This is a genomic window from Rhodococcus sp. IEGM 1381 (assembly GCF_030056795.1).
In the GTDB taxonomy this organism is placed as follows: Bacteria; Actinomycetota; Actinomycetes; order Mycobacteriales; family Mycobacteriaceae; genus Rhodococcoides.
Genome location: NZ_JASHKQ010000003.1, coordinates 114,245 through 229,587 on the forward strand (window position 1 = coordinate 114,245; position 115,343 = coordinate 229,587).

The 115,343-nt window shown below is 64.2% G+C and carries 95 protein-coding genes, 4 tRNA genes and 4 pseudogenes (2 of these 103 running past the window's edge); 47 read left to right on the forward strand and 56 right to left on the reverse strand.

The features are described from left to right. Both QM797_RS12595 and QM797_RS12600 read right to left on the reverse strand, forming a co-directional pair. Window positions 1–454, reverse strand: partial view of an AAA family ATPase gene (locus tag QM797_RS12595; protein ID WP_269604090.1) — the 5' portion only. The gene continues 428 nt to the left of window position 1, outside the view; only the first 454 of its 882 coding nucleotides appear in the window; the start codon lies at window positions 452–454; its stop codon lies beyond the left edge, outside the window. A gap of 44 nt (window positions 455–498) precedes the next feature. Then, entirely contained in the window at window positions 499–1,779 is a 1,281-nt protein-coding gene (locus QM797_RS12600) for a glutamate-5-semialdehyde dehydrogenase (RefSeq protein WP_283275949.1), read from the reverse strand. A gap of 113 nt (window positions 1,780–1,892) precedes the next feature. On the opposite strand from QM797_RS12600, the gene QM797_RS12605 reads away from it, so the two are divergent. Then, window positions 1,893–3,011, forward strand: a complete 1,119-nt coding sequence (locus tag QM797_RS12605; RefSeq protein WP_283275950.1) for an NADH:flavin oxidoreductase/NADH oxidase — start codon at window positions 1,893–1,895, stop codon at window positions 3,009–3,011. A 4-nt stretch (window positions 3,012–3,015) separates the two neighbouring features. Here the strand turns inward: QM797_RS12605 and QM797_RS12610 are convergent, their stop codons facing one another. From QM797_RS12610 to QM797_RS12650, 9 genes are all read right to left on the reverse strand, one after another. Further along, complete coding sequence (locus tag QM797_RS12610; protein WP_283275951.1) at window positions 3,016–3,972, reverse strand: D-2-hydroxyacid dehydrogenase; 957 nt, start codon at window positions 3,970–3,972, stop codon at window positions 3,016–3,018. 2 nt (window positions 3,973–3,974) lie between these two features. Then, window positions 3,975–5,402, reverse strand: coding sequence for an MFS transporter (locus QM797_RS12615; protein ID WP_283275952.1), 1,428 nt, complete (start codon window positions 5,400–5,402; stop codon window positions 3,975–3,977). A gap of 114 nt (window positions 5,403–5,516) precedes the next feature. Further along, entirely contained in the window at window positions 5,517–6,713 is a 1,197-nt protein-coding gene (locus QM797_RS12620; RefSeq protein WP_283275953.1) for a M20 family metallopeptidase, read from the reverse strand. Next, window positions 6,710–8,035: an aminotransferase-like domain-containing protein gene (locus QM797_RS12625; RefSeq protein ID WP_283275954.1), complete on the reverse strand. Its 1,326-nt coding sequence runs from the start codon at window positions 8,033–8,035 to the stop codon at window positions 6,710–6,712. Before QM797_RS12625 ends, QM797_RS12620 begins: the two co-directional genes overlap by 4 nt. 2 nt (window positions 8,036–8,037) lie before the next feature. Continuing rightward, the gene (locus tag QM797_RS12630; protein ID WP_502942335.1) at window positions 8,038–9,216 is read right to left on the reverse strand and encodes a M24 family metallopeptidase; all 1,179 of its coding nucleotides are present in this window, start codon (window positions 9,214–9,216) and stop codon (window positions 8,038–8,040) included. Window positions 9,217–9,440: 224 nt separating this feature from the next. After that, entirely contained in the window at window positions 9,441–10,154 is a 714-nt protein-coding gene (locus QM797_RS12635; RefSeq protein WP_283275955.1) for a GntR family transcriptional regulator, read from the reverse strand. 15 nt (window positions 10,155–10,169) lie between these two features. Continuing rightward, window positions 10,170–11,633, reverse strand: a complete 1,464-nt coding sequence (locus tag QM797_RS12640; RefSeq protein WP_283275957.1) for an NAD-dependent succinate-semialdehyde dehydrogenase — start codon at window positions 11,631–11,633, stop codon at window positions 10,170–10,172. After that, a complete protein-coding gene (locus QM797_RS12645) occupies window positions 11,630–14,542 on the reverse strand; it encodes an FAD-binding and (Fe-S)-binding domain-containing protein (protein ID WP_283275959.1) in 2,913 nt (970 codons plus the stop codon). The genes QM797_RS12640 and QM797_RS12645 overlap by 4 nt, the downstream gene beginning before the upstream one ends. Then, window positions 14,539–15,804: an aspartate aminotransferase family protein gene (locus tag QM797_RS12650; RefSeq protein WP_283275961.1), complete on the reverse strand. Its 1,266-nt coding sequence runs from the start codon at window positions 15,802–15,804 to the stop codon at window positions 14,539–14,541. The genes QM797_RS12645 and QM797_RS12650 overlap by 4 nt, the downstream gene beginning before the upstream one ends. A 91-nt stretch (window positions 15,805–15,895) precedes the next feature. Between QM797_RS12650 and QM797_RS12655 the strand changes: the two genes are divergently transcribed. The 8 genes and pseudogenes from QM797_RS12655 (at window position 15,896) to QM797_RS12690 (ending at window position 23,247) form a co-directional block, all read left to right on the forward strand. After that, complete coding sequence (locus QM797_RS12655) at window positions 15,896–16,768, forward strand: ribokinase (RefSeq protein ID WP_283275962.1); 873 nt, start codon at window positions 15,896–15,898, stop codon at window positions 16,766–16,768. Then, on the forward strand, window positions 16,765–17,232 hold the full coding sequence (locus QM797_RS12660) for a helix-turn-helix transcriptional regulator (protein WP_283275963.1): 468 nt from the start codon (window positions 16,765–16,767) through the stop codon (window positions 17,230–17,232). Before QM797_RS12655 ends, QM797_RS12660 begins: the two co-directional genes overlap by 4 nt. 10 nt (window positions 17,233–17,242) lie before the next feature. After that, complete coding sequence (locus QM797_RS12665; RefSeq protein ID WP_283275964.1) at window positions 17,243–17,647, forward strand: VOC family protein; 405 nt, start codon at window positions 17,243–17,245, stop codon at window positions 17,645–17,647. A gap of 72 nt (window positions 17,648–17,719) precedes the next feature. Beyond that, complete coding sequence (locus QM797_RS12670) at window positions 17,720–19,837, forward strand: RecQ family ATP-dependent DNA helicase (protein ID WP_283275965.1); 2,118 nt, start codon at window positions 17,720–17,722, stop codon at window positions 19,835–19,837. Between the two features lie 176 nt (window positions 19,838–20,013). Further along, a pseudogene (gene ectA / locus QM797_RS12675) lies at window positions 20,014–20,514 on the forward strand (diaminobutyrate acetyltransferase); the annotation flags it as partial. Window positions 20,515–20,562: 48 nt separating this feature from the next. Continuing rightward, entirely contained in the window at window positions 20,563–21,840 is a 1,278-nt protein-coding gene (ectB, locus tag QM797_RS12680) for a diaminobutyrate--2-oxoglutarate transaminase (protein ID WP_283276105.1), read from the forward strand. A gap of 40 nt (window positions 21,841–21,880) precedes the next feature. Next, window positions 21,881–22,279, forward strand: coding sequence for an ectoine synthase (locus QM797_RS12685; protein ID WP_032379201.1), 399 nt, complete (start codon window positions 21,881–21,883; stop codon window positions 22,277–22,279). Window positions 22,280–22,380: 101 nt separating this feature from the next. Beyond that, window positions 22,381–23,247, forward strand: coding sequence for a Sir2 family NAD-dependent protein deacetylase (locus QM797_RS12690; protein ID WP_283275967.1), 867 nt, complete (start codon window positions 22,381–22,383; stop codon window positions 23,245–23,247). Here QM797_RS12690 and proB read toward each other — a convergent pair. From proB to QM797_RS12755, 13 genes are all read right to left on the reverse strand, one after another. Then, window positions 23,220–24,359: a glutamate 5-kinase gene (proB, locus tag QM797_RS12695; RefSeq protein ID WP_283275969.1), complete on the reverse strand. Its 1,140-nt coding sequence runs from the start codon at window positions 24,357–24,359 to the stop codon at window positions 23,220–23,222. The genes QM797_RS12690 and proB overlap by 28 nt on opposite strands. A 2-nt stretch (window positions 24,360–24,361) precedes the next feature. Next, complete coding sequence (gene obgE / locus QM797_RS12700; RefSeq protein ID WP_057479882.1) at window positions 24,362–25,813, reverse strand: GTPase ObgE; 1,452 nt, start codon at window positions 25,811–25,813, stop codon at window positions 24,362–24,364. A 171-nt stretch (window positions 25,814–25,984) separates the two neighbouring features. Further along, window positions 25,985–26,248 (reverse strand): 50S ribosomal protein L27, encoded by a 264-nt coding sequence (rpmA, locus tag QM797_RS12705; protein ID WP_032379202.1) that lies wholly within the window; start codon window positions 26,246–26,248, stop codon window positions 25,985–25,987. A gap of 59 nt (window positions 26,249–26,307) precedes the next feature. Beyond that, a complete protein-coding gene (rplU, locus tag QM797_RS12710; RefSeq protein WP_027497555.1) occupies window positions 26,308–26,619 on the reverse strand; it encodes a 50S ribosomal protein L21 in 312 nt (103 codons plus the stop codon). A gap of 235 nt (window positions 26,620–26,854) precedes the next feature. Next, entirely contained in the window at window positions 26,855–30,277 is a 3,423-nt protein-coding gene (locus QM797_RS12715) for a translation initiation factor IF-2 N-terminal domain-containing protein (RefSeq protein WP_283275972.1), read from the reverse strand. Window positions 30,278–30,779: 502 nt separating this feature from the next. Then, a complete protein-coding gene (gene ndk / locus QM797_RS12720) occupies window positions 30,780–31,193 on the reverse strand; it encodes a nucleoside-diphosphate kinase (RefSeq protein ID WP_032379203.1) in 414 nt (137 codons plus the stop codon). A gap of 67 nt (window positions 31,194–31,260) precedes the next feature. After that, a complete protein-coding gene (locus QM797_RS12725) occupies window positions 31,261–31,650 on the reverse strand; it encodes a DUF4233 domain-containing protein (protein ID WP_283275973.1) in 390 nt (129 codons plus the stop codon). Beyond that, a complete protein-coding gene (gene folC, locus QM797_RS12730; RefSeq protein WP_052077517.1) occupies window positions 31,647–33,077 on the reverse strand; it encodes a bifunctional tetrahydrofolate synthase/dihydrofolate synthase in 1,431 nt (476 codons plus the stop codon). Before folC ends, QM797_RS12725 begins: the two co-directional genes overlap by 4 nt. Beyond that, the gene (locus tag QM797_RS12735; RefSeq protein ID WP_283275974.1) at window positions 33,078–35,747 is read right to left on the reverse strand and encodes a valine--tRNA ligase; all 2,670 of its coding nucleotides are present in this window, start codon (window positions 35,745–35,747) and stop codon (window positions 33,078–33,080) included. 9 nt (window positions 35,748–35,756) lie between these two features. Next, window positions 35,757–37,748, reverse strand: a complete 1,992-nt coding sequence (locus QM797_RS12740; protein ID WP_283275975.1) for a S9 family peptidase — start codon at window positions 37,746–37,748, stop codon at window positions 35,757–35,759. A 25-nt stretch (window positions 37,749–37,773) separates the two neighbouring features. After that, window positions 37,774–38,556, reverse strand: coding sequence for a SigB/SigF/SigG family RNA polymerase sigma factor (locus tag QM797_RS12745; protein ID WP_032379207.1), 783 nt, complete (start codon window positions 38,554–38,556; stop codon window positions 37,774–37,776). Then, window positions 38,556–38,987, reverse strand: coding sequence for an ATP-binding protein (locus QM797_RS12750; RefSeq protein ID WP_283275976.1), 432 nt, complete (start codon window positions 38,985–38,987; stop codon window positions 38,556–38,558). Before QM797_RS12750 ends, QM797_RS12745 begins: the two co-directional genes overlap by 1 nt. Window positions 38,988–39,087: 100 nt before the next feature. Further along, on the reverse strand, window positions 39,088–40,158 hold the full coding sequence (locus QM797_RS12755; RefSeq protein ID WP_283275977.1) for an FUSC family protein: 1,071 nt from the start codon (window positions 40,156–40,158) through the stop codon (window positions 39,088–39,090). Between the two features lie 93 nt (window positions 40,159–40,251). Between QM797_RS12755 and malQ the strand changes: the two genes are divergently transcribed. Then, the gene (gene malQ, locus QM797_RS12760; protein ID WP_283275978.1) at window positions 40,252–42,402 is read left to right on the forward strand and encodes a 4-alpha-glucanotransferase; all 2,151 of its coding nucleotides are present in this window, start codon (window positions 40,252–40,254) and stop codon (window positions 42,400–42,402) included. 60 nt (window positions 42,403–42,462) lie between these two features. Next, window positions 42,463–43,308 (forward strand): formate dehydrogenase accessory sulfurtransferase FdhD, encoded by an 846-nt coding sequence (gene fdhD / locus QM797_RS12765; RefSeq protein ID WP_283275979.1) that lies wholly within the window; start codon window positions 42,463–42,465, stop codon window positions 43,306–43,308. Window positions 43,309–43,375: 67 nt separating this feature from the next. On the opposite strand, the pseudogene QM797_RS12770 reads toward fdhD, so the two are convergent. Beyond that, window positions 43,376–43,456: pseudogene (locus QM797_RS12770) on the reverse strand (succinyl-CoA--3-ketoacid-CoA transferase); the annotation flags it as partial. A gap of 97 nt (window positions 43,457–43,553) precedes the next feature. Between QM797_RS12770 and QM797_RS12775 the strand changes: the two are divergent. Then, on the forward strand, window positions 43,554–43,691 hold the full coding sequence (locus QM797_RS12775) for a hypothetical protein (protein ID WP_283275980.1): 138 nt from the start codon (window positions 43,554–43,556) through the stop codon (window positions 43,689–43,691). Window positions 43,692–43,768: 77 nt separating this feature from the next. On the opposite strand, the gene clpX is transcribed toward QM797_RS12775, so the two are convergent. The 5 genes from clpX to QM797_RS12800 all read right to left on the reverse strand — a co-directional run bounded on the left by clpX (window position 43,769) and on the right by QM797_RS12800 (window position 48,331). After that, window positions 43,769–45,049 carry an ATP-dependent Clp protease ATP-binding subunit ClpX gene (gene clpX, locus QM797_RS12780; RefSeq protein WP_269604014.1) on the reverse strand — a complete coding sequence of 427 codons (1,281 nt, stop codon included), beginning with the start codon at window positions 45,047–45,049 and terminating at the stop codon, window positions 43,769–43,771. A gap of 294 nt (window positions 45,050–45,343) precedes the next feature. Next, window positions 45,344–45,985, reverse strand: a complete 642-nt coding sequence (locus QM797_RS12785) for an ATP-dependent Clp protease proteolytic subunit (protein WP_008715342.1) — start codon at window positions 45,983–45,985, stop codon at window positions 45,344–45,346. Window positions 45,986–46,031: 46 nt separating this feature from the next. Then, window positions 46,032–46,664 carry an ATP-dependent Clp protease proteolytic subunit gene (locus tag QM797_RS12790; RefSeq protein ID WP_283275981.1) on the reverse strand — a complete coding sequence of 211 codons (633 nt, stop codon included), beginning with the start codon at window positions 46,662–46,664 and terminating at the stop codon, window positions 46,032–46,034. Between the two features lie 100 nt (window positions 46,665–46,764). Beyond that, on the reverse strand, window positions 46,765–48,144 hold the full coding sequence (gene tig, locus QM797_RS12795) for a trigger factor (protein WP_283275982.1): 1,380 nt from the start codon (window positions 48,142–48,144) through the stop codon (window positions 46,765–46,767). Between the two features lie 113 nt (window positions 48,145–48,257). Further along, window positions 48,258–48,331 (reverse strand) — tRNA-Pro (locus QM797_RS12800). A 170-nt stretch (window positions 48,332–48,501) separates the two neighbouring features. Here QM797_RS12800 and QM797_RS12805 point away from each other — a divergent pair. Continuing rightward, window positions 48,502–48,575: transfer RNA gene (locus QM797_RS12805), tRNA-Gly, on the forward strand. Window positions 48,576–48,685: 110 nt separating this feature from the next. Beyond that, entirely contained in the window at window positions 48,686–49,432 is a 747-nt protein-coding gene (locus QM797_RS12810) for a DUF1542 domain-containing protein (RefSeq protein ID WP_283275983.1), read from the forward strand. On the opposite strand, the gene QM797_RS12815 is transcribed toward QM797_RS12810, so the two are convergent. Beyond that, on the reverse strand, window positions 49,429–50,223 hold the full coding sequence (locus QM797_RS12815) for an Fpg/Nei family DNA glycosylase (protein ID WP_283275984.1): 795 nt from the start codon (window positions 50,221–50,223) through the stop codon (window positions 49,429–49,431). The genes QM797_RS12810 and QM797_RS12815 overlap by 4 nt on opposite strands. Next, complete coding sequence (locus QM797_RS12820) at window positions 50,224–50,703, reverse strand: ribose-5-phosphate isomerase (RefSeq protein ID WP_283275985.1); 480 nt, start codon at window positions 50,701–50,703, stop codon at window positions 50,224–50,226. It lies immediately after the preceding gene. A 16-nt stretch (window positions 50,704–50,719) separates the two neighbouring features. Between QM797_RS12820 and QM797_RS12825 the strand changes: the two genes are divergently transcribed. Continuing rightward, complete coding sequence (locus QM797_RS12825) at window positions 50,720–51,382, forward strand: DUF429 domain-containing protein (protein ID WP_283275986.1); 663 nt, start codon at window positions 50,720–50,722, stop codon at window positions 51,380–51,382. Window positions 51,383–51,457: 75 nt separating this feature from the next. Here QM797_RS12825 and QM797_RS12830 read toward each other — a convergent pair whose 3' ends face one another. Continuing rightward, a complete protein-coding gene (locus QM797_RS12830) occupies window positions 51,458–52,138 on the reverse strand; it encodes a mycothiol-dependent nitroreductase Rv2466c family protein (protein ID WP_502942334.1) in 681 nt (226 codons plus the stop codon). A gap of 94 nt (window positions 52,139–52,232) precedes the next feature. On the opposite strand from QM797_RS12830, the gene pepN reads away from it, so the two are divergent. Further along, window positions 52,233–54,806: an aminopeptidase N gene (gene pepN / locus QM797_RS12835; protein ID WP_283275988.1), complete on the forward strand. Its 2,574-nt coding sequence runs from the start codon at window positions 52,233–52,235 to the stop codon at window positions 54,804–54,806. Between the two features lie 90 nt (window positions 54,807–54,896). On the opposite strand, the gene QM797_RS12840 is transcribed toward pepN, so the two are convergent. The 3 genes from QM797_RS12840 to QM797_RS12850 all read right to left on the reverse strand — a co-directional run bounded on the left by QM797_RS12840 (window position 54,897) and on the right by QM797_RS12850 (window position 56,355). Next, the gene (locus QM797_RS12840; protein WP_283275990.1) at window positions 54,897–55,373 is read right to left on the reverse strand and encodes a DUF5130 family protein; all 477 of its coding nucleotides are present in this window, start codon (window positions 55,371–55,373) and stop codon (window positions 54,897–54,899) included. Then, window positions 55,360–55,611 (reverse strand): aa3-type cytochrome oxidase subunit CtaJ, encoded by a 252-nt coding sequence (gene ctaJ / locus QM797_RS12845; RefSeq protein ID WP_032379229.1) that lies wholly within the window; start codon window positions 55,609–55,611, stop codon window positions 55,360–55,362. The genes QM797_RS12840 and ctaJ overlap by 14 nt, the downstream gene beginning before the upstream one ends. 81 nt (window positions 55,612–55,692) lie before the next feature. Next, on the reverse strand, window positions 55,693–56,355 hold the full coding sequence (locus tag QM797_RS12850; protein WP_200936719.1) for an HNH endonuclease: 663 nt from the start codon (window positions 56,353–56,355) through the stop codon (window positions 55,693–55,695). 264 nt (window positions 56,356–56,619) lie between these two features. Here QM797_RS12850 and QM797_RS12855 point away from each other — a divergent pair, with 264 nt between their 5' ends. Together QM797_RS12855 and QM797_RS12860 are read left to right on the forward strand one after the other, a co-directional pair. Then, the gene (locus tag QM797_RS12855; protein WP_502942336.1) at window positions 56,620–57,546 is read left to right on the forward strand and encodes a mechanosensitive ion channel family protein; all 927 of its coding nucleotides are present in this window, start codon (window positions 56,620–56,622) and stop codon (window positions 57,544–57,546) included. A 61-nt stretch (window positions 57,547–57,607) separates the two neighbouring features. Beyond that, on the forward strand, window positions 57,608–58,003 hold the full coding sequence (locus QM797_RS12860; protein ID WP_283275991.1) for a globin: 396 nt from the start codon (window positions 57,608–57,610) through the stop codon (window positions 58,001–58,003). Window positions 58,004–58,015: 12 nt separating this feature from the next. Here QM797_RS12860 and QM797_RS12865 read toward each other — a convergent pair whose 3' ends face one another. Continuing rightward, window positions 58,016–58,483, reverse strand: a complete 468-nt coding sequence (locus tag QM797_RS12865) for a cupin domain-containing protein (protein ID WP_283275993.1) — start codon at window positions 58,481–58,483, stop codon at window positions 58,016–58,018. Between the two features lie 212 nt (window positions 58,484–58,695). Here QM797_RS12865 and QM797_RS12870 point away from each other — a divergent pair, with 212 nt between their 5' ends. After that, window positions 58,696–60,279 carry a glycoside hydrolase family 13 protein gene (locus QM797_RS12870; RefSeq protein WP_283275994.1) on the forward strand — a complete coding sequence of 528 codons (1,584 nt, stop codon included), beginning with the start codon at window positions 58,696–58,698 and terminating at the stop codon, window positions 60,277–60,279. On the opposite strand, the gene QM797_RS12875 is transcribed toward QM797_RS12870, so the two are convergent. The 8 genes from QM797_RS12875 to QM797_RS12910 form a co-directional block, all read right to left on the reverse strand. Then, complete coding sequence (locus QM797_RS12875; RefSeq protein ID WP_283275995.1) at window positions 60,276–60,965, reverse strand: DUF8010 domain-containing protein; 690 nt, start codon at window positions 60,963–60,965, stop codon at window positions 60,276–60,278. The genes QM797_RS12870 and QM797_RS12875 overlap by 4 nt on opposite strands. Further along, the gene (locus QM797_RS12880) at window positions 60,958–61,422 is read right to left on the reverse strand and encodes an acyl-CoA thioesterase (protein WP_057479853.1); all 465 of its coding nucleotides are present in this window, start codon (window positions 61,420–61,422) and stop codon (window positions 60,958–60,960) included. The genes QM797_RS12875 and QM797_RS12880 overlap by 8 nt, the downstream gene beginning before the upstream one ends. 56 nt (window positions 61,423–61,478) lie before the next feature. After that, entirely contained in the window at window positions 61,479–66,314 is a 4,836-nt protein-coding gene (locus tag QM797_RS12885) for an NAD-glutamate dehydrogenase (RefSeq protein WP_283276108.1), read from the reverse strand. A 140-nt stretch (window positions 66,315–66,454) separates the two neighbouring features. Continuing rightward, window positions 66,455–66,865, reverse strand: coding sequence for an acyl-CoA thioesterase (locus tag QM797_RS12890; RefSeq protein ID WP_283275997.1), 411 nt, complete (start codon window positions 66,863–66,865; stop codon window positions 66,455–66,457). A 1-nt stretch (window position 66,866) separates the two neighbouring features. After that, on the reverse strand, window positions 66,867–68,546 hold the full coding sequence (gene ettA, locus QM797_RS12895; RefSeq protein WP_283275998.1) for an energy-dependent translational throttle protein EttA: 1,680 nt from the start codon (window positions 68,544–68,546) through the stop codon (window positions 66,867–66,869). Between the two features lie 126 nt (window positions 68,547–68,672). Further along, complete coding sequence (locus QM797_RS12900) at window positions 68,673–69,158, reverse strand: single-stranded DNA-binding protein (protein WP_283276000.1); 486 nt, start codon at window positions 69,156–69,158, stop codon at window positions 68,673–68,675. Window positions 69,159–69,327: 169 nt separating this feature from the next. Then, entirely contained in the window at window positions 69,328–69,960 is a 633-nt protein-coding gene (locus tag QM797_RS12905) for an IMPACT family protein (protein ID WP_283276001.1), read from the reverse strand. Between the two features lie 10 nt (window positions 69,961–69,970). Beyond that, on the reverse strand, window positions 69,971–71,767 hold the full coding sequence (locus QM797_RS12910; RefSeq protein WP_283276002.1) for an ABC transporter ATP-binding protein: 1,797 nt from the start codon (window positions 71,765–71,767) through the stop codon (window positions 69,971–69,973). 98 nt (window positions 71,768–71,865) lie between these two features. Here QM797_RS12910 and QM797_RS12915 point away from each other — a divergent pair, with 98 nt between their 5' ends. Next, window positions 71,866–72,291, forward strand: a complete 426-nt coding sequence (locus tag QM797_RS12915) for a MarR family winged helix-turn-helix transcriptional regulator (RefSeq protein WP_283276003.1) — start codon at window positions 71,866–71,868, stop codon at window positions 72,289–72,291. 10 nt (window positions 72,292–72,301) lie between these two features. Here QM797_RS12915 and QM797_RS12920 read toward each other — a convergent pair whose 3' ends face one another. Together QM797_RS12920 and QM797_RS12925 are read right to left on the reverse strand one after the other, a co-directional pair. Continuing rightward, window positions 72,302–74,365, reverse strand: a complete 2,064-nt coding sequence (locus tag QM797_RS12920; protein ID WP_283276004.1) for a bifunctional copper resistance protein CopD/cytochrome c oxidase assembly protein — start codon at window positions 74,363–74,365, stop codon at window positions 72,302–72,304. 44 nt (window positions 74,366–74,409) lie between these two features. Further along, window positions 74,410–75,567 (reverse strand): XdhC family protein, encoded by a 1,158-nt coding sequence (locus QM797_RS12925; RefSeq protein WP_283276005.1) that lies wholly within the window; start codon window positions 75,565–75,567, stop codon window positions 74,410–74,412. 134 nt (window positions 75,568–75,701) lie between these two features. Here QM797_RS12925 and QM797_RS12930 point away from each other — a divergent pair. The 3 genes from QM797_RS12930 to QM797_RS12940 all read left to right on the forward strand — a co-directional run bounded on the left by QM797_RS12930 (window position 75,702) and on the right by QM797_RS12940 (window position 78,110). Continuing rightward, a tRNA-Arg gene (locus tag QM797_RS12930) sits at window positions 75,702–75,774 on the forward strand. 70 nt (window positions 75,775–75,844) lie between these two features. Next, window positions 75,845–76,987: a N(5)-(carboxyethyl)ornithine synthase gene (locus tag QM797_RS12935; RefSeq protein ID WP_283276006.1), complete on the forward strand. Its 1,143-nt coding sequence runs from the start codon at window positions 75,845–75,847 to the stop codon at window positions 76,985–76,987. Window positions 76,988–77,000: 13 nt separating this feature from the next. Continuing rightward, window positions 77,001–78,110 (forward strand): methyltransferase, encoded by a 1,110-nt coding sequence (locus QM797_RS12940; RefSeq protein WP_283276007.1) that lies wholly within the window; start codon window positions 77,001–77,003, stop codon window positions 78,108–78,110. A 71-nt stretch (window positions 78,111–78,181) separates the two neighbouring features. Here the strand turns inward: QM797_RS12940 and QM797_RS12945 are convergent, their stop codons facing one another. The 3 genes from QM797_RS12945 to QM797_RS12955 form a co-directional block, all read right to left on the reverse strand. After that, on the reverse strand, window positions 78,182–78,418 hold the full coding sequence (locus QM797_RS12945; RefSeq protein ID WP_283276110.1) for a hypothetical protein: 237 nt from the start codon (window positions 78,416–78,418) through the stop codon (window positions 78,182–78,184). 23 nt (window positions 78,419–78,441) lie between these two features. Continuing rightward, window positions 78,442–79,626: a fatty acid desaturase family protein gene (locus tag QM797_RS12950; protein ID WP_283276008.1), complete on the reverse strand. Its 1,185-nt coding sequence runs from the start codon at window positions 79,624–79,626 to the stop codon at window positions 78,442–78,444. A gap of 61 nt (window positions 79,627–79,687) precedes the next feature. Next, entirely contained in the window at window positions 79,688–80,800 is a 1,113-nt protein-coding gene (locus QM797_RS12955) for a ferredoxin reductase (RefSeq protein ID WP_283276009.1), read from the reverse strand. A 171-nt stretch (window positions 80,801–80,971) separates the two neighbouring features. Between QM797_RS12955 and QM797_RS12960 the strand changes: the two genes are divergently transcribed. Both QM797_RS12960 and QM797_RS12965 read left to right on the forward strand, forming a co-directional pair. After that, the gene (locus QM797_RS12960; RefSeq protein WP_283276010.1) at window positions 80,972–81,622 is read left to right on the forward strand and encodes a TetR family transcriptional regulator; all 651 of its coding nucleotides are present in this window, start codon (window positions 80,972–80,974) and stop codon (window positions 81,620–81,622) included. A gap of 35 nt (window positions 81,623–81,657) precedes the next feature. Beyond that, window positions 81,658–82,470: pseudogene (locus tag QM797_RS12965) on the forward strand (alpha/beta fold hydrolase); the annotation flags it as partial. 2 nt (window positions 82,471–82,472) lie between these two features. Here QM797_RS12965 and QM797_RS12970 read toward each other — a convergent pair. Then, window positions 82,473–83,795, reverse strand: a complete 1,323-nt coding sequence (locus QM797_RS12970; protein ID WP_283276012.1) for an MFS transporter — start codon at window positions 83,793–83,795, stop codon at window positions 82,473–82,475. 83 nt (window positions 83,796–83,878) lie between these two features. Between QM797_RS12970 and QM797_RS12975 the strand changes: the two genes are divergently transcribed. Genes QM797_RS12975 through cmrA form a run of 3 tightly spaced genes read left to right on the forward strand, consistent with a single transcriptional unit; the run spans window position 83,879 to window position 87,275 of the window. After that, window positions 83,879–84,406, forward strand: coding sequence for a PadR family transcriptional regulator (locus tag QM797_RS12975; RefSeq protein WP_283276013.1), 528 nt, complete (start codon window positions 83,879–83,881; stop codon window positions 84,404–84,406). Next, window positions 84,403–86,448 carry an NADPH-dependent 2,4-dienoyl-CoA reductase gene (locus QM797_RS12980; protein WP_283276014.1) on the forward strand — a complete coding sequence of 682 codons (2,046 nt, stop codon included), beginning with the start codon at window positions 84,403–84,405 and terminating at the stop codon, window positions 86,446–86,448. Before QM797_RS12975 ends, QM797_RS12980 begins: the two co-directional genes overlap by 4 nt. A gap of 23 nt (window positions 86,449–86,471) precedes the next feature. Further along, window positions 86,472–87,275, forward strand: coding sequence for a mycolate reductase (gene cmrA, locus QM797_RS12985; RefSeq protein ID WP_283276015.1), 804 nt, complete (start codon window positions 86,472–86,474; stop codon window positions 87,273–87,275). Here the strand turns inward: cmrA and QM797_RS12990 are convergent. Continuing rightward, a complete protein-coding gene (locus QM797_RS12990; RefSeq protein ID WP_283276016.1) occupies window positions 87,272–88,996 on the reverse strand; it encodes a helicase HerA-like domain-containing protein in 1,725 nt (574 codons plus the stop codon). The two genes, cmrA and QM797_RS12990, sit on opposite strands and share 4 nt — an antisense overlap. A gap of 95 nt (window positions 88,997–89,091) precedes the next feature. On the opposite strand from QM797_RS12990, the gene orn reads away from it, so the two are divergent. The 3 genes from orn to QM797_RS13005 all read left to right on the forward strand — a co-directional run bounded on the left by orn (window position 89,092) and on the right by QM797_RS13005 (window position 90,936). Then, window positions 89,092–89,703 (forward strand): oligoribonuclease, encoded by a 612-nt coding sequence (gene orn / locus QM797_RS12995; RefSeq protein WP_094635673.1) that lies wholly within the window; start codon window positions 89,092–89,094, stop codon window positions 89,701–89,703. Between the two features lie 78 nt (window positions 89,704–89,781). Then, window positions 89,782–89,857 (forward strand) — tRNA-His (locus QM797_RS13000). A 329-nt stretch (window positions 89,858–90,186) separates the two neighbouring features. Continuing rightward, complete coding sequence (locus tag QM797_RS13005) at window positions 90,187–90,936, forward strand: M23 family metallopeptidase (protein ID WP_283276017.1); 750 nt, start codon at window positions 90,187–90,189, stop codon at window positions 90,934–90,936. 19 nt (window positions 90,937–90,955) lie between these two features. Here the strand turns inward: QM797_RS13005 and QM797_RS13010 are convergent, their stop codons facing one another. After that, complete coding sequence (locus tag QM797_RS13010) at window positions 90,956–92,149, reverse strand: L,D-transpeptidase (RefSeq protein WP_283276018.1); 1,194 nt, start codon at window positions 92,147–92,149, stop codon at window positions 90,956–90,958. 261 nt (window positions 92,150–92,410) lie between these two features. Here QM797_RS13010 and QM797_RS13015 point away from each other — a divergent pair, with 261 nt between their 5' ends. Continuing rightward, window positions 92,411–96,568, forward strand: a complete 4,158-nt coding sequence (locus tag QM797_RS13015; protein ID WP_283276020.1) for a bifunctional nitrate reductase/sulfite reductase flavoprotein subunit alpha — start codon at window positions 92,411–92,413, stop codon at window positions 96,566–96,568. Here the strand turns inward: QM797_RS13015 and QM797_RS13020 are convergent. After that, window positions 96,562–97,485, reverse strand: a complete 924-nt coding sequence (locus tag QM797_RS13020) for an alpha/beta hydrolase (protein WP_283276021.1) — start codon at window positions 97,483–97,485, stop codon at window positions 96,562–96,564. The genes QM797_RS13015 and QM797_RS13020 overlap by 7 nt on opposite strands. A 44-nt stretch (window positions 97,486–97,529) precedes the next feature. Continuing rightward, window positions 97,530–98,639, reverse strand: coding sequence for an endo-1,4-beta-xylanase (locus tag QM797_RS13025; protein ID WP_283276022.1), 1,110 nt, complete (start codon window positions 98,637–98,639; stop codon window positions 97,530–97,532). A 150-nt stretch (window positions 98,640–98,789) separates the two neighbouring features. Here QM797_RS13025 and QM797_RS13030 point away from each other — a divergent pair, with 150 nt between their 5' ends. From QM797_RS13030 to QM797_RS13090, 13 genes are all read left to right on the forward strand, one after another. Further along, window positions 98,790–99,497 carry a GAF domain-containing protein gene (locus QM797_RS13030; protein ID WP_283276024.1) on the forward strand — a complete coding sequence of 236 codons (708 nt, stop codon included), beginning with the start codon at window positions 98,790–98,792 and terminating at the stop codon, window positions 99,495–99,497. Between the two features lie 152 nt (window positions 99,498–99,649). Next, window positions 99,650–101,128 carry a sugar transferase gene (locus tag QM797_RS13035; RefSeq protein WP_283276026.1) on the forward strand — a complete coding sequence of 493 codons (1,479 nt, stop codon included), beginning with the start codon at window positions 99,650–99,652 and terminating at the stop codon, window positions 101,126–101,128. A gap of 40 nt (window positions 101,129–101,168) precedes the next feature. Then, entirely contained in the window at window positions 101,169–102,542 is a 1,374-nt protein-coding gene (locus QM797_RS13040; protein WP_283276027.1) for an O-antigen ligase family protein, read from the forward strand. Beyond that, entirely contained in the window at window positions 102,452–103,504 is a 1,053-nt protein-coding gene (locus QM797_RS13045) for a glycosyltransferase family 4 protein (RefSeq protein WP_283276028.1), read from the forward strand. Before QM797_RS13040 ends, QM797_RS13045 begins: the two co-directional genes overlap by 91 nt. After that, window positions 103,504–105,030 carry a flippase gene (locus tag QM797_RS13050; RefSeq protein WP_283276029.1) on the forward strand — a complete coding sequence of 509 codons (1,527 nt, stop codon included), beginning with the start codon at window positions 103,504–103,506 and terminating at the stop codon, window positions 105,028–105,030. The genes QM797_RS13045 and QM797_RS13050 overlap by 1 nt, the downstream gene beginning before the upstream one ends. A gap of 276 nt (window positions 105,031–105,306) precedes the next feature. Further along, complete coding sequence (locus tag QM797_RS13055) at window positions 105,307–106,539, forward strand: YveK family protein (protein ID WP_283276030.1); 1,233 nt, start codon at window positions 105,307–105,309, stop codon at window positions 106,537–106,539. After that, a complete protein-coding gene (locus QM797_RS13060; RefSeq protein WP_283276031.1) occupies window positions 106,529–107,638 on the forward strand; it encodes a glycosyltransferase in 1,110 nt (369 codons plus the stop codon). The genes QM797_RS13055 and QM797_RS13060 overlap by 11 nt, the downstream gene beginning before the upstream one ends. Next, a complete protein-coding gene (locus QM797_RS13065) occupies window positions 107,625–108,890 on the forward strand; it encodes a hypothetical protein (protein WP_283276032.1) in 1,266 nt (421 codons plus the stop codon). The genes QM797_RS13060 and QM797_RS13065 overlap by 14 nt, the downstream gene beginning before the upstream one ends. 39 nt (window positions 108,891–108,929) lie before the next feature. Continuing rightward, the gene (locus tag QM797_RS13070; RefSeq protein ID WP_283276034.1) at window positions 108,930–110,015 is read left to right on the forward strand and encodes a glycosyltransferase family 4 protein; all 1,086 of its coding nucleotides are present in this window, start codon (window positions 108,930–108,932) and stop codon (window positions 110,013–110,015) included. A 106-nt stretch (window positions 110,016–110,121) separates the two neighbouring features. Then, on the forward strand, window positions 110,122–110,706 hold the full coding sequence (locus QM797_RS13075) for a giguanylate cyclase (protein ID WP_283276035.1): 585 nt from the start codon (window positions 110,122–110,124) through the stop codon (window positions 110,704–110,706). A gap of 65 nt (window positions 110,707–110,771) precedes the next feature. Further along, window positions 110,772–111,701 (forward strand): aldo/keto reductase, encoded by a 930-nt coding sequence (locus tag QM797_RS13080; protein ID WP_283276036.1) that lies wholly within the window; start codon window positions 110,772–110,774, stop codon window positions 111,699–111,701. A gap of 193 nt (window positions 111,702–111,894) precedes the next feature. Beyond that, entirely contained in the window at window positions 111,895–112,257 is a 363-nt protein-coding gene (locus tag QM797_RS13085; RefSeq protein ID WP_283276038.1) for an STAS domain-containing protein, read from the forward strand. 146 nt (window positions 112,258–112,403) lie between these two features. Next, window positions 112,404–113,300: a glucose 1-dehydrogenase gene (locus QM797_RS13090; protein ID WP_283276039.1), complete on the forward strand. Its 897-nt coding sequence runs from the start codon at window positions 112,404–112,406 to the stop codon at window positions 113,298–113,300. Here QM797_RS13090 and QM797_RS13095 read toward each other — a convergent pair. Beyond that, window positions 113,297–113,539, reverse strand: a pseudogene (locus QM797_RS13095) (MFS transporter); the annotation flags it as partial. The gene QM797_RS13090 and the pseudogene QM797_RS13095 sit on opposite strands and share 4 nt — an antisense overlap. A gap of 88 nt (window positions 113,540–113,627) precedes the next feature. On the opposite strand from QM797_RS13095, the gene QM797_RS13100 reads away from it, so the two are divergent. After that, window positions 113,628–114,581, forward strand: coding sequence for an ABC transporter substrate-binding protein (locus tag QM797_RS13100; RefSeq protein ID WP_283276040.1), 954 nt, complete (start codon window positions 113,628–113,630; stop codon window positions 114,579–114,581). A 94-nt stretch (window positions 114,582–114,675) separates the two neighbouring features. Continuing rightward, on the forward strand, window positions 114,676–115,343 hold the 5' portion of the coding sequence (locus QM797_RS13105; protein WP_283276041.1) for an alpha/beta hydrolase. 304 nt of this gene lie beyond the right edge of the window; only the first 668 of its 972 coding nucleotides appear in the window; the start codon lies at window positions 114,676–114,678; its stop codon lies beyond the right edge, outside the window.

The following is a 115,343-nucleotide window of genomic DNA, read 5'->3' on the forward strand; positions in this document are numbered from 1 at the left end:
GTCCTTCGATCTCGACGTCGGCCTTGTCGGTCTCGTCGATGAGCAGCACGGTGGGGTCGGTACGCCGAATGGCCTGCAGCAGCGGCCGCGCCAGCAGGAACTCCTCGGAGAAGACGTCCAGCTTGGTCGAATCCCAATCGGCACTGGTTCCCGACTGGATCCGCAGGATCTGCTTGGCGTGGTTCCACTCGTACAGGGCGCGGGCCTCGTCGACGCCCTCGTAGCACTGCAACCGCACCAGCTCGGCACCCGTCGTCTGGGCCACGGCGCGGGCGAGTTCGGTCTTGCCGACACCCGCCGGGCCCTCGATGAGCAGCGGCTTGCCGAGGCGGTCGGCGAGAAAGACCGAGGTGGCTGTGGCCTTGTCGGCCAGATAGCCCGTTTCTGCCAGACGCTCGAGGACGTCGTTCACACTCGCGAACAGCGGGGGTGTCGTCGGTAGGGCACGATCCACGTCACAACTCCTGATGATCGGGTTTGGTCGGTACGGCAGGGGCGTCAGACATCTCGGACGTGTCCGTCGCCCCACACGGTCCACTTGGTCGAGGTCAGTTCGGGCAATCCCATGGGCCCTCGGGCGTGCAGCTTCTGGGTGGAGATACCGATCTCGGCTCCGAAGCCGAATTGCTCGCCGTCGGTGAATGCGGTGGAGGCATTGACCATCACGGCAGCCGCGTCGACGCGTTGGGTGAACTCGCGCGCGGCACCGATATCGGATGCGACGATCGCCTCGGTGTGGCCGGTTCCGTATCGATCGATGTGCTCGATCGCCTCCTCGATGCCGCCCACGACCTTCAGCGCGATGTCGAGTGAGAGGTACTCCTGCGACCAGTCCTCGTCGTGAGCGGGGACCAGCCCGGGCAGGTCGCCGTGCACCGTGACGCTGTGCATCTGGAACGCCTGGAGCAGCCGCGGCACCATGGTGTCGGCGATCGCAGCGTCGACCAGTACGGTCTCGGCCGCGTTGCAGACGCTGACTCGGCGGGTCTTGGCGTTGAGCACGATCTTCTCGGCAATGTCCGGATCGGCCGAGGAGTGGACGTACACGTGGCAGTTTCCGACTCCGGTCTCGATGGTCGGGACCGTGGCATCGCGAACAACGGCAGCGATCAGTCCCGCGCCCCCTCGGGGGATCACCACGTCCACCAGACCGCGCGCCTGGATCAGGTGGGTGACCGTGGCGCGATCCGCACTGCCCAGCAGTTGTACGGCGGCCTCGGGCAGACCGTGTTCGCGCAACGCCCCTTGCAGGGCGTCGACCAATGCCGCATTGGATCGGGCCGCCGAGGACGAACCGCGCAACAGCACCGCGTTGCCGGACTTGAACGCGAGACCGAACGCATCGACGGTGACGTTGGGGCGCGCCTCGTAGACCATGCCCACCACCCCGAGTGGGACCCTCGACTGCCGAATCTCGAGCCCGTTGGGAAGCGTCGAACCGCGGATGACCCCGCCGATCGGATCCGGCAGCGCGGCGACCTGTCGCAGACCTGCCGCGATGCCGTCGATGCGCGAGGCGGTCAACCGCAGTCGATCCAGCAGACCCTCGTCGGTACCCCCTGCCCGCGCGATTTCGATGTCGGCCGCGTTCGCAGCCAGGATCGAATCCGCAGCAGCAACCACGGCATCGGCGGCGGTATGCAGCAACGAGTCCTTCTCAGCGGTCGTCAGCAACGCCAGCGCACGCGAGGCGATCCGCGCTCGACGAGCGGCCGCGTGCACGTTCTCACGCTCGTCGAGCGTCGTGGACACCGATTCGGCCGAGACGGAAGCAGTCATGAACTACACACTAATAGGGCCGGGAATGAAGCGGTGTCGCCGCGTCGTTGCAGCACAACGTGGAGATCACCGACGTCATGGACGTCGATACCGACAGACCGGAGGAACCACCTGTGAGTGCCTTGTTCGAGCCTCTGACCCTGCGCGAAGTCACCTTCCCCAACCGGGTATGGATGGCACCGATGTGCCAGTACTCGGCCGACGACTCGGGCCCGTACGTCGGCGCTGCGGGTGACTGGCACCGAACACATCTGGTGAGCCGCGCGGTCGGCGGGGCAGGCCTGATCATCACCGAAGCCACCGCAGTCAGCCCGGAGGGTCGCATCAGCCCGTCGGACCTGGGTATCTGGAACGACACCCAGGCAGATGCCTTGGCGAAGATCGTCGCCGAGATCTCGTCCTTCGGTTCCGTCCCGGGCATCCAGTTGGCACACGCGGGCCGCAAGGGTTCCACTGCGGCTCCCTGGCTCGGCGGCAAGTCGCTGCCCGCGGAGGATCCCCGAAGCTGGGAGACCGTCGGTCCGAGCGCGGTCGCCTTCGGAGATTATGCGACGCCACGCGAGGCAACCGGCGACGACATCGCGAAGATCGTCGACGACTTTCGCTCTGCGGCGCAGCGCGCATCGAAGGCCGGGTTCCAGGTGGCCGAAGTGCACGGCGCGCACGGATACCTCTTGCACCAGTTCCTGTCGCCTGCGAGCAATACCCGCACCGACGCCTACGGCGGCGACTTCGCGGGCCGCACCCGGCTACTGATCGAGGTGGTCGACGCGGTCCGTCAGGTGTGGCCGGCCGAGCTTCCGGTGTTCGTCCGCCTGTCGGCGACGGACTGGCTCGACGAGCCCGAGAACACTGAGGGCACAGCCGAACTGGAGGCCCCTAGCTGGACGTCGGATCAGACTGTCGCGTTGTCGCAGATCCTCACCGAACACGGGGTGGATCTGGTCGATACCTCCACCGGAGGAAACGTGCACGCAAAGATTCCGGTCGGTCCCGGCTACCAGGTTCCGTTCGCACGACGAATCCAGAACGAGACCACGATGCCCGCCGCCGCGGTCGGCATGATCACCGAACCCAAGCAGGCGGAGGATATCGTTTCGCTGGGCGAGGCGACCGCTGTGCTGCTGGCGCGCGAGCTACTGCGCGATCCCTACTGGCCACGGCGCGCTGCCCGCGAACTCGGTGTCGAGATGACTCCGGCCGTGGCACCGCAGTACGAGCGGGCCTACTGAGGTCTCACACAACAAAACCGAGCTTCTTGTCCACGACATTGAGCAGGGGTTCGCCCCGAAAATATCGACGTGCGTTGTCGGCGAACACCTCTGCGAGTCGCTGCTTCCACCCCGATGCGTCACCGCTCATGTGCGGAGTGAGGATCACGTTCTCGGCCGTCCACAACGGATGGTCGGCCGAGAGCGGCTCGGTCTCGAACACGTCCAGCGCGGCACCGGTGATGTGTCCGCTACCGAGATGCTTCAACAGAGCCTCGGTATCGAGCAGCTCACCGCGGCCCACATTGATCACCCGCGCGCCAAGACTCATCGCAGCCAGCACCGAATCGTCGACCAAACCCCTCGTCTGGTCGGTCAACGGGGCAACCAGAACCAGGTAGTCGGCCCGCGCTACTTCGTCCACCAGATCATCACTGGCGTATACGGCGCCGAAGTCTCGGTCGCCTTCTCGTGCTGTTCGACCCACGCCCGAGACCGACATTCCCACTGCACTCAGCAGATTTGCGATGGCACGACCGATCGCTCCGGTGCCCACGATCATCGCGCGTGCACCATCGATGCGTTCGGTCTCGCGGTGTTGCCAGATCTTCGAATGCTGCAGTGCGCGTGAACGTTCGGAGTCCTTGGCGAACGCGAGGATTTGAGCCAGCACGAACTCCGCGATCGGTCGATCGAAGACACCACGCGAATTGGTCACCACCACATCGGATTCCACCAGCTCGTCGAACATCAACGAGTCCACGCCGGCAGCGGCGATATGGATCCACTTCAGCGAACCGCAGCGCGGCCACGCGGATTCGACTGCATGCGAGAAGAAATCCCACAGGAGCAACGCGTCGGCACCGTCGACGGCATCCGCCAGGGTGTCGGCCGTGGCGTATCTGACGTCGGCGACCTCCGCGACGGACTCGAGTCCGTCGGGAAGGTCGCCGGCATGCAGAACGACGAGAACCGGTGCCACTTCTACTTCTTGTAGCCGACGAGTTCGACGCCGGACGCAGCGACCTCGTCGTCGTTGTCACCGGGGCACTGGGTTCCGCGTAGTGATCGCCCTGCCGTCTCGGGCATCAACAGGATCGGCACGAATGCGATGGCAGCAGCGATCATCATGTACCAACCCGGGATCAGGTTGGAACCCGTTCGATCGATCAGGAACGTCAGAATCAACGGTGCCGTTCCGCCGAAGAGCGCAGTCGAGACGTTGTATCCGATGGCGAACGCGCCGTATCGCACCTGAGTGGGGAACAGTGCAGGCAGTGTCGACGACACGCAGGAGCACATGATGACCAGCAACACTCCGAGACCGAGCAGGCCGATGCTCTGGCCGATCAGTCCGGTGTTGATGATCAGCAGGAACAGCGGAACGCTGAAGACGAAGTACCCCACGCAGGCCGCCAGCAGCAACGGCTTTCGGCCCACCCGGTCGGACAGAGCGCCGATAGGGTTGATGATCGCCATCATGATGATCATGATGGCCACGAGGGTGAAGTTGGACTGAGTCGTGCTGTGCCCCAACGTGTCGCTCAGGTACGAGGGCAAGAACGTCAGCACCGTGTAATAAGCGATGTTGAGCAGCAACACGAATCCCATCAGGATCAGGATCCGCTGCCAGTACGTCATGGTGGCCTTGAGCGAGGTGATGGCTCCGCCTGCACCCTCTTCGACCGTGCCGCCGTCTTCCTTCGCTTCGGCGAACACCGGAGAATCCTCGAGCCGGGTCCGCAGCCACAGCGCAACGATTCCCAACGGGAGCGTCACCAGGAACGGGATTCGCCAGCCCCAGGCCTCCATGGTTTCGTCACCGAGCCCGACGTTGAGCAAGGTGCACAGGGTGGCACCGCCGACCGTGCCCGCGAGGGTTCCGAATTCGAGGAACGATCCGAAGAATCCGCGCCGCTTGTCGGGCGCGTACTCGGCCATGAACACTGCTGCGCCGCCGTACTCACCACCGGTGGAAAAGCCCTGCACCAATCGGCAGACGAGCAGCAGCAACGGTGCGGCGATGCCGATGGTGTCGAACGTCGGCAGCACACCGATCGCCGCCGTGGCCAACGTCATCATCGAGACGGTCAGTACGAGGACCTTCTGACGACCGATACGGTCGCCGAGCGGGCCGAGCACGATGCCGCCGATAGGACGAATGATGAACGACGCGGCCAGCACCGCGAATGTGGAGAGCAGGCTCGCTCCCCCGTCCTCGGACGGGAAGAAATTGGCGGCGATGTAGACGGCGAGATAGCCGTACACCGCGTAGTCGAACCACTCGACTGCGTTGCCGAGTGCCGATCCACCGATGGCGCGGTGGAGAATCTTGGTCTCGGCCGGGCTCAGGGTGTCGGTACTGGGGGGATATCCGGTCGGCGATGCTGCCGACCCTGATTTTTCGGTCACGGTCGAAATACCTCTCGCTTTTGTGGACAAAGTGGAGCGTCGGTGTGGTACTTCGCAGCGTTCGACATTACGGCGATGGCGAACAAACGTTTCGGCCAACCCCCTCGTGCAGCGCTAAAGTCCTGGTAGTGCAGCAATTCTGGTGGCTATCAACGCGTACGCCCTTGCGCTGTCGGTCAATTGCCGCACGGCAACGGACTCGTCCGGCCGATGTGCTTGCTTTTCGATCTCCCCCGGACCGAGCACGACGGTAGGTATTCCCATCTGCTGTGCCACAAAACCACCATCGCACGATGCCGTCCAGATGTCAGTGGAACGGCCAAATCCGTTGTCGAAAACCGATTGCACTGCGGTAGTGACCAATCCGTTGTTCACGCTGGTCAGAAAGCCCGGCATTTCCATTGCGATACCGATCTCGACATCGATACCGGACCCCGTGAGTTCCGCAGATTCGATGCGGGATCGCAGATCTCCTACGACTCCGGCGGCGCTCTCGCCGGGTAACAGACGGCGGTCGACGGTGACGACACACCGGTCGGCGACCATCGAGGTGCCCGTACCTCCCGCTATCGTGCCCACATTCCAGGTGGCCGGCCCCAGTTCGGGGTCTGGGTTCGCGTCCAGCTCGGCCTGGGAGCTCTCGATGATTGCGATGATGCGTGCTGCAGCAGAGATGGCGTTGGCTCCGTTGCGCGGTTGCCCCGCATGCGCGGATCGGCCCCGAACTTCGATCTCCAGGTTCGCCGCACCTCTGCAGCCGTAGATGGTGACCAGATCCGTAGGCTCCGCCACCACGCAACAGCTGTACGTGCGGTGCTGCGACTCGGCGACAAAAGCTCGGATACCGAGTCCGGTGTCCTCCTCGTCGACCAGGCACGCCAACGTCATGGGGTGCTCGTCCGCGAGACCGGAACGCAGCACGGCGGTCATGGCCGCCACCACCGCGGCCAGGCCGCCTTTCATGTCGCAGGACCCGCGACCGACGATGCGGCCATCCCGAATCACGGCGGAGAAGGGATCGGTGGTCCAGCCCGTACCCGCGGGCACCACATCGGAGTGGCCCACGAACAGCACCCCTGGCCGTTCGTCGGACCCGATGGATACGAACACGTTGGGCCGGCCAGGGGCGACCTCGACGGTCCGAACATCGAAACCCACTGCGCGACAGTGTTCGGCAAGGACTTTCGCGGTCATCTCCTCGGTGTCCCCGGGATTCTCGCCGCCTGCATCGATCAAAGCGGTTGTCAAACCGACGATTTCCTTCTCGTCGATCGAATCGAGGAGGGCACGTTCGGAACTCGTGACCGTCATCGAGTGGGGTCGGAGGCGAGCAGGTGCTTGGACTTCTCCACTGCCACCGCAAGTCTTCTGATTCCCTCGTCGATGCGTTCGGGAGTCGACGAGGCGAAGCACAGGCGCAGCGAATCGTGAAATTTTCCGCCCACCGACAGTGCCGGTCCTGGTATGTAGGCCACTCCTTCGGCCAGCGCCGTCTCGAACAGGTCCTGAGTAGAGAAGTCGACGTCGTTGCCGCGCAACGTCGCCCAGAGAAAAAAGCCACCCTCGGGGTCGGTCGTCGACATCGAGTCACCGAAGTGCTTGTCGATGCTGTTCTGCATCGCGACCTTGCGCGGTAGATACACCGACGCCAACGACCGAAGATGCTCGTCGAGCAGTCCGCGCCGGATGTACTCGGCCACCATTCGCTGCGCAGGCAGGTTGGTGCACGTGTCCATTGCCTGCTTGGCGTTGACGATCAGCTGCCGCGCCTCGGGGGCGGCGTCCACCCATCCCACCCGTAGGCCGGGCGCGATCATCTTCGAGAACGTGCGTACGGAGAAGATCAACGGGTCGTTGGGACTGAGTGCGCCGAAACTGGGGATCGACTCACCCGAAAAACGAAGCAAACCGTAGGGATCGTCGTCGAGAATCACCGATCCCCAACGGTGTGCCAATTCGATGAGCAACCGACGGCGCTCGAGCGACAGAGTCACCCCGGACGGGTTCTGGAAGTTGGGAATCACGTAGATCATCTTCGGCAACCGCCCCGCGCGCTCGACGAGCTCAGGCAATGCCTCGACGATCAGACCGTTGCTGTCCATCGGGGCCTCGAGGATGTCGCCCCCGTAACTGAGTACGGTGGCGGTTCCGTTGGTGTACGTGGGGCTTTCGACGATCACCAGGTCGCCTGGATCGACGAACAACTTGCAAGCGATGTCGAGGCCCTGCATCCCGCCCGAGGTGATCACCACTCGCTCTTCGGACGTGGGCTCGCCCACCGACTCCAGGTATGCGAGCAACGCGTCGAGCAGGCCCGGGTCACCCTCGGTGGCACCGTAGTCGAACGCGTCCGCGGTGAGCACGCTACCGGCGATCTCGGTGAACGCAGCAGCCGGAACCGTCTCGGCGGCAGGAGATCCCATCGCGAAACGCACGATGTCGTGTTTCTGCGCCGCGAGGAGCGATGTCGACGAATCGATCACCGATCCCACCAGCTTGTCGGTTCGCAGGGCCCAGGGAATGCTGGGAGTGGAGCCTGCGGAATGACTCGGTGCGGCAGGAGTGGAACCTGCGGAACGACCTTGAGCGGCGGGAGTGGAGCCTGCGGATCGACCTTGTGTGGATGCGGTCATGCTCACTCCTTCGTCAGTAGTTCTCGGGGGTACGCGGTGAAGGTTTCGAGACCGGTCTCGGTGACGCGAACGGCCTCGGATACCTCGTATCCGTAATCGTCCATCCACATTCCGCCGATGATGTGGAACGTCATGTTCTCGGCGAGCACCGTCTCGTCGTCGGTGCGCAGGCTCACTGTGCGCTCACCCCAGTCGGGTGCGTAGGCGATGCCGATCGAGTAACCGATGCGTGACGGTTTGTGCAGTCCGTGCTTGGCCAGGCTGGTGTTCCACACCTGCGCCAGCTCGGTGGCGGTGACGCCTGCCCGCACGGTTGCGAGCACGTCGTTCAATGCCTCCCCGGTGGACTTTGCGAGGTAATCCAAACGCGGACTCGGCTTTCCGAGCACGATCGTGCGTGCCATCGGGATGTGGTAGCGCCGAAACACTCCGGCCAGTTCGACGACGGTGGTCTCGCCCCGCACGAAGGGTTGATGCGACCAGGTCAGGTGCGGGGTGTCGGCTCCGGCACCGGTGGGCAGCATCGGCACGATGGCTGGATGATCGCCGCCGAAGTCCGCAGTGCCCCGCACCTGTGCGTTCATGATGGCCGCGGCCGCGTCGCACTGCCGCTCACCCACCGAGATTGCCTGGTAGGCAGCCGACATCGCCGATTCACACACCTGTGCAGCACCGCGCATCAGGGCAATCTCCGCGGGTGACTTGACCACTCGCACCCAGTTGATGAGCTCGTAGGAGTCGGTGAATCGGTATTCGGGCAGCGACTTCACCAGAGCCTCGAATGCCTTGGGGCTGAAGTAGTACGAGTCCATCTCCAGACCCACTTGGCCGTGCTCGAAGTTGTTCACCAGCCCCAGTTCGCGCAGCTTCGCGGCGACCCAGACGAATGGGTGAGTGTCCTTGCGCTGCACGAACGTTTCCGGGTAGCCGAACGTCCGATCCTGCGGCAGCCACGACGTGCGAAACGCGCCGTTAGCGTCCATTTCGCGGGCGAAGAAATACATGTCGCCCTCGAGCGGGACGTACAGCATCTGCGGGGTGTAGAACGAGAGGGCGTTGTAGCCGAGCAGGTAGTAGAGGTTCGCGGGATCGGTGACGATGAGCGCCGTGAGGTTCTGCGCTGCCATCCGCTCTCGGACGGCAGCGAGGCGGGCGGCGTACTCCTCGTCGGTGAACGTGATCGGCGTGCTGTTCGGTACATCGGGGTACCGCGCCAGACCGGGAGCGGCCGGTCCTTCGGTGTCGTCGGGTCCGATTGCGGTGACGTATGCGGAGTCTGATGAGTCGTTCACGGGCACCCCCTTCGATCGTGGAGATTTAGTAGATTGTTGACAATCAGGCTAGGCGCTTACGCCAGAGGTACGCAAGACTTCGGATGTAAATGCTGTGTTGCGCGCCGAGCGATCTATCCCGGAGTGGCCAGAGCCGAGTGTTCGGCATGCTCCTCCACCATCGCCCGGGTCAAGTCGTGGATGGCGGTGTCCATGTGCTCGTGTACGCCCTTTTCCAGTGCGTCCCAATCGGATCCGAGAAGAAGATCGACGATCAGTTGATGTTCCTCCACCAACGCCTCGGGCCGGTAGTACGCGGTTTCGAGGTTGGCCATACAGATACGCGCCTCCGCGGCGAGGGTGGCGTACATCCGTGACATCCGGCTGTTGCGAGTCGCTGCGACGAGGGCAGTGTGAAATGCCAGGTCGCGTTCGGCCAGACCTCGCCAGTCCGCCCGATCGATGAACGGCTGCATCTGCATCACGATGGCCGAGAGCTCGTCGGCAGCGGTGATCAGCCGGTCGCGATCACCGTGGACCAACGTCCACGCAGCACCGGCCTCGATCGCCGCACGGGACTCGTAGATCTCGGTGACGTCGTCGCTGCTCAGTTCGACGACGAATACGCCCCGGTTGCGGTAGCTGACCAGCAGACCCTCTTGATTGAGACGCTGCAGCGCCTCACGCACCGGTCCCCGTGATATTTCGAGCTCGGCGGCTACGTTCGCCTCGTTGATCTGCTCTCCCGGGGCATAGGACCCGTCGATGATGCGATCGCGAATCTGGTCGGCAATCACCATCGACGTATTGCGTGCGTCGATGGGCGTCAGTCTTCTCGAACTGGGCATGATCGAAAGCCTCTCTCAGCCTCGGGGAATGGCAAAGTATTTGTACTCCAGGAACTCGTCGATTCCGACTTTTCCGCCCTCGCGGCCCAGCCCGGACTGTTTGACACCACCGAACGGTGCCGCGGGGTTGGAGACCAGGCCGGTGTTGAGACCGACCATGCCCACCTCGAGCCGCTCCCCCATCCGTAGCGCCCGATCGATGTCCTGAGTGAAGACGTATCCGACGAGTCCCCATTCGGTGTCGTTCGCGAGGGCGATCACCTCGTCCTCGGTGTCGAACGGCACGATCGCCGCGACCGGCCCGAAGATTTCCTGCGACATCAGATCGGAATTCGAGTCGACGTCCGTGAGCACTGTCGGCGGGTAGAAGTAGCCGGGTCCGTCCGGTGCCGCTCCCCCGACGATCGCACGTGCGCCGCGCCCGAGGGCGTCGTCGACGAGTGTCTGCACCTTGGTGCGGCCGGCGTCGTCGATCAGCGGACCCACCTCGGTACCGTGCGCACTACCGGCACCGACCGTCAACGCACCCATGCGCTCGGCGAGCTTGTCCGCGAACTGTGCTGCGACACTGCGGTGTACGAAGAATCGGTTGGCGGCAGTGCAGGCCTCACCCATGTTGCGCATCTTGGCGACCATCGCCCCGTCCACGGCGCGTGCGAGATCTGCGTCGTCCATGACGATGAAGGGTGCGTTGCCGCCGAGCTCCATCGAGGTACGCATCACCGTCGATGCGGCTTGCTCGAGCAGAATCTTGCCCACCGCAGTCGATCCAGTGAAGCTGATCTTGCGGGCCGCGCCGCTGCTCATCCACGAGCCCACGACACCCGCCGCATCAGTGGTGGTCACGACATTGACGACGCCCGCCGGGACACCCGCGTCGTGCAGAATCTGGGCGAGAGCGAGCGCAGTGAGCGGGGTCTGTTCCGCCGGCTTGAACACCACGGTGCAGCCCGCCGCCAACGCTGGGCCGATCTTACGAGTCCCCATGGCCAGCGGGAAGTTCCACGGAGTGACCAGGATGCACGGTCCGACCGGCGCACGGGTGACCACAATGCGGTTCTTACCGTCCCCGGTGACGGTGTGATCACCCGAGATACGCACGGCCTCCTCGGAGAACCAACGGAAGAACTCCGCGCCGTAGGCCACTTCACCTCGCGCGTCGGCCAGCGGCTTCCCCATTTCCGCGGTGATGATCGCGGCGAGTTCCTCCGACCGCGCCATGATCAATTCGTAAGCCTTACGCAGGATTTCACTGCGGGCACGGGGCGCAGTCGCGGCCCACTCGGCAGCGGCATCGACTGCCGCAGCCATTGCGCTCTCGGCCTCGGCGATGCCACCGTCGGCCACCGTGGCAATCACGTCACCGCTGGCGGGGTCGATCACGTCGAACCGAGCAGCCGAGGCTGCAGCTGTCCAGGCACCTCCGATGAACAGGTCGGTGGGGGGCGTGATGGAGGGTCGAGTAAGGCTGGTCGTCATTGCCGCGGTCCTTTCGGCGAACGTGGATCGAGTATCTGAGCCAGGTGCACGGACGCGTCACTGGTCAGATCACCGGTGAGTTGTCGCACCTGCATGTGGCAGCTGAATCCGTCGGTGAGAATCGGAGTGTCGGGCTCGGTGGCACGAACAGCCGGTGCGAGAGCTTGTTCGGCGACCTTCATGCTGAGCTCGTAGTGACTCTTCTCGAAGCCGAAATTGCCTGCCACTCCACAGCATCCGGTGGCTTCCGTCACCGTCTCGATGCCGACGGACGCCAATGCCGTGCGCTGCGTGGCGTTACCGAAGACGGCGTATTCGTGGCAGTGGGTCTGGACGGTCACCGACGCGGGAACCTCGACCGAGGGCACCCACCCCGCCGCCGCCTGATCGATCACCGCTCCCGCGAAGCTCTGCACCCGCGCCGCTACCCTTCTCGCGGCGGCCGTCGGTACCAACTCGGGCATGTCCTTGCGGAATGCCGCGGCGCAGCTCGGTTCGGTGACGACGATGGGTCGGTCGGTGCCGTCGTCCAGTGCAGCAACGGCTTTCGTGAGGTGCTTGCGTGCGGCCTTGAGCTGGCCCGTCGAAATCCAGGTCAGACCACAGCACACGTCGGTCCGGCATTCGGTGCTGCGGCCGGAATCCTCGAGCACGCGCTGCGCCGCGCCCGCGACCTCGGGGCGAAAGCCCTGGGTGAACGTGTCGACGACAAGCACGACATCGGACTCCTTCCCTCCACCGATGCGCACCGCACTCGTCAGTTCCTTCGTCGACGCGAATCGTGGTAGCGCCCGCTCGCCGGTCAACCCGCCGAGCCTCGCCGCAATCGCCGCGACCCGAGGGGTGAGTACGCGATTGAGCAGCGGTGCCGTTCGCTGCGTCACCTTCAGCCAGCGGGGCAACCAGCCCAGCGAATAGTGCGAGAGTGGCCGCAGTCGCCCCGCATAGTGATGATCGAGAAACTCCGATTTGTACGTCGCCATGTCCACCCCGACCGGGCAGTCCGAGGAACAGGCCTTGCACGATAGGCACAGGTCCAATGACTCTGCCACGTCCTTCGAGGCCCACCCGTCGGCGACGGTCGGCGAGCTGCGCACCATCTCCTGCAGTACCCGGGCGCGGCCACGAGTGGAATCCTTCTCGTCGCCCGTCGCGCGGAAGCTCGGGCACATGACGCCTCCGGAGGTGGTGCGGCACTTGCCGACACCGACACACGATTGGGTGGCGTGCACGAAAGGATCCAGATCCTCTCGCGTTCCGATCTGGTGCAGATCGAACGTCGTCTTCCACTCTCGCTGCGGAATACCCTGCAGCATCAGGTTGTCCATCATCGGCTCGGGCTCGGTGATCGATCCCGGGTTGAGCATCCCGCTGGGGTCCCAGACGCGCTTGAACCGCGAGAACGCGTCGAGCATGCGCGGCGAGTACATCACCGGCAGTAGTTCCGAGCGTGCCCGGCCGTCGCCGTGTTCGCCCGACAGGCTGCCGCCGTGCTTGACGACGACCCGCGCTGCGGCGCGCAGGAAGTCGTACATCACCCGTCGCCCGGCGTCGGTGCGTTGATCGAACGTGATGCGCACGTGCATGCAGCCGGCACCGAAGTGGCCGTACATCACACCGGTCAGTTCGTGCTCGGCCAGTAGCGAATTCAGGTCGGTGAGATACGCCGACAGGTTTTCCGGTGCCACGGCGGCGTCCTCCCACCCGCCCCAGGACTCGACACCGCTCGCCAGGCGGGTGGCCAGGCCCGCTCCGTCTTCGCGTACCCGCCACAGCGCTGTTCGATCGGCCGGGTCGGTGACGATGCGACCTTCTTTCAATCGTCCGAGCCGGCCGAGCTCCTCGAGCAACCGGGCTGCTTTGTCCTCGACCTCGGCCGCGTCGGCCCCGTCGAGGTCGACGTACAGCCAGGCATTTCCTGCCGGTAAGCCACGCACGGAGTCCGGCCCGCGCCGGTACTCCATCGTCCGCGCGATGTTGTCGTCGATCCCCTCCACCGCGGCCGGCGAAAATTCCAGAATCGCCATGACGTCGGCTGCAGCTGCGACCACATCCTCGTAGCCGAGGCAGAGCAGCAACGCGGCGGGCGGTACAGGCACGACCGTGACTGTGACCGAGACGATCACCGCACAGGTGCCCTCGCTGCCGACGAGCGCACGCGCGACGTCGAACCCGTTCTCGGGCAGTAGATGCGACAGATGAAATCCGGAGACCTGTCGCGGAATGCGGCCCAGCTCGACCCTGAACAGCGCCAGATTGTCGGCCGCAAGTGCGCGCAGCTCGTGCGAAATACGTTCGGCCGCAATGCCTGCTGCTGCGTCTTCGGCATGGACAGCCGACACGCCACTACGGGTGACCCGCAGTAGATGCCCCTCGGCTGTCACCACGTCCATCGCCACCGTGTGGTCCGAGGTACGACCGTAGCGAACCGAGTGATTGCCGCATGCGTCGTTGCCGACGGCCCCGCCGACCGTGGCGCGTGTCTTGCTGGACGGGTCGGGGGCAAACGTGAAGGCTCCTGACGTGCGTGCCACCAGCTCACGCTGCAACTCCGAGATCACGATGCCCGGTTCCACGACGGCGGTCCGCGAATCCGTGTCGACCGAGATCACCCGATTCATGTGACGGGAGAAGTCGAGCACGATTCCGCGGCCGATGGCGTTGCCCGCCATCGACGTTCCGCCGCCGCGGCCGATCACAGCGACTCCGGCCGCGGTGCACAGCGACACCACGGTGGACACCTCGTCGGCGCTGCGCGGGAACACGACCGCTGCAGGCGGAATTCGGTAGTTCGAGGCGTCGTAGGAATACTCGGCCAAGCGCCGAGACGAGTCGTCGATATCGATCCCCGTCTCCCGCACTCGATGCACGAGTGCGGGGACATCGGATCGGATGGGCGCAGACGTCACAGCACGTTCTTCAGCGTTCGAGACAGCGCGTCGATACCCTGCCGCATCTCGTCGTCGTTCACGATCAGCGCGGGAATGATCCGGACGACGTTGCCGAGCGCCCCGCAGGTGAGCAGCAACAGCCCTTCGTCGATCGCGCCCTGCTGTACACGGAGGGCCGCGGCAGCGTCGGGATCGCCTGCACTGTCGACGAATTCGAGCGCCTGCATCAGGCCGAGCCCACGTGCGTCACCGATGGCAGAGTGCTCTGCCTTCAGTGTGAGCAGGCCGTCGAGCAGAACCTTGCCCTGCACGGCTGCATTGGCGACGAGCCCCTCGTCGCGCACGACATCGAGGGTCGCGACGCCCGCAGCGGCGGCGACGGCATTGCCGCCGTAGGTTCCGCCCTGAGAACCCGGCCACGCCTTGCTCATCAGCTCGGTCGATGCCGCGATGGCAGAGATCGGAAATCCGCTGGCGAGCCCTTTCGCGGTGATGACGATGTCCGGCGTGATCGACGAGTGCTGGTGCCCCCAGAACTTTCCGGTACGCCCGACACCTGCTTGGACCTCGTCGACGATCAGGACGATGCCGTGCGTGTCGGCGCGTTCACGCAATCCCTCGAGGAACTCCGGCGGCGTGGGCAGGTAACCACCGTCACCGAGAACCGGTTCGATGATGAACGCGGCGGTGTCGGCGGGGCTCGACATCGTCATCAACAGGTAGTCGAGTTCCTTCAGCGCGAACGCGACTGCGGTCTCGATGTCCCAGCCGTACCGAAACGCGTACGGGAACGGCGCGATGTGCACTCCGCCCATGATCGGCGAGAAGCCGGACCGAAATTTGGTTCCAGCGGTGGTCAACGATGCGGCCGCTACCGTGCGTCCGTGGAATCCTCCGTGGAAGGCAATGATGTTGGGCCGCCCGGTTGCCATGCGCGCCAATCGAATCGACGCCTCGACGGCCTCGGAGCCGGAGTTGGCGTAGAACACGCTGTCGAGCCCGGACGGCAATACCTCGCCGAGCTTGTCGGTCAACTCCAGTAGCGGTTGGTGCATGACGGTCGTGTACTGCGCGTGAATGATTTTGCCTACCTGCTCGCGCGCGGCCTCGACCACGCGCGGATGGCAGTGTCCGGTGCTGGTGACGCCGATTCCAGTGGTGAAGTCGAGGTACTTGCGCCCGTCCGTACCGATGATCCAGCTGCCCTTTCCGTGATCGACGACGATCGGGGTCGCCTGCTTGAGTGCCGGGCTGAGGGTGGTACGAGTCGACGCTGTCATGGCTGCCATCGTCACTCACGTTTGTTCGATTGTCAACAATCTGCAATTGGCATTTTATCGAGCCGGGCTCGTGGGGAGATACAGTTCGTTCGTGTCCGCCTCGAACCCCCGCATCGTTGTTCTCGGCAGCATCAACATGGATCTGATCACGCGCACTCCGTCTCTGCCCGATCCGGGGGAGACCGTGATGGGTACGTCCTTCACCACCGCCCCGGGCGGTAAAGGTGCCAATCAGGCCATCGCTGCTGCGAAGGCCGGATCGTCGGTCGCCTTCCTCGGAGCAGTCGGAGACGACGAATTCGGAGTTACGCTGCGCCACACGCTCACGGCCGCAGGCATCGACGACACTGCAGTGCGTACGGCTGCAGGTTCGAGTGGCATCGCCACCATCACCGTCGACGACCACGCCGAGAACAGCATCGTCGTCGTCCCCGGTGCCAACGGCACCGTCCGCGATCTCACCGACGACGACCGCACCGCCATCGCGGGCGCGGATATCCTACTGTGCCAGTTGGAAATTCCCATCGACACCGTGGTCGCCGCATTCGAGTACGCGCACTCTCGCGGTGTGATCACGATACTCAATCCCTCACCGGTACAGGACTTACCCGACGCCCTGGTCGCAGCCACCGACGTACTCGTGGTCAACGAGGCCGAGGAAGCTCGCATCGGACACCGAGCGGACGAGGTGGAACAAGTGGTCACCACCCTGGGGGCCAAGGGTGCCCGGTACCGCGGATCCCAGTCGTTCGAGGTGTCGGCACCACGGATCGAGGCCGTCGACACCACCGGTGCCGGCGATGCGTTCGCCGGGGCGCTGGCTGCATCATGGTCCGCCGGACCACGGGCGGCAGTCGAATGGGCAACCGCTGCAGGTTCTTTCGCAGCCACGAGACCCGGGGCGAGCGCATCCTCGGGCACCCGGGCTGAGATCGACGCACTCCGCGATGCGGCCGCTCGATGAGCGCTCCGGACCTGAACGAACTCCGACTGCTGCGTCGCGCACGTGATCGGATGGACCGCGACTTCGCCGAACCTCTCGACGTGCCGACCCTCGCCCGGACGGCACTGATGTCCACCGCGCACTTCAGCCGCCGCTTCCGAGAGGCGTACGGCGAGACGCCGTACGCCCATCTGATGACCCGCAGAATCGAGCGCGCCAAGGCCCTGCTGCGCCGCGGAGATGTGACCGTCACCGAAGCGTGCTTCGCGGTGGGTTGTACCAGCCTCGGTTCCTTCAGTTCACGGTTCACCGAGATCGTCGGCGAGACGCCCAGTGCTTACCGCGCCCGTGATCACCGCGCCGGTCGAGCGGTACCGAGTTGCCGAGCCATGGTTCTGGGCCGGCCGATGCGTGCCGCCGCTGCAGCTGACACCGCCACCGAACCGAGCAGAATCGGAGAAGCAACGGCGGCCGGGGCGTCCTAGCCTGTGCTTCATGACACTCTCACTGAGCCACGTACACATCTATACCGATGACCCCGACGCCTCCTTGGCCTTCTATCGCGACGCCCTCGGACTCGAGGTGAAGAGCGAGGTCGCCAACGACGGCTACCGCTGGATCACGTTGTCGCCCAGCGATCAACCCGAGATCGAGATCGTGTTGTCGCAGCCGCACGCCGGCCGCTCGCAGGAACTCGGCGATCAGATCGCCGCCCTGCTCGCCAAGGGTGAAATGCCGGGCCTGCTCTTCCGTGCCGACGACCTCGACTCAGCGTTCGAGAAGATAAGAGCGGCAGGTACCGCCGAGATTCTGCAGGAACCGACGAGTCAGCCGTGGGGTGCGCGCGACGCGGCCTTCCGCGATCCGGCCGGAAACATGGTGCGCGTCAGTCAGGCGTGAGTAGAGCCCGCGACACCAACCGGGAGCATGCAGCACGATTCCTTGTCGTACCGATGCTGCACGATGGACGGTATGACGACAGCGACGCACGCGACCGTGGGCAACTTGCGCGATGACGCCGAGAGGTTGTTGCGCGAGCTAGCCGGCCCCGACGCTGTGTTGCGGGACGACCAGTGGACGGCGATCGAGGCCTTGGTGGTGCACCGTCGACGTGCTCTGGTGGTGCAGCGAACAGGCTGGGGAAAGTCTGCCGTCTATTTCATCGCGGCGAAGCTTCTGCGCGCTCAGGGCCTGGGTCCGACCGTCATCGTCTCCCCCTTGTTGGCGCTGATGCGTAACCAGGTGGCCTCCGCCGAGCGCGCAGGCGTTCGAGCAGCCACGATCAACTCGGGGAACATGACCGAGTGGGACGACATTCACCAGCAGGTCAACTCCGGTGAGCTCGATGTGTTGCTGGTCAGTCCCGAGCGTTTGAACAACCCCGATTTCCGCGATCAGGTGCTGCCGTCCCTGGCCGGGGACGCCGGCCTCGTCGTGGTCGACGAGGCGCACTGCGTCTCCGACTGGGGCCACGATTTCAGGCCGGACTACCGGCGTATCCGTACTCTGATCGCCGAGCTGCGCGACGGCATCCCCGTACTCGCGACCACTGCAACGGCAAACGACCGTGTGGTCGACGACGTCGCTGCACAATTGGGCGTCGGCGGCGGTGACACCCTGGTACTGCGCGGCGGGCTCGCCCGGGATTCGCTGCGCATGGCGGTGGTGAAGATCGACAACGCCACCGAACGGGCCGCCTGGCTCGGCGACCACCTGAAGACTCTGCCCGGGTCCGGAATCATCTACACCCTCACGGTGTCGGCGGCCAAGGACCTCGCGGCGCTGTTGACCGATCAGGGCCACGTCGTAGCCTCGTACACCGGTCAAACGGACCCGACCGAGCGCGAATCGCTCGAGGGTGATCTGCTCGCCAACCGAGTCAAGGCACTCGTCGCCACGTCCGCGCTCGGCATGGGGTTCGACAAGCCCGATCTCGGCTTCGTGGTGCACATGGGGGCTCCATCGTCTCCGATTTCGTACTACCAGCAGGTCGGCCGTGCCGGGCGCGCCACAGAACGAGCCGATGTGGTGCTGCTCCCCGGCCACGAGGATCGGCAGATCTGGAGCTACTTCGCCTCGGTCGCCTTCCCCCGCGAACATCTGGTGCGGCAGGTCATAGATGCCTTGAACACCGAGAAGGCTCAATCGACGCAGGCACTGGAGCCGCTGGTCGAGCTGAATCGCAGCAGGCTCGAGATGGTCCTCAAGGTCCTCGACGTCGACGGAGCGGTCAGACGCGTTCGTGGCGGCTGGATGGCCACCGGGGAGCAGTGGACGTACGACGCGGCCCGTTACGAGCGCCTCGAACAAGCGAGGGACCGCGAACAGCAGGCCATGATCGACTATCAGGCCACGGACGGGTGCCGGATGGAGTTCCTGCGTCGGCAGCTCGACGATCCCGACCTCGGTGCACCGGGTAGCGAGTCCGACCGCTGCGGACGGTGTGACAACTGCACGGGTGAGCACCTGTCTGCTTCCGTCGACGCGGCCTCGGTCGATTCGGCGAGAGCACGGCTCGATCGGCCGGGGATCGACCTGCAGCCGAGAAAGCAGTGGCCGAGCGGTATGAAGAAGCTGGGCGTGTCTCTCTCGGGCAAGATCGCCGATCCACACGAGCCGGGACGTGTCTTGGGTCGCTTGACCGACCTGGGCTGGGGTAGCCGCTTGCGGGCTCTGCTCGACGCGCCCGATGCCCCTGCCAACGAGGCTCTCGAAAAAGCCTGCATCACAGTGCTGGCCAACTGGGACTGGAAGCAGCGGCCCGCTGCCGTTCTCGCCCTCGACTCCCCCACCCACCCGCTCCTGGTGCGTTCGATCGCCGCGCGATTGGCGGCCGTCGGCAAATTGCAGGATCTCGGGGTGATGCAGGTCAGGCCCGGTCATCCGCCGGTATCAGCCGCCAATTCGGCGTTTCGGGTCGCCGGGCTGGTGGACTCGTGGGAGGTTCCGGACGTATCGTCCGTACCAGGGCCGATTCTGTTGATCGATCTGCTGACCGACACCGGGTGGACGTTCACCTGTGCCACGTCTGCTCTGACGTCAGCGGGCGCTTCGGCAGTGTTGCCGTTCGCCTTGGCAACACCGAAATAGCAATTCTCGGCAAACCGGGGTTTTATACCGCGCATTCCTGGGTAACGCCTGACCGGCACCGATCATGTGAGCACCATCACATTCGGCGGTTAACCTGGGGAAGCGTGTCCGATTGCGGGGTCGATTTCTCGGCGCAGTCGATATGCCTCGGCAACGTTGTTACGTTTGTATTTCCTATGAAGCCCGCATTGCTGAGAGGTACCCCGCTCACTGCGCCGGACGCAGTGAAGTTTCGTAAGCCACAGATCTCCGACGGAGTCCGGCTCTGGGAGATCGCAAGAGATTCACGAGTTCTGGACCTCAACTCCAGCTACTCGTACGTGTTGTGGTGCCGTGATTTCGCGGCCACCACCGTCGTATCCGGTATCGACGGCCGCGCAGTCGGTTTCGTCACCGGATACATCCGCCAGGACGCCCCGCGCACACTGTTCGTGTGGCAGGTCGCCGTGGATGCGGACCAGCGTGGCAAGGGACTTGCCGGTCGCATGCTGATGGAGCTGCTCGACCGCCTCGAACCACAGGGCATCACGCATCTGGAAACGACGATCAGCCCGGACAACGAAGCGTCCATCGCAACCTTCACGAGTCTTGCGCGTAAGCGAGGCACCGACATCGTCAGGTCGGATTTGTTCGCGCCCAACGATTTCCCTGATAGCCACGAAGCCGAAGAGCTCTACACAGTGGGCCCCGACGCATCGCGGAATTACGAAAGGAACAAGCAGAACATGACCGAAAAGAACACCGTAACAACAGAGAAGCCCGATATATTCGAGACCGTCGAGTCCGGCGTGCGTAGCTACAGTCGCCAGTGGCCCGCCGTGTTCACCACCGCGAAGAACTCGGTCATCACCGACGAAAACGGCAACGACTACCTCGATTTCTTCGGTGGCGCAGGGGCACTCAACTACGGCCACAACAACGACATGATCAAGAGCGCGTTGGTCGACTACATCACCAGCGATGGCATCACCCACGGACTCGACATGTCCACCGTCGCCAAGCGAGAATTCCTCGAGTCGTTCAAGAAGAACATCCTCGACCCCCGCGGCTTGGACTACAAGGTTCAGTTCCCCGGACCGACGGGCACCAACACCGTCGAGGCAGCGCTCAAGCTCGCTCGCAAGGTCACCGGCCGCGAGGCGATCATCAACTTCACCAACGCATTCCACGGCATGACGCTCGGCGCGCTGTCGGTCACCGGCAACTCGATGAAGCGAGCTGGCGCCGGAATACCGTTGGTGCACACCACTCCGATGCCGTACGACAACTACTTCGGCGGCGTCACCGAGGACTTCCAGTGGTTCGAGCGCGTTCTCGACGACTCGGGCAGTGGATTCAACCGTCCGGCCGCGGTGATCGTCGAGACCATCCAGGGCGAGGGCGGAATCAATGTCGCGCGCCCGGAGTGGTTGCGCGCGTTGGCCGAGCTGTGCTCACGCCGTGAGATCCTGTTGATCGTCGACGACGTGCAGATGGGCTGCGGACGCACCGGCCAGTTCTTCTCGTTCGAGGAGGCCGGCATCACCCCGGACATCGTCACCCTGTCCAAGTCCATCGGCGGCTACGGCATGCCGCTGGCGCTGACCCTGTTCAAGCCCGAGCTGGACGTCTGGGCAACGGGTGAGCACAACGGCACCTTCCGCGGCTTCAACCCGTCGTTCGTCACGGCCAAGGCAGCCATCGACCACTACTGGTCCGACGACAAGTTCGAGAAGGAAACCCTCGCCAAGGGCGAGCACATTCAGGATCGATTCATCAAGCTGTGCGCCAAGTTCGACGGCATCTCGACCCGCGGTCGCGGCATGGTCCAGGCCTTGGTGTTCGACGACGCCGAGTTGGCCGGCAAGGTGTCGCAGCTGTGCTACGACGAGCGTCTGCTCGTCGAGACCGCAGGCCCCAAGGACGAGGTCGTCAAGCTTCTTCCCCCGTTGACCACGACGATCGACGAGCTCGACCGCGGCCTGGACATCATCGAAAGTGCAGTGGCAAAGGTCCTCTCCTGAAGACCTGTTCGCACACACCGATATCGAAGGAGGACATCGTATGATCGTTCGCACCACACAGGAGATCACCGGCACCGACCGTGACATCTCGAGTGAAGACGGCAACTGGCGCAGCAAGAGAATCATTCTCGGCGGCGACAAGGTCGGATTCTCGTTCCACGAGACCACGATCCAAGCCGGCACGGTGAACAACTTCCACTATGCCAACCACGTCGAGGCAGTCTGGTTGATCGAAGGCGAGGGAACGCTTACCGACCGCGAGACCGGAGAGACCTACGAGCTCGGTGCGGGATCGATGTACCTGCTCAACGGACACGAGCGCCACACGGTCGAGCCGCGTACCCAGATGCGCATGCTGTGCGTGTTCAACCCTCCCGTCGTCGGCAACGAGACCCACGACGAGAACGGCGTGTACCCCCTCGTCGAGGTACCTGCGTAACACTCACTCGTACACCGGCCCGTACCGACGCGCACGCGTCCGTGCGGGCCGACTGCGTCGGTACGGTGCCCATATTGCGATCGATCGCTACCCTGGACGAAGTGAATGCACTCACCACGTCCGCGACTACGTACGGGCAACTCACCTCGCTGCTCGACGGTCGGACGATCACCGTCGTCAGTGGTGCGGGCATGTCCACCGACTCCGGTATTCCCGACTATCGCGGCCCGCAGTCGCCGCCTCGCAACCCGATGACGTTCCAGCAGTTCATCGGCGACGCCGAGTTCCGTCGTCACTACTGGGCCCGCAACCACGTCGGGTGGCGGCACATGGACGCTGCAGTGCCCAACGACGGACACCGAGCGCTCGCCCGGCTCGAACGTGCAGGCGTCGTCACCGGAATCATCACCCAGAACGTCGACATGCTGCACACCAAGGCCGGCAGCCGGAACGTCATCGACCTGCACGGCGTCTACGCCCGGGTGCGCTGTCTGAACTGCGAGCGGTTGATCTCGCGGTTCGAGTTGGCCCGAAGACTCGATCGCGCCAATCCCGGCTTTCTCGAATCCGTCGCACCCGCGGACGGTGTCGAGATCGCTCCCGACGCCGACGCCATCATCTCCTCCACCGAACACTTCCGGATGGTCGATTGCGAGACATGTTCCGGCATACTCAAACCCGACATCGTCTACTTCGGCGAAAGCGTACCCAAGCCACGCGTGGCCGAGGCCTACGATCTGGTGGACCGGAGTGACGCACTGGTGGTGCTCGGCTCCTCGCTGACCGTCATGTCCGGCCTACGTTTCGTCAGGCACGCGTCCAAGACCGGAAAACCGATCGTCATCGTCAATCGCGGGACCACTCGCGGCGACGAATTCGCCTCTCTCACTGTGCATGCGGGTTGCTCCGAGACCGCGACGGCGCTGGCCGACACTCTCGATCAGGCGGGCACCAGATCGTCGGCGTGAACCACCGGCCGCTGTAGCTCTGCGGCCAATTCACCCGTCGACCGGCCGAGCATTCCGGCCAGCTCTCCCGAGTCGTATGCGACGACCCCACGGGCCACCAGCGTGCCGTCCGGGTCCACGAGCGAGACCACATCTCCACCGTGAAAGGCGCCCGTCACCGACGTGACGCCGGCGGACAGCAATGACCTTCGACGCTCCACGACCGCTCGCACAGCACCTGCGTCCAGGTGCAGTTCGCCCGCTGCATCGGCGGCATGCCGTACCCAGAACTTACGAGCGGACAACCGCGTCGGCCGGGCCGCGAATGCGGTACCCACCTCGGACGTCGTCAGCGCCTGGGCAGCGTCGGACGCCGCAGCCAACAGCACCGGCACACCTGCGTCGGCCGCCAGCCGGGCAGCGGACAGCTTGGACGCCATTCCGCCGGTACCGAGGGCTCCCCCGGACCCGGCGACGACACCGTCCAGATCCTCCGGGCTGGAGACGTCCGGAATCAGCGTTGCGGAAACCTTACGGGGATCGCCGTCGTACAACCCGTCGACATCCGAGAGCAGGAACAGTGCGTCCGCACCGACGAGATGTGCCACCAGCGCTGCGAGGCGATCGTTGTCGCCGAAGCGAATCTCTGCGGTGGCGACGGTGTCGTTCTCGTTGACGATGGCGACCGCACCGAGTGAGCGCAGCCGATCCAACGTGCGCTGCGCATTGCGGTGATTGGTTCGACGCGCGATGTCCTCGGCAGTCAGCAGCACCTGCCCCACCGTGCGTCCGTACCGATGAAACGACGAACTCCAGGCGTTGACCAGAGCAAGCTGTCCGACACTCGCCGCAGCCTGCTTCGTTGCGAGATCGCGCGGGCGTCGGGTGAGGCCGAGCGGTGCCATGCCTGCACCGATCGCACCCGACGAGACGACCACTACGTCGGTGCCGCTCCGCATCCTCGACTCGATCGCATCGGCAAGCAGATTTAGTCGGCCCAGATCGAGACCGGTGTCGAGACTGGTGAGCGCCGAGGATCCGATTTTGACCACGATGCGCTTGGCGTCGGCAATCGTGCGACGGGTATCGGTGAGAGCCGTTACGGGCGAATCGAATTCACGCGCCGACACCACGTCTACTCCTGTTCGGTATCGAGCCCGCGACGCACTTGGCGGGCATGTTTGCGTTCGGATGCGCCGATGCGCTCGACCTGATCGAGTCGAGCATCGGTGCCGCGGCCGGTCATGGTGATCTCGACACCGGCCGGGGTCTGCGGCTCCCAGTCGAACGACACTTCGCCGATGGTGACCGAGGCACCCGGTTGGGCACCGGCCTTGATCAAGGCGTCCTCGACGCCGAGACGCGCGAGCCGGTCTGCGAGGTAGCCGACGGCCTCGTCGTTGGTGAACTGCGTCTGGCGCACCCACCGCTCGGGGCGCGTACCCCGAACGATGAAGCCGTCCGGGATGTCCGGATCCTTGACGACCTTGAAGCTGTCGTCGTTTCGAGCGACCGGACGAAGCACCTGACGCCGCGGCTCCGGTGCCGGATGGGCTGTGCGGTAGTCCTCGACGAGCTTCGCCAACGCGAACGTCAGCGGCTTGAGGCCGGCGCGCGTCACTGCGGAGATGGTGAACACCGGCCAGCCGCGTGACTCGAACTCGGCGGTCACCATCTCGGCGAGCTCGGCACCCTCGGGAATGTCTGCCTTGTTCAGTACGACGATGCGGGGACGATCGGCGAGGTCGCCCAGGCTGGCATCGCCGGACAGTGCCGGCTTGTATGCGGCCAACTCGGCTTCGAGAGCGTCGACGTCGGAGATCGGGTCGCGGCCCGGATCCAGTGTCGCGCAGTCGACTACGTGCGCCAGCACGGCACAGCGCTCGAGGTGCCGCAGGAAGTCCAGTCCGAGACCGCGACCCTGACTCGCTCCGGGGATCAGCCCGGGGACGTCGGCGACGGTGAACGTGGTGTCTCCGCTGGAGACCACTCCGAGATTCGGTACCAGCGTGGTGAAGGGGTAGTCGGCGATCTTCGGCTTCGCTGCGGAGAGCACCGAGACCAGCGACGACTTGCCGGCCGACGGGAAACCGACGAGGCCGACATCGGCGACGGACTTCAGCTCGAGGACCAGCTCGCGCTCGATGCCCTCTTCACCGAGCAGGGCGAATCCGGGTGCCCGGCGAGCCTTGGACGCGAGTGCAGCGTTGCCGAGGCCACCACGTCCGCCCGGTGCGGCGTCGAAGCGTGTTCCCTCACCGATCATGTCGGCGAGGACGTTGCCCTTCTTGTCGAGAACGACAGTGCCGTCGGGGACCTTGAGAATCAGGTCCTCTCCGTTGGCACCTTCCCGGTTGCCACCCATACCCTGAGTTCCGTTGCCCGCCTTGGCGTGGCTGGAGAAGTGGAAGTCGAGCAGAGTGTGGACGTTGCTGTCGACGACGAAGATGACACCGCCACCCTGTCCGCCGTTTCCACCGTCCGGGCCACCGAGAGGCTTGAACTTTTCGCGGTGAACCGAAGAGCAGCCGTTGCCACCTTTGCCGGCGCTGACGTGCAGCACCACGCGGTCGATGAATCGTGACATAGCTGTCTTCGATCCTTTCTGAGAAAAAGCGGAAGAAAAAAGCGATAGGGGCGGACCGGTCTCGTGACCCTGGTCCGCCCCTATCGGGAGCTGTGAACGTACGCCGTGAATGTTCGATCGAGCAATTATTACTCGAGTCGATTCATCCTGAGCGCGAGCGCTGCAGAAGGACTAGGCCTCTACAGCGACCGGAACGATGTTCACGGTCTTGCGTCCGCGCTTGGCACCGAATTCGACTGCGCCGGGGGCGAGTGCGAACAGGGTGTCGTCGCCGCCACGGCCGACGTTGACGCCGGGGTGGAAGTGCGTGCCGCGCTGGCGGACCAGGATCTCGCCTGCGCCTACGGTCTGGCCGCCGAAGCGCTTGACGCCGAGGCGCTGCGCATTCGAGTCGCGACCGTTACGGGAGCTTGATGCACCCTTCTTATGTGCCATGTTGCATACCCTCCTCGGGGTGAATCAGCTGAAAAGAACTCGGGTCCGGTGAGACCTGGTTACTTGATGCCGGTGACCTTGAGGACAGTCAGCTTCTGCCTGTGTCCCTGACGCTTGTGGTATCCGGTCTTGTTCTTGAACTTGTGGATGCGGATCTTCGGGCCCTTGGTGTGCTCGACGATCTCGCTGGCGACCGAGATCTTCGCCAGCTTGTCTGCATCTGTGGTCAGGTCGGATCCGTCTACGACGAGGACCGGAGCAAGCGAGACAGCAGTGCCGGGCGCTCCCTCGATCTTCTCGACCTTGACGAGGTCACCAACAGCGACCTTGTACTGCTTTCCGCCGGTCTTGACGATCGCGTACGTTGCCATCGGAGGGCTACCCCTTGCTTCTTCGAACTTGCTCGCGCTGCGCATGGCAACACGACTGGTCTGGTGTCACGTGTTTGCTTGCTCCCACACGGCCGGTAGCGATGTTCACCATCACGACCGACCCGAGAACCGTTGTTACCTGCAGGACCACTACGGCACAGCAGAACGGTGTCACCGGGAGCGACTTATCAAGGTTACGGCAGAGAGACGGCCAGGGTCAAACTGCCCTGTCCTGCTAGGCGTCGATGTCCACCGGGGGACCTGCAGGCCGCGCCGCTGCGCGCCGCCTGCGAGGACGTGCCGTCGGCACCTCCACCGGCTCGACAGGCTGCTCGGCCGCCGATGTCAGTGGTTCCGACACCGCGGCTTCGGTGGCCTCTGCCCCACCGGCAGGGGCGGTGTCGTCCGAAACCGGCACCACGAGAACCACACCGGCGTCCGGTGCCGCGCTGGTCGGAGCAGCCGCCTTCCGCGCAACCCGGCGTCCACGCCGAGCCTTCGGTGCCACCGGCTCGACCTCGACGGTTGGCTCGGCGGCCACCGACTCGGTGGTCTCGGCAGCGAGAGCGGCGTTCGACTCCGCGTCGGCGACCGACGCGGCGGCAACCTCGACATCGGCTGCAGAGACAACCGTCACGACAGCATCTGCGTCCGGAGTCCCACTCGCAGGCGATGTCTCGACATCGGCGGGGCTGACGTCGGCCACCACGTCGTCGTGGTGCGCCGCCATCGCCAGCGCAACAGGGTGCGCCCTCTTGATCGACGGGTCGACAACGGGATGCTCGGCCCCGTCCGCGGCTCCTGGCTGGGAGTTCGAGGTGCTGCGCTCGTTGCCGTCGTTCCCGTCGGCCTTGTTGTCCTTGCCTCGTCGCCGCCTGCTGCTCGTGCCCGAGCTGCTCGACTCAGAGCGCGACGAATTCGATCGGCCGTCGTTGTCCGGCTTGGCGTCGATGGGGAACGGATGCACGATGATGCCGCGTCCCTGGCAGTGCTCGCAGGTCGTGGAGAACGCCTCGACGAGCCCGGTACCGAGCTTCTTTCGAGTCATCTGCACCAACCCGAGCGAGGTCACCTCGGAGACCTGGTGACGCGTGCGGTCGCGCCCCAGCGCCTCGGTCAATCGGCGCAGCACCAGATCACGGTTGGATTCGAGCACCATGTCGATGAAGTCGACCACGATCATTCCGCCGATGTCGCGCAGGCGCATCTGACGGACGACTTCCTCGGCCGCCTCGATGTTGTTGCGAGTGACCGTCTCTTCGAGGTTGCCGCCCGAACCGGTGAACTTGCCGGTGTTGACGTCGACGACGGTCATCGCCTCGGTGCGATCGATCACCAGGGTGCCGCCGGAAGGCAGCCAGACCTTACGATCGAGCGCCTTGGCCAGCTGCTCGTCGATACGATGCGCGGCGAAGACGTCGACAGAACTGCCATCGGCCTCGTAGCGCTGCAGCCGCTCCACCATGTCCGGTGCGACGGTCTCGACGTAGTTCGACGTCGTCGTCCATGCCTTGTCACCCTCGATGACGAGCTTCGAGAAGTCCTCGTTGAACAGATCACGAATGACCTTGACGAGCATGTCGGGCTCTTCGTAGAGCGTCTGCGGCTGTACACCCTTGCCGGTCTCGGCATTGGCCGAGCGCTCCTCGATGCTCGCCCACTGCGCCTGCAGTCGCGTCACATCGCGGGCGAGCTCTTCCTCGCTGACGCCCTCGGCCGCGGTGCGGATGATGACGCCCGCCTCGGGCGGCACGATGTCTCGGAGAATGTCCTTCAGACGCTTGCGCTCGGTGTCGGGCAGCTTGCGACTGATGCCGGTAGAGCTACCACCGGGCACGTAGACGAGAAAGCGTCCTGCGAGCGAGAGTTGCGTCGTCAGGCGAGCACCCTTGTGCCCCACGGGATCTTTGCTCACCTGGACGAGAACCTGATCGCCCGGCTTGAGAGCCTGCTCGATCTTCCGCGAGTTGCCACCCAGTCCCGCGGCATCCCAGTTGACCTCGCCGGCGTACAGCACACCGTTGCGGCCACGGCCGATGTCGATGAATGCGGCTTCCATGCTCGGCAACACGTTCTGGACGCGCCCGAGATAGACATTTCCGACCATGGACGCGGTGGCGCTGCTGGTGACGAAGTGCTCCACGAGCACGCCGTCTTCGAGCACGGCAACCTGTGTGGTCAGCGGGTGCTCCGGGGTGGCCTTCTCGCGCACGACCATGACCCGGTCCACGGACTCACGTCGCGCCAGGAACTCGGACTCGGTCAGAATCGGCGGTCGACGACGACCGGCGTCGCGGCCGTCGCGCCGTCGCTGACGCTTGGCCTCGAGGCGTGTCGAACCGGAGATCCCCTGGACCTCGTCCCTGGGGGCGCGGCTCTTGTTCCGCGGCTCCCGCTCGTGCACGACCGTGTTGGGCGGATCGTCCTCGGACGCTGCAGCCTCGGCCGCTACCTCGGCTCCGGTCTTACGACGGCGACGGCGGCGACGGCGACGGCTGGAGCCGTCTCCCTCCGAACCACCGTTGTCGGAGTCGTCGTAGTTGTCCTGCGCATCCGAATCCGATTCGTCGTCCTTGTCCTCGGCCGAGGCATCCGCTGCACGGCTGTCGTCCGAAGAATCGTTCGAGTCGAAGTTCTGCCGGTCCGAGGAACGGTTTCGGGTGCGCGAACGCCGCGAACGCCTGCCCGAGCCGGACTGCTGGTCGTCACCGGCGGATGACTCGTCCGAGTCCGCATCGGTCCCCTCGGTCGACTCTGCGTCGGCAGAATCGGTGCTGTCGGTGTCGGTGTCGCCCGTGGAATCGTCGTCCGAATTCTCGTCGGTCGAGTTCTCGTCCGAGGACTGTTCCCCGCGACCACGGCCCCGGCCGCGACGCCCTCGCCTGCGGCGTCGTGGCTGGGACTCGTCGCCGTCGCCGTCATCGTCGGTGGAGCCGTCGGACGCAATCGACTCGTCGACCGCGGGTGTGGCGGCCTCGGTCTCGTCGGTCCGAGGTGCGGCGGTCGCGGTCGTGGCTGTGTTCTCGACCGTTGCTGTGGTCTCGGTGCTGTCGGCGTTCGCGGCCTCGTCTTTGGGCGCTGCCTTGCGACTGCGTCGACGGCGGGCCGGTGGCTCTGCCGGTGACTCCGCGGACTCCGGTGCAGCAGCATCCACGGCGGCGGGCTGCAGGAAGAGTGGAGTGGCAAACGTGGTTGCGGTGGCCTGGTCGGTCGTTGCCGCGGGCTGGGCCGGCTCGGGTTCCGCCGCGGGTGCACTGGTGAACAGCTGCGGGTCGGACCACGAGGTCTCGGCCGACGGTACGTCCTCGGAGAGCACCTCGGACCGAGCGCTCGGCTCGGATCTTTCGGCGGGCGAATCGACCACCGGTGCGGCGGGCGCGTTCACCGAGTCGCGGACGGACTCCGCTACGTCGCGGCTCAAGCTCGACTGGGCGCTGCGCGCTTCGATGCCGAGTTCACCCAGTGTGACGAGCAGCTGTTTGCTGGTGACACCGAGAATCTTGGCCAGTGCGTGTACGCGCAGCCTGGTGGGCAGCTCGATGGTGTCGGGTTGCGCCTGGGACACCGCACCTGTTTCCACAGGGGGCACCGCATCGTCGCGCTCCGAACCTCCCACGTTCTCGTTCTGTACATCTTCGGGCGGGCTTTGATCGGCCACGTAGTCTCCTCGGGCCCCCGGGCGCGTTCATCCGATGTCGGGTGTGACGCGGCCACGCGAGGGCAATCCTTGTGTACTCACGTCGGGTTGGACGTCAGCTGTACTGTCTCGCACCGCACTCGAACCGACGACCACGTCGGAGTTCTCGGTGGTCGACGACTGCGTGTGCAGTGCCTGGCTGGATGGTGGTGTCTCGGCGATCCGAGCGCCTGATCATCAAGCAAGAACGCGAACGAGCCTGTCTCTCGTTCGAGCATCTGCGATGACGGGCAGCGGATAGACGACAGTCATCCGATCGAATCCACGACACCGGTCTAGCGAACTTCGGTGAAGCCTTGACTTCGGTGGAGCGTGAAACCTGTACGTACTCGTGCAGTGGAGTCGATCTCCGACGAGTATCCCACACACGATGATGCGTACTCGCCACGCCGCACCGATCGGGTACCGAGCGGTTGCGGCGTGGCTGCGCGGACGCGTTGCTGTAGTGCCGAGGATGGAACCGTCAGGCCAGGCCTGGGAACCAGAGTGCGATCTCACGTTCGGCCGACTCCACCGAATCCGACCCGTGCACCAGGTTCTGCTGACCGTCGAGCGCGAGGTCACCCCGGATGGTGCCGGGGACCGCCTTGGCCACAGGGTCGGTGCCGCCGGCGATCTGCCGGAAGGCGGCGATGGCGCGGGGGCCTTCGAGAACTGCGGCCACGACCGGTCCGGACGTGATGAACTCGAGAAGATCGGGGAAGAACGGCTTGCTCTCGTGCTCCGCGTAGTGAGCCGAGGCCAGTTCACGGGAGACGGTCTTGAGCTCGAGTGCGACGATGCTCAGACCCTTCTTCTCCACGCGGCCGAGGATCTCTCCTACGTAACGCCGGGCAACTCCGTCGGGCTTGATCAGTACAAGGGTGCGGTCGGTCACGTCGACGACAGTAGTGGACCCGAGCACAGCTTCGCGCGCCGCATCGCCCGAACAGGCGCGATCGCTGTCATTCCCGTTGCCCCGGCAGCATTCCGCGCCGGATCCGTTCGGTGATGTCTCGGCGCAGGTAGAGCAAATACAGCCAGACAGCGATGAAGATCAGGCCGACCGCCCCGATCGAGAGGTGGAATACGGCCCCGGCCAGCACGAACAGCTGGAGAATCAGATTCAGCTTCATCGCCCACGGCTCCCCCTGCTTGCCGGCGGCGAGAATCATCACCACGGCCAGCGCCACGATGTACGTCGTCGAGAACCAGGTCGCGCCGCCGCCGAGGGTAGCCACCACCGGCAACGCCAGCAGTGTCACGATGGCTTCGAGGACGAGGGTTCCCGCCACGACGCCGCGGAAGCCTTTCCACGGATCGTTCGTGGGTGGTCCGAACTCTGGCTCGCTCACGCGGGGTCCTTTCCGAACAGAGTGCGAGCTGCGCCGACGGTCACCACGGATCCGGTGACGACGACTCCGGCACCGGAGACTGCTTCTCCGGGCTCGGCGACTTCCTCGGCCAGTCCTATGGCTGTCTCGAGGGCATCGGGCAGGGTCGACGCCACCACGACGCGTTCGTCGCCGAACTTGGCCACGGCGATGTCGGCCAATGCGTCCACGTCCATCGCCCGTGCCGACCCGTTGTGAGTGACGACGATGTCGTCGAAGACCGGCTCCAGTTCGTCGAGAATGGCTCCGACGTCTTTGTCCGCCATGACGCTGACGACGCCGACCAGTTTGCGGAAGTCGAACTCGTCGTTGAGGGCGGCAGCGAGGGCTGCGGCTCCGTGCGGGTTGTGTGCGGCATCGAGGAACACAGTGGGGGCATTTCGGACCCGCTCGAGTCGCCCTGGGTTGACGATCGTCGCGAATGCGGCGCGGACGGTGTCCTGATCGAGTTGACGATCCGGGCCCGCGCCGAAGAACGCCTCGACCGCCGCCAGCGCGAGGGACGCATTGTGGGCCTGATGTTCGCCGTGCAACGGAAGAAAGATGTCGGTGTAGACCCCGCCGAGCCCCTGCAGTTCCAGTTGCTGACCGCCCACCGCGATCTGCCTGCCGAGCACGGTGAATTCCGATCCCGCCCGCGCCACCGCAGCGTCTGCTTGCACCGCCGCCCGCAGCAGAACATCCGATACCTCGGGCTTCTGCTGCGCCAGGATCGCTACGGTGTCCCGCGGCACGAGCGATTCCGGTGCCTTCTTGATGATCCCCGCCTTCTCCCCTGCGATCGTCGCGAGATCGTCGCCGAGGAATTCGACGTGATCGAGCCCGATCGGGGTGATCACAGCGACCTCACCGTCGACGACGTTGGTGGCATCCCAGCGTCCGCCGAGCCCGACCTCGATGACGGCGACCTCCACCGGAGCCTCGGCGAACGCTGCGAACGCCATTGCCGTGACCACCTCGAACTTGCTCATTCGCGGTCCGCCGGCGGCCTCGGACTGCGCGTCGATCATCTCGACGAACGGTGCGATCTCGTTGTAGGTGTCGACGTAGAGCCGCGGAGAGATGGGGCGCCCGTCGATGCTGATCCGCTCGGTCGCCATCTGCAGGTGCGGGCTGGTGGTTCGGCCCGTGCGTCGGTGGAAGGCAGTGAGCAGGGCATCGATCATGCGCGTGACCGAGGTCTTGCCGTTGGTGCCGGCCACATGAATCGACGGGTACGCCTTCTGCGGCGAACCGAGAAGGTCCATCAGCGCCGAGATTCGATCCGTCGACGGCTCGATCTTCGTTTCTCCCCAGCGCTTGTCGAGCTCGGCTTCGACCAGCGCAAGTTCGGCGAGATCGACCGGACTCGGCGGCGGCGTCGGCAGTGCAGCGTCGGGCTCGGTCACTTAGTTCCCCATCGATTCGATGCGCGTGGTGATCCGAGCGATTTCTTCCTGCGCGATGGACTGTCGCGTTCTGATCTTGTCCACCACAGCATCCGGAGCCTTCGCGAGGAACGCCTCGTTACCGAGCTTGCCGGTGGTCTGCGCCAGCTCCTTCTCGGCGGCGGCGAGATCCTTCACCAGTCGAGCGCGTTCGGCGACCAGGTCGACGGTGCCCGAGGTGTCCAGTTCGACGATCACAGTCGCTTTGCTCAGTCGCACCTCCACCGACGCCGTGGCCGCGAAGTCCTCGGCCGGCTCGGTCAGTCGGGCCAGAGCGGTGACCGCCGAAATCTGTCCGTCCAGATCCGCCTCGGATACTCCGACGATGCGGGCCGCGACCTTCTGCGAGGGCTTGAGCCCCTGATCGCTGCGGAACCGGCGGACTTCGGTGATCAGTCGCTGCATGTCCACGATCCGTTGTGCCGCAACGTGATCGAGAGGCTCCTCGGCAGGGGCGGGCCATGCCGCGATCACCAGGGACTCGCCGCCGGTGAGCACCTTCCACAGCGTCTCGGTCACGAACGGAACGACCGGATGCAGCAGGCGCAGCAACGCGTCGAGCACGTTTCCGAGCACTCCGCGCGTAGTCGCGGCGATGGCCTCGTCGGCGAACTGCACCTTGGCGATCTCGAGGTACCAATCGCAGACCTCGTCCCAGGCGAAGTGGTAGAGCGCCTCACAGGCCTTACTGAACTCGTAGCGGTCGAAGGCCGAATCCACCTCTGCACGAACCTGTTCGAGCCTGTCCAGGATCCACCGGTCGGCGTCGGTCAGCTGGGCACGCGGGGGTAGGTCTGCCGGTGCCGCACCGTTCATCAGGGCGAACTTGGTGGCGTTGAACAGCTTGTTCGCGAAGTTGCGCGAGGACTGCGCGTGGTCCTCACCGACCGACATGTCCGCGCCCGGGTTGGCGCCGCGAGCGAGCGTGAAGCGCAGCGCATCTGCACCGAACCGGTCGACCCAATCGAGCGGATCGATTCCGTTGCCGCGCGACTTGGACATCTTCTTGCCGTACTGGTCGCGAATCAATCCGTGCAGGAACACATCTCGGAACGGAACCTGCGGCCCTTGCTTGCCCGCGGTGATCGCGTCGTCGGCTCCGACGTAGGTGCCGAACATCATCATGCGGGCGACCCAGAAGAAGAGGATGTCGTACCCGGTGACGAGAACGCCAGTGGGATAGAACTTCTCGAGATCAGCAGTGGCTTCCGGCCACCCCATCGTCGAGAAAGGCCAGAGGCCGGACGAGAACCAGGTGTCGAGGACGTCGGGATCCTGCTCCCAGCCATCGGGTGCGCTCTCTCCCGGTCCGAGGCAGACGGTCTCGCCGTCGGGTCCGTACCAGATCGGAATCCGATGTCCCCACCACAACTGGCGCGAGATGCACCAGTCGTGCATGTTGTCGACCCAGGCGAACCAGCGTGGTTCCTGACTCTTGGGGTGAATGACGGTATCGCCGTTGCGCACTGCGTCACCGGCAGCCTTCGCGAGGCCGTCGACCTTGACCCACCACTGCAGCGACAGACGCGGCTCGATGGGCTCACCACTGCGCTCGGAGTGTCCGACGCTGTGCAGGTACGGACGCTTCTGGGCCACGACGCGGCCCTGATCGGCCAGAGCTTCACGCACCTTGACCCGTGCCTCGAAGCGGTCCATACCGTCGAATTGCGTTCCGGTATCGGTGATTCGGCCGGCCTTGTCCATGATCGACGGCATCGGCAGCGAGTGCCGCACACCCATCTCGAAGTCGTTGGGGTCGTGTGCCGGGGTGATCTTCACTGCGCCCGTGCCGAATTCGGGATCGACGTAGTCGTCGGCGATGATCGGGATCTGCCGACCGGTGAACGGGTGCTCGAGGGTTGTGCCGACCAGAGCCTTGTATCTCTCGTCGTCGGGGTGCACCGCCACCGCGGTGTCGCCGAGCATCGTTTCCACTCGCGTGGTCGCGACGATCACGTGCGGCTCGGAATCGTCGAGGGAACCGTAACGGAGCGACACGAGTTCGCCCTCGACGTCCTCGAACTTGACCTCGATGTCGGAAATGGCGGTCTGCAGCACCGGGGACCAGTTGACGAGCCGCTCCGCGCGGTAGATCAAGCCGTCGTCGAACATCCGCTTGAACATGGTCTGCACGGCCTCGGACAGACCGTCGTCCATGGTGAAACGCTCGCGGCTCCAATCGACACCGTCGCCGATGCGTCGCATCTGGCCGCCGATGGTTCCGCCGGATTCGCGCTTCCAGTCCCAGACCTTGTCGATGAACAGCTCGCGACCGAACTCTTCCTTGGTCTTGCCCTCGGCGGCGAGCTGCTTTTCCACCACGGTCTGCGTGGCGATGCCCGCGTGGTCCATGCCCGGTAGCCACAGCACCTCGTACCCGAGCATCCGCTTGCGGCGGCTCAGCGCGTCCATCAGTGTGTGATCCAGAGCGTGCCCCATGTGAAGGCTGCCGGTGACGTTCGGAGGAGGCAACACGATGGAGTACGGCGGCTTGCCGCTGGTGGCGTCGGCCTCGAAGTACCCGGCGTCCACCCAGGAACGGTAAAGCTCGGCCTCTACCTCGCTCGGGTCCCAGTTCTTGGGCAAGCGGTCTGCTGGATTGTCGGGGGTCTCTGGCACGGAACTGGTCACCGGGCGATTCTAGTGGCCGAGGATTCGCGGCATCGACGCACTCTCACCCAGTACGTGCTGCGCGAGAAATGCCCACACCACCTCGTACCAAACCTTCGCGTGCTGAGGACTCAGGATCCAGTGGTTCTCGGCGGGGAAGTAGAGGAATCGATGCTCGGTGTTGCCCTCGTCGTCGGCCGGCAGACCCGACTCGCTGAGCAGTTCGTACCACAGCCGCAGGCCCTCGCCGATCGGCACGCGATAGTCCTTGTCGCCGTGGATCACCAGCATCGGCGTTGCTATGTCCGCCACGAACAGGTGTGGGGAATTCTCCACGGCCATCTCCGGAGACATCTCTCGCGCCCAGTACCACGGTGCGTCCGTCGTCGGTCCGAACTGATCGAGTGCCCAGAGACTGGCGTGGGTGACGACGGCATCGAATCGGTCGGTGTGGCCCGCGATCCAGTTGGCCATGTACCCGCCGAAGGACCCGCCCATGGCAGCGGTGCGGGTGTCGTCGATATCGTCCCGCGCCGCGGCGACGTCGGTCAACGCCATCAGGTCGGTGAACGGGGCCTTGCCCCAGGCCCCCCAACCACGCTGTACGAACTCTTGACCGTAGCCGGTGGACAACGCCGGATCCGGTAGCAGCACCGCGTACCCACGAGCGACCATCAGCCACGGATTCCATCGCCACGACCACGTGTTCCACGAACTGAGCGGGCCGCCGTGCACCCACAGCAGCAACGGAGCGGGTGCGAGCTCGGACGCACCCTCGGGCAGTGCCAGCCAACCGCGTACTCGGGCCCCGTCGGCGACGATCGTGTCGACCTCGGTGAGAGTTCCCGGCAACGGACCGTGATCGACTCCGGTGCCGAGTGCAGTGACGGCGCCGTCGGACAGGTCGATCGAGACCGGATGCGGCGCAGCCAGATACGAGGCGGCAAGCGCCAGCACCCGGGTGCCGTCCGAGGAAACGTGCACATGTGTGAAGGCATCGTTCGTCTGTGTGAGGCGACGCGGTTCCGCGCCGTCGCGGACGACGAAGATCGGCGACCGGCCGTCGTCGTCGGCCGTCACCAGTAATCCCGATCCGTCCGGCAGCCACACCGGGTCGCTCGGCCACCGATCCCAACCGGCCGCGAGATCGGAGACCGCAGAGTCGCCGAAGTCGTACCGCTGCAAAGTCATTCGTGGCGCATCCTCGGGGGTGGAGATCGTCTCGCGCACGAACGCCACGGAACCGCCGTCGGGTGAAATCGCCGGGGCTCCCAGATCGGCATCGGCGTCGTCGATAATCGTGGTGCGCTCCCCTGTCGCGGTGTCGATGCGCACCAGCACAGTTCGCACGGTCGCCAAGGCACCGGGCAGGGCCCAGGTCGACACGACGAACGAACCGTCGGCACTGACATCGAACGCCGCTTCGTGGAGCCCTGTGCGTGCATCCGGGGTGAGGTCACGCACTCCGGTCGAACCGTCCGACGAAGCCACGAACAGGTGTGGCGTCGCCGGACCCAGATCGTGATCCCAGTAACGCGCCGGAACACCGGTGTGCAGAATCGCATTCACCTTGTTGGCGGTGCGCTCGGTGCGCAGAGCGTCGTCGTCCTCCTCGGTACTCGACGAGCCGAATACCGGAGAGAATCCGACGAGTACGGCCTCCGAACCAGCGGCCCGGATGCCGCTCAGCCCGGCGGATCGGGTCTCGAGCAGTCGCGCTTCGCCGCCCGCGGCAGGCAGAATCCACAGCCGAGCCGGATCGTCCTTGTTCGAGCGCCGCGAGAACAACAGATCGCCGGACGCGGTGAACACCGGCGAACTCTCACCCCACTCGCCGTGGGTGATGCGCCGGGCAGGTGACCTGCCGTCGACGTCGAGCTCCCACAAGGACGTTCGATACTCGGTCCGCGAATCATCCAGTGCAGCAACGGCTATCACCGCTCGCGAGAGGTCCGAGCTCACGGCCAGATCGGTCACCCGCCGGGCACCGATGTAAGAGTCGACGTCGTCGTAAGTACCCATGCACCGAGCCTAGCCAAAGCCAGGCTCAGTCCTCGCCGAGATCCTCTCGGAGCTGGGCGAGAGTGCGAGCCAGGATCCGCGAGACGTGCATCTGCGAAATCCCCACCTTCTCCGCGATCTGCGTCTGAGTCATCGACCCGAAGAAGCGGAGCACCACGATGCGCCGTTCCCGCTCGGGTAATTTCTCCAGCGCAGGGCGAACGGCGAGATAGCTCTCCATCTTTTCCAGTTCGGGATCGTCCGCACCGAGTGTGTCCATCAGCGGGAGGCGATCCTCGCTGACCACCGAATCGACCGACACGGTCTGGTACGCGCTGCGCGCAAGCAGCGCCTGCGATGCTTCCTTGACGTCGATTCCGAGTTCGACAGCGATCTCGCTGGCTGTAGGCGCTCGACCCAATTTCTGCGACAGCGATCCCACCGCCTGGGAGATCATCGAATTCAGTTCCTTCATCCGCCGCGGCACCCGAACCGACCATCCCGCGTCGCGGAAGTAACGGCGAGCTTCGCCCATGATCGTGGGCACGGCGAACGAGACGAAGTCCGATCCGCGCTCGATGTCGAATCTGTCGACAGCGTTGACCAAGCCCAGACGAGAGACCTGCAGCAAGTCCTCGTGGGCTTCGCCACGACCGCCGAAGCGGCGTGCGATGTGTTCGGCGAGCGGGAGGCAACGGGTGATGATGCGATCGCGCAGCACTCGGCGCTGCGGTGAATTCTCGTCGAGCGCCTGCATCTGCTGAATCAGAGCGACAACGTCGCTGTAGTCGTCGGACTCTCGCCGCGTGCTTCGTTCGTGCACCGGCACTAGATCGTGCTCCTCCGCTTGACCACGTCGATGGCAACCGTGCGAGCCGCATCGCTGTCGTCTGCGTCGTGTGCGCGCAGCTCGATGGAGTCGGTCAGGGTTTGCAGAACGTGCCAGCCGAAGCTGTCCTTCTTCGGCACGGACGTGGCAGCCAACGTGGACGTGACGACGATCCGGATTCCGGAGTCACTCACCGAGAACAGGCACGAGAGCTCCGAGTCGACCACCGAGCCCTTGATCAGTTGCGAACACACTTCGTCGACGACCAATTTGACGTCGGCAATGTCGTCGAGCGTGAAGTCGCTCAGAACCACGAGGGTTTCTGCGACGGCGCGTACCACCGGAAGCTGGTCGGCCTCGGCGCGCACCCTCAGCTCGACCGGTGCACCGGAACCTCGCTCCAGTTCTTCGATCTTGCTGACCCCAGCCATCCGCACTTCCCATCGTCGCCGCGCACTGAATTACCGTTTGCCGAGCAAGACTACCCAGCGCCCCGCGTTTCAATCCTGACGGTCGGGAGAAACGTGGACCTCAGGTGAGCGCTCTCAGCGCTGCCGTTGCCGGCCCCACGAGCCTGCCCGCACTCATCGTCGCTCCGGCGGATTCCTGCTCGGACGCCACCGCCGTGTGCACGAGCTCGGCCAACGCCTCCTCCGCAGCGGCAATACGATCGACCACGTCAGCCTGGGTGCGATGCGCATCGCACCGGCACTCGACGACGTCCGCCAGGGCCCGGACGAACCCGGCACCGGCGACCCGGACGTCGTCTTCGAGCACGTGGAACGGGGCAATGGGATCGAGTCCGACGGCGGCTGCGTCGACGAATTCGCCGCATTCGGTCCAACTGGCGTCGATGGCACCGACCGTGGCTTTCCACCATCGATGGCTCACTCGGGTGGGTACCGCCGACCGGCGAAGGTTTCCGCGAGTGCTCTCGTCGGTCCATATCAGCGCGGCCTGTGCACGACGCACCTCGACTCGAACGGCGTCGCTCCGAGCTCGCCACTGCGAAGACCGTTCGTCGACGGCGGATCGGTCAGGCTCGAGGTCGAGACCTCGGGCGACGTCCCGCAGCAGAGATCCCGCGGCCGACGAAACCGATTGGACTGCATGTTGCGATTCCCGCCAGTACAGCGGCGGTGCTGCAAGGGCGTTCACCGCCACACCGACTGCGGCACCGACCGCGAGCTCGATGACCCTGTCCAACAATGCGACCGGATCGGATGCCGATCCGTAGGTGACCATCAGCAGTGCGGTCACCGGTATCCAGATTCCGCTCGTGCCGAATTTCGACCAACGGCCTACGAGAGCCCCGATGAAGACGCTGACGGCGAGAGCCACACTCGGCTCGCCGATGACGCGAACCACGAGTGCCGCGACTAGCACCCCGACGGTCACTGTGGCGATCTGCTCGGCCGCCGATCGCAGGCTTCGGCTGATCGTCACGCCGATCAGGAACACCGCCGCGTAGGGAGCGAGGAAAGGCTGCGTCATCGACAGCAGTTCGCTGGCCAGAATCCACGCCGCCGCTGCGGCACCCGCCATCTTCGCGGACACCACAAGAGTCTCGATCGTCCGATCACGAGAGACCGACTGTCGCATCCATCTCATCCCTGTCGGCCTACCCCGCCCCGGTCGACTCGAAACCGCCCGGCCCGGATGACGGGGGCGCGGCGAACTGGCACGATCGACACCGTGGATCATTCGCAGGCACTTCGCACTCTCGCCCGACGTCTCGGCACTTCGACCTCGTACCGGGGCTGGGACGACACCGAACACGAAGTGAGCGACGACACCCTGCAACAGGTGCTCACCGCACGTGGCTACGCCACCGAGTCGCCCGAGGACGTCGACCGAGCACTGGCCGATATCGAGAACGCGCCGTGGCGGCGGCTGTTACCGCCGGTGGTTGTGGCCACGCAGGGCACCGATGCAGTGGTGTGGGTGCATGTGCCGCACGGCAATCCGGTGGAGGTCTCGATGGTCTCCGAGGACGGTGAGTCGATCGACGTGCCCCAGGCAGACGTCTGGGTCGATCCACGGGAGATCGACGGCCACCTGATCGGTCGCGCGACGTTCGTCGTTCCCGGCAGCGCTCCCCTCGGATGGCACACTCTGACTGCGACGACGATCAGCGAGGACAACACGGTCCGAACCTCGGAAGCGGTCGTGGTGGTCACACCGAAGTCGTTGTCGCCCAACGCGGAACTGGCGGATCGACAGCGGACGGGACTGCTCACCCAGCTGTACTCGGTGCGATCGAGACGATCATGGGGAATCGGTGATCTCGCCGATCTCGAAGACATGGCCGACATCGCCGGCCGCGAACACGGATTCGACTACCTTCTAGTCAATCCACTGCACGCCGACCGACCGACCACCCCGGTCGAGGCATCCCCGTACCTGCCGACCACGCGTCGATTCTTCAACTCGCTCTACATCCGAGTCGAGAACATTCGCGAGACCGCACAACTCTCGCCGAAACAGTTCGGCAAGGTCCGCGACGCAGCGAGACGGTTCGACAAGGCGAACACGCGAACCAAGAAGCTGGATCGGGACCGGACGTTCACCGCGAAACTTCGCGCCCTGGAACGCGTTCACAAGGTCGAACGCAGCACGGCTCGCGAATCCGCGTACCGCGCATTCGTCGAGCGTGAGGGCACCGGTCTGCGCGACTTCGCGGTATGGAGTGCGCTTGCCGAGAAATTCGGCCCTCAGGATCAGGTCTGGACCGATCGGGCGGCGCATCCGCGAACCGACTTCGTCCGAGAGCAACGCGAGAAGCTGGCCGATCGCATCGATTTCCACATGTGGCTGCAGTGGATCTGCGACGAGCAACTCGCCGCCGCGCAACGCGGTGCGCTCGACGCGGGCATGGACATCGGCATCATGCACGACCTTGCGGTCGGTGTGGCCCGGGGCGGAGCCGATGCCTGGGCGCTCGGGGACGTGCTCGCCTCGGGTGTCACGGTGGGCGCGCCGCCGGACAATTTCAACCAGCAGGGCCAGAACTGGAATCAGCCACCGTGGGATCCCGACCGCCTCCGAGAGATGGCGTACATCCCGTATCGAGACATGCTGCGCACGATCCTTCGTCACGCCGGCGGCATCCGCGTCGACCACATTCTGGGCCTGTTCCGTCTGTGGTGGATTCCGCAGGAGGCCGAGAATGCAGGCGGCGGAACGTATGTCGAGTACGACCACGAAGCATTGATCGGCATCCTGGCGCTGGAGGCCGAGCGGGCGGGCGCGGTGGTGGTCGGTGAGGATCTCGGTGTCTTCGAACCGATGGTGCAGGAGTACCTCACCGAACGCGGCATTTTCGGCACTTCGATCCTGTGGTTCGAAGCCGACGAATCCGGGCCGATCGCGCCCGAGGAGTACCGCAGTCTCTGCCTGACTTCGGTGAACACGCACGACCTGCCACCCACAGCCGGGTATCTCCGGGGTGAGCACATCGACCTGCGTTCACGTCTCGGTCTGCTCGAACGCGACATCGACGCCGAGAAGGAGGTCGATGCACGCAAGCGCGAGGCGGTTCTCGACCTGGCGCGCGAACGCGGGTTGCTCGACACCGACACCGCCGCCGACGATCATCGGACCGTGGAAGCTCTGCATCGTCTCGTCCAGCGGAGCCCGTCGCTGCTGATCGGTGTCGCTCTCGTGGACGCCGTCGGAGAACACCGCATCCAGAATCAGCCAGGAACCGACGAAACCCAGTACGAGAACTGGAAGGTTCCGTTGGCCGACGCGGACGGCAGGCGTGTGCTGGTCGAGGATCTCGTCGACCATCCCCGCATGGTGTCGTTGGCGGCGGCTATGGCCACCGAGTCGACGGACCGATGACACCGAGGTCCACAATCGAAGAATGAACTACCGCATTCGCCATGAAGACAGCCGGTACTGATGGGCCGCATCACTGCTCGCAGACCAGTGGTCCGCCTTCGGGATGGGCACCGCGTCGAGCGCCCGGACACCCTGGTGGTGGAAGAGCCGCTCGAATTGCGGGTCGACGGCAAGGCATTGGCCGTGACCATGCGCACCCCAGGACACGATGTGGAGCTGGCACACGGCTTCCTGCTGACCGAAGGCGTGATCGCCTCGGGCGCCGACATCGCTGCAGCCCGTTACTGCGACGGGGTCGACGACGAGGGCGCGAACACGTACAACGTCCTGGACCTCACGCTGGCCCAGGGCGTCGCCCCCCCGGAGACGGGCGTCGAACGAAACTTCTACACGACGTCGTCGTGCGGGGTGTGCGGTAAGGGATCCTTGGATGCAATTCGACTGCGCACCAAGCACTCTCCCGCGGCCGACACGGTCGTCGTCACCTCGGAGACCCTCGCAGGGTTGCCGGACACACTGCGCGCTGCGCAGAAAGTCTTCGATGCGACCGGTGGTCTGCACGCCGCGGCACTGTTCACCGCCGACGGCGAAATGCTGGTGTTGCGCGAGGACGTCGGACGCCACAATGCCGTCGACAAGGTTGTCGGCTGGGCCGTGACCAACGATCGAATTCCGTTGCGCGGCATGGTGCTGATGGTCAGTGGCCGCGCCTCGTTCGAGCTCGCACAGAAGGCCGTGATGGCAGGCATACCGATCCTCGCGGCAGTCTCGGCACCGTCGTCTCTGGCGGTGGATCTCGCGACCGAGTCGGGTCTGACGGTCATCGGATTCCTCCGAGGTCGGTCGATGAACCTCTACGCCTGCACCGACCGCGTCCTGGTGTCAGACGATAGCGTCGACCAGTAGTTCCGCTGCAGTCGCGTTCACGACGTCGTTCACGGACACACCCGGCGCGGTCTCTACGAGACGTAGGCCAGTTCGCCAGATCACCGGTGACACTGACCTGCATCGCCCCCAGCACGGCGACGTCGACCTGGCCGCCACGGATCATTCCTATCACGGGTCACCCATCGATCTGCTCCGACGCCAGTCATTTTTACGAGAACTTCGAGGACGACAGCCCGTTCGCGATCCTGCATGCTCTGCCGGACATGTTTGGGGCCTTCGACCGAATCCGGGAGCTCGCTGCCGGCACCGGCATCGACGTACCCGGCCACGACCCACTGGTTCGACGTCGATTTTCCGCCGTGACCGACGCCCCCGGCGCGCACGCGGTGATCATCGGCTGAGTACAGCCAGAAACGACGAATCCCCGACCTCGCGATGAGGTCGGGGATTCGCCGTTCAGATGGTAGATCGGCCCGTGTCAGGCGGACTTGTCGCGGCGCTCCGGACGCTCGGGCTTGCGCGGCACGATGGTCGGCAGCACGTTGTCGTTGACGGTCTCGGCAGTCACGACGACTTTCTCCACGTCGTCGCGGCTCGGGATGTCGTACATCACCGGAAGCAGAACTTCTTCCATGATTGCGCGCAGTCCACGTGCACCGGTTCCGCGGAGAATGGCTTGGTCGGCGATTGCGTCGAGGGCCTCGGTGGTGAACTCGAGCTCCACGCCGTCCATGTCGAACAAGCGACGGTACTGCTTGACCAGCGCATTCTTCGGCTCGGACAGAATCGTGACGAGCGACTCCTTGTCCAGGTTCGTGACCGACGCGATCATCGGCAGCCGTCCGATGAACTCGGGGATCAGACCGAACTTGATCAGATCCTCTGGCATGACCTCGGCGAAGTGATCCTGGGTGTCGATCTCGGCCTTGGAGCGAACCTCGGCCCCGAACCCCAGACCACGCTTGCCGACGCGATCGGACACGATCTTCTCGAGACCGGCAAAAGCGCCAGCGACGATGAAGAGCACGTTCGTGGTGTCGATCTGGATGAATTCCTGGTGCGGATGCTTGCGACCGCCCTGCGGCGGCACGCTGGCCTGAGTTCCTTCCAGAATCTTCAGCAACGCCTGCTGCACGCCTTCACCGGACACATCTCGCGTGATCGACGGGTTCTCGCTCTTGCGGGCGATCTTGTCGACCTCGTCGATGTAGATGATGCCGGTCTCGGCGCGCTTGACGTCGTAATCGGCGGCCTGGATCAGCTTGAGCAGGATGTTCTCGACGTCCTCGCCCACGTAACCCGCCTCGGTCAGCGCGGTGGCGTCGGCGATGGCGAACGGCACGTTGAGCATCTTGGCCAACGTTTGCGCGAGATACGTCTTTCCGCAGCCCGTCGGACCGAGCATCAGGATGTTGGACTTCGCCAGTTCGACCGACTCGCCGCGCACATCACGGGCCTTGTCGCCGGCCTGGATGCGCTTGTAGTGGTTGTAGACCGCAACGGCCAGCGTGCGCTTGGCAGCGTCCTGACCGATCACGTAATTCTCGAGAAAATCCTTGATCTCGGAGGGCTTGGGTAGGTCGTCGAGCTTGACTTCGCTCGATTCGGCCAATTCCTCCTCGATGATCTCGTTGCACAGGTCGATGCACTCATCGCAGATGTACACCCCTGGTCCAGCAATGAGCTTCTTGACCTGCTTCTGGCTCTTGCCGCAGAACGAGCACTTCAGCAGATCGCCACCGTCACCGATGCGTGCCATTCGGAGGTTCCTACTTCCTTGTCCGCGTACGCCCCACGCCGTCCGATTGTGCCGAGAGGTCGTGGGCTACTTCCCGGGCTTTCGCGATGCCGAAATCGATCGCCCGAGTTCTTGGGTGCGACGCTACCCGTGTTCGCCGAACATGGGCGGGTTGTTTCCGGTGATTCGCCACCCGATTTCGTCTGTTCCGACATTCGGGCCGCCGATCGCGATCGCCGGGCGGAGTTTCTCACTCGCGCCCGGCGCCGGAACTCGAGCCGGACCGTTACGGCCCGACCGGTGGTACTCGCGGTTCTACTTCTGTGCGGAGAGCTTGCGGTACTCGAACACGGTATCGATGATGCCGTAGTCCTTGGCCTGCTCCGCGGTGAGGATCTTGTCGCGATCGGTGTCCTTGCGGATGACGTCGGGATCCTTGCCGGTGTGGCGACCGAGAGTGGTCTCCATGAGACGACGCATGCGCTCGATCTCTGCAGCCTGGATCTCGAGGTCCGAGACCTGGCCCTGGATTCCACCGCTGGACGGCTGGTGGATCAGAACCCGTGCGTTCGGCAGAGCCGCACGCTTGCCGGGCGTACCGGCTGCGAGCAGAACCGCAGCGGCGGAGGCGGCCTGGCCGAGGCAGACGGTCGCGACGTCGGCGCGGACATACTGCATGGTGTCGTAGATCGCCATCAGCGATGTGAACGATCCGCCGGGCGAATTGATGTACATGGTGATGTCCCGGTCGGGGTCGAGCCCCTCGAGCACCAGCAGCTGCGCCATGACGTCGTTGGCCGACGCGTCGTCGACCTGGACGCCGAGGAAGATGATGCGCTCCTCGAACAGCTTGTTGTACGGGTTCGATTCCTTGACGCCGTAGCTGGAGTGCTCGACGAAGGACGGGAGGATGTACCGCGAGGACGGCAACTGGTTGGGATCGAACAGGTTTGTCATCGTTTCTCCAAGATGTGAGTGATCGAGGTCGCCGGTACCGGCCGATTTACTCGCCGATTCCGCCGGCCTGCTGCGCGCGGCTGACGACGTGATCCACGAACCCGTATTCCTTTGCGGCCTTGGCGGTGAACCACCGGTCGCGATCGGAGTCCTCGGTGATCTGCTCGACGGTCTGGCCGGTGTGCTGAGCGATGAGCTCGGCCATCTCACGCTTGGTGTGCGCGAACTGCTCGGCCATGATGGCGATGTCGGATGCACTGCCGCCGATACCGGCGGAGGGCTGATGCATCATGATGCGCGCGTGCGGCAGGGCGTATCGCTTGCCCTTGGCACCGGCCGAGAGCAGGAACTGGCCCATCGAGGCGGCCAGACCCATGCCGTAGGTCGCGATGTCGCACTCGGCGAATTCCATCGTGTCGAAGATGGCCATGCCCGCGGTGACCGAGCCACCGGGCGAGTTGATGTACAGCGAGATGTCGCGAGTGGCATCCTCGGCGGAGAGCAACAGGATCTGGGCGCACAACTTGTTGGCGATGTCGTCGTCGACCTGGGTACCGAGGAAAATGATGCGGTTTTGAAGCAGACGCTCGTACACGGAGTCGCTGAGATTCAACCCTGCTGCGGCCGAAGTCATGACGGGACTCTGCTCGTGCGAAGCCGCCGGATTCTGAACAGTCACGGTACCTGCCTTTTCATAACAAATCGTTGGTTCCTGACACAGACACTAACGAAAGACGGCGGCTCCGGAGTCCCGGAACCGCCGTCGTTCGCTGTGAGCGTTACTTCTCTTGTTCGCCCTCGGAAGAATCAGCTGCTTCGACCTCTTCAGGAGCATCGGCGGGGCTGCCGAACAGCTCGGCCGTGTCGACGCTCGCTCCGTTGGTGTCGGTCACGGTGACGCGCTCGACGACCGAAGCGAGGGCCTTACCGCGCTTGACGTCGGCGAACACCGCACCGAGCTGGTTGGCCTGCTGCACCTGCTGGATGAACTGCTCGGGCGGCATGCCGTAGCGCTGCGCCTGGAAGATGATCCGCTCGGTGAGCTCTTCCTGCCCGACCTGCGTGTTCTCGGCCTCGGCGATCGCATCGAGAAGGAGCTGGGTACGCACCGACTTCTCGGCGCCTTCCTTGACGTCCTTGTCGAATTCCTCGCGGCTCGAACCCTGCGATTCGAGCAGCTCGGCGAGGGCTTCCTCGTTGTGATCGAGGCCGTGGATGGCCTCGTGCACCTGGGAATCGACCTCGGCCTTGACGACGGCCTCGGGGGCCGGAATTTCGAGCGTCTCGAGCAACGTCTCGAGCACCTTGTCGCGGATCTGACCGGCCTGCTCGACCTTCGCGACTCGCTCGACGCGCGTCTTCAGATCGGCGAGCAGCTCGTCGAACGTATCGAACTCGCTGGCCAGCTGGGCGAACTCGTCGTCGGCTTCGGGCAGCTCGCGCTCCTTGACGGACACGACCTTGACCGTGACCACAGCTTCCTTGCCTGCGTACTCGCCGGCGACCAGAGTCGAGGTGAACTCCTTCGACTCGTCGGCGGAGACGCCGATTATCGCGTCGTCGAGTCCCTCGATGAGCTGGCCGGAGCCGACCTCGTGGGACAGTCCGCTCGCGGTTGCCTCGTCCACGTTCTCGCCGTCGACCGTGGCCGAGAGGTCGATCGAGACGAAGTCGCCGGACTGGACCGGGCGGTCGACACCGGTCAGGGTGCCGAAGCGCTGGCGAAGCGACTGCAGCTGCTCGTCGACCGCCTCGTCTTTGATCTCGAGCGGATCGACGACGACGCTCATGGTCGAGTAGTCCGGCAGCGCGATCTCGGGACGAACGTCGACCTCGGCAGTGAACGTGAGCTCGGTGCCATCTTCGATCTTGGTGATCTCGATCTCGGGCTGGCCGATGACCTTGACCTTTTCGTTTGTCACGGCCTCGGAGTAACGGGCGGGAAGAGCGTCGTTGACGACCTGCTCGAGCACCGCGCCACGGCCGACGCGCGCTTCGAGCAACTTGGCCGGAGCCTTACCGGGACGGAATCCGGGGAGGCGGATCTGCTGAGCCAAAGCCTTGTACGCGCGGTCGAAATCAGGCTTGAGCTCCTCGAAGGGCACCTCAACGTTGATACGGACTCGCGTCGGGCTCAGCTGCTCGACGGTGCTCTTCACGGGACATGCTCCTTCTGGTAATTCTTGCTTGCTGGTGGTGCTTACGGTGCTGGCTTGCGGTCTTACCTCGCTCGCCGCGAAACACGGCGAACCGTGCCTGCGGCCCTCATTTGTCGGGGTGACAGGAATTGAACCTGCGACCCTCCGCTCCCAAAGCGGATGCGCTACCAAGCTGCGCCACACCCCGTCGTACCCACACCATTGAACAGCAACCGATACTAGCCCCTCATCGGCGCCCCACCGATGGCGTCCGGGCGAACCCGGCGCGGCATGCCGGTTTGGAATCCGGCAACGGCTTTGGGTACAGTCTGGAAACGCAGGCGACGGAACTGGCGATCCCGCGACTGTTGTTTGCACGCCGATGTAGCTCAATGGTAGAGCCCCTGTCTTCCAAACAGGCTACGCGAGTTCGATTCTCGTCATCGGCTCCATCGAAAGGCCCCGCACTGTCAGTGCGGGGCTTTTTCGCGTCCGCGTACCCTGAAACGGAGTCCGAATTGTCCGAACGAACCGGACATGCACCGTCGGCGGAAGGCCCGAAGTGGAAATAGTCCTGATCGTCCTCGTCATCGCCGCAGTGGCCCTGTTGGTGCTGCGAAGCAAGAAGAACTCGGCTGCGTCGGCCGAAACTGCGCTGGCCGACGCCAAGGCCGACGCCCGCCAGTCGATCGAACGCCTCGGCGGTCAGGTCTACAACCTGATCGGCACCGACACGCCGTCCAAGCAGGCCCTTGCCGACGCGTCCGAGCGCAATATCGCCGCCGGGTCGCAGATCGACCAGGCCACCACCCCAGAACAGGCCCGACTGGCCAAGCAGACGGCGCTCGAAGGGCTCTACTACATCCGCGCCGCGCGCCTGGCGATGGGCATGGATCCGGGCCCTGAGGTGCAGGGCATCGACGGCCAGCAGCAGGCAGGACGAGTCACCGAGGAGCGCAAGGTCGACTTCGAAGGCCGTGAGATCGCTGCGTCACCCGATCCGTCGGACCGCACTCCGAACTACTACCCGGGCGGCCGAGTAGCAGGCCGTCCGGTCCCCGCGGGCTGGTACTCCGAGCCGTGGTGGCGGCCTGCACTGGTCGCCGGCGCGTGGGGAATGGGTTCGATGTTCCTGTTCTCGGCGATGTTCTCCGGTATGGCCGGAGTTCCGGCGGACACCGCTGCGGGATCCGACGGGGACTCCGGCACCGACGACATGGGTGGCAACGAAGAAAACGGTGCCATGGACGACGGCGGGATGGACGACGGCGGGATGGGCGACATGGACATGGGTGGGTTCGACTTCTAGGACGCTTGACACACCGGGCACCAGAACAGGTTTCGCGCCTGCATCACCGAGTGCAGGATTTCTGCCCCGCACACTCGGCAGGGATAGCCCTGCCTGCGGTAGACGTAGGAGCGGGGTCGGCGGGCACCGTAGGTGTCTCCGTGATCGTCCTCGGGCCGGATGGTGATGATGCGACCGCGTCGAACACCGATGTTCATCAGCTCGACGAGGTCGAACCAGATCGCGTCCCACTCGGCTCGATCGAGGTCCTTCCCCGGGCGCATCGGATTGATCTCGTGACGAAACAGGATCTCGGCGCGATAGACGTTTCCGACCCCGGCCAGCACCTTCTGATCCATCAGCATTGTCCCGATCGCGGTGCGCGACTTCGAGATTCGAGTCCAGGCCGCATCCGGGTCGGCGTCCTTGCGGAGCGGGTCCGGCCCCAGACGCGCCAGAAGGGCGTCGAGCTGCTCTTCGGTGTAGATCTCGCACGCGGTGGGGCCGCGGAGATCGGCACCGTACTTCTCCCCCACCATGCGCAGACGTACTGCACCCACCGGATCGTTCAGTGGCACTGACTGTTCGGTGAACTTTCCGTACAGGCCCAGGTGAATGTGCACGATCAGATCGGTCTCGTACCGGTGGAGCAGATGTTTGCCCCAGGCCTCCGCTCTTTCGAGCACGAGCCCGTCGATCAGCGCGGCACCGGAGGTGAACCGTCCCTGGGGACTGCTCGCCTCGACCGGTGCCCCGCCGAACCGTCGTTGATGCAGCCGAGCGAGTCGGTGCAGGGTATGGCCTTCGGGCACCTACGCGGACTTTCCCGGAACCTCGGGTGCCTCGCCACTGCGCTCGTACTCGGACAGGATGTCGATGCGGCGCTGGTGGCGCTCCTCGCCCGAGAACGGAGTGTCGAGAAACGCGTCGACGATGGCGAGGGCTTCGGGCAACGTGTGCATACGGCCACCGATGCCGATGAGCTGAGCATCGTTGTGCTCGCGGGCCAGCTTTGCGGTTTCGACGCTCCATGCCAGTGCGCAGCGAGCGCCCGGCACCTTGTTCGCAGCGATCTGCTCGCCGTTTCCGGATCCGCCGAGCACCAGTCCACGGCTGCCCGGATCGGCGACGACACGTCGTGCTGCGTCGATGCAGAAGGCCGGGTAGTCGTCGACGGGGTCGTAGTCGAAGGCACCGCAGTCCACGGGCTCGTGCCCGGTTGCCGTCAGGTGTTCGATGATCTGATTCTTGAACTCGAGGCCGGCGTGGTCGGCACCCAGGTATACGCGCATGCCTAGAGTCTGACAGGTGAACTCACGAGCCGAGAAATTCGCCGGTGTCGACGGCGCGAAGGGTGCGTGGGTGGTCGCAGTCCTCGACGGCACGGGACTGACGTGGACCGGCTGCTCCTCCGTGGCCGCGGTGTTGGAGCACACTCGAGACTGCGCGCGAGTGGGCGTCGACATGCCACTGTCTCTCCCTGTGGACGGCTATCGGATCAGCGAACTCGAGGCGAAAGCGTTTCTCGGCCGGGCGCGAAGCTCCATATTCCACACGCCGGTCGTCGACGTTCTCGACGCCTCGACGTACGAGCAGGCCTGCGAGCTCTCACGGAGCATCACCGGCAAAGCGATCAGCAAGCAGACCTGGCACATTCTGCCTGCTGTGCAGGCATGGCGTGAGGCGGACTTCGATCCGGACATCTACGTCGAGGTACATCCCGAATGTTCGTTTCGGGCAATGTCACCGACGACGACATTCGCGTCGAAGAAGAGCGGCCGGGGCGTCGGACAGCGCCTGGCCGCTCTCGGACGGTGGAGCGATCATCTCGACCTGGACGACCTCCCGCACGGGCCGGTCGTCGACGACTTTCTCGACGCCGCGGCAGCGGCGTGGTCGGCGAGGCGATTCCACGTCGGCGAGAACCGAGTATTCGGTACCGCCGACGCGTCGGATCGCATCGTCGCCTAGCTGCATGACCCAGCTTCCCCGTGCGTGAAAGTTCGACTCCTGCTACGAATTTCCACGCACGAGGGGCTTTTGCGATCAGTCGAACTGCGGATCCTCGTCACGCGTGCGCTTGAGCTCGAAGAAGTGCGGGTACGACGCGAAGATCACCGATGCGTCCCACAGCTTGCCTGCCTCTTCGCCACGCGGGATTCGAGAGATCACCGGGCCGAAGAATGCGACTCCGTTGACGTGGATCGTCGGGGTGCCCACGTCAGGGCCCACCTTGTCCATTCCTGCGTGATGGCTGGTGCGCAGGTCCTCGTCGTAGTCGGTGCTTTCGGCTGCCTTCGCCAGATCGGCAGGCAGGTCCAGTTCGGCCAACGACTCGGCGATGACGACGTCGAAATCCTTGTTGCCCTCGTTGTGGATTCGCGTACCCATGGCGCTGTACAGCGGCGAGAGGATCTCGTCCCCCTTCAGCTTCGCGGCGGCGATAGCCACCCGAACCGGGCCCCACGCCTTCTTCATCATCGCGGCGTATTCCTCGGGCAGATCGCGACCCTCGTTGAGCACGGCCAGGCTCATCACATGGAAATTCACGTCGATGTCTCGCACTTGCTGCACCTCGAGAATCCAGCGCGAGGTTATCCAGCACCACGGGCACAGTGGGTCGAACCAAAAATCCGCAGTGTCTTTCTGTCCTGAACCGGCCACTGTCCACTCCTTGGAAGTCGAGGTCAATATCTCTTCTTGCGGTAACAACCGCCCACCGCGCATACATTCCGCACTACCGGTCGGCCAGCGCGGGCCACTCGTGACGTGATGGGATGGACGGCACTACCCATAACTACACGAAGAGGTGTCGACTGAAGTGGTTGCTCCCAACCTGACGCGTGACCAAGCCTCCGAACGTTCGGCGATCATCGGGGAAACGAAGTACGCGATCGTTCTCGATCTCACCGACGGCGAAGGCAATCCGGGCGAGAAGACATTCCGCTCGCTCACCACCATCACGTTCGCGGCCACCGCCGGATCGTCGACTTTCGTGGACATCATTGCGAGCACGATTCGCTCCGCGACGCTCAACGGCACCGCCCTCGACACTGCGAACTACGACGAGTCGACGGGCATTGCACTCGAGAATCTGGCCGAACACAACGAGCTCGTGATCGACGCGGACTGCCTCTATTCGCACACCGGCGAGGGCCTGCACCGATTCGTCGATCCGTCGGACGGTTCGGTGTACCTGTACTCGCAGTTCGAGACCGCCGATGCCAAGCGCATGTTCGCCTGCTTCGATCAGCCCGATCTCAAGGCCACCTTCGACCTGAAGGTCACCGCTCCGGAGAGCTGGACCGTGATCTCCAACGCCGCGCACGGTGCCGAGCCTGCCGCGGGCGAGCACGTATTCGACACGACCCCGCTGATGAGCACCTATCTCGTTGCGCTGATCGCCGGACCGTACGCGGAGTGGACCGACTCCTACACCGACGACCACGGCACCATTCCGCTCGGAATCTACTGCCGCGCAACGCTTGCGGAGCACATGGACGCGGAGCGGCTGTTCACCGAGACCAAGCAGGGCTTCGGTTTCTACCACGAGAACTTCGGCACCCCGTACGCCTTCGGCAAGTACGACCAGCTCTTCGTACCGGAGTTCAACGCCGGTGCCATGGAGAACGCCGGCGCCGTCACGTACCTCGAGGACTACGTCTTCCGGTCCAAGGTGACACGCGCCTCGTACGAGCGTCGCGCCGAGACCGTGCTGCACGAGATGGCCCACATGTGGTTCGGCGATCTGGTGACCATGACGTGGTGGGACGACCTGTGGCTCAACGAATCGTTCGCCACGTTCGCATCGGTTCTCTGCCAGTCCGAGGCCACCGAGTACACGAACGCGTGGACCACGTTCGCCAACGTCGAGAAAGCCTGGGCGTACCGCCAGGACCAGTTGCCCTCCACGCATCCCATCGCTGCAGACATCCCCGACCTGGCCGCGGTGGAGGTCAACTTCGATGGCATCACCTACGCCAAGGGCGCGAGTGTGCTCAAGCAGCTGGTGGCCTACGTGGGCAAGGAAGACTTCCTGGCCGGGTTGCGGGCCTACTTCGTCGACCACGCCTTCGCCAATGCCACCTTCTCGGATCTGCTTGCTGCACTGGAGAAGTCGTCGGGTCGCGACCTGTCCGACTGGGGCACGCAGTGGCTGCGGACCACCGGCCTGAACACCCTGAGCCCGGACTTCGACGTCGATGCCGACGGTAAGTTCACGCGCTTCGCGGTTCGGCAGAGCGGTGCCGCACCGGGTGCTGGCGAGCATCGAGTCCACCGCATCGCGGTCGGCATCTACGACGACGTCGACGGCAAGCTGGTGCGCACCGACCGAGTGGAGCTCGATCTCGATGCAGCCGAATCGACGAATGTCGATGCGCTGGTCGGCGTCTCGCGAGGCAAGCTGGTGCTGGTCAACGACGACGATCTGACGTACTGCGCGGTGCGTCTGGACCTGGACTCGCTCGACACGCTCCTGTCTCGAATCGGCGACATCGCCGAGCCACTCCCCCGCACGCTCGCGTGGTCGGCAGCGTGGGAGATGACTCGATCGGCCGAGATGAAGGCCCGAGATTTTGTGGCCCTCGTCCAGCGCGGAATCGGCGGCGAGACCGAAGTGGGTGTGGTGCAACGCCTTCTGTTGCAGGCACAGACTGCCATCACCAGCTACGCCGATCCGGCGTGGGCGTCCGAGCACGGCACTCCCGAGTTCGCCGACGCGCTGCTGGAACTGGCTCGCGGTGCCGAGGCGGGCTCGGACCATCAACTGGCGTTCGTCAACGCCCTGACCGGGACCGAACTCCACGACCGCCACATCGACGTGCTGCGTGCCCTGCTCGACGGTGATGCCGACGGTCAGTCACTGTCCGGCCTCGGCGTCGATACCGACCTGCGGTGGCGAATCGTCACGGCGCTGGCCGCGGCCGGAGCGATCGACTCCGACGGGCTCGACTCGCCGGTCATCGATGCAGAAGCGGGCACGGACAACACAGCCGCCGGAGCGAGGTCGGCCGCGGCTGCGCGGGCCGCTCGACCGACCGCGGAAGTAAAGGAGCAGGCCTGGACGACCGTCGTCGACGACGACTCGGTGCCGAACATCACGGCGCGCTCGATCATCGGCGGCTTCGCGGGCCCCGGCCAGGGCGAGTTGCTCGAGCCCTACGTCGCCCGCTACTTCGATGCCATCGCGGGTGTCTGGTCTCGTCGATCCAGTGAGGTAGCGCAGACCGTCGTGATCGGGCTGTACCCCTCCTGGTCGATCAGCGAACAGTCGCTCGCGGCCGCGGACGGGTTCCTGGACGGCGAACTGCCTCCGGCACTGCGTCGCCTGGTGATCGAGGGAAGGGCCGGCGTCGTCCGGGCTCTCGCAGCACGGGAGTTCGACGCGAGCTGATCGCTCCCGAAGATACGACCAGGGCCGGTTGCTCCACCTCGAGGTGGGGCAACCGGCCCTGGTCGTGGAAGCGCGCTCAGAAGGCGAAGGCTAGGGACTGAGGATGGACGCAGCCATCACCCGCACGGAGGCGACGAGACCGTCGATCAGATTGCCGTCGCGGAACGGGCCGAGGGCGGCCGTCACACCCAACTGTGCAACCCGGTCGGTCGCTCGGTTGGATACTCGCTTACCGCTGCGAATCTCGAGGGCGTGCCGATTGGGGTCGACGGCGATCAGAATCGATCGAACGGCGTCGGGTGTCCCCGGAAACACCGACTCGACACCCACGGCCGGATTCTCACCGAGATCACCGATGTAGATGTTGAACCGAATCTTGGTCTGCCGAGTAGCCTCGGTCAGCGCGTCGTCGAGGGCCACCAGTTCCTGCGTCGCAAAAGGCAGGTGCACCGGACTGACCGTCCCGAACTCGTGAGCAACCGAGACGCGACCACTCGCGGTCACAGCAGCCCCGAACGGCAGGTCCTCTTCGTTGATGTCGCTGCGGACGAGTTCACCACTTGCCACTTGCAGCACCTCCGATCGAGTCGGCTGCGTCGGCATCGTGCGATCCGTGGCCTCCGAAGGGAGTCACCTCGTCCGTTGCGCTCCACAGCAATGGCTCGCGCGTCCACTCGTCCGTCAGTCGGTAAGGAGGAACATCCATACCGGGCTGCTTGTCGGTCAGGTAGGACAACGCGCCGATGAGTCCGATCACCGCAACCGGAATCACCCCGAAAATCAGCGTGGTCTCAAAAATGCTCACAGGGTGTGACGTTAGTCGACAATTGCGCGTCGGACCACGTCGGGGCCGGTGTTGTGACCGAAATGGTCGTACAGCTCGCCGTCAGGCCGCACCCTCCCCGAGATACGCCAGCCAACTGGGGTCCAACTCCTTCGTCGTCGCCAGCAGACGCCAGTGCGGACCCTTCGGTGGCACCAGCTGCGCGCGCAACGTCCACCCGATCTCACTGAGGAGTTTGTCGGCCTTGCGGTGATTGCACGACGCGCAACACGCGACACAGTTCTCCCACGAGTGACCGCCTCCGCGGCTTCGCGGCACCACGTGGTCGACCGTCTCCGCCTTGCTCCCGCAGTACGCGCATCGAAAGCGGTCGCGATGCATCAGCGCGGCGCGGGTCATGGGCACTCGTGCCCGATACGGAACGCGAACGAACGTCCGCAGCCTGATCACCGACGGCACCTGCACCGAGAATCCGGCCGATCGAATGAACGGTCCTTCCGGATCGTCGTGCACCACGTCGGCCTTGCCACAAACGAGAAGAACCACCGCCCGGCGCATCGGAAGCGCGGTCAGTGGTTCGAATGTGGCGTTGAGGAGCAGCACACGGCGCTTGACCCACGCCGGTACGGCGTCGTCGCCCGTGGCATCGTGGGCCGTCGGCACCACGCGCAGCGGAGAAGCCCCCGAGGCCGTCTCACGCTGGTCGTGCGCGGTGCGGCCCTCAGTGGGCGGGAGTTGTCGGTGGCGGTGTTGAGAGTTCTTCATGCGTTACTCCAGAAGCAGTCGGCGCCCGCGCATGGCTTGCGTGGAACACGGTTCACAGTGGAACACGAATGCACCGCCCGCGCACAGCCTTTTTCTCCGCATTTCCTGTTGCCGATCGGTGAACATTTCGCATCCTCACGCTCGGGACGGCCGAACGCCGCCGCCATGCGCTGCATGACTGGCGAGAATTCTGGGTCTCCGTAGACTTTTCGGGTGTCTGTATCAACCCTTCTGTCCGCATCACCCCTTTCCGAACCGTCGCTTCTGCGCGAGCTCGACACCCGAGCCTTCGAGCTGACGGATACCGGACGCGACTGGCTGGTCGATCGGCCGCTGCAAGTTCTCGGTTATCTGGTCCTCGCCATAGTGCTTCGCCTGTGTCTGCACCGGATGATCAACCGTTTCACCGACAACAGCAGCGGAAAGTCACCGATCCTGCTGCGCCCGCTTCGCGACCGCTCGTCCGGCACCGTCAAGGGCGCAATCCTCAACGAACGACGCAAACAACGGGCCAGCACGATCGGCTCGGTGCTCAAGTCGGCCGTCTCGGTCATGATTCTCACCTGGTTCGTGCTCTCCGTTCTCGACGTTATCGGCGTCAACGTGGCACCGTTCATCGCGTCCGCGGGAATCGTGGGTGTCGCACTCGGATTCGGTGCCCAGAACCTGGTGCGAGACTTCCTGTCCGGAATCTTCATGCTGCTCGAGGATCAATACGGAGTCGGCGACGTGGTCGACCTCGGTGAGGCCACCGGCACCGTCGAGAGCGTAGGTCTGCGGGTCACCACGATCAGAGATATCAACGGCACGGTGTGGTACTGCCGCAACGGCGAAGTTCTGCGCGTAGGCAACATGAGCCAGGGCTTCGCGGTCGCCGTTCTGGATCTACCCATCTCGCACACGGCGAACATCGAGCACGCATGCGAGGTGGCCGAACGCACCACTGCGTCGTTGGTGAAGTCCGGCGACTTCGACAGCGACATCCTCGAACCGCCCGAGATGCTCGGAGTCGATGCGGTCAGCGCGGACACCGTCACCATCCGCATCACGATCAAAACGCGCCCCGGACGCCAGTGGGCCGTCCAGCGCCGCCTACATCAGGACATCCTCGAGGCCTTCGACGACGCAGGCATCAAAGCGCCGTACGCGTTGGGACGTCCGGGTGGGGTCGCGGCCGAGTCCGGCTCCTGAGGGACAATGATCGGAAGCGACGCCGATCGAGGCCACTGTCGAACGCAAAAGAGAGAGTGTGATGACCGAACCGCAGCAGACGTTCTACGACGCGATCGGCGGTGCCGAGACGTTTCGGTTACTCACGGCGAAGTTCTACGAGGAAGTCGCCAAGGACGAGATCGTTCGCCCGCTGTATCCCGAGGAGGATCTCGGACCGGCCGAACGGCGGATGCGGATGTTCCTCGAGCAGTACTGGGGTGGTCCGCGAACCTACTCGGACGAACGTGGCCATCCTCGATTGCGGATGCGGCACAACCCTTTTCGGATCGGGCCGATGGAACGAGATGCATGGCTCCGATGCATGCACATCGCGATCGCGTCCATCGACGCGTCGGTGTTGGACGCCGCACACCGTGCGCAGCTCACGGACTACATGGACATGGCCGCGAATTCGATGGTGAACTCGGCTATCTGAGCAAACAGGTGGTCACAGCGACCCGACGCGCTGCGGGCTCTTTCCACCGACAGCGGTCTTGAGTTTGCCCATGCGGGCGCGTAGGGAACCGGCAATCTTGAGAGCGAAGGTCACCGGCCGGGGCAGGTGCTGACGGAGGATGGCGTGCTTGCGCACGTAGTTCTCCACGTGCCATTCGGTCCAGGTGCCCGCGCGAAAGAGCGCAGCGTCTCCGGCGACCAGGGTGCGCGGTGCGTGATCGTCACTCGAGACAGTCACCGAACCGTCCATGATGTGCACGATCTCGTCGACCGCGAAGAACCAGCGGAAACGGCCGGCCGTGCAGTCCCAGACGTTGGTGGTCGTCGTGCCGTCGATGCTCTTCGACCACTCGGCGACGCGCGCGCGAGGGTTCCCTTCGAGAATCCAGGTCGGCTCGATGGGACTGTCACCCAGCGCGATGTCTCCGAGTCGTACGGCTTCGATGGTCGACGTAGTCATGGCGTGGGTCGCGTCCTCATCGTCGGGCGCGGCTTGAAGCCGCTGCTGGTTTCCGATGCAGAACATACAACACTTTCCAAAGCCACAGGCACGTGTCGGTCATGTGAATGAGCACAAAGCTTTACTCGACGTTGACCCGAAGTGTCCGGTCCAGCTGACCCCCAGCGCCCCTGAATCGTTCCACGGCCCGTCGTTTGGCACTATTGCCAGTTGTGACCGATCCGATCGAGAGCTCCGAGTTGTTGTGGTGGCAGGACGCCGTCTTCTACCAGATCTATCCCCGGTCTTTCGCGGACTCCAACGGCGACGGGGTCGGTGACCTCGACGGCATTCGGGACAAGCTCGGCTACCTCGAATTGCTGGGGATCGACGCCGTCTGGATCGGCCCCATCACCCGATCGCCGATGGCCGATCACGGATACGACGTGTCCGACCCCCGCGACATCGACCCCCTGTTCGGAAGCCTCGAAATCTTCGATGCGCTGGTCGACGAAGCGCATGCTCGCGACATCAAGGTCACGATGGATCTGGTGCCCAATCACACCAGCATCGAGCACCCGTGGTTCCGGTCGGCTCTGACGGCACCGCGCGGCAGTGCCGAGCGGGCCCGCTACATCTTTCGCGACGGGCGTGGTGACGATGGTTCGCAGCCCCCGAACAACTGGCCGAGTATCTTCGGCGGCCCGGCCTGGACCCGTATCACCGAGTCCGACGGCACCCCAGGGCAGTGGTACCTGCACATCTTCGCGCCCGAGCAGCCGGACCTGAACTGGGACAACCCCGAGGTGTTCGACGATTTCGCGCGCACATTGAGGTTCTGGCTCGCCCGCGGCGTGGACGGATTCAGGCTCGACGTGGCACACGGCATGGCCAAACCAGCAGACCTGGGCGATATGAGTCTCGAACTCAACGCCCTGATGAAAAACGACGACGACGATCCTCGGTTCAACAATCCCCACGTGCACGACCTGCATCGACGAATCAGAGCCGTCATGGACGAATTTCCAGGAACAGTGACCGTGGGCGAGATCTGGGTTCAGGACAACGTCCGGTTCTCCGAATACATCAGGCCGGACGAGCTGCACCTGGGATTCAACTTTCGTCTGGCCAGTGTCGATTTCGATGCCGAGACCATCCGCGACGCCATCTCCAACTCGATCGCCGCCGTCGAGCTCGTCGACGGCACTCCGACGTGGACGCTGTCCAACCACGACGTCGAACGAGAGGTCACCAGGTATGGCGGCGGGGACCTCGGCCGCACCCGCGCCCGCGCCATGATCCTGGTCGAATTGGCCCTTCCCGGAACGATCTTCGTCTACAACGGTGCCGAGCTCGGGCTGCCCAACGTGCGACTGCCCGACAGCGCGCTTCAGGACCCGGTGTGGGAACGCTCGGGGCACGCCGAACGGGGACGCGACGGCTGCCGGGTGCCGATGCCCTGGGAAGGACACGAGCCGCCGTTCGGGTTCTCCTCCACCGATCGAACCTGGTTGCCGATGCCGCCGGAGTGGAACGGGCACACCGCCGAAGCGCAACTCGAAGACGTCCATTCGATGCTGAGTCTGTACCGCACGGCTTTCGAGCTCCGAGCTCTGCGTCCGGAATTCACCGGTGCCGGAATCGATTGGTACGGAGCGCCTCCGGGCTGCCTGGCGTTCCGTCGACGTGGAGGTCTCATCTGCGCCCTGAACGCATCCGACGAGCCGATCCCCCTGCCTCCTGGCGAGTTACTGCTTGCCAGTGCACCACTGGTGAACGGCCGACTCGACGCCAACGCTGCCGCCTGGCTCGTCTAGCGCTCCACCGTCAGCGACAACTGGTGCCCCGCGCGGCGAACGTACACCGAACCGTAGCGGGCATCGAGGCGTAACCACACCCGGGATACGCGTACCCGAACCACCTCGTCGGCGGCGATCCGATCCGGATCGACGTCGATCGTCATGGGGTCGCTGCCGCTATGAGGCACGAATCCCATTGCCGTCAAGGCAAATACGGTGCGCATCGAGATCGATACCTCGTCGACGTCGCCGGCGACGTGCAGCACCTCCTGTTCGAGCAGCGAACTCGGCGGGCCGTGGCTGCTTCCGTGCTCCTTCGCCAGTGCCGCACCGCGTTGCGCAAGCCCGACGAGTATCCGGGCCGGCACATCGTCGAGGTGCTCGAATCCGCCGTCCGGCGGTAGTGCTCCGCGCCATGCAGAGTCCATCGAGAATCCGGGGTCCACCACACCGTCGTCCGCGTGCTGCAGTGCGGCAGCCAACACGTCGGCCCCCGCGCACGTATCGTCGGGCACCACGGTACCGGTGACCACCCGTGCCGCCAGCGCATCGAATCCGGTGCTCGCCCAACAGGACACGCCACCGTCCGCACGGGTTCGCATTCGGATCACCGCCGCCTCGTCCAACCGCAACGCCTTGGTGCAGAACGTCGCCAGATTCTCCCGCTCGACCGCATCGGGAACGGTCAGGACGCGCTCATACACGCTGCCAGCTCACCAGAAACGCACGCTCTTCGGGGGTGAGCCGGCGCAACCGCTGTGCATCGATATCGAAGGCTGCGATCTGCGTCGAGGCCACCACGGCCGCAGGAGTATCCAGCGATGCACCCCGCGCCCGCACCTCGTATCCCACGACGAAGTCCACCGCACGGACCGCATCGATCCACATGAAGACATCCAGGGGACCGTCCTCGTGCCGAAGCTGGCCTCGATACTTCACGTGCAGATCTGCGATCACTGCTCCGTGGCGCAGATTTGCCGTCGGCCTACCGTCCACCAACAGCCATGGGATGCGCGCCTCTTCGAGAAGCGTCACCATCCGGGCATGGTTGATGTGTTGGTACACATCCATATCCGACCACCGCACATCCACAGCGGCATGAAAGCCCACTCGCTGAGTTGCAGGTCGTTTATCGGACAGATGGTCGTCGGGCACACTCACGTGGTCGTATCCTCTTCTCGGTCGAGTGTCGCGGATTCCACTGCTCCGGATTCGGGTCAGGGCATCATGTTGCGGACCTGGCGGGCGGCAACCGACAGCGTTGCCAAGTCCAGGGTTCCCGACTCGGCGATCTCGGTCAACGCAGCACGCGACCTCGCCAGGCGCGAGGAATTGGTCGATTCCCACTCCGCGATCTTCTCTGCCACCGACTCGTCCGGTTCACCGCCGGCCAGCACGGCCTGCGTGATTCCTCGGAGCGAGGAATACAGGTCGTCGCGAAGAGCCAAGCGCGCCAACGAGTGCCAACGATCTCCACGGGCCAACTTCGAGACGGCCGTGAGCAGCCAGTCGATTCCGATGTGCGCGTCGAGAGCGAAATAGAGCTCGGCTACCTCGGCTCCGTCTCGATCGACGATGTCCGCAATATCGATGATGTCGAGTAGGCAATACACGTCGAGCAGGCCGTAGATGCGCCGGGCCAGCTCGGCCGGTGCACCCCGTTCGATCGCGGCCGCCGACCGCGCGTCGAGATCACTGGCCTGGTGCCCGGAGATCCACGTGGACACCGACGGTTGCAGGGCCCGCACCTGACCGGCATACCGACTGATCTCCGCTCCGACAGCCAGGGGCTGTGGGCGGTTGGCGAGCAACCAGCGCGACACACGATCGAGCATGCGACGCGATTCGAGCAGCAATTCGGCCGAGACTGCGGTCGGCACGTCCGCGGCACGGATGGAGTTCCACACCTCGTCGAGCCCGAATATCTCGGTGGCTGCGGCGAACGCACGAATGGCGTCGGTGCCCGCCGCACCGGAATCCTCGGTCAGCCTGTAGGGGAACGTGATTCCGCCGCAATCGATGGCCTCGTTCGCCAATGTCGTCGCCACCAGCTGACGCCGGAGCGGATGCGCCTTGATCGCCTCGGCGTACGGCTCCCGTAGCGGTTCGGGGAAGTACTTGGGCAACCGCGGAGCAAAGACGTCGCTATCGGGGAGCTCGCTGTCGAGCAACTCCGCTTCCAACGCAAGCTTCACATGTGCCATCAACGTGGCGAGTTCCGGCGACGTCAGTCCTCGACCGTCCTGCTTTCGTCGTCGTAGATCGGCCTCGGCCGGCAGGGCCTCGAGCTCACGGTCGAGTCCCCGACGTACTTCCAGATCCTCGATCACCCGACTGTGCACGGTGACGAGACTGGGCGCATCGAACCTGGACGTGCCGAGCAGTTCGTTCTGCATGATGTTGTCCCACAACACCAGTCGGCCCACCTCGTCGGTCATGGACGCGAGCAACTCGTCTCTGTCCTCACGTGCCAGGTTGCCGTTGGTGATGGCCGTCTCCAGCAGGATCTTGATGTTGACCTCGTGGTCGGAGCAGTCGACGCCCGCAGAGTTGTCGACTGCGTCGGTGTTGATCTTGCCGCCGGCAGCGGCGTACTCGATACGTCCCAGCGCGGTGGCACCGAGGTTGCCGCCCTCCCCCACGACGGCGGCCCGGACATCGATCCCGTCGACGCGAACCGCGTCGTTGGCCTTGTCGCCCACCTCTGCGTTGGTCTCGGTGGACGCCTTGATGTAGGTGCCGATTCCGCCGTTCCACAGCAGATCGGCGGGAGCCTTCAGGATCGCGTTCACCAATTCCGGCGGAGACAACGACTCGACCGAGTCCCCCAGGCCGAGCGCCGCACGTGCTGCTGCGCTGATGGGAACCGACTTACGCGTCCGCTCCCACACTCCGCCGCCCTCGCTGATCAGCGAGGTGTCGTAATCCGCCCACGACGACCTCGGCAGCGCGAACAGGCGCTCTCGCTCGGCGAACGACGACTCCCGCTCCGGGTTGGGATCGAGAAAGATGTGACGATGATCGAAGGCGGCGAGCAGGCGAATGTGCCGGCTCAGCAGCATTCCGTTCCCGAAGACGTCCCCGCTCATGTCGCCGACGCCGACGACGGTGAAATCCTGACTCTGCGTGTCGATTCCGAGCTCACGGAAGTGCCGCTTGACGCTTTCCCACGCGCCCTTGGCCGTGATACCCATGGCCTTGTGGTCGTAGCCCGCCGACCCGCCGGAGGCGAAGGCGTCGCCGAGCCAGAAACCGTACTGCGCGGCAACGTCGTTGGCCATGTCGGAGAACGTCGCGGTGCCCTTGTCTGCGGCGACGACGAGGTAGGTGTCGTCTCCGTCGCGACGCACGACGCCCTCGGGTACCGACACCGAACCTGTTGCCCGATCGAGATTGTCGGTGATGTCGAGCAGCCCGGCGATGAACAGCCGATAGCAGGCCTTGCCTTCCTCGGCGTATGCCTGGCGATCTCGATCGGCTTCGCCGGTGACCACCGGCGGCCGTTTGACGACGAAGCCGCCCTTGGCCCCGACCGGGACGATGACGGCGTTCTTGACCATCTGCGCTTTCGCCAGCCCCAGAATCTCCGTGCGGAAGTCCTCACGTCGATCCGACCAGCGCAGGCCGCCGCGGGCCACGGCACCGAATCGTAGGTGCACTCCCTCGACGCGGGGCGAGTAGACGAAGATCTCGAATTTCGGCTTCGGCTTGGGCAATTCGGCGATCGATTGCGGGTCGAACTTGAGCGAGAGGTACTGACGACGGCCGTCGGCTCCCATCACGAAATGGTTGGTGCGCAGTGTCGCGCGGATCAGCTCGAACATGCTGCGCAGAATGCGGTCGGCATCGAGGCTGACGACCTGGTCGATCAGCTCCCCCAGCTGGGTGCCGATCGCCTGCGCGTTCTCCTCGGAGCTCACCTCGGGGTCGAACTGCGCCTCGAACAGGCCGACCAGCAGCCGCGCCGTTCGCGGATGCGTCAGCAAGACACCCTCGATGTTGAACTGACTGTAGGGAAAACCGGCCTGGCGCAGGTACTTCGCGTATGCACGCAACACCACTGCCTGCCGCCAGTGCAGGCCGGCGCGCATCACCAGTTCGTTGAACCGGTCTGCCTCGGCCTGCCCGCTCCACACCGCTGCGAATGCATCGGTGAAGCGGTGCTGAACCCGGCTCTCACGGTCGGCGGTACCCGCCTCGGACAGCTCTGCGTCGATGTCGCCGTCGATCGCCGAGCGCAGCATCTCTCGCGAAGCAGACAGCCCGAAATCGTATATCCAACAAGACATTCCGTCCGGTCGCACCACCGGGTACGGCCGTTCGTCGTCCACCTCGACCCCGAGGCTCTGCAGGATGGGCAACACCTGAGACAACGAGACGCCCGCGCCGCCGATGTACAGCGAGAAACGCCAGCTGCCCACCGCGGACTGCTCGTTGCGATAGAGCTGCATGTCGATCGACTCGTCGCCGAGCGCTTCGAGGCGAGCAATGTCGGTCACGGCCCTTGCCGGACTGAAGTCCTGCTTGTAGGCCTCCGGGAACGCATCGGTGTACCGCTGAATTCGGAGCGGATCGACCGTACGGTCGAGGGACACGGCGTCGCCGAGCGAATCTTCCCAGGTTCTGGTGGTCTCGGTGAGGGCCGTCTCGATCCGGGTGATGTCCTCGGGCGAAAGCTCCGTCGCCGCCGTCCCGGGTGCCCGACGCACGGTCACGTGCAACAGTGCCAGATCCGATTCCGTCACGCGCGCTGTGTAATCGAGTGAGGTTCCGCCGAGTTCGCGGAGCAATCGATCCTGGATGGCAAGGCGGACGCGGGTGGTGTAGCGATCTCGCGGCAGATACACCAGGGCAGAGACGAACGAGCCGCTGGCGTCGGGCCGCACGAACAGCTTGACCTTGCGACGACGGCCGAGCGCCAACACGGCACTCGCCGTCTCGAACAGCCACGCCGCCGTAGTGGCGAACAGTTCCGAGCGCGGCATCGATTGCAGCACTTCGAGCATGGCCTGACCCGAGAACGATCCGAGATCGTGCCCTGCGCGGGCGATCACCGAGCGCACCCGCCGCTCGATGACCGGAATGTCGAGCACGTTCTCGTGCAGCGCGGTCACGGTGAACACGCCGACGAAACGATGTTCGGCGGAATCGTCGTCGAGAACACTCACGAAATAGGGGTAGACGGCACGATGCACCGTGGCCGGACTCGCTCCTTGGGTCAACGCCACCAGATCGCGCTGTCCGACAGGTTCCGAACCGTCCACGTGATGCACCGAGTCGCGTAGGACCCCGAGGCTGCTCGACTCGTCGCCGGTTGCGGTCCGGTCACCGTCGACGTGATCGATGCGGTACCGCCGGTAGCCGAGCAGCGTGTAGTGGCCGTCTCCGAGCCAGCGCAGCAACGCTGCTGCGTCGCGATGTTCGACGGCACTCTCGGGATCCGCAGCGTCGGCCCGCTGAGCGACCTCGTCCAGGCGATCGGACACCTCTGCCTGCACTCGACGCATCCGATCGGTGTCGCCGACGACCTGACGCACGTCGGCGAGTACGCGGCTCGCCTCCGACTGGAGCCGAACGACCGCGTCTTCGGAGGTGGAGGGATGGAGTTGAACGTGGATCCAGGACTCGTGCGATCCGCTCGAGCTCAAAACGCCAGTCAATACGCCGTCGGCCTCGCGCGAAACCGACAGAATCGGGTGCACCACGTCGGTGTACTCGATGCCGAGACGGGCGAGGAGCGAAATGATCGATTCGACGAGGAGCGGCATGTCGTCGGTGACGATCTGCAGATAGCTGCCGGCGGCCTGCTGCGCTGCCGAACCCGACTCACTCGGACGGTGAACGGCTACGTTCGCCGTCCCCGGCCGACGCTGGGCAGCGAGCCGAACGTGCCGACGGAACGACGTGATGTCGGGCGCATGTGCAGACGCCCCGACGGCGGTGGTGTCCACGTGCTCGAAGTACTCGGCGCGCAGGTTCTCCAGCTCGCTCAGAAGTCGGTCGTCGAGCCCGTCGGCCCAGTCGTTGTCGGTCAGGTCCAGCGAGCGCGGCATGGTGTTCGAGTACTCCCTCGTGAGGATTTTTCCCGACGCCCGCCGATCGCCGGTCGTCGATGACTCCTCGACCTTAGTGTCGAACACCCTGTTACCGCAGTGACCTCGCGGACCCAGCGCGTCAGAACTACTCGACAGCTCTATCCGGCGTGGAGGTACTGGGTGAGAAGACCGCGCTCGTGCTCGTCCAAGGGACGCGATGACGAGGTATCGAGATCGAACGCAACCATCAACGCCTCGGCATCCGCGCAGACGGTTCCGTCGCGGTCGGTCACAACGTGTCGGACGCCGTAGGAGGTGTTCCCGATCCGAGTGATCCACAGTTCGATCGTCAACGGTCCCGAGTCGTCGAGTATCGGATGCAGAAAATCGGTGGTCAGCTTGCGCACCACCGCCGCGCCACGTACCCCCGGCCCCCCGAAAGCCGCGTTCAGAAACTGAACGCGGCCTTCCTGGAGGTATTCGACGAACCGGGTGTTGTTGACGTGCCCGAGGCGATCGGAATCTCCCCACCGCACCTCGAGAGTGCAGGTGAAGGTCCTTCCCGACATGTCAGTCCCTGGTCAGCTTCCGGTGTGTGACGCGATGCGGACGTGCTGCGTCGGGCCCGAGCCGCTCGATCTTGTTGGCCTCGTAGCCCTCGAAGTTGCCCTCGTACCAGTACCACGCTGCCTCGTTGTCGCCGAAGCCACCTTCCCACGCCAGGATGTGTGTGCAGGTGCGGTCGAGGAACCAGCGATCGTGCGAGATGACCACGGCGCAACCGGGGAATTCCTCGAGCGCGTTCTCGAGCGATCCGAGCGTTTCGACGTCGAGGTCGTTGGTCGGCTCGTCGAGCAGGACCAGGTTGCCGCCCTGCTTGAGCGTCATCGCCAGGTTCAGACGGTTCCGCTCACCACCGGAGAGCACTCCGGCTGGCTTCTGCTGATCGTGGCCCTTGAATCCGAACGAGCTGATGTACGCACGGGACGGGAACTCGGAGCTGCCGACGGTGATGAAGTCCAACCCGTCGGAGACCGTTTCCCAGACCGTCTTCTTCGGGTCGATGCCCGAGCGGTTCTGGTCGACGTAGCTGAGCTTGACGGTCTGCCCGATCTTGACCTCACCGCCGTCCGGCTCCTCGAGGCCGACAATCGTCTTGAACAACGTCGTCTTACCGACACCGTTGGGTCCGATGACACCCACGATGCCGTTGCGCGGCAACGTGAACGAGAGGTCCTTGATCAGCACGCGACCGTCGAAGCCCTTGTCGAGGCTCTTGACCTCGACGACGACGTCGCCGAGTCGCGGCGGGTTGGGGATCTGAATCTCGTCGAAGTCGAGCTTCCTGGTCTTGTCGGCCTCGGCTGCCATTTCCTCGTAGCGAGCCAGGCGAGACTTGCTCTTGGCTTGGCGAGCCTTGGCACCGGAACGAACCCAGGCGAGTTCGTCCTTGAGGCGCTTCTGCAGCTTCTGGTCCTTCTTGCCCGAGACCTCGAGACGCTCGGCCTTCTTCTCCAGGTAGGTGGAGTAGTTGCCCTCGTACGGGTACAGGTGTCCGCGGTCGACCTCGGCAATCCACTGCGCGACGTGGTCGAGGAAGTACCGATCGTGGGTCACGGCGAGAATGGCACCGGCGTAGGCGGCCAGGTGCTGCTCGAGCCACAGCACACTTTCGGCGTCGAGGTGGTTGGTGGGCTCGTCGAGCAGCAGCAGATCAGGCTTGCTGAGCAGCAGCTTGCACAGCGCAACACGGCGCTTCTCACCTCCGGAGAGGTTGGTGACGGGAGACTCGGGCGGCGGGCAGCGGAGCGCATCCATAGCCTGTTCGAGCTGAGAGTCGATCTCCCAAGCATCGGCGTGGTCGAGCTTTTCCTGCAGCTCGCCCATCTCCTCCATCAGCTCGTCGGAGTAGTCGGTGGCCATCAGCTCGGCGATCTCGTTGTAGCGCTTGAGCTGGACCATCGTTTCGCCGAGACCGTCCTCGACGTTCTCGCGAACGGTCTTGGTGTCGTCGAGAACCGGCTCCTGCATGAGGATGCCGACCGACGCACCGGGAGCGAGGAACGCCTCACCGTTTCCGGGCTGATCGATTCCCGCCATGATCTTGAGGATGCTGGACTTACCGGCGCCGTTGGGGCCGACGACGCCGATCTTCGCTCCCGGGTAGAAGCTCATCGTCACGTCGTCGAGGATGACTTTGTCGCCGTGCGCCTTGCGCACCTTCTTCATGGTGTAAATGAATTCAGCCATGAGGGCCAGCTTATCGGTGCGAGCGCGTCCGAACACCATCGCCCGAGAAGGTACCCAGCCCGCATCCGCCGTCCACACTCGATCGCAGCTTCCGATGCAGCGTGGACGGCGGATGCCGGCAGTCGTTCAGGCCGGTACCGACTCTCGGACGTCCTCGTCGATCGATTCTCGGTCCTCCATCGACTCCCGATCGCTGTCGAGGGGTTCCGCCGCTCCAGGATCCCCGTCCGTCGCCGCCTCGGGCACCACTGCTTTGGTCCGATGGATCGAGACGTTGCACCGCGCGAGGTCCGGTCCGACCGCACTGGCGCTCATCTCGAGATCAGCGCGCTCGAGTCCGTCCCGGTTGGTGTATTCGTTGGTTCGCAATTGTCCGTAGGCGATGATGGGATCGCCCTTCATCAGCGAGGCCCCCACGCCGCGCACCAGACGGCGCCAGCACGTGACCGTCAGGTAGAGGGTTCCGCCGTCGGTCCACTCACCCGTGTTGCGGTCCTGACGCCGAGCGTTGCTGGCCATCCGAAAGCTGAGGACTTCGTCGCCGGTGGGTGTGGACCGCTTGACGGGGTTGGTGATAACTGTGCCGACTACGGCGCATTGTGCTTCGTACATGGTTCTCTGCCCTCTCGATTGAAGTATCGCGTGATTGCGATCGAGATCGAGACTGCTACGCGCAGGACGTCCGTGGTGAACGTGTTCGCAAAATGTGGACAGACGCGCGCCCTGTGGATGAACGGCCCGGATCGGGGCTCGTCGGACCCCACAGTGTCGGTGGACTGTGCTAGTCCGGAATTTCCACGTACATGTGTCCGCTGCGCACCGGGGCCACGCGTCCGGAAGTGAGCGAAGCAACAAGTGCCGCAAGCGAATCGGCGTTCGCAGCCGCGACGGTCAGAACCGCACGGGCCGCGTAGAAAGTCCCCACCACGAATACTCCGTGCCCGCGCAGTTCCGATTCGACTCGACCCACCTCGGCGTGATCGAGTTCGAGCGTCAGGATTTCGCGTCGCTCCCGGGTGAGAAATGCCGCTCCGGTCAGCGCCTCGATCACCGCGCCGGAGTAGGCGCGGGCCAGGCCACCGGTGCCGAGCTTGGTTCCACCGAAATATCTGCTGACCACTGCGACGACATTCGTCAGGTGATGCCCACGCAGCACCTCGAGCATCGGCATCCCTGCCGTGCCACCAGGTTCACCGTCGTCGTTGGACCGCTCGATGCGCGGATCGGCGGATGATGCGTCGACCATGAACGCCGAACAGTGATGCCCAGCAGCAGGATCGGCCTTACGGGCGCATTCGATCATCACCCGCGCGTCTGCTTCGGTGGCCGCGCGATCGACGACCGCGACGAACCGAGACTTCTTGATCTCGATCTCGCACTCGACACGGCCCGCGATGGTCCGCAGTGGGATCACTCGGTCTCGATCATGCAGCCACACTGTCCACGACATCGTCTGCGGCTCGGACCAATTGGGCGTACATGCCGTCGAGCTCCAACAGAGATTCGTGGCTTCCGACCTCGCGAACGACCCCGTGGTCGAGTACTGCGATGCGGTCCGCGCCGCGCACCGTGGACAACCGGTGCGCGATGAGGATGGTCGTTCGACCTTCCATCAAACCGTCGAGAGCCGTTTGCACTGCACGTTCGGTGCGGTTGTCGAGGGCACTGGTCGCTTCGTCGAGCACCAGAATCGGCGGGTTCCGCAATACGGTTCGCGCGATCGCGATCCGCTGCTTCTCACCACCCGAGAACCGGTATCCGCGCTCACCGACCATCGTGTCGTAGCCGTCGTCGAGTCCGTCGATGAAATCGTGAATCTGCGCCGTTCGGGCGGCTGCGACGATCTCCTCGTCGGAGGCATCGGGTTTGGCGAACCGCAGATTCTCCCTGATGGTGGCGTGGAACAGGTAGGTCTCCTGCGAGACGACGCCGACCAGGTCGGCGATGTTCTCCGACGCCATCTCCCGCAGATCGATGCCGTCGATGGTCACCGATCCGGACGTCGGATCATGCAGTCGCGCAACGAGATAGCCCAGAGTCGTCTTACCCGATCCGGTGGCACCGACCAGGGCGAGAGTGCTTCCGGCCGGGACCTCGAGGTCGATGTCGCTCAGGGTAGGAATTGTCGCCGCGGCATAGGTGAAATCGACGCCTCGAAAGGCGACGTCGCCGTGTACGTCCTCGCGGGGCAGCGCCACCGGTTGCGCCGGCTCGGCAACGTCGATCGGAAGATCGAGGTACTCGAACACCCGCCCGAACAGGGCGAGTGAGGCCTGCACCTCGACCCCGGTGTTGAGCAATTGCATGGTGGGCCGGAACAATTGAGTTTGCAGAGCAGTGAAGGCGACCAGAGTTCCGATCGTCAAGGCACTCCCCTGGCCGATGGTGATGCCGGCGAACCAGTACACCAGTGCAGGCATGACAGCGAAACTGATCGCGATGGTGGCCATTCGCCACTTTCCCGCCATCATCGCTGCGAGCTCGACGCCGGCCACTTCGTGGGATCGGTCGGCGAACTTCTCGGTCAACACCTGTGCAGAACCGGTGGTCTTGCCCAGCAGAATGCCGCTGACAGAAAGGGATTCCTCGATCTGAACAGACAGATCACTGAGTAACTTCTGTCGCCTGGTCGAGATCTTGCGGCGCTCGTCACCGATGCGGCGCGCTACGCGAACGAATACCGGCAGGATGATCAACGAGAACGTGGCGAGTTTCCAGTCGAGCAGGAAGAGTGCGATCACCGTCGCGACGACGGTGGTTGCGTTCTGTGCGATGGACGTCGCGGTGTTGGTGACGACCGATTGCATACCGCCGATGTCGTTGGCGATACGCGATTGCACCTCACCGGTGCGCGTACGAGCGAAGAATCCGAGGGACTGCCGCTGCAGGTGCGAGTAGACCTGTACGCGGAGGTCGTGCATGAGCTGCTGGCCGACGCCGTTGGACATCCAGGTCTGTACGACGCCGAGGGTGTTGGTGGCGACTGCAACTGCAATCATGCCGAGCGCGATGAGGGTGACGAGAGTGACGTCACGGTCAGGGATTGCATGATCGAGGAGTTCGCGAAGGAGTAAGGGAGAGGCGAGGGCGATAATTGCACTGGCCACGATGATCACGCTGACGATGGCGATCTTGCGCCGGTAGGGCGTGAACAGAGCCAGGACTCGGCTGACGGGTGCTGGATCGGTTTCGGGAAGAGAACGTTCGGGTCGGCTTTCCAAGTAGGCCTCCGGGGAAGTTGAACTGCAGGGTCACTGAAGTAATATGCAGAGGTTACCTCACTATGAGGTTGCGAGCAACCCTCGCTATGATCCGTTTCATGGAACCCGGACAGTCGACCAATCTGAGCGAGAGTTTCATGGCTGTCGCCCGTCGCATCCGGCGCAGCCACATGAGTGCCCTCGAACCGTTCGGACTCAATCCCTCACAGAGCCGGGCTCTGCACGTCCTGGCCCGCGAGCAGGAATCGATGCGTCTGCGCGATCTCGCCGAGCACCTCCGCATCGTGGCGCGATCGGCAACTGACATCGTCGACTCGCTCGAAGCGGCGCAGCTGGTGACGCGGCAGCCGGATCCGAGTGATCGGCGGGCCGTGCTGGTGACGCTGACCGATACCGGTCGCGCACTGCTGGACCGGATCGACGACGCGCGTCGTCAGGTGTCGTCCGAGATGTTCGACGGCCTCGAGTCGGCCGAACGCGTCGAGCTGAATCGGCTACTCGCCAAGATCGCCGAGAGCGACTGATCCCGCTCGGCTAGCTTCCGCCCGTCTGATCTCGTCGGGCGAGCTCGGCGAACATCGCATTGTGGGCCGCCAAGTCTGCGTCGTGATCGCGTTCGGCGGCGCGGTCGCCGCGCCTGGCATCTCTGTCGTCACTCCGAGACCACTGAATCAACAGCGCCAACATGACAAGCACAAGCGGAATTTCGCCGGTGGCCCAGGCGATCCCGCCGCCGAGCTTCTGATCTCCGAGCAGATCGGAGTTCCAATCCAGTCCGAGGGTCCGGTAGAACCAGCCACCCATGACGGTGTTCATGCTCATCAGGGCCACGCCGAAGAACGCATGGAACGGCAGCGATCCGAACACGACTGCCAGCTTCGTGACCGGCGCGATCTTGCGCGGCGACGGATCGACGCCGATGACGGTCCAGTAGAACAGGTAACCACTGAGCACGAAGTGCAGGTTCATCAGCAGGTGGGCACCGTGACTGTCCAGCACTGCTCCGAATATCCCGCCGAGGTACAGCACGTAGAAGCCGCCGACGAAGATCAGCGCCGCCACAAGTGGGTGAGTCACGAACTGCGAAATTCGACTGTGCAGGCCGATCAGCAACCACTCGCGCATTCCGGGGACACCGTCCTTGCCTGCTGCGGGCAGGACTCGCAACGCCAACGTCAGCGCTCCGCCGAGCGCGAGGAGGACCGGCGCCAGCATCGAGAGCATCATGTGCCCGGTCATGTGCACGCTGAACACCGCGGTGGAGTAGCGACCGATTCCCGAGGACGTGCTGATCAGCAGCGTGAGGCAGCCCAGAATCCAGGCGACGGTGCGGCCCACCGGCCACGCGTCGCCGCGCAGCCGCAGACGACGAACGCCGATCAGGTACACCACGGCCATCACGATTGCGGCGGTGCCGAAGATCAGATCGAAGCGCCAGTCGAAGGCCATTCGTGCGAACGTGGGCGGGCCGCTCAGGTCGTATCCGAGTGCCGCCTCCGCGGGTGTGAGGTTGGGATCGATCTCGGCCGGCGGGGGTGTGCGCCCGAGCCCGACGGCCAGGCCGATGGTCGCGGCGAGAACGAGCACCTCGGCCCCTGCGAAGCGAAGCATCGGTCCGCGCGCAGTGGGGTCGGCGACAAGCGCGGGCAGTGCCCGACGACGTTGCATCCACCCGAATCCACCGAGCACGATCAACGCGACGATTTTCCCCACGATCAACAAACCGTAGGTGGTGGTGAACAGGTCGGCGATCGAGACCCGAACCAGCGCATTGATGACGCCGCTGATACCCATGACGACGAAGCAGATGCCGGCGATGGTGGAGAACCGGCGCGCCGCGACGTCGGAGTGCGCGCCTCCTCTGCGTACGTGCGCCAGCAACGCGAACAGACCACCTGCCCACAATGATGCAGCCCCCAGGTGCAGGATCAGGCTGTTGGTCGCGACATCGTGCGACCCGCCCGCCGACGAGTGGCCGCTCAACGCGATCGGCAGCAGCGTCGCGAGGGAGAACCCGAGTAGTGCGGGGGTCCAGGACCACCGCAACACCGTGCGCGAGAAGATCGCCAGCACCACGGCCATGATCGCTGTCCAACGCCACGCACTGGCAATCTCCACTTGATCGAGCGCGATCCACAGATTCGCCGGCTTGATGGCCTCCGTGAACGGCTGGCCGGAGGTGTCGGACAACGTCAGGGGCACGAGGAGAAGCGAGCACACAGCCCAGACGATGGATGCGACCGAGCCGGTGCGCACCGCCCGGTAGCCGTCTACGTCGAGGACGCCGTTCTTCTGCGGCGGCACCAGAAACGCTGCCAGCAGGAAGGACCCGATGGCGATGACGGCGGCGATCTCTCCGATCGCCCGTAGCGCGGGCAGACCGTAGGTGGTGGCCGGGCCCGGGTCCGGGATTCCGAGCAACACCAACGCGTCGGAAGCGGAGAGCATCACGATGAGGGCGGCCACCACACCGGCGATGACGCCGGCAGTGACGAACACCGTCGTGGTGGCCGAACGCGGTTCCCCGTCCGTCCGTATATCGCCCGCCGAGAGTTCAGCGGTCGAGGGTTCGGTCTTGTCGAGATCCGGCGTTGCCATACCACCAGAGTAGGAGGTGATCGGCGATACTCGAAAGGCGAGTCCTACACAGCGTCGTACTTGCCCCCGTGCCCGTCCTCGATCGAGTCGTGGTGAATGCGGCCGTGTCGGGCGCCCAGAGGTTCACCGGTGCCGCCCCAGCGGCGCGCGATGATCTCCGCCGCGATCGATACCGCGGTCTCCTGAGGCGTACGCGCACCGAGATCGAGACCGATCGGGCTGGCCAGCCGGGAGAGTTCGGACTCGGTCAGCCCCGCAGCCCGCAACCGAGCCGTGCGGTCGTCATGAGTGCGGCGTGAGCCCATCGCACCGACGAAAGCCAGGGTCGGCAGGCGCAACGCGACCTCGAGTAATGGCACATCGAACTTGGGGTCGTGGGTGAGCACACAGACAACGGTCCGCTCGTCCAACTCGCCCGCCGACCACTGCTCCGCCAGGTAATCGTGCGGCCAGGCGACGACGACCTGTTCGGCGGCGGGAAATCGCTGCGGGGTGGCGAAGACGGCACGCGCATCGCAGACGGTGACGCGGTAGCCGAGAAAAACACCCTGCTGCGCCACCGCAGCTGCGAAATCGATTGCCCCGAACACCAGCATTCGGGGCGGCGGTGCGTGGCTGGACACGAACACCTCCATGCCCTCACCTCGTCGCTGACCGTCGGGCCCGTACGTCAGGACGGCCGAACGGCCCGCTGCCAGAAGCCCTTTCGCGTCGTCGGCGATGGCAGCGTCGGCCCGCGCACTGCCGAGCGAACCGCGGGTGCCCGCCTCTCCGACGACCATCCTTCGGCCGATGCGTTCCGGATCGGTGTGCGAAACCACGGTCGCCACCGCGACGGGAATGTTGTCGCGCACGTCCGCCACGACAGAGCCGAGTTCGGGGAACGCCTGTTGGGAAAACACTTCGACGAAGACGTCGAGCGTTCCGCCGCAGGTGAGCCCGACGGCGAACGCCTCGTCGTCGGACACTCCATATCGAGTGAGAACCGGAGTTCCGGTCCGCAGGACGTCCTGCGCGAGTTCGTAGACCGAGCCTTCGACGCAGCCGCCCGACACCGACCCGGAGACCGTCCCGTCCGAGCCGACCAGCATGGCCGCCCCGGCGGGACGCGGTGCAGAATCGAACGTGCGGATCACGGTTGCCACCGCTGCGATGTCGTCGGACTTCCATGCGCGCATCGCGTCGTCGAGGATGTCGTGCATCGAACCTCCTTCGACCTGCTTCGGACCGCGTGCTTTCCCGCTACGGCCGTCGCCCAACCCATGCCTGCGCGATCGACGTATACGGAAAGGTACACTCGTCAACCGTGCTCGAGCGGGTTCGCCCGTACGTGCCAGCCTCCGTAGCTCAGGGGATAGAGCAAGGGCCTTCTAATCCCTTGGTCGCAGGTTCGAATCCTGCCGGGGGCACTCTCTGACCAGCAGGAACGCAAGACGCTTCGGTTTGCTGTGGTTGACTTCGCATAACGAAGGGTCACACGTGCATCAGCTCACTCTCGGAGTCCTCTCACGTTCGCGCAAGCCCGATGAGCGTCGACTACCGATTCATCCACTTCATTTCGATCGAATCGACGCCGATATCCGCGCCCGCATGTTTCTCGAATCCGGCTACGGCGAACCGTTCGGAATTTCGGACGAGCACCTCGCCGGCCACGTGGCAGGCGTTCGCACACGCGAGCAGCTCATCGCCGACTGCGATGTGATTCTGCTGCCGAAGCCACAGGCGGAGGACCTGTCCGAATTGCGACCGGGCCAGATCCTGTGGGGTTGGCCGCACTGCGTGCAGGACCGGAAGCTCACGCAGATCGCCGTCGATCGCAAGCTGACACTGATCGCCTTCGAGGCCATGAATCACTGGACGCAGGATGGTTGGTTCAATCTGCATGTGTTCCACAAGAACAACGAGCTGGCCGGCTACTGCTCCGTGTTGCACGCATTGCAGCTGATCGGATCCACGGGCGACTACGGCCGTAGGTTGCGTGCCGCAGTCATCGGATTCGGTGCAACGGCCCGCGGTGCGGTCACCGCCTTGAGCGCGCACGGCATTCACGATGTCGACGTCCTGACGCAGCGCGGCGTAACCGCGGTGAGTTCGCCGATCCATTCGGCCAACATCGTCAATTTCGATCTCGACGACGCCGATCCTCGCCAGAGTCGAGCACTCACTCCGGACGGTCGAGTTCCATTGTCACACTTCCTCGGCGACCACGACGTCATCGTCAATTGCGTTCTGCAGGATACCAATTCACCATTGACTTTCCTGACGAACCAGGACCTACCCACTCTCGCACCGGGCACCCTCGTGGTGGACGTCTCCTGCGACGAGGGTATGGGATTCGAGTGGGCCAAGCCCACGTCGTTCGCCGATCCCATGTTCACAGTGGGCGACAACGTGCGGTACTACGCCGTCGACCACAGTCCGTCCTATCTGTGGAATTCGGCCACCTGGGAGATCAGCGAATCGTTGTTGCCGTACCTGCGGATCGTGCTCGACGGCCCCACGGCCTGGAGCAGTGATGCCACCATCGAGCGAGCGATCGAGATCAGGGGCGGCGTCATCGTCAACCCCAATATTCTTGCCTTCCAACATCGCAGTGCGGAGTACCCGCACACTGCAGCGTGAACGAGAGCGCGGCGTGAGCATCACCTGGGTCGAGGACGATAGCGAACGCACCTCCCGCTGGCAGTCGGAGAACGGCGCTCCCGCGCCTCGTGTGGTGCGCATCGTCGACGATTCGACGACCGCAGACGTGGCCTACAAGCTGGCCACGATCGGCGAGGCCATGCTGTGGCGCGGTGACTACAACAATGCGCGACAACTGTTGTCCGCGATGACCCGTCGGGTACCGCCGGCCAAACGGTCGCCCGATGCCTCGCCCGCCCAGCAGTTTCATCTGCATCGCCAATACCAGGCGCGCCGCGCTCGAGTGCTCGGAATGCTTCTGGTGGAACTCGATTCGAGTGCCCGCCTCGATCTCGGCCGGGCACCGGATGTCCAGGCCGCAGTATCGGAGGCCGTCGGCCCCGACGCCGCGCCGTGCGTGCTCTCGTTGCGCGAACTCCTCGGCATGGTCGGTGCACACGAGTGGCGTCGCAAGGGCGTCTTCGTACCGGCTCTGGACGCCTCGATTCACCCGCACTACGGAGTCTTCTCCCCCATTCGCGGCGAGTACATCCAACTCGTCGCCGACACACCGCTGCCTCCCACGGACCGCGCGTTCGACATCGGTACCGGCTCGGGCGTTCTGGCTGCAGTACTCGCCCGCCGCGGCGTGAGCTCGGTGGTCGCCACCGACAAGGACCCGCGATCGATCTCCTGTGCACGAGAGAACATCGATGCGCTCGGTTATACCGATCGAGTCGAGGTAGTGCAGACCGACATCTTCCCGTCCGGCCGCGCTGGGCTGATCGTGTGCAACCCGCCCTGGATCCCCACAAAACCGACGTCGGGCATCGAGCACGCGGTCTACGACCCGGGCTCGCGGATGCTCAAATCCTTCCTGAGCCGCCTAGGTGGGCACCTGACATCGAACGGCGAAGCATGGTTGGTCCTGTCCGACCTCGCCGAACTGCTCGGATTGGTCACGCGCGCAGACCTTCTCGGCGCTTTCGACGCGGCAGGGCTGGTGGTTGTCGACCGTAGCGACACCACACCGACGCACTCGCGAGCCACCGACTCCTCCGATGTGCTGCACGAGGCCCGCTCGCGCGAGACCACGTCGCTGTGGCGACTGCGCCGCCGCTAGCCCCCCCCGTACCCGAGACACGACGAAGCCGCCCGAGCAAGGCTCGGGCGGCTTCGTCGTCGGTTGGTAGATCAGTTTCGGTCGCGAGTCTCGAACTCTCCGTTGATCACGGTGCCCAGCGGGGCGTCACGCTCCGCTTTCTTCGCCGCTTCCCGCATCTCGATGCCATCGGTGATCAGGTCTCCGATTTCACGGGTGACGTCGCGGACGGCTCCGGTGATGATCACCACGATCCGGCCGACGTGATTGGCGGCAGATTCGGTGAACTCCTGCACGGTGTCCTTGTTGCGCTCGAACTTTCCCACCAACAGGACCGCCCCCTTCGAAGTCGTCACGCTGCGCTGGTCTTCTTACGCTCGACGATAACACTGGCCGGAGCTGCCGACCCTGTCAGCGAGTTGGGCAGGGCCAGCTTGAAGATCTTGCCCCATACGGAGCCGATCTGCTGGAAGAAGCCGCCGGTGTTGTAGGGCAGGTCGTACTTCTCGCACAGCGCCTTGACCTCGGGCGCGATCTGCGGGTAGCGATGCGCAGGCAGATCCGGGAACAGGTGGTGCTCGATCTGGTGCGAGAGGTTGCCCGACATGATGTGGAAGAGCGGGCTTCCCTCGATGTTGGCCGATCCCAACATCTGACGCACGTACCACTCGCCGCGGCTCTCGTCGGCGGTCTCCTCCTGGCTGAAGGTCTGGACTCCGGTCGGGAAGTGGCCACAGAAGATGATCGAGTAGGTCCACACGTTGCGGACGAGGTTGGCGGCGACGTTCCCGACCACGGTGGACGCGAAGAACGGTCCGGTCAGCGCCGGGAAGATCACGTAGTCCTTGAGCGCCTGCTTGCCTGCCTTGCGCCACATCCCCTGCAGCAGCGGCTTGACGTCGTGCCACTTGCGCTTGCCCGCGACGATGTTCTCGGTCTCGAGGTCGTGCAGCATGACACCCCACTCGAAGAACGTCATCAGCAGAAACGCATAGACCGGGTTGCCCAGGTAGTACGGGTTCCACTTCTGGTCCTGGTCCATGCGGAGGATGCCGTAGCCGATGTCGCGGTCCATACCGACGATGTTGGTGAAGGTGTGGTGCATGTAGTTGTGCGAATGCTTCCACTGGTCTGCCGGGCAGACGGTATCCCATTCGAACACCTCGGAGTTCAGACCGGGCTCGCGCATCCAGTCGTACTGCCCGTGCATGACATTGTGGCCGATCTCCATGTTGTCGAGGATCTTCGCAACGCCGAGGGCACCGACACCAGCGAGCCACGCCGGCGGGATGAACGGCAGGTACATCAATGCGCGTCCGGTGATCTCCAGGCCGCGCTGCGCCTTGATGATCTTGTAGATGTATTCGCGATCCTCGTCACCGAGCTTGGCGACGGTGCGGGCACGCAGGTCGTCGAGCTCGCGACCGAGCTCCTCGACCTGTTCGTAGGTCAGCACGGTCGGCGCGTCCGGCAGCGTCTCGTCGCGGCGAAACGGTAGGACCGCGGTGGGCAGGATCGAGAGAATCGTTCCGAGCATCTGATGATCTCCAATTCGATCGGGTCGAGATGGTCTGTGTGTCGAAATGTCTTGGGTGGAACTAGATGTCGATGTCGACGTCGCCTACGGCAACGGACACGCAGAGCTGGATCTTCTTGTCGGATTCGGTGTCGGTCTCGCCGGTCTTGATGTTCTTGGTGCAGCCGGACTTCTTCACCGAGGTGCAGGTGAAGCAGATGCCCATCCGGCAACCGTTGGCCGGCGAGAGACCTGCAGCTTCTGCCTGCTCGAGCAGCGTTTCCCCGTCGTTGTCCGAGGACACATCGCTGTCCGAGAAGGTGGTGGTACCGGTGACGTCGTCGCCGACCGTCGCGAACGAGGGCGTGAACTCCTCGAGGTGCAGGCTCTCGCTCAGTCCAGCGTCGTCGAAGAAGGACCTCACGCCCTTCATCAGTCCCGGCGGGCCGCACAGGAAGGTGTCCGCGTCGGCGAACCACGGGGCAACCGCGTCGAGGTGTTCCTGTCCGAAGAATCCGTACAGGTCACCGCCGGTCTTCTGCTCGGTGTACGCGAAGACGATGTTCACGTTCTCGTGCTCGGCGGCGATCTTCTCCAGATCCTTCTTGTACGCGACGTCGTTCTCGGTGAACGCGTAGTGCAGGAAGGTCAGGTCGCTGCTGTACCCCTCGTCCAGCAGCGACCTGAGCATCGACAGCACCGGCGTGATACCGCTGCCACCGCTGATCAGCAACGTCTTGGCCGGGCGTGGTTCGGGGAGCTCGAACGTGCCGTCGGCCTGCGACAGGCTGACCACGAGGCCGACATGCGCGTTCTTGTGCAGGTACTGCGACACCAAGCCTTCGGGGTGCGCCTTGATCGTCAGTTCGATCCGGCCGTCCCTGCGGTACTGCGAGCAGGCGGGCGAGTAACAGCGCGTTTGGCGAACACCGTCGATGACGACACCGACCTGGACGAATTGACCCGCCTTGAAGCCCTTCCACTGACGCGTGGGGCGGATAGTGAGCGTCAGCGAGTCTTCGGTGGACCGGTGTATCTCGGTCACTTCTCCGCGCAGGTCGCGAACCGTCGTCATAGGATCGACGAGTTCGAGGTACCGATCGAGCGCGTGAGGTGTGGCCATGGCCTCGAACAGGGAAAGAAGCGAGAACTTGCGCGAACCCGACGGTCGCGACGGACGTTCTTGAAGCGTCATTCCATCCTCCCTAACCGGATCGAAACCAACGACCCATTCAGTGAACGATTGTGCACTAACATGAGTGTGACAGAGCGACACCGGTACCTGTCAACGTTTATGTGACGGTCATTACAGAGCAAAAACGGCCGTCGACAGGTGTACGGGTAGAACCACAAGGGAGGTCACAGAATGCGCGCCCATAAACTGGACGCCGTGACAGAACCGGGGACCCGCGCCGAGCGCAAGGAGCGCACGCGTCAAGCCCTCATCGAGGGCACCCTCGACCTGCTCCGTGAACGATCCTTCGCCGGTGTCAGCCTGCGCGAGGTCGCGCGATCGGCCGGCATCGTTCCCACTGCGTTCTACCGCCACTTCGCCTCGATGGAGGACCTGGGCGTTGCTCTCGTCGAGGACAGCATGCGCATGCTGAGACAGATGTTGCGCGACGCCCGCCGCAATCCGAGCGCGAAGACGGCTACCGAGTCGTTCGGCATCCTGGTCCGCCAGGTTCGTACTCACGAAGATCAGTTCCGCTTTCTCAGTCGTGAGCGCTACGGCGGAGTCACCGAGGTGCGTCGCGCCTTCGCCACCGAGCTTCGACTGTTCGTCAGCGAGCTGACCATCGATCTCTCCCGAATGCCTGGTCTCGAGCAGTGGGACGTCGCCGATCTGGAGATGACGGCAGATCTTCTCGTGTCGACGATGCTCACGGCCGTGGTCGGTCTGTTGGAAATCGACAGACCGGGTAGTCAGAACGAAAAGGATCTGATCGCGCGTACGGAGAAGCAGATCCGCATGATCATGCTCGGGATGAGCCGATGGGAACCACGTCGGGCTTGACCGTTCGAGAAGAATACGTCCACGAAAGGAAGTTCATGTCCGAGGTAAGCGTCGGCGCGTACGTATTCGAAGTTGCGATGGCGGGCCCCTCGGATGGAGTTCCAGTTGTTGCGCTGCACGGCTTTCCCCAGACCAACGCGTCGTGGAGGAGCGTGACAACCGGACTCGTGGCCGCGGGTTGTCGCGTGATCGCGCCCAATCAGCGCGGATACTCCCCCGGAGCCCGCCCGCTCGGTGTCGAGCACTATCGCATCGAGCAGCTCACCGGTGACATCCTCGGTCTGCTCGACGCACTCGATCTACCGTCGGCGCACCTGGTCGGACACGACTGGGGTGCGGTGGTCGCCTGGCACCTGGCGGCCGAACACCCCGACCGCGTACGCACCCTGACCGCGGCATCGGTTCCGCATTCGGCGGCGTTCAACTGGGCCATCCGCGAGGATCCGGATCAGCAGGAGCGGTCGCAGTACTTCGGCCTGCTTCGGGAGCCGGAGAAGGCCGAGCGAGTTCTGGTGGAGAACGACGCACAGCGTCTGCGCGCGATGTTCGGTGCCGAGAGCCTCGACGACGAGTACGTTCGCCATCTCACCGTCCCCGGGGCGCTGACGGCCGCATCGAGTTGGTACGCCGCGATGACGAGGGAGTTCGCGAACCTCCCACCGGTGACCGTTCCCACCACCTATGTCTGGAGCAACGGCGACACCGCCATCGGCCGAGCCGGTGCCGAGCGGTGCGGCGAATTCGTCGATGCACCGTACCGATTCGTCGAACTCCACGGCATCTCTCATTGGATCCCCGAGGAAGCCCCCGGGGAACTCACAGCCGAGATCGTGGCCCGTATCGACTCGGTTCAGACACGCTCCGGAGCCCGCACCTTCAGCAACGCCAGCAGTCCGGCGGCGAGGACGATGATCAGCCCGGCGATACCCGCGCGGTCGGCGTCGAACAGCCATACGAACAGACCGAACAGCGACGGCGCGAGGAACGACGCGGCACGACCAGTCGTCGCGAACAGTCCGAAGAACTGACCTTCGCGCCCGGGAGGTGCCAGTCGGGCCAGGAAGGTACGCGCAGACGATTGTGCGGGACCCACGAACAGGCACAGGATCAGCCCGAAAATCCAGAACATCGTCGGTCCCGAAACGAACAGCAGAATGGTGCCGGCCGCGATCATGGACGTGAGAGAGAAGACGATGACCTTCTTGGGTCCGATCCTGTCGTCGAACCGTCCGGCGACGATGGCACCGAGGCCTGCGATGACATTGGCGGCGACGCCGAACAGCAGTACGTCCGCCGCGCCGATGCCGTAGACGCTGACAGCGAGAACGGCCCCGAAGGTGAAGACACCTGCCAGTCCGTCTCGGAACAGTGCGCTGGCGATCAGGTAGTAGACCGCGCGCCGGTCTGCGCTCCACAACTCGCGGACATCGCGAAAGAGAACGCGATAGGACTCCGCGAACCCGGCCTGTGCAGCCTTGGGATCGGCACTGGCCCTGGGCACTTCGGGAACTGCGAACATCACCGGGATGGCCGAGACCGCGAACCACACGGCCGCGAGCACGGCGACGAGTCTGATGTTCAGGCCACCGTCGGTGGTGAGCCCCAGTAAGCCCCGCGTATCGCCGTCGCCGACGATGAAGCCCAGATAGCACAGGAGAAGCAGCACGATCCCGCCGAAATAGCCCATCGCCCAACCGAATCCGGATACCCGACCGATGTTCTCCGGAGTGGAGACCTGCCGCAGCATCGAGTTGTACGGGATGCTGGCCAACTCGAACATGATGGATCCGAGACCGAGCAGCAACAGGCCGAGCCAGAGGTAGTGATAGTCGTCCTCGACGAAGAACAGGCCGGCCATGGCCACGACCGTCAGTCCGGTCAACACCCCCAGCAACCATCTGCGTTTGCCGCGCGCGTCGAAGTACTGCCCACAGACCGGCGCGAGGAGCGCGATGACGACACTCGACAGCGCGATGGACCAGCTGAACCAGGTGGTGGCCGAGATCGAGCCGGGCAGGTCGTCACCGACGGCGTCGGTGAGATACACCGAGAACACGAACGTGAGAATCACGGCGTTGAACGCAGCCGAGCCCCAATCCCAGAATCCCCAGGCGGTGACCTGCTTACGAATGGTTGCGACTCCGACGACGGCGGCCTCCGGCTGGGTTCCCATGGTTGCCAACACTAGACCGCGGCATCCGAATTCTTTCGTGCACCTAGTTGCATAGTCACCGCGTTGCATACATACTCTCCGTTGTGGCTTTGGAACACGCGATTCTGGTTTCCCTCACCGAGCTCAGTGGCTCGGGGTACGAGCTCGCCCGACGGTTCGACAAGTCCATCGGCTTCTTCTGGAGCGCAACGCATCAGCAGATCTACCGGACGCTGACGCGGATGGACGGGGCCGGGTGGATCACCGGTGAGGCCGTCGCACAGGACGGCCGTCCCGACAAGAAGGTCTACTCGGTCGCCGCCGCGGGCCGCGCCGAGCTCGATCGCTGGATCGCCGCGCCGACCGATCCCTCGCAGCTACGCGAGGAGCTCGCCGTCAAGATTCGCGGTGCCGCCAACGGTGACATCGCAGCGTTGAAGGTCGAGGTCGCCCGCCATCGCGATGTTCATGCCACCCGCCTCGACGTCTACCGACTGATCGAGAAGCAGGATTTTCCGGATCCCGCTGCCCTCACCGGCACCGCGTTGCATCAATACCTGGTGCTACGCGGCGGAATTCGCGTCGAAGAAGGATTCACCGAGTGGTGCACCGAAGTATTGGAGAAGCTGTGAAGACCGAGCAGACCGCAGGCCCGTATCCGATTCTGTTGTCGCCGTTGGACGTCGGCGCAACCACGTTGAAGAACCGGGTGATCATGGGTTCGATTCACACCGGCCTGGAAGATCGCGCCCGCGACACCGGCCGTTTGGCGGCCTACTTCGCCGAGCGAGCCCGCGGCGGCGTCGCCCTCATCATCACCGGCGGCTACGCCCCCAATCGCACCGGTTGGCTCCTGCCGTTCGGTGCCAAACTCACCAACCGCATCGAAGCCCGTCGGCACCGGCGCATCACCGCAGCGGTACACCGTGAGGGCGGCAAGATCGCGCTGCAGATCCTGCACGCCGGGCGTTACTCGTATCAGCCGCTGAGCGTGTCGGCGTCGTCGATCAAGGCTCCCATCAACCCTTTTCGGCCGCGGCGGTTGACGTCGAGGGGCGTCCGCTGGCAGATCCGCAACTTCGTGCGTTGCGCCCGGCTCGCGCAGAGCGCCGGATACGACGGCGTCGAGATCATGGGCGGCGAGGGATACTTCATCAATCAGTTCCTCTCCGAGCGCACCAACAAGCGGCGTGACGAGTGGGGCGGTTCGGCGGAGAATCGCCGTCGGATGGCCGTGGAGATCGTGCGACAGACGCGGGCTGCGGTGGGCCCGGACTTCCTCATCGTGTTCCGGCTGTCGATGGCCGATCTGGTCGAAGAGGGCCAGAGCTGGAACGACATCGTTGCCCTGGCGGAAGACGTCGAGGCTGCAGGCGCGAACATCATCAATACCGACATCGGCTGGCACGAGTCGCGGGTGCCGACCATCGTCACCTCGGTTCCGCGAGCAGCATTTGCAGACATCACCGGCAAGCTGGAGAAGTACGTCACCATCCCCGTTGCGGCATCCAACCGCATCAACATGCCCGAGATAGCCGAGAACATCCTCGCCCGCGGCGACGCGCAGCTGATCGCGATGGCCAGACCGATGCTGGCCGATCCGTTCTGGGTAGAGAAGGCCGCCACCGACTCCGCGGACCAGATCAACACCTGCATTGCCTGCAATCAGGCCTGTCTCGACCACGCCTTCGTCCACAAGAAGGTCTCGTGCCTGGTCAATCCCCGAGCGGGCCGCGAGATCGACCTGCAATTGCTGCCGACGAAGAAGACGAAGAAGGTCGCGGTCGTCGGAGCGGGGCCCGCAGGCTTGGCCGCAGCCCTCAATCTCGCGCAACGCGGCCATGCCGTCAGCCTGTTCGAGGCCAGGGACGAGATCGGCGGTCAGTTCGGAATCGCGCGGCTGATTCCCGGCAAGGAGGAATTCGCGGAGACGATCCGCTATTTCTCCAGCGCGCTCCGCACCGCCGACGTCGCCCTCCACTTGGGCAGCCGAGTTTCGGCCGCCGAGCTGATCGCAGGTGAGTTCGACGAGGTGGTGCTGGCTACCGGCGTCACTCCCCGAATTCCGAGCATCCCCGGCATCGAACACCCCTCGGTGTTGTCGTATGCAGAATTGGTTCGGGACGGCAAGCCCGTCGGTGATCGGGTTGCGGTCATCGGTGCAGGTGGAATCGGCATCGACATCTCCGAGTTCCTCACCACCGACGCCTCCCCCACGCTGGACTTGAAGGAATGGAAGCAGGAGTGGGGAGTCACCGAGCCCGAGGCCGCACCAGGGGCGTTGACCACACCGGTGCCCGCGCAGTCACCGCGCGAGGTGTATCTGCTGCAGCGCAAGCCGGGACGCATCGGCGCAGGGCTGGCCAAAACGACGGGGTGGGTTCACCGAGCGGCCCTCAAAGCCAAAGGTGTGCATCAGCTTTCGGGCGTCAACTACGAGAGAATCGACGACGCGGGCCTGCACATCTCGTTCGGCGAGAAGCATGAGCGCGCGCGTCTGCTCGAGGTCGACACCATCGTGATCTGCGCGGGCCAGGAGTCGGTTCGCGATCTGGTCGACGAGCTGAAGGCCGCGGGTACCACCACGCACATCATCGGCGGTGCGGACGTCGCGGCCGAGCTGGACGCCAAACGGGCGATAGAGCAAGGCACCCGGCTCGCGGCCACGATCTGATCTGTCCGCTAGCCTGTCTCACCGTGAGCCTGCCCAAGCCCAACCCCGATGCCCGTGCCGTCGTCACCGGAGCCTCCTCCGGTATCGGCGAAGCCCTGGCCACCGAACTCGCCGCCCGTGGTCATTCACTGATCGTGGTGGCTCGACGCGGCGAGCTGCTCGAGGCGTTGGCTGCGAAGCTCACGGCCGAGCACGGCGTTGCCGTCGAGGTGCGTGCGTCGGATCTGTCGAATCGTGAGCAGCGGCAGGCACTGGTCACCGAGCTCTCCGAGCGCGAGATCTCCATCCTGTGCAACAACGCGGGCATCGCGACGTTCGGACCGGTGGCCGGTCTGGACCCGGCGTACGAGCGCGATCAGGTCGAACTCAATGCCGTTGCCGTGCACGACCTCACGTTGGCGGTCATGCCCGGCATGATCGGCCGCGGGGCCGGTGGCATCCTCATCACCGGTTCGGCGGCAGGCAACATGGCCATCCCCAACAATGCGACGTACGCGGCAACCAAGGCCTTCGTCAACACGTTCTCGGAGTCACTGCGCGGTGAGCTCGCAGGCACCGGCGTCAACGTCACCCTGCTCGCTCCAGGCCCGGTCCGCACCGAGACACCCGACCCGGCCGAGGCCTCGATCGTCGACAAGATGGTTCCCGACTTCCTGTGGATCGACAGCGCCTACACCGCGAAGCTGTCCCTCGACGGCCTCGCGAAGAACAAGATGCGCGTCGTCCCGGGCCTGCTGAGCAAGGGTATGTCGGTCGCCGGGCAGTACAGCCCACGCAGCATCTCCGCACCGATCATCGGCAGCTTCTACAAGAAGCTCGGCAGCTAGCGCCGGCGCCGTCGTCCGGTTCCGAAGATACTGCGCGAGATTTCCCGCCCGGCAGCCGAGGCGGCCGATCGCAGGAAGCTCTTGACCGCCGGGTTGCCCATGATGCGCTCGGCAGCCGACGGGCCGTCCGGCTCGCTCGGGGGTAGATCGGGCAGATCGGCAGGCAGAGGCGGGATGTCGAACTTCTCGGCGGGAGTGGGCACGTTCGCCACGCGTGCGTTCATCCGCTCGTAGGCCGACTCGCGATCGATCGTTTCACGGTACTTCGCGGACAGGGTGCTCGACGACGCGGCCACGGCGATGGCGTCGTTGCCGATGGTGTCCATCAGTGAGCGGGGCGGACGAATCTTCGTCCACGCCAACGGAGTCGGCGCGCCCTTCTCCGAGAGCACTGTCACGATTGCTTCACCGGTCCCCAACGACGTCAGCGCCTTTTCGAGGTCGTACGCGTCGGTCTTGGGGTACGTGCGCACCGTCTTGTTCAACGCCTTCTGGTCATCGGGCGTGAAGGCGCGCAAAGCATGCTGAATACGTGCGCCCAATTGTGAGAGCACGTCGTTGGGAACGTCGGTCGGCAGCTGCGTGCAGAAGAAGACGCCGACGCCCTTCGAGCGAATGAGCTTGACGGTCTGTTCCACCTGCTGCAGGAACGCCTTGGACGCATCGGCGAACAGCAGGTGTGCCTCGTCGAAGATGAAGACCAGCTTGGGCTTGTCGATATCACCGACTTCGGGAAGCGTCTGGAACAGGTCGGCGAGCACCCACATCAGGAAGGTGGAGAACATCACCGGACGTGACGCCTGAACCCCGAGCTCGAACAGAGTGATGACCCCTCTGCCGTCCGGTCCGACGCGCAGCAGATCCTCGGTCTCGAGTTCCGGCTCACCGAAGAAGGTGTCTCCTCCGTCTGCTTCGAGGTTGACCAGCGCGCGAAGAATAACGCCTGCGGTTGCCGAGGAGACCCCGCCGATGCCTTTGAGATCTGCCTTCCCCTCGTCACTCGTCAGGTGCATGATCACCGACCGCAGGTCCTTGAGGTCGAGCAGGGCGAGCCCCTGGGAGTCGGCCCAGTGAAAGATAAGACCGAGTGTTGATTCTTGAGTATTGTTCAGCCCCAACACTTTACTCAGCAAAATCGGACCGAATGCCGTGATGGTGGCACGGACCGGCACTCCGATTCCCTCGGTGCCGAGAGAAAGAAACTCCACCGGGTGTCCGGCCGGAGCCCAGTCCGTGAGACCGGTGTCCGCAGCGCGGCTGCGAATCTTCTCGTTGTCCTCACCCGGCGCAGACAGTCCCGACAGATCGCCTTTGACATCGGCCATGACGACGGGAACCCCTGCCGCAGAGAGCTGTTCGGCAATTCCCTGCAGCGTCTTCGTCTTACCGGTTCCGGTGGCCCCGGCAACGAGACCATGCCTGTTCAACGTCGCCAACGGAATTCGAATGCGGGCAGTGGGGTCGGTGACACCGTCGAGAACCACGGTTCCCAGCTCCAAAGCCGCACCCGCAGAGTTGTATCCGGCAGCGATCTCGGCAGCCTTACCGGTTGCCGGCGATGCTTGCCCTTCTTCCGCGGCGCGTGCCTCGGCTTCGGCCGCGTCGGCTGCAGCCAGTGCTTCGGCAGCCACCCGCGCGGCTTCCACTGCGGCAGCCTTGGCTGCCTTCGCCCTCTCCGCAGGACTGAGCGTGGGTGCCGGCTGCGTCGGGTCGACTGTCATGTCCGCGTCCTCCATGAACGTGTGCTGGTGCTGAACTGGTTTCGATCGCCACCGCAAACCCTAGTGGCATCGCAGCTCGCACTAGGGTGGAGCGCGTGCAGGACAAACTCGTGTGGATCGACTGTGAAATGACCGGCTTGGACCTGAGCAAGGACAAGCTGATCGAAATTGCGGCGCTGGTGACCGACAGTGAGCTGAACATCCTCGGAGAGGGTGTCGACATCGTCATCCACGCCGATGACGACGCGTTGGCGAACATGCCTGCCGTCGTCACCGACATGCACGCCAAGTCGGGCTTGACCGACGAAGTGCGCGCATCGACGGTGACGCTGGAGGAAGCCGAGCAGCGCGTACTGGCGTACATCAAGGAGCACGTCCCGGTGGCCGGAACTGTTCCGCTCGCGGGAAACTCCATCGGGACCGATCGTGGATTCATCTCTCGCGACATGACCGCGCTCGACACCTACCTCCACTACCGAATGATCGACGTCAGCTCGATCAAGGAACTTTCCCGACGGTGGTACCCACGGATCTACTACGGGCAGCCGGCCAAGGGCCTTGCGCACCGCGCCCTGGCGGACATCAAGGAGTCGATCAAAGAGTTGCAGTACTACCGCCGGACGGCCTTCGTGGCTCCGCCGGGGCCCTCTACCAGCGACATCGCAGCAGTTGTTGCCGAACTCGACACGCAATCGGGGGCGGATTAGCAACCTCGGATTCAACCCGCTAGTATTGTCGACGCTGCTGATGCAGAGCCCGAAAAGGTTCTGCGGACGCGTGCAATGGTGGGCGTAGTTCAGCTGGTAGAGCACCAGGTTGTGATCCTGGATGTCGCGGGTTCGAGTCCCGTCGCTCACCCCATACGAAGAAGGCCGGTCTCCTCGCGAGACCGGCCTTTTTTGTGCGTTCATTTCACCCGTCACGGAGCGGCCGGAGGTGCCGACGCACCTGCCTTGACCTCGAATTACGTTGTTGTAATTCAACTTTCAGGTTTCCTGTGGGGTTGATGTGACGTACGGTTACTAATGGCACTTTTGGGGAAGAAAAGTACCAATGTGATTCATGTGTTTCCTGCTACGTGAGTTCAGCGTGCCCCGAAGCGTCACCGAACGTGTTCTTACGTCCAACTCGCACCCATCCGACGGGTGCGCGGTGGGCGCAGACGAGGAGGCTTTTTCGTGGGTCGCAGAATGCACAGAGTCATAGCGGGTTCGATCTTGTCGGCAGCACTGTGCATCGGCACAACCGGCGTGCTCAGCCCAGCGGTGGCCACCGCTCAACCCACGATCGAACTACCTCAGATCCCGATCCCCCAGCCCGACGCCCAGCAACGGGCCGCAATACTCGCCGCGGTGCTCGACGCCACCGGTGTTCTCATCAACCAGGTCGCGGAGATCGTTCTCGACGGCGACCTGCTGTCGGCGCCGGATTCGCCGGACGCCCCGAGCACTGTCGATGTGCCCGAGATCGAACTGCCCACCGCACCGCCCACCGTCGGTCTCGGCGGCGCAGTGCTCCCGATCGACGCAGGCAAATACCGCATCACCTCCGGCTACGGCGGACGCAACAACCCGACCGGCAACGGCGCGCAGTACCACCAGGGAGTGGACCTGGCCGCCGACAGCGGGACCCCCATCCATGCGGTGACCGGCGGAACCGTCGTTCAGGCCGGGGACGCGGGCGACGGCTACGGCAAGCTCGTCCGGGTCAAGAGCGGCAATACCGAGACCTACTACGGCCATCAGTCCAGCCTCGCGGTGTCGGTCGGCGACGAGGTGGCACCGGGAGACGTACTCGGCGCAGTCGGCAGCACCGGCAATTCGACCGGACCGCATCTGCACTTCGAGGTACGCAACAACGGCTCGAGCATCGAACCGGTGGCGTACCTGAAGACACTCGGCATCGATCCTTCGCTCTATCAAACCCGCGATCGAAGCTGATCCACCCGATCGAAACCGATCAGACCGTAGTGGCGTTGCCCGCTTTCCACTCGTCCCACGGGATGTTCCAATCACCGAGACCGTCGGTACCCGACAACGTTCCACCGACGGTGTTCTTCACGACGACGATGTCGCCGCGCTTGGTGTTGTCGTAGACCCACTTGGCATTGGTCGGGCTCAGATTCAGGCAACCGTGCGAGGCGTTCGAGTACCCCTGTTGCCCCACCGACCACGGTGCGGAGTGGAAGAAGATGCCGCTGTAGGACATTCGCGTCGCCCAATCGACCGGCGTTCGGTATCCGGTGGACGAGTTCACCGGCACGCCGTACGTCGAAGAATCCATCACGAGATGCTCGAAACGGTCACCGATGATGTAGACGCCGTTGTCGGTGGGGGTGCTGTCCTTGCCCATCGACGTCGGCATGGTGATGACGTCCTGGCCGTTGACGTTGAACGTCACCTGCTTGGTGTTGTCGTCGGCGGTGGCGATGACGGCATCACCGATCGTGAACGACGTCGTCGCGTTCTCCTGGCCGTAGATGTCGTCACCGAGGTCGCGCCCGTACACGTTCACCGCCACGTCGACCTTGGTGCCCGGCGCCCAGTAATTCTGTGGTCGCCAGCGAACCTCTTTGTTGTTGACCCAGTAGAACGCGCCTTCGACGGCAGGCGTCGTGGTCACCGTGATCGCGTTCTGTGCAGCAAGCTTGTCGGTGATCGCTTCGTCGAACTGGACCGCGACCGGCTGCCCGATACCGACGATGTCACCGGGATTCGGCAGGACATAAGGCTTGGTGAAGTTACCGGGCTGACTGGTGGTGAAGCTGGTGATCGTGCTCGACGCTCCCCCGAGTCCGAACGCGTCGGCCTGCACGCGATACTCGCGGTCGTAGCCGAGCGGCTCGGTGTTGGTCCACGACAACCCGTCGGGCGCGATTGCCCCCGACACCGGATCTCCAGCCGGGTTGAGCATCGTCACCGAGGACAATTTGCCGTCGGCCACCGACACGGTCACCGGGTCGGCGGGCGAGAATCCGACTGCTCCGTCGAGGACACTCGAGGTCAACTTCGGCTTCAGCAGCTCGGTCATGGGATTGGAATCGATGGGCACCGACGGTTCGGAGATGTCCGATGCAGAACTGCATCCCGACAGGACCGCCACCGAAGCGACGACTCCCACCGCGGCGAGTACGAATCCGCGATTCACCCTCATCAACCACACCACTTCCCACTTCGAGCCCGACACGAACGATTGTGCCAGCGCAGAATCTTCACATTCCACTCGACAGCCCGTTCGATGAATAACGTTCGAGTACCAATCGCGAGGCACAAAGTTCGTGTTACCTCCTTACCCCACGCGATGAGCTTCACGACACGAGATCACCGGGCCCCGCACAGCACGGTGAGGACAACGTCATATCCGGCTAACTGACGTGTAATGGCCGCGCACCCTGGACCGGGCACTGTGGAATCCATGGTCACCACGGTGAAGACACTCTGTGCGTACTGCGGTGTGGGATGCGGCATGGTGCTCCAGGTCGGCGGCCTCTCGACGTCGGCCGACGCACGTCCCGTCGTCACCAAGTCCGTCGGCGACAAGTCTCACCCGGCCAACTTCGGCCGGCTGTGCACCAAGGGGACGACCACCGCAGACATGCTGGCCGGGCCCGGCCGGCTGGAGAAAGCGCAGATTCGGCGTCGCCGTGGCGAGCGCCCGGAAAGCATGGACACCGCGGTGGCGATCAACGACGCCGCTGGGCGGCTCCGCACCATCATCGACGAGCACGGTCCCGATGCCGTGGCACTGTACGTATCGGGGCAGATGTCGATCGAAGCTCAGTATCTGTCGAACAAGTTGGCCAAGGGATTCATCGGCACCAACCAGATCGAATCCAACTCACGACTCTGCATGGCGAGCGCGGGAACCGGATACAAACAGTCACTCGGTGCCGACGGCCCGCCCGGATCCTACGAAGACTTCGACCACGCCGACGTCTTCTTCGTCATCGGCTCCAACATGGCCGACTGCCACCCCATTCTGTTTCTGCGGATGATGGACCGCGTCAAGGCAGGCGCGAAGCTGATCGTCGTCGACCCTCGACGTACCGCCACCGCAGACAAGGCCCACCTGCATCTGAAACTGAACCCGGGCTCGGACCTGGCCCTGCTCAACGGGTTGCTCGCGCTCATCGTCGAGGACGGCAACACCGACCCCGACTTCATCACGAAGTTCACCGACGGGTGGGACGCGATGCCGGAATTTCTCGCCGACTACACCCTGGACAAGGTCTGTGCAGCAACAGGTCTCGACGAGCAGGACCTGCGCGGCGCGGCCGCGATGATCGGTGATGCGAACAACTGGATGAGCTGCTGGACGATGGGCCTGAACCAGTCGACGCACGGAACCTGGAACACCAACGCACTGTGCAACCTTCATCTGGCCACCGGAGCCATCTGCAAGACCGGAAGCGGACCCTTCTCTTTGACCGGGCAACCGAACGCCATGGGCGGACGGGAAATGGGCTACATGGGCCCTGGACTCCCGGGACAGCGATCGGTGGTCGAGGATGCCGACCGTGAATTCGTCGAGGATCGATGGGGTGTCCCCGAGGGGACGCTCCGCACCGACGTCGGCGGCGGAACCATCGAGATGTTCTCCAAGCTGGCTGCAGGGGATATCAAGGCCTGCTGGATCATCTGCACCAATCCGGTTGCCTCGGTGGCCAACCGAACGACAGTGATCGACGGCTTGGAACGCGCCGAGTTGGTGATCACCCAAGATGCATTCGCCGATACCGAGACCAACACCTACGCCGACGTCTTGCTTCCCGCGGCACTGTGGACCGAAGCCGAGGGCGTGATGGTCAATTCCGAGCGCAACCTGACGCTGTTCCAACCGGCAGTCGAGGCACCGGGCGGGGCTCTGCCGGACTGGAAGATCATCGCCGACATGGCCTGCGCGCTCGGATATTCGGAGGCATTCACCTATTCGAGCGCCGAGGAGGTGTTCGAGGAGATCAAGCAATTCTGGAACCCCAAGACCGGCTACGACATCCGGGGTGTCACCTACGAGCGCCTACGCGAGAATCCACTCCAGTGGCCGTGCCCGCCCGACGCCACGACCACCAGAAACCCGATCCGCTACCTCAACGACGGGGTCAGCCAGAGACAACGCGTCTGCGAGGACGGATCGATTCCCGCACTGTCCTTCCCGACCCCCAGCGGACGAGCACAGTTCTTCGCGAGGCCGAGCATGGCGCCTGCCGAGATGCCCGACGACGACTACCCGTTCGTTCTCAATACGGGTCGTCTGCCCCATCAGTGGCACACCATGACCAAAACCGGCAAGGTCGCCAAGCTGAACAAGCTCGATTCCGGCCCGTTCGTCGAGGTACATACCATCGACGCCGACCGTCTCGGTCTGACCGAGGGCGACAGTGTGGAAATCGTATCTCGACGGGGCCGTGCGGTACTCCCGGCTGTCGTCACCGATCGAGTTCTCCCGGGCAACTGCTTCGCGCCGTTTCACTGGAACGACGAGTTCGGCGAAAATCTGGCGATCAATGCGGTCACCAACGACGCGGTCGATCCGTACAGCCAGCAACCCGAGTTCAAGGCGTGCGCAGTCACACTCACCAAAGTTGCTGCAGTGAAGCCCCTTTTGCCTGTGGTCGAGAACGTTACCGATGATCCGATCGACGCACTCGCCGCGATAGTCGGCCGACCCGCCGGCCCGTCGGCACCGTTCACCGCGGTCGAACAGAGCTATATCGCAGGGTTGCTGGAGGGTCTGGGCAGCGCGGCAGGTCGTGCGGCCGTAGGAACGCCCACCCTGCCGGCGCAGACACCCCTGTCCCCCGAGACTCATGCCTGGCTCGACGGGGTTCTCGCCGGATTGTATTCGCGCAGACTCGACTTCGACGGCGCGCCGACCGCGGCCCCGGCAGTCTCCTCCGACTCGTCGGAGCGGCCGCTTCTTCTGCTGTGGGCCTCGCAGACCGGAACTGCCGAGGAATACTCACAGACCTGTCTTTCGCATCTGAGGGGAGCAGGTCTGACCGTCACGGAGCAGTCGATGGACTCGTTCACCGTCGATCGACTGCCCGCTGAGGCAGACGTGCTGATCGTCAGCAGTACCACCGGTGACGGCGAAACTCCGGACAACGGGGCTACGTTCTGGGACAGCCTGGTCGACGAGTCCGTGCCCGGTCTGAATGGAATCCGTTACGCAGTACTCGCTTTCGGCGACTCGAGCTACGCCGACTTCTGCGGCCACGGCCGCAAGATCGACCAGCGCCTCTCCGAATTGGGTGCTACCCGGTTCCTCGACCGAGTCGACTGCGAACCCGATTACGAAGACGAGGCGGCATCGTGGCTCGACGCAGTGGTGGACCGCCTTCGTGACGATGACGCCGCCACCCCCTCGACCACAGGTGGCGTCGTCGCGCCGACGACGGTAGAGGGGACTGCACGATCGACCGAACAGACCACACACGATGCCGCCACACCGGCGCGCTACAGCAAGAAGTCTCCGCTCGTCACGACTCTGGTACGCAACCGAGTACTGAATTCGCGCGGATCGATGAAGGACGTGCGCCAACTCGGCTTTCATCTACCCGACGGAACACTCGACTACGAGGTCGGTGATGCGCTCGGAGTCTGGCCGCGCAACAGTGATGCTTTCGTCGACGAGTGGTTGCTGGCCACCGGACTGGACGGAGACACGAGTGTCGATCTCAGCGGATCCGGTGCCATGACATTGCGCACGGCGCTGCGCAGCCACCTCGAGATCGCCCGTGCGACACCGGATCTGTTGAAGTTCATCCACCGCCGGACCGCGGTCGACGATCTCGAAGCGATGCTGCATCCCGACAACAGACATGCGTTGCTCGACTGGATGTGGGGTCGTCAGTCGATCGATGTACTTGCTGCGCATCCGGTTCGCGCGTCGGCACAAGACTGGCTCGGAATTCTCAAACCGCTGCAGCCGCGGCTGTATTCGATTTCGTCGAGTCCGAAGGAGAGTCCCAACGAGGTACAGGTGACTGTTTCGGCGGTGCGGTACAACGTGCACGGAGTTCCGCGACGCGGCGTGTGCTCGACGTATCTGGCCGACCACGCGGCGAACGACGAGGTGGGGATTTTCGTACAGAAGTCCTCTCATTTCAAGCCACCGGACGACCCCGCCACGCCGATGATCATGGTCGGCCCCGGCACGGGCGTCGCCCCGTTCAGAGCGTTCCTGCACGAGCGTCGGGCTCTGGGTCACACCGGCCAGAATTGGCTGTTCTTCGGTGAGCAACATGCGGATACCGATTTCTACTACCGCGACGAACTGACGGAGATGATGCGGGACGGGTCGCTCAGCCGCCTGGACGTTGCCTTCTCCCGCGATCAGAAAGACAAGGTCTACGTCCAGGATCGGATGCGCGAGCACGGGGCCGAGTTATGGAACTGGATTGCTCGAGGTGCCCACTTCTACGTCTGCGGCGATGCATCGCGAATGGCCAAGGACGTCGATGCTGCACTGAAGGGGGTGGTGGCCCAGCACGGAAAGCTCGCTCCCAGCAGTGCCGAGGCCTACGTCAAAGCTCTTGCTGCCGAGAAGCGCTACGTGCGCGACGTCTACTGACTGCTCGGCGGCACGGTGCGTGTGAGGAACTCGAGCTGATCTGCCACTACCCTCTCGAACGCCTCTCCCAGATAGATCTCGAAGTGACCGGCGTCGTAGGTCCTGATCTCACCGAGCGGAGCCTTCCGCGCGTACCGCAGGGTTGCTTTCGCGGGCGCGACCGAGTCCGTCTCGCAGACGACGAACAGAATGGGGCATCGGACATCCTCGGCTCGACGTCCGGGCCGGTGCCGGACGATCTGCAGCGCGACTCTGGCCGCTACCCGATTGTGGAACGATTCGTCCGCTTCAGGCGCGAGAGCCAGATAGCCGTCGTAACTGTCGGGTGAGGTCATCAGTGCGGTCGTTCCGGGTCGCCCGGCCGTGGCGACCATCAGCGGCGCTCGACCGAACACCGACCCCGCCAGATCGCCCAGGGCTCGCCCGGAGAGCTTCATCGACGTCCACGTGTTCGACGCAAGCCCCGACGAGATGCCGTCGGTGAACGGGCACTGCGCCACGACAGCCGCGACGTGCTGGTCTCGGGCGGCAGCGACGATGACGTGGCCGCCGCCGAACGACGAGCCCCACAACACGATTCGACCGTTGTCCACATCGGTACGCGAACGGGCATGGGCGATGGCCGACGTCCAGTCCTGCAATTGAGACTCGATATCGAGCAGCTGGCGCGGCTCACCGCCGCTGGCCCCGAAGTAGCTATAGTCGAACACCAGGCAGGCGTACCCGACGGCACGGAACCGCTCGGCATAGGCGTCGAGTCGCATCTCCCTGGTACCGCCGAGACCGTGTGCCATGACGATCACCGGGGCCGGGTCGGTGCTGTCGGGAAGGTACAGCCAGGCCGCACAGTCGACCCCGTTCGAGTCGAACGTGATGTCGATACGGTGTGGAACCGCGCCCCCCGGCTGCGAAATCATGAGCAGACCATAGCCCACGTGGATCGCCGACGGAATCGAAGGTTCTACGGTGCAGAATGCTCAGCGGCATAGGCGTCGACGCGGGCGTATGCCAACTTCGGCGTCCAGTCGCGGTGCAGCAATCCGAAGTTCTGCTCGACGTCCGAGGTGTCGGTTCCCGAGTCACGCAACGAATAGACGAAGGCCGGACCGAGCCAGTCGGTGCCCAGAACTGCGTCGAGCACGATCCCGATGGTGTCGGACTGGACCTGCTCGGTCACGCTGCTCGGGTTGGTACCCGTCGGGGCACCGAACTCCGTGATCCAGATCTGTTTGTCCGAGTCACCGCCCGCAACCATTACATCTCGCATCGACCACATCTTCATGGCGGTGTTCCACGACGACGTCCCGGGGTCGTTCGGTAGGTACGGCCATGTGTACGGGTGCACGTTGAAGGCATCGAAATACTGATTGGCCCCTTGTTCGTACATCCTGGACAGGAAGGTCGTCCCGGTGATGTTGCCCTGCGCGGTCTCGGCCGGGGCCATTCCGCCCGCGAGCACAGTGGCATCGGGCTGGACCTGTTTGATCGCGCGGTAACTGGCTTGCAGCAGCGCCGAGTAGGCAGCTACGTCGGGGGCCGGTGCAAAAAACGACACGAGGTTCGGCTCGTTCCACACCTCCCACAGGCTCATTCGGTCCTGGTACCGCTGGACGACGGTGCGCGCGAACGACGCGAATTCGTCGGGGTCGGCCGGGCGCGAGTGCGGGTCGTCGACCGCGGCGGGGACGCGAGCCCACCGCGGCGTGTAGCCGACGATGCCGTATGGGCACATTCCATGGGCTACCACGGCATCGATGATGCGGTCGCTCAGCGCCCAATCGAACGCGCCGCGAGTCGGCTCGATCAAGCCCCAGTCCAGATCGAGTCGGACGGCGAAGGCACCAGCGTCCTTGGCAAGGGAGAGTTCGCGATCGAGGTCTGTTGTGGACAGGGTCGCGATTGCTGCACCCGGGGACACACCGATCCGAATGTCCCCGGACTGTCCATCACACACTGCCGGACTCGATTGGGCCCGCACGACGGGAACTGCGCCCGCTCCCGGAGTCGCGACGAACGGCAACATAAGAGTCGCCAGAACGGCAATCGATCGCAGGGGCGCATTCATGTACATCTGCGGATGCTAGCAACAACGCAATGCACTCATTCCTCGAACGGTTTGTCATGCGCATTGTGGCAAAGGCGCGGCCATTGCGAGTTTCCAGAAGTACCTTCCTTCAGTAGTCATCGGTACGACAACATTTCCTGTACTACTATCTGCCCAATGACTACAGGCTTTCCCGGTTTCGACGAGCGTCTCAACGAGTTGCTCGCCCAGCAGGCGGGCAAACTCGGTCTGTCTTCCGAGGCATACATTCGCAGAGCGGTTGTCGACCGAATCGTGCAAGAACTGTCTGCAGATTCCGATTCCGACGTCGGCGTGCTGCTTCGCGCTCTGCAGGAGAGCTCGGAGAAGGGTGTCGGTCCCGCTGAGGTCACGCGAGCGTTCGGCACCCCGATCGACGACCCCGACAGACTGGCCGCCGTTGCCCGAACAGGGCTGATGGACACCGGATCCGATGCCGGGTACGACAGGATCGTGGCCATGGTCGCCGATGCGCTGAGCGCCCCGTCGGCAGCATTCTCGCTTCTCGACGACAAGCGTCAGTACTTCAAGAGCGCTCTCGGACTTCCGGCGGAACTCGGTGGCGCGCAGGAGGTCCCCCTCGATGGGTCGATCTGCCGCTATGCGATCGATCTAGGTCAGCCCTTGGTGGTCGAAGACGCTCGACTCAACGACATCCTCAAGGATCACCCCTCTGTGCAGGGCAACCTTCTCGTGTCCTACCTCGGAGTTCCGCTCACCGACGACGCCGGCCACTCCGTGGGCACCCTGTGCGTATGGGATCAGCAACCGAGGCAGTGGACGACCGGTCACGTACAGATACTTCAGGATCTGGCGTGGATAATTCGCGAGCGAGTTTTCGAATAAGTGGGTTATTTCCCGACAAATATAAGCATTTTCGGCTTGCAACCGACTTCAGGTCTTTTTCGATAAGTCGACCGGGTGGCCGCTTTCGTACCGGTATACATTAAATGGGATATTCGGGACCAACCGATCCGAACTAGTCACCGGAAGTAGCTGTGCCGAAAACACTGGAATCACCGCACTCTCGGCCGAAGATTGCCGAGGCAAACACCGTTGCAGCCGGTCGGCACCTCGTCGATCGGCTTCGAGTCGATCCTCTCAACACCACGATCACCGTTGCGGTGGATGTGCTCGCTGCAGTTGTCGCCCTGATCGGAGCATTGCTCTGGTACTCGGGGAGTCTCACCGACGCCGGCTGGCTTCCGTGGCTCTTTCTGCCGCTGCTCATCGGAATACTCGCCGGCAAGTCGATGTACAGGCGCAGCCTTCGTCGCAATTTCCTCGACGAGATCGGCCCGGCCGAAACCGCTGTCGCGTTCGCGTCGCTCGCGCTGTTGGTCGTGATGTTCTTGGCAAACACCGACTACCGGCCCAGCGCGGTCGTGCTACGCCTGTGGTTGCTGAGCGGCGTCACGGTCGCCCTCGCCCGCTTGATCCGTGTTGTCGTCCAGCGCATGATTCGCACCAAGTTCGGATCCGCCGCGCCGACCATCGTGCTGGGTAACGATCCGGTTGCGCACCAACTTGTTTCGCGGACACGCCAGTTCCCCGAGTACGGTCTCGCTCCGGTCGGCTACGTCGGCCAGGCACCGATCGCCGACGTCTCGACTGGGGGCGATCTGCCCGATCTGCCGCACCTCGGACTGCCGAGCGATTTCGAGGCAGTTGCACGCAGGACCGGTGCAGAGGAATTGATCGTGGCATTCGCTACGACAGAAGACCGAGTATTGGTCGGCGCGATCAGGACGGCTCACCGACTCGGCATACGAGTGTGGGTGGTGCCCAGGCTCTACGACGCCGTCGGCGTCAACAGTCGCGTCGAGCACATCGGCGGCCTGCCGTTGATGGTGTTGCCGCACGTGAACCCCAAAGGGTGGCAGTTCGCTCTCAAAGGTGTCCTGGACCGCGTTCTGACCGCGTTCGGTCTCCTGCTCCTCTCCCCCGTCTTTCTGACACTGATGCTGCTCGTGCGCCTGAGCTCCCCTGGCCCGATCTTCTTCGCGCAGGAGCGAATCGGCCGCGACGGATTGCCGTTCCATTGCCTGAAGTTTCGTTCCATGCGGCCGCCGCGGGCATCGGACGCGGCGTTCGAGCGGAAGGCCGGGGACGCACCCGGTGGTGTCGAGGGCGTCGACCGACGAACGCGAATCGGCAAGATCATGCGACAAACCTCCCTGGACGAACTACCCCAGTTGCTCAATGTACTTCGCGGCGACATGAGCTTGGTCGGCCCGCGGCCGGAGAGACCCGAATACGTCGACCTGTTCGAGATGCAGATCCGACGGTACGGCGAGCGCCACCGGGTCAAGGCCGGTGTGACGGGATGGGCTCAGGTTCACGGCCTTCGCGGCCAGACTTCCATCGCGGACCGAGCGGAGTGGGACAACTACTACATCGAGAACTGGTCTGTCTGGCTCGATGTCAAGATCCTGTTTCTCACGGTGCTGGCCGTTCTGAAGCGCGCCGAGGACTGATCGTGGTCTACGCCGAACACGCCCACGTTCGGGTCGCCCCGTGATCACGTACGTTGCGCTGGCTTTCGGCGCAGCGGTGGTGCTGGCGCTCGGCTGCGCGGCGGCATCGGCGATCTACCGCCGACCACAGCGTGGAGTGTTGTTGTTGGCGGCACTGGTTCCACTGCACGGACTTCTGGTTCTCGTCCCCCTTCCCGGGGTCGTATCCGGCTGGAAGGAAGGCCTCGTCGTGTTCACGGTTCTGTGTGCGTGGCTGCGCCGACCGCGTCACATCCGTGGCTCGACTCCTCGGGTGTTCATGCCGTGGTGGCCTGCGGCTGCCGTCTTCGTCGTGTTCGGCAGCGTATCCGCATTCGCTACCTTCGGAGTCGTCGGCCTGTTCGGCATCAAGGTGACTTTCTTCTACGTACTGCTGGTGGTCGTCATGTGGCTCGCGCCGTTCGACGCCACGGACCGTGACCACCTCGTCTCCGTTCTCATGGGGATGGGTATGTTCACGTCCGCCGTCGGCATCGCCCAACTGGTGGCTGGGCCGGCCGCACTCGTGTCACTGGGTTACGAATACGGCACGCAGGTCCGAACCTCGGGTGGACTACTGCGCACATTCAGCACGTTCAACCTGCCGTTCCCGTTCGGGCTGTACGTGATGTTGGCGTTGCTCGTGGGTGGTGCGGTCGCCTTGGCCGATCCACGCCGTCGCCGAAACATGTTGTTTCTCTGTGCAACTCCGATGATGGTGATCGCGATGTCCAGTTCGATCGTGCGAGGAGCTATTCTCGGGCTCGCGGTCGGAGTCATCTACCTGATCGCCGTGCGTTTTCGATACCTCGCCGCGCCACTTGCTCTGGCGGCACTGGCCGTCGGAGTCGCGGTGCCCTTCGTACCCAAGATCACGTCGGTCTTCTTCTCGTCGAGCAGTCTGGGTCAACGCGGCGACGGCTGGGCCAACATCATTGCCAGCATTCTGATCCATCCCGTCGGCACGGGTCTGGGATCGAGTGGTTCTGCGGCAGACCGCATCTCCACCGCAGAGGGCACGGCGTTCACGCAGTCCGGGCTCTCGACCAATTACCAGCCCGACAACTATTACGTGAAGGCTTTGCTCGAACTGGGTCCGATCGGCCTCTGGGCGGTGGTGGCGCTGCTGGTGACGTCACTGATGTGGTGCACGCGCCTGTCCCGTGCACTACCGGGTGACGACGGCGCGCTCACCCTCGGCGTCGGTGCTTCGATCGTCGCTGCCATGTTCGCCAGTCTCGTCTCCACGTATTTCGAGATCTTTCCGATCGATGTCTATTTCTGGCTCTTGTTAGGAGTGGTGGGATGCGCAGCAGCGCAACACGAATCGTCTTCGGGGCGCTCGCCCTCCGGCCGGGCGGAAGCGGAGTACAGACCTACATTCGCGAGCTCCTGAACGAACTACCACATCGGCTGTCCGACACCGATCTCGCCGCGGTGGTACAGCGCGACGCCGTCGGCGAGCTCCCGCCCTCGGTTCGGGCCATCGAGCGTCCTGTCACGAGCGGTGCGGCTCGCGCAGTGCTCGGAGCTCTCCCCGTCGGTCGGTGTGATGTCGTGCACGGCCTGGACGTCGACCTTCCGTTCCTCACCAAAGCCTTCACAGTTGCCACGGTGCACGATCTTTCGGTCATCGATATGCCGTCGGCATCGAGCCGATTTCGGGCGGCGGGTGAACAGCGGTTGGTTCGCCGTGCGCTACGTCGTGCAGATCTGTTGATTGCGGTCTCGCAGTTCACCGCCGACCGGATCAAAGCAGTCAGCGGGCGCGACGCCACCGTGGTCGGCCTGGCACCCGCAGCGTGGGCTGCCGTCCCCACCGAAAGCCGAATAGACGGCGTCCGGTCCAAGTACGACCTGCCGGACCGTTTTGTGATGCAGGTCGGAACGGTGGAGCCTCGCAAGAACGTTCAGCTGGTGGCCGACGCGGCGGAGAGCCTCGGTATCCCGTGCCTACTGGCCGGGGCCGGCTCGACCGGCCCCCACGCTCCCCGCAATTCCCGTGGGCTCGGGTACGTCGATGTCGAGGATCTGCCTGCCCTCTATGCTGCCGCGACCGTCACCGCGTACGCCTCTCGCTACGAGGGCTACGGACTCCCGCCCGTCGAGGCCATGGCCTCGGGCGGTGCGGTGGTCGCCAGTGCCGTCGGTGCCCTCCCCGACGTCGTCGGTGACGGTGCTGTACTCGTCGGATCGGAGAATGTGGACGACTGGGTGGACGCGATGAAGCCCATCGCGTTCGACGCGGACGCGCGCGCAGCCCTCGTCTCTGCGGCAGCGGCTGCCTCCCGCGAGATCAGTTGGCGTCGAACAGCGGAACTCACTGCCGATGCGTATCGAGCCGCAGGCGCGGTCTGATGGCCGAGGACCTTGCACTCGACGGCACCGAGCAGCCCCCCGACTACCGCGCGATCGCCGCGGATCCGAAGGCTGCGGCCAAGGCCACGATTGCCGTCCTGATCAGCCGAGTGATCATCGCGGCCCTGGGATGGGCAGGCAGCGTCGTCATCGCGCGGTCCCTCGGACCGGACGACTGGGGGCAGTTCAGCTTCGTCTTCGCGCTGCTCGGCTTGATGTCCGTCGTCACCGATCTGGGAGTCGGACGCGTCGTACTGGCGAAACTGATGGACGACGATCCTGAAGAAATCGGTCGAACGGCATCGTCGTTCCTGGCTCTACGTACCGTCCTCGGGTTGGTGGGGTACGTGCTGGCCGTCGCGTACGTTCTCCTACTTCAGTATCCGGCGGAGGTGGTACTCGCGACAGTGCTCGGCGGATTGGTGGTCGTGTTCGCCACACCGGGCCATGCCTTGAGCGTCCTCTTCCAGAGCCGTCACCGCCTGGTGCTGGTGGCCGTGGCCGAAAGTGCCGGTCAGGCAATCCAACTGGCCTTGACCGTGTTGGCGGCCGTACTGGCCCCCACCCTGCTGATATTCGTGCTTCCGGCAGTGGTCAACGAAGTGTTCAAGCTGGTCACAAAAGGTTTCGGCATAGGCAACCGTTCCATGGGGCTGAAGCCGTCGAGACACATCGAAGTGCGCCGCTGGGGACCGTATCTGCGCGAGGCCGTGCCACTGGCGATCGGCTTCGCCCTCACCATTGCCATGCTCAAGATCGACATGCTGATGCTCAGCCTCCTCGACACCTTCGAGGCCGTAGGACTGTATTCCATCGGCTACAAATTCTCCGACTTGATCGACACCTTCGTGTTGGCGGCGGTGGCACCGATCAGCACCCTTCTCGTCGCGTCGTGGCCCCACGACACCACAGCATTTCGAGCTCGCTCACGTTCGGCCGCACTGCTGTTCGCGCTGTTCGGCGCGATGGCTGTCGCAGCGTTCGTACCGTCGGCCGAGCCGTTGATCGGCCTACTGTACGGCGATAGATTCGTCGACGGAGCGCACGCAGCCCGTCTGCTCGTGATCGGCGCTTCGCTGATGTCGTTGGTGATGCTGGGCATCTTTCTGCTCGCATCGGCCGGAATGCAGCGGCACTACCCCGTGGTGGCGTTGGTGGGACTGGCCCTGAACATCGGGTTGAACCTGGTCCTGATCCCGCGGATGTCGTACGACGGAGCTGCTGTATCCACCGTCGTGACGATCGGAACCACCCTCGTCCTGCTGTGGATCGTGATTGCGCGAAGTATGCCCGTTTCCAGACTGTTTCCGTTGCAGTCCATTTCGGTCGTCGTCGTGATCACCACTGCCACGACGGTCGGGGGCTGGTTTCTGGTACAGCACTACCCCGGTCTGTGGCTGCTCGTGTCCGTTGCAGCAGCACTACTGGTCGCAACCTCGCTGTACGCGTTCATCGCCATCGGACTCGTCGAGTCACCGTTGCCGGGATCAGCCGAGAAAGGACGACACCGTGCACGCTCCCAGTGAAGACCGCAGGTACACCGGACACATCGCCCGGTTCGTTCCGCGCGCTGCGGAGTCGAAGTTCGGTTTCGCGATTTTTACAGACCGCTGCACATGTTATTCCAATGTTGTTGATATGCAGTTCCATTCACGAACGGCACGGCTACGCGAACAGCGCTGGTGCCCGGCTATCATCGAGCCCGTCGGCTCCACGAATAACCGAAGCGGTACATCCGCTTGCATCGACGACGGAAGGGTACGCGGTTGATGTCCGTCCACGATGCCGTACACCGGGGCGACGTGCCCCCACCGATCGACCTCGCGGGACATATGCGTGAGCTCGTCCGTACGCTGCTGCCCGCCGTGATCATTGCTGCGCTGGTCGGTGCGGGCGTGTTCTACCTCAGGAGCGAACTCACCGAGAAGCAGTACGCCGCGTCGATCGTCGCCGAGATCGAACCGGCCCAAACTCTCGTTCCCGGTGACGCGTTCATCGAGCAGATGCGCGCACCGTTCATCGAGTTGGCCACCGATCGCGGCGTGCTCGACGCTGCCCTCTCACAGGTCGACACCGATATGGACGCGGCCGAACTGGCCTCGAGCGTGGAGCTCGCTCCCGGCACCTCACCCGCGCTGCTGACCGTGACGGTGACGACCCGATCTCCCGAACTCGCCGCAGATCTGGCCGAGGCGATGGTATCGACCATGGCAAGTACTTCCTCTGCCAACGCGATCCGCGACTCGCGGGAGCGAACGGACGAGGGACAATCCACCATCGACGCACAACAGTCGCGGGTGGATGCTCTCCCCGCCGACGATCCGAGTCGGGCTGCATCGCTGTCCGAGTTGGCCGAACTACGCACCCGCCAGAGCGAACTCGAGGCCACGGCGAGCGGAGATCGACTGGTTGTGTTGTCGAACCCCGAGCAGAGCACCACTCCGGTCTCACCGAAACCGGTCTCGGAGGCGCTCGTCGCAGCTCTTGCTGCCCTCATCGTCGCGGCCGAATTGATCGTGTTGCTTCGAGGACGACTCGGCCGCAAGCCCTCTCGCTCCTGGGCACGTCGCGTATCCCGTCGATACGGTGCGCACTTCGACCCGGCAACCGGCGACCCGGTACCGCCCGTCGTCGCTTCACGGATCGCGGCCCTCGAGCGCGGCGACCGGCCTGCGTCCAGAAGTGCGCGACACGCTGTGCCCAAGGGCGACACCTTGATTCTCGTGCTGGTCGGGCAAGGTGCGGTCTTCGAGTCGACGCAGGGTCAGGGACCGACAACCGAACATCGTGGAGTCACATCGGAATTCGGCCTCTCGGAACTGTGGTGGCAGTACACCGACGTGGGTGACGTCGAGACCGTCGTGGTGCTGGTGTCGAAACGTGGACGGGACAAGAAGGCCGCAACTGCGGCGCTGCGGCGACTGGACGACTTCGACATTCCCGTACACCTGGTATTGCAGAACAAGAACTCGACCCGACGAGCAGAACAGACCGCGCAGACGATCGCGCCGGAGGGCCAACGCCATGCCAGCTGACAGAATTGCCGTCGTACACGAGAGATTCACCGAGATCGCCGGATCCGAGCACGTCATCGAACAACTTGCTCTGCACTGGCCCGCGGCCGAGGTGTTCGCACCCATCTCCCGGCCGTCCGGGGTTCCGTCGGGAATCAGCAGGGACCCGCACACGTCCGGCCTCAATCGTGTGTACAACGCGTTGGGCCAACGCTCCTACGCACCCGTTCTGCCGATGATGCCGTTGGCCTTTCGCCGCATGCCACTGAGCGGTTTCGACGCAGTCGTGGTGAGCCATCATGCCTTTGCAACTCAGGCCGTGTTCGCCACCGACTCCCCGGTGATCGCCTACGTGCACAGCCCGGCACGGTGGGCCTGGGACCCCGAACTGCGCGCAGGCGAAGGTGGCGGCAGAGCCGGAGCGGCGATACTGACGGCGCTGTCGGCCGTTGCCCGTCGATGCGAGATCGCTGCCGCACCGAAGTTGACGACCGTGGTGGCCAACTCGACTGCGGTCGCACGTCGGATCGAAGACTGGTGGGGCCGAGACGACGCCGTGGTGGTCCATCCTCCGGTCGACACGCAGGGCTTCACTCCGGATCCGTCGATCGAGCGTGAGAACTTCTTCTTGCTTGCCGGCCGACTGGTCCCCTACAAGCGTCCGGACATTGCGGTGCGCGCCGCCGCCGTGGCCGACGTTCCCCTCGTGGTGGCGGGAGACGGCCGTGCGATGGACGCCTGCCGGAAACTCGCCGGACCGAAAACGACCTTCCTCGGACGAGTTTCACACGAGAAGCTCCTCGAATTACACCGAACGACGCGCGCCCTTCTGATGCCGGGAGTAGAGGACTTCGGCATCGTCCCCGTCGAGTCCATGGCAACCGGAACACCGGTCATCGCGCTGGGAGACGGCGGTGCCGTGGACTCCGTGATTCCGGGTAAGACCGGCCTGCATGTGCAGCCGGGCTCCGACGAGGCAGTCGTCGCCGGGTTCGCCGAGGCCATGCGATCGTTCACTCCCGGAGACTTCGACCGCAGTGAGATTCGCGCGTGGGCCGAGGGCTTCTCGAGGGCCAACTTCCGCAGTCGTATGCAGGAGGTCGTCGATGCCGTCCGCTGAGCGTCGTTACCGCTCGACTGCGCTGGATCGCGTCTTCGCCGATACCCGAATAGTCACCGCGGTCGGCCCTGTTCGGGGCCTCGACATCGAGCGCACGCGACAAACGCTCACCGCCGCCGAACACGTCGATGCGGCACCGCACATCGCGCTCGAACCACGGTCGGATGCCCGACGGTGGCGGTACCGCAGCGACATCGCCGGCGACAATGTCATATCGAGCAGCAGCCCCACCGAAGACCTGGGGCAGATGCTGACCGATATTCGATCGCGGAAAGGTGCACGCGGTCCACTCGAGGTGGTCGTGTTCGACGACCATCTCGCTGTCGACTATTCGCACGGAATCGGGGACGGCCAGATCGGCGTCCTCATGTTGGCGGCATTCTGCGACGATGCCGACGGGTCACTCGTTCCCGGACTGGCCGCAGGATTGCCGCCGAGCACGACGTGGAACGCTCTGTGGCGTCACTATTCTCGAAATCCGAGGACGCTGGCGGACTTCTGGGCATTGCGCGCTCGCCATCGGTCGGAGACGAACGGCAGGTCCGGTCCCCGTCGCCGTATCGAGAACTGGGAAGCCGGAAAAGTCAGCCGCGCCGGATACATGAGCAGAACCAGAGTCGACGAGCTCAAGCACTGGGCGGCCGAGAACCTGCCTGGAGCGACCGCTGCGTCGATCTCGATTGCCCTGTGGAGCGCCGCTCTACGAGCAGAATCCGTCGACGTCGACGATCACATCATGGTGTTGTTCAACAGCAGGCGCTATCTCGATCCGGCTCAGCAGAGCGCGCACGGGAACTTTGCCGTCGGCATTCCACTTCACCTCCCCTCGAACACAACGCCCGTCGGTATCGCCGCGGCAATGCGTGAGGTGATCGAATCCGGCTGGCCCATAGCAGTACTGGGCATGTCACATCTCCGCGATATGGCGTCGCGTATTCGACCTTCGGCGCAGTCACCTGACGAGAATTCGGTCGTCGAGGTTCCCGAGACGTTGCGGTTGGCCGTCAGCGACCTCGGGCGAGTGCGAGTGTTCGATCACCTCGAGTGGTCCGACGACGGCAGGCCCCCGCAGATGGCCGCATCACTGGAACCGGACGGCCCGGACGGCTGCACGATGCTCATCGCCGAAATCGCGGGTGGGCGAACCTACACGGCCTCGTTCTGCAGCAAGATGGTCGACGTGGCCGTAATGGATGCAGCGCTGCGGAGAATGTGTGAAGACCCAGTCGCGCTGCTCCGCGATGCGTATTGATCTGCCAGAACCACCTTCGCTGCACAGACGGGCCGACACATGACCGACGAATCGACAGTGCTGTTCCTGGCCCACACCGGGCAGGTCTCCGGTGCCGAAAAGGTCCTGTTGGACTTGATCGACGAGGCCGAGCGCCGCGGCCACGACACCGTGATCGCATGTCCGAACGGCCCTTTGGCCGATCGCCTCCCGAAGACGACGCGACACATTCCCATCGGCGAACTCGGTCTCGGTGGCGAACGAGGAGCGGCCAGAGGCATCGCGGCGATGCGGATGTTCGCGCGGTGGGTAACCGCATCACGTGCAGTGCGCACCATTGCCCGCGCGCCGGGTACGGCCACTGTCGTCAACTCGCTCTTCGCCCTCCCCGTCGCCGCGTTGTCCCGCCCGCCCCGCGGTGCCTCATGGCTGGTCCACGACACCATGACGTCTCTCAAGCAACGTCTTGTCGTTCGCTACGCCCGCTCCGCAATACGAGTGGCGGTCTCCGTATCGGATGCCACTGCGGTACCTCTGCGTGCGGCCGGGCTTCCGGTCGTTGTGTCACACAACGGAGTTCAGTGGCCGGTACCGCGTTTCGGCGGCGAGCTGCATTCCCCGCCGGTTGTCGGCATACTCGCCCTCCTCACGCCGTGGAAGGGCCATCGAGTACTTCTCGATGCCGTGGCCACCCTCCCCGATATCCGTGTCGAACTGGCAGGAGGCAGCTTCCCCGGTGATCGCGAGTACGTCGCGGAGATCCACGAGCGAGCGTCTCGACCCGACCTGGCGGGCCGTGTCGAGTTCCTCGGACATATCGACGCTCCATCCGCACTGCGCAGATGGGATGTGGTCGTTTCGGCAAGTACGTCACCGGAGGCCGGTCCATTGTCGGTGTTGGAAGCAATGTCGTACGGATTGCCGGTGATCGGAACCGACCACGGCGGCACCCATGAGTTCCTCGCCGATGGTGCCGGAATTCTCGTCGAGCCCGGTGACGCCGCCGCCCTCGCCGGTGCAATCTCGACCGTCATCGGCGACTCGGATCGGCGTCGCGCCCTCGGAAGCGCCGCGAGATACCGGGTCGCGAGCCGCCACGACATCAGTGAGACGCTTCCCGAACTATTGGCACGCCTGACCAGCTGATCGATGCGCCGCACGGGCAGCATAGGAGTCGGGACTCGGCGAAAGTCGGTCCTCGGCTCAGACGGCTGTGTTTCAATCGGTTGCCGATGGAACGATAGGGGCCGAAATGACTCGCGCTGCGACCAGATCGAACGTGCATTACCAGTGGGGCGTCGGGGTGATGACATCTCTCGCCATCACCACTGTGGTCAAGCGCATCGTCTCGGCTGCTGCGCTGTCCATGGCCCTTGTGGTCACCCTCGAGCTGGCGTTCGGCTACGGGGCGACCACACCGCTCCCCTCGATCGTGCAATGGACGTCCATGATCGCCGCGTACATCATGGGCGCGTTCTGGTGGTTCGGTCCGTGGCCGACGCTCGGGCAGGCGTTCGCCTTCGTCGTCATAGCCGACCTCGCGATCTTCGGGGCCACCATCACTGCGAATTTTGCGCCCGAGGTCACGCTCGGAAAATGTACATTCCTCATTCCGATGGGAATGCTCGCGGGCTTCTTCTTCGACAAGTGGCGTCTGGCCGCCCACATCGCACTATGCCTGCTCGGCACGTCCATTGTCGCGGTGTACATCGTGATGGAGCGGGATGTGGACATATTCGTCGCGGTTGTTCTGTGGGCACCGATCGTGGTGACACTGACCGGCTTCGTGTTGATACTGCAGGCCACCACGCAATCCATGCGCCTGGAGTTCGAGTAGCGATCGTTGCCCGAGGACCCGCCTGTTCGGCGGACTGAACCCGACCCTCGAACAGGATATCCACCGTGCGCACCTTTCCCCTCCCCCACACCGGCGCGATCGTCTCGAGCATCGTGCTGGGGTTCATGCGCATCACCGATCTGGACGAGAACCAGATCAGAAGGTTGGTGAACACCGCCCTCGACGTGGGAGTCACCGTGTTCGACCACGCCGACATCTACGGCGGCACCCCGCACACGTGCGAGAAGCGTTTCGGAGATGCGGTGAAGCTGACTCCGACCCAGCGCGAGCGCGTCGATATTCAGAGCAAAGTGGGCATACGCGAAGGCTGGTTCGACTTCTCCAGGGATCACATCGTCACCACGGTCGAAAAATCCCTCACTGCGCTCGGTGTGGATCATCTGGACACGTTGCTGCTGCATCGACCGGACACCCTTGTCGAACCGGAGGATGTGGCAGCGGCGTTCGACGAGCTGCACGCGTCGGGCAAGGTCCTGGGCTTCGGCGTCTCCAACCACACACCCGGACAGATCGAGCTGCTGAAAACTGCTGTGAAGCAACCGATTCTGTTCGATCAAGTGCAACTGAGCATTGTGCATTCTCCTGTGATCGCGGCCGGCCTGACCGCCAACATGAGCTCGGAGGATCAATCGATCGATCGCGACAACGGATTGTTGGACTACGCGAGGGCGCGCGGAATCACCCTGCAGGCGTGGTCGCCCTTTCAGAGTGGGAGCGTCTCCGGCGTCTTCGTAGGCGACCGAGTGAATTATCCCGAACTCAACACCGCACTCGATGAGATTGCCGAGTCGCACGGCTCGACCCCGTCGGCGATCGCGACAGCCTGGATCACTCGGCATCCGGCGAACATCCAGGTGGTGCTGGGCACCACGAATCCCGATCGAGTGGTCGAGGCCGCGGCTGGTTCGGACCTGCGTTTGAGCAGGCAGGAGTGGTACCGGCTCTTCATCGCTGCCGGTCACACCTTGCCCTGAGAGTCGCTCAGCTGCGTCACATCCGCCGTTACCATCTCGTTACTCATTCGCTATCGCTCCGTGATGAAGAGGCCTCGATTCGGTGACGTTGCGGTGTCAAGATTGCCGCACGGCATGCGACGGAACCTGTAGCCCTCGGGTTCCACCCAGAGCATGCCGGTCGCTAGGCCATCCGAACTGAGAGGTTCGCACCGTGACTGTCACCGACCACTTCGAATCTCGAATCGCACCCATTGTGCGCAGCCGCCCCGGCTACTCGATCACGTCCGAGTCGTACTCGGCAGACCTGACTGTCGTCCGGGCAACCGGCGATCTCGAGCTGAACTCCTGCGCCGATCTGGAACACGCGATCCGGGAGGCCTCGAGCAAGGAAACCGTTGTGCTGCTGGACTTGTCGGCGGTGTCGTTCATCTACTCCGGTGCCGCCAGTGTGATCATCGACGCTGCCTCCCGCAGCGCCGGTCGACTCGAGGTCTTTGCACCGACCCGGCCGGCACGCATGATTCTCGAAGCCTTGGGTGCGGCGGCGATCGTGACGGATCCGCGCCGGTACTGACGGCCCAGGTTTGCGGACGGCCGCATCCGGCAAACCCTCGCTGGACAGCGACTCCGATCGGCACTGAACGTGAGTCGCTCTACGAGTCCGGGGCGGCTCTCGTATCGCCGTCCGGAGCACTTCACGCACCGAGGCGAGGATCGACGATGTCCGACCAGTTCAGTAAGACCGACCCCACTGCCGCATTCCCGATGCCAGAGCGGGCAGAGCAGAATCGCTTGGACCACCCCGGGCTCACGCGCGACATGGTGACCGCCCCAGATCACGGTGAGCACTCCTACCGAGGATCGGACCGTCTGCACGGTCGCAAGGCCTTGATCACCGGCGGCGATTCGGGAATCGGGCGGGCCGTCGCCCTGGCTTTTGCTCGCGAGGGGGCCGATGTGGTCATCGCTCATCTCGAATCCGAGGGTCCTGACGCTCAGGCCACCGTCGACCTGATCGAGAGTGCCGGACGAGCCGGCAGGGCGATCGCGTGTGACCTGACCGACGAAGATCAGTGCGTACAGCTGGTGGACACCGCGACCGACGTTCTCGGCGGACTCGACATCGTCGTCAACAACGCCGCGTTTCAGATGGCTCAGATGGGCGGCATCGCCGACATCACCACCGAGCAGTTCGATCGCGTACTGAAGACCAATCTGTACGCCCTGTTCTGGATCTCCAAACGCGCTGCAGAAACAATGGACGCAGGGGCGACCATCATCAACACCACCTCGATTCAGGCATCGAATCCATCTCCGGAGCTGATGGATTACGCCACCACCAAAGCGGGAATCGTAGCCTTCACCAAGGGCCTAGCCGGCGATCTGGCCGCGCGTGGCATTCGAGTCAACGCCGTTGCGCCAGGACCGATTTGGACCCCACTGATCCCGGCCACGATGCCGGTCGAGAAGTACGAGAAGTTCGGCGAAACTGTTCCTCTCGGACGACCCGGCCACCCCGCGGAGCTGGCTCCGGCGTATGTGTTCCTGGCATCGAACGAGTCGAGCTACATCACGGGCGAGACCATCGCCGTCACCGGCGGTACACCCTTCAATTGATCCATGGCCAAACCGAGGCCCATCAGCACCATCGACACCACGACCGGTCCCAGGTAAGTGGTTTCGGCCGTAGTTCCTATGCGCTGGGCGATCACCGTAGCCATGGGTGCGCCGATCGCGATGGACACCGCGAAGGGCAACGAGTGGATGCCGAACTGCAGCGGCGTCAGCTCAAGCACACCTTGAAAGCAGTGGGTGATCATGAACAGGAATCCGAACATACTGAAGTAGGCTTCCGCGCGTTGCAGACAGACCCTGTTTCGGTGCGACTCCACTAGGACATTGACCAGTTCTTCGAAATCAACTTAGGTTTGGTTTACTTAAGTCGTGAAGACACTCCCCCACTTGTCCGTAGCCCTCGGCGCGGTCCTTACTGCGTCCCTGGTCTCGTCCTGCGGCGCAGATACCGAGCCGGCGGCCCAAAAGTCGGCGACCCATGCGGTCACCACGCAGTTCGGCACCGTAGAAGTACCGGATCGAATCGAGTCGGTCGTCGTGATCGACGGACGACGCGACCTCGACATCGCCCTCGCATTCGACCTGCCCATCGTCGGCATTCCCGTGGAAACCGAGGCCCCGCCCGAAATTCCCGGTCCGCTGACCGAGCCCACCAGGATGCTGCTCGCGGACGGCGTCCCCGAGCTGTATCCGCGAAACACAGTCGACCTCGAAGCCATTGCACGCGTCGACCCGGACCTGATCATCGGCCGCGACGAAGTGATCGAAGAAATCTACGACCAGCTCAGCCGAATCGCGCCAGTACTGCCGGTGGGCTCCACCGGCACCGGAGTCAGCTGGCAGCAGGACGTGACAACGATCGGCGCGGCACTGAATCTGCAGGACGAGGCCCGAACGATAGTCGACGATTACACCACTCGCGTCGACGAACTCACGTTGCGGCATGCCGACGCGATCGCGAACACCACGGTCCTGCCTATCAGCACATCGGAGCAAGGCGGGATCTCGATAGGACGCGACCGGGTGACATCCTTCGCGCTCGAGGATGTGGGAGCCCGCTTCGGCTCCGCCTGGACCGCCGCCACCCCGGATATCGAATACGGACCGGAGAACGTCACTGCCGCGTCCGACGCCGCGGCGATGATTGCCGCAATCACGTCGGAGGAGGATCTGCAGGCGATGAACGCCAACCCACTGTGGACCGGATTACCGGCGGTGCGGACAGACCGGATCGTGCGGACCGACAAGTTCACCAACGACGGTGGGCCACTCACTGCACTCTGGACCCTTGACCTGGTGGACGAGCTTTACGCTTGGAGTTGATCACCGCTGCGATCCGACGCATGTCGGATGGAATCGACGAGAGTTCCTCCACCAGACAAGTGACACACAACACACTCGCGGTGATGATGAACTCATGACCACCTTCCCCACTCTCGACCCCGAACTCGCCGCAGCCGTCACGATGCTTCCGAGCCTCGATTTCGGCGACGTTCCGTCGGCACGATCGACGTTCACCGCACTCCTCGATGCCATGCTCGCCGATCTCTCGATGGACGGAGTATCCCTACGCGAGCTCACCGTCCCCGGGCTCGACGGTGCACCGGACGTCGTCGTCCGATTCTTCACGCCGGAACATGCCGACGGGCCGCTGCCTGTGCTGGTGTGGATCCACGGCGGCGGATTCGCAATCGGGACAGCCGCTTCCAGTGATCCCTACTGCCTGGATGTCGTCCGGGAACTCGGATTCGCAGTGGCGAGCGTCGAATACCGGCTCGCCCCGGAAACGCCGTTTCCGGGGCCGCTCGACGACTGCTACGCCGCGCTGACGTACATCCACTCGCACGCGGGCGAATTGGGAGTCGACCCGACGCGGATCGCCGTGGGAGGGCAGAGCGCCGGTGGTGGCCTAGCAGCCGGAACGGTTCTTCGAGCTCGCGACGAGGGCGTCGTTCCGGTGGCGTTCCAGCTGCTCGAGATTCCCGAACTCGACGACCGCCTCACCACCGTGTCGATGACCGAGTTCGTCGATACACCGATGTGGCACCGCCCCAATGCGATTCTGTCCTGGCAGTACTACCTCGG

Bases quoted from the DNA above. Each gene is read 5' to 3' on its own strand.
- QM797_RS12970 (WP_283276012.1), bottom strand. From the start codon at position 83,795: ATGGGAACCCAGCCGGAGGCCGCCGTCGTCGGAGTCGCAACCATTCGT.
- QM797_RS12775 (WP_283275980.1), top strand. From the start codon at position 43,554: ATGTTTGGGGCCTTCGACCGAATCCGGGAGCTCGCTGCCGGCACCGGC.
- QM797_RS13090 (WP_283276039.1), top strand. From the start codon at position 112,404: ATGTCCGACCAGTTCAGTAAGACCGACCCCACTGCCGCATTCCCGATG.
- QM797_RS12915 (WP_283276003.1), top strand. From the start codon at position 71,866: ATGGAACCCGGACAGTCGACCAATCTGAGCGAGAGTTTCATGGCTGTC.
- QM797_RS12635 (WP_283275955.1), bottom strand. From the start codon at position 10,154: ATGCCCAGTTCGAGAAGACTGACGCCCATCGACGCACGCAATACGTCG.
- QM797_RS13070 (WP_283276034.1), top strand. From the start codon at position 108,930: ATGACCGACGAATCGACAGTGCTGTTCCTGGCCCACACCGGGCAGGTC.
- QM797_RS13045 (WP_283276028.1), top strand. From the start codon at position 102,452: ATGCGCAGCAGCGCAACACGAATCGTCTTCGGGGCGCTCGCCCTCCGG.
- QM797_RS12685 (WP_032379201.1), top strand. From the start codon at position 21,881: ATGATCGTTCGCACCACACAGGAGATCACCGGCACCGACCGTGACATC.
- QM797_RS13050 (WP_283276029.1), top strand. From the start codon at position 103,504: ATGGCCGAGGACCTTGCACTCGACGGCACCGAGCAGCCCCCCGACTAC.
- QM797_RS13010 (WP_283276018.1), bottom strand. From the start codon at position 92,149: ATGAGGGTGAATCGCGGATTCGTACTCGCCGCGGTGGGAGTCGTCGCT.
- ectB (WP_283276105.1), top strand. From the start codon at position 20,563: ATGACCGAAAAGAACACCGTAACAACAGAGAAGCCCGATATATTCGAG.
- QM797_RS12865 (WP_283275993.1), bottom strand. From the start codon at position 58,483: ATGACTACGTCGACCATCGAAGCCGTACGACTCGGAGACATCGCGCTG.
- QM797_RS12950 (WP_283276008.1), bottom strand. From the start codon at position 79,626: ATGCTCGGAACGATTCTCTCGATCCTGCCCACCGCGGTCCTACCGTTT.
- QM797_RS12650 (WP_283275961.1), bottom strand. From the start codon at position 15,804: ATGACAGCGTCGACTCGTACCACCCTCAGCCCGGCACTCAAGCAGGCG.
- QM797_RS12785 (WP_008715342.1), bottom strand. From the start codon at position 45,985: ATGACAAACCTGTTCGATCCCAACCAGTTGCCGTCCTCGCGGTACATC.
- QM797_RS12750 (WP_283275976.1), bottom strand. From the start codon at position 38,987: ATGGCTGGGGTCAGCAAGATCGAAGAACTGGAGCGAGGTTCCGGTGCA.
- ettA (WP_283275998.1), bottom strand. From the start codon at position 68,546: ATGGCTGAATTCATTTACACCATGAAGAAGGTGCGCAAGGCGCACGGC.
- QM797_RS12625 (WP_283275954.1), bottom strand. From the start codon at position 8,035: ATGACCGCATCCACACAAGGTCGATCCGCAGGCTCCACTCCCGCCGCT.
- QM797_RS12740 (WP_283275975.1), bottom strand. From the start codon at position 37,748: ATGGGTACTTACGACGACGTCGACTCTTACATCGGTGCCCGGCGGGTG.
- QM797_RS12900 (WP_283276000.1), bottom strand. From the start codon at position 69,158: ATGTACGAAGCACAATGCGCCGTAGTCGGCACAGTTATCACCAACCCC.
- QM797_RS12860 (WP_283275991.1), top strand. From the start codon at position 57,608: ATGACCGAACCGCAGCAGACGTTCTACGACGCGATCGGCGGTGCCGAG.
- QM797_RS12755 (WP_283275977.1), bottom strand. From the start codon at position 40,158: ATGCGACAGTCGGTCTCTCGTGATCGGACGATCGAGACTCTTGTGGTG.
- QM797_RS12850 (WP_200936719.1), bottom strand. From the start codon at position 56,355: ATGAAGAACTCTCAACACCGCCACCGACAACTCCCGCCCACTGAGGGC.
- rpmA (WP_032379202.1), bottom strand. From the start codon at position 26,248: ATGGCACATAAGAAGGGTGCATCAAGCTCCCGTAACGGTCGCGACTCG.
- QM797_RS13025 (WP_283276022.1), bottom strand. From the start codon at position 98,639: ATGTACATGAATGCGCCCCTGCGATCGATTGCCGTTCTGGCGACTCTT.
- QM797_RS12665 (WP_283275964.1), top strand. From the start codon at position 17,243: ATGACACTCTCACTGAGCCACGTACACATCTATACCGATGACCCCGAC.
- QM797_RS12955 (WP_283276009.1), bottom strand. From the start codon at position 80,800: ATGACGCTTCAAGAACGTCCGTCGCGACCGTCGGGTTCGCGCAAGTTC.
- clpX (WP_269604014.1), bottom strand. From the start codon at position 45,049: ATGGCACGCATCGGTGACGGTGGCGATCTGCTGAAGTGCTCGTTCTGC.
- QM797_RS12925 (WP_283276005.1), bottom strand. From the start codon at position 75,567: ATGCACGACATCCTCGACGACGCGATGCGCGCATGGAAGTCCGACGAC.
- QM797_RS12670 (WP_283275965.1), top strand. From the start codon at position 17,720: ATGACGACAGCGACGCACGCGACCGTGGGCAACTTGCGCGATGACGCC.
- QM797_RS13075 (WP_283276035.1), top strand. From the start codon at position 110,122: ATGACTCGCGCTGCGACCAGATCGAACGTGCATTACCAGTGGGGCGTC.
- QM797_RS12920 (WP_283276004.1), bottom strand. From the start codon at position 74,365: ATGGCAACGCCGGATCTCGACAAGACCGAACCCTCGACCGCTGAACTC.
- QM797_RS12890 (WP_283275997.1), bottom strand. From the start codon at position 66,865: ATGTCGGGAAGGACCTTCACCTGCACTCTCGAGGTGCGGTGGGGAGAT.
- QM797_RS12660 (WP_283275963.1), top strand. From the start codon at position 16,765: ATGAGCGCTCCGGACCTGAACGAACTCCGACTGCTGCGTCGCGCACGT.
- rplU (WP_027497555.1), bottom strand. From the start codon at position 26,619: ATGGCAACGTACGCGATCGTCAAGACCGGCGGAAAGCAGTACAAGGTC.
- fdhD (WP_283275979.1), top strand. From the start codon at position 42,463: ATGGGCCGCATCACTGCTCGCAGACCAGTGGTCCGCCTTCGGGATGGG.
- QM797_RS12820 (WP_283275985.1), bottom strand. From the start codon at position 50,703: ATGCGCGTATACCTGGGTGCCGACCACGCCGGCCTCGAGTTCAAGAAT.
- QM797_RS12830 (WP_502942334.1), bottom strand. From the start codon at position 52,138: ATGCGCGGTGGGCGGTTGTTACCGCAAGAAGAGATATTGACCTCGACT.
- QM797_RS12960 (WP_283276010.1), top strand. From the start codon at position 80,972: ATGCGCGCCCATAAACTGGACGCCGTGACAGAACCGGGGACCCGCGCC.
- QM797_RS13005 (WP_283276017.1), top strand. From the start codon at position 90,187: ATGCACAGAGTCATAGCGGGTTCGATCTTGTCGGCAGCACTGTGCATC.
- QM797_RS13065 (WP_283276032.1), top strand. From the start codon at position 107,625: ATGCCGTCCGCTGAGCGTCGTTACCGCTCGACTGCGCTGGATCGCGTC.
- QM797_RS12990 (WP_283276016.1), bottom strand. From the start codon at position 88,996: ATGACAGTCGACCCGACGCAGCCGGCACCCACGCTCAGTCCTGCGGAG.
- QM797_RS13060 (WP_283276031.1), top strand. From the start codon at position 106,529: ATGCCAGCTGACAGAATTGCCGTCGTACACGAGAGATTCACCGAGATC.
- QM797_RS12640 (WP_283275957.1), bottom strand. From the start codon at position 11,633: ATGACGACCAGCCTTACTCGACCCTCCATCACGCCCCCCACCGACCTG.
- QM797_RS12620 (WP_283275953.1), bottom strand. From the start codon at position 6,713: ATGACGGTCACGAGTTCCGAACGTGCCCTCCTCGATTCGATCGACGAG.
- QM797_RS12885 (WP_283276108.1), bottom strand. From the start codon at position 66,314: ATGCCGCGCTCGCTGGACCTGACCGACAACGACTGGGCCGACGGGCTC.
- QM797_RS13020 (WP_283276021.1), bottom strand. From the start codon at position 97,485: ATGATTTCGCAGCCGGGGGGCGCGGTTCCACACCGTATCGACATCACG.
- obgE (WP_057479882.1), bottom strand. From the start codon at position 25,813: ATGTCACGATTCATCGACCGCGTGGTGCTGCACGTCAGCGCCGGCAAA.
- QM797_RS13030 (WP_283276024.1), top strand. From the start codon at position 98,790: ATGACTACAGGCTTTCCCGGTTTCGACGAGCGTCTCAACGAGTTGCTC.
- QM797_RS12600 (WP_283275949.1), bottom strand. From the start codon at position 1,779: ATGACTGCTTCCGTCTCGGCCGAATCGGTGTCCACGACGCTCGACGAG.
- QM797_RS13015 (WP_283276020.1), top strand. From the start codon at position 92,411: ATGGTCACCACGGTGAAGACACTCTGTGCGTACTGCGGTGTGGGATGC.